This window comes from Hyphococcus sp. D3-15, assembly GCF_055809375.1.
The window spans coordinates 716,636-829,558 of the sequence record NZ_CM147910.1 but is presented as its reverse complement, the minus strand read 5'-3'; the positions used below and the strand labels follow the sequence as shown (position 1 = coordinate 829,558).

Annotated in this window: 109 protein-coding genes, 1 tRNA gene, 1 other RNA gene and 4 pseudogenes (1 of these 115 running past the window's edge); 55 read left to right on the top strand and 60 right to left on the bottom strand. The window is 60.3% G+C overall.

Annotated elements, in window-relative coordinates:
• Window positions 1-18 precede the first annotated feature (18 nt).
• The gene (locus AC0L8G_RS04295; RefSeq protein ID WP_473387099.1) at window positions 19-1,155 is read right to left on the bottom strand and encodes a glycosyltransferase; all 1,137 of its coding nucleotides are present in this window, start codon (window positions 1,153-1,155) and stop codon (window positions 19-21) included.
• Between the two features lie 40 nt (window positions 1,156-1,195).
• Entirely contained in the window at window positions 1,196-2,227 is a 1,032-nt protein-coding gene (gene gmd, locus AC0L8G_RS04290; protein WP_473387097.1) for a GDP-mannose 4,6-dehydratase, read from the bottom strand.
• 253 nt (window positions 2,228-2,480) lie between these two features.
• Between gmd and fcl the strand changes: the two genes are divergently transcribed.
• The 4 genes from fcl to AC0L8G_RS04270 all read left to right on the top strand — a co-directional run bounded on the left by fcl (window position 2,481) and on the right by AC0L8G_RS04270 (window position 6,326).
• Window positions 2,481-3,428 (top strand): GDP-L-fucose synthase, encoded by a 948-nt coding sequence (gene fcl / locus AC0L8G_RS04285; protein WP_473387095.1) that lies wholly within the window; start codon window positions 2,481-2,483, stop codon window positions 3,426-3,428.
• 157 nt (window positions 3,429-3,585) lie between these two features.
• The gene (locus AC0L8G_RS04280) at window positions 3,586-4,386 is read left to right on the top strand and encodes an ABC transporter permease (RefSeq protein ID WP_473387092.1); all 801 of its coding nucleotides are present in this window, start codon (window positions 3,586-3,588) and stop codon (window positions 4,384-4,386) included.
• A 37-nt stretch (window positions 4,387-4,423) separates the two neighbouring features.
• Window positions 4,424-5,170 (top strand): ABC transporter ATP-binding protein, encoded by a 747-nt coding sequence (locus AC0L8G_RS04275; RefSeq protein WP_473387090.1) that lies wholly within the window; start codon window positions 4,424-4,426, stop codon window positions 5,168-5,170.
• Window positions 5,171-5,213: 43 nt separating this feature from the next.
• Complete coding sequence (locus tag AC0L8G_RS04270) at window positions 5,214-6,326, top strand: hypothetical protein (RefSeq protein WP_473387088.1); 1,113 nt, start codon at window positions 5,214-5,216, stop codon at window positions 6,324-6,326.
• Here AC0L8G_RS04270 and AC0L8G_RS04265 read toward each other — a convergent pair.
• Entirely contained in the window at window positions 6,323-7,303 is a 981-nt protein-coding gene (locus tag AC0L8G_RS04265; RefSeq protein ID WP_473387086.1) for a KpsF/GutQ family sugar-phosphate isomerase, read from the bottom strand. The genes AC0L8G_RS04270 and AC0L8G_RS04265 overlap by 4 nt on opposite strands.
• Window positions 7,304-7,432: 129 nt before the next feature.
• Here AC0L8G_RS04265 and AC0L8G_RS04260 point away from each other — a divergent pair.
• Window positions 7,433-8,253 (top strand): annotated as a pseudogene (locus AC0L8G_RS04260) (3-deoxy-manno-octulosonate cytidylyltransferase).
• On the top strand, window positions 8,250-8,843 hold the full coding sequence (locus tag AC0L8G_RS04255) for a histidine phosphatase family protein (protein ID WP_473387085.1): 594 nt from the start codon (window positions 8,250-8,252) through the stop codon (window positions 8,841-8,843). Before AC0L8G_RS04260 ends, AC0L8G_RS04255 begins: the two are co-directional and overlap by 4 nt.
• On the opposite strand, the gene kdsA is transcribed toward AC0L8G_RS04255, so the two are convergent.
• On the bottom strand, window positions 8,840-9,706 hold the full coding sequence (kdsA, locus tag AC0L8G_RS04250; protein WP_473387083.1) for a 3-deoxy-8-phosphooctulonate synthase: 867 nt from the start codon (window positions 9,704-9,706) through the stop codon (window positions 8,840-8,842). The genes AC0L8G_RS04255 and kdsA overlap by 4 nt on opposite strands.
• Before the next feature lie 147 nt (window positions 9,707-9,853).
• On the opposite strand from kdsA, the gene AC0L8G_RS04245 reads away from it, so the two are divergent.
• Window positions 9,854-10,846, top strand: a complete 993-nt coding sequence (locus AC0L8G_RS04245; RefSeq protein WP_473387081.1) for a glycosyltransferase family 2 protein — start codon at window positions 9,854-9,856, stop codon at window positions 10,844-10,846.
• Window positions 10,847-10,848: 2 nt separating this feature from the next.
• Here AC0L8G_RS04245 and AC0L8G_RS04240 read toward each other — a convergent pair whose 3' ends face one another.
• The 12 genes from AC0L8G_RS04240 to AC0L8G_RS04185 all read right to left on the bottom strand — a co-directional run bounded on the left by AC0L8G_RS04240 (window position 10,849) and on the right by AC0L8G_RS04185 (window position 24,940).
• Window positions 10,849-12,165 carry an HlyD family type I secretion periplasmic adaptor subunit gene (locus AC0L8G_RS04240; protein ID WP_473387078.1) on the bottom strand — a complete coding sequence of 439 codons (1,317 nt, stop codon included), beginning with the start codon at window positions 12,163-12,165 and terminating at the stop codon, window positions 10,849-10,851.
• A gap of 2 nt (window positions 12,166-12,167) precedes the next feature.
• Window positions 12,168-13,952 (bottom strand): type I secretion system permease/ATPase, encoded by a 1,785-nt coding sequence (locus AC0L8G_RS04235; RefSeq protein WP_473387076.1) that lies wholly within the window; start codon window positions 13,950-13,952, stop codon window positions 12,168-12,170.
• Window positions 13,949-15,445 carry a TolC family protein gene (locus AC0L8G_RS04230; RefSeq protein ID WP_473387074.1) on the bottom strand — a complete coding sequence of 499 codons (1,497 nt, stop codon included), beginning with the start codon at window positions 15,443-15,445 and terminating at the stop codon, window positions 13,949-13,951. Before AC0L8G_RS04230 ends, AC0L8G_RS04235 begins: the two co-directional genes overlap by 4 nt.
• Window positions 15,446-15,852: 407 nt before the next feature.
• Window positions 15,853-17,103 carry an oligosaccharide flippase family protein gene (locus AC0L8G_RS04225; protein ID WP_473387072.1) on the bottom strand — a complete coding sequence of 417 codons (1,251 nt, stop codon included), beginning with the start codon at window positions 17,101-17,103 and terminating at the stop codon, window positions 15,853-15,855.
• Window positions 17,087-18,664: an O-antigen ligase family protein gene (locus AC0L8G_RS04220; protein ID WP_473387070.1), complete on the bottom strand. Its 1,578-nt coding sequence runs from the start codon at window positions 18,662-18,664 to the stop codon at window positions 17,087-17,089. Before AC0L8G_RS04220 ends, AC0L8G_RS04225 begins: the two co-directional genes overlap by 17 nt.
• A complete protein-coding gene (locus tag AC0L8G_RS04215; RefSeq protein WP_473387068.1) occupies window positions 18,661-19,884 on the bottom strand; it encodes a glycosyltransferase family 4 protein in 1,224 nt (407 codons plus the stop codon). The genes AC0L8G_RS04220 and AC0L8G_RS04215 overlap by 4 nt, the downstream gene beginning before the upstream one ends.
• A gap of 201 nt (window positions 19,885-20,085) precedes the next feature.
• Window positions 20,086-20,162, bottom strand: a tRNA-His gene (locus AC0L8G_RS04210).
• Between the two features lie 97 nt (window positions 20,163-20,259).
• On the bottom strand, window positions 20,260-21,036 hold the full coding sequence (locus AC0L8G_RS04205) for a M48 family metallopeptidase (RefSeq protein WP_473387065.1): 777 nt from the start codon (window positions 21,034-21,036) through the stop codon (window positions 20,260-20,262).
• A 122-nt stretch (window positions 21,037-21,158) separates the two neighbouring features.
• Complete coding sequence (locus AC0L8G_RS04200) at window positions 21,159-21,725, bottom strand: HNH endonuclease (RefSeq protein WP_473387064.1); 567 nt, start codon at window positions 21,723-21,725, stop codon at window positions 21,159-21,161.
• 314 nt (window positions 21,726-22,039) lie between these two features.
• Window positions 22,040-22,687 carry a DNA-3-methyladenine glycosylase family protein gene (locus AC0L8G_RS04195; protein ID WP_473387063.1) on the bottom strand — a complete coding sequence of 216 codons (648 nt, stop codon included), beginning with the start codon at window positions 22,685-22,687 and terminating at the stop codon, window positions 22,040-22,042.
• Complete coding sequence (locus AC0L8G_RS04190; protein WP_473387061.1) at window positions 22,675-24,048, bottom strand: glutamate--cysteine ligase; 1,374 nt, start codon at window positions 24,046-24,048, stop codon at window positions 22,675-22,677. The genes AC0L8G_RS04195 and AC0L8G_RS04190 overlap by 13 nt, the downstream gene beginning before the upstream one ends.
• Before the next feature lie 109 nt (window positions 24,049-24,157).
• Complete coding sequence (locus tag AC0L8G_RS04185; RefSeq protein ID WP_473387060.1) at window positions 24,158-24,940, bottom strand: 16S rRNA (uracil(1498)-N(3))-methyltransferase; 783 nt, start codon at window positions 24,938-24,940, stop codon at window positions 24,158-24,160.
• Window positions 24,941-25,149: 209 nt separating this feature from the next.
• Between AC0L8G_RS04185 and ubiA the strand changes: the two genes are divergently transcribed.
• On the top strand, window positions 25,150-26,085 hold the full coding sequence (gene ubiA, locus AC0L8G_RS04180) for a 4-hydroxybenzoate octaprenyltransferase (RefSeq protein WP_473387058.1): 936 nt from the start codon (window positions 25,150-25,152) through the stop codon (window positions 26,083-26,085).
• A 143-nt stretch (window positions 26,086-26,228) separates the two neighbouring features.
• Window positions 26,229-26,654 carry a peptide-methionine (R)-S-oxide reductase MsrB gene (gene msrB / locus AC0L8G_RS04175; protein WP_473388795.1) on the top strand — a complete coding sequence of 142 codons (426 nt, stop codon included), beginning with the start codon at window positions 26,229-26,231 and terminating at the stop codon, window positions 26,652-26,654.
• 14 nt (window positions 26,655-26,668) lie between these two features.
• Here the strand turns inward: msrB and AC0L8G_RS04170 are convergent, their stop codons facing one another.
• Window positions 26,669-28,153 carry a DUF2793 domain-containing protein gene (locus tag AC0L8G_RS04170; RefSeq protein WP_473387055.1) on the bottom strand — a complete coding sequence of 495 codons (1,485 nt, stop codon included), beginning with the start codon at window positions 28,151-28,153 and terminating at the stop codon, window positions 26,669-26,671.
• 213 nt (window positions 28,154-28,366) lie between these two features.
• Between AC0L8G_RS04170 and AC0L8G_RS04165 the strand changes: the two genes are divergently transcribed.
• On the top strand, window positions 28,367-29,239 hold the full coding sequence (locus tag AC0L8G_RS04165; protein WP_473387053.1) for a mechanosensitive ion channel family protein: 873 nt from the start codon (window positions 28,367-28,369) through the stop codon (window positions 29,237-29,239).
• Window positions 29,240-29,344: 105 nt separating this feature from the next.
• Entirely contained in the window at window positions 29,345-29,629 is a 285-nt protein-coding gene (locus AC0L8G_RS04160) for a DUF6460 domain-containing protein (protein ID WP_473387052.1), read from the top strand.
• 2 nt (window positions 29,630-29,631) lie between these two features.
• On the opposite strand, the gene AC0L8G_RS04155 is transcribed toward AC0L8G_RS04160, so the two are convergent.
• Window positions 29,632-29,949, bottom strand: coding sequence for a winged helix-turn-helix domain-containing protein (locus AC0L8G_RS04155; protein WP_473387050.1), 318 nt, complete (start codon window positions 29,947-29,949; stop codon window positions 29,632-29,634).
• A 3-nt stretch (window positions 29,950-29,952) separates the two neighbouring features.
• Window positions 29,953-30,606 carry a hypothetical protein gene (locus AC0L8G_RS04150; protein WP_473387049.1) on the bottom strand — a complete coding sequence of 218 codons (654 nt, stop codon included), beginning with the start codon at window positions 30,604-30,606 and terminating at the stop codon, window positions 29,953-29,955.
• Window positions 30,607-30,789: 183 nt separating this feature from the next.
• On the opposite strand from AC0L8G_RS04150, the gene AC0L8G_RS04145 reads away from it, so the two are divergent.
• Window positions 30,790-31,335, top strand: a complete 546-nt coding sequence (locus AC0L8G_RS04145; protein ID WP_473387047.1) for a hypothetical protein — start codon at window positions 30,790-30,792, stop codon at window positions 31,333-31,335.
• Window positions 31,336-31,400: 65 nt separating this feature from the next.
• Here AC0L8G_RS04145 and AC0L8G_RS04140 read toward each other — a convergent pair whose 3' ends face one another.
• The 3 genes from AC0L8G_RS04140 to AC0L8G_RS04130 form a co-directional block, all read right to left on the bottom strand.
• The gene (locus AC0L8G_RS04140; protein ID WP_473387045.1) at window positions 31,401-32,039 is read right to left on the bottom strand and encodes a phage tail protein; all 639 of its coding nucleotides are present in this window, start codon (window positions 32,037-32,039) and stop codon (window positions 31,401-31,403) included.
• A gap of 99 nt (window positions 32,040-32,138) precedes the next feature.
• Entirely contained in the window at window positions 32,139-32,870 is a 732-nt protein-coding gene (locus tag AC0L8G_RS04135) for a VPLPA-CTERM sorting domain-containing protein (RefSeq protein ID WP_473387043.1), read from the bottom strand.
• Window positions 32,871-33,113: 243 nt separating this feature from the next.
• Entirely contained in the window at window positions 33,114-33,533 is a 420-nt protein-coding gene (locus tag AC0L8G_RS04130; RefSeq protein WP_473387041.1) for a hypothetical protein, read from the bottom strand.
• 83 nt (window positions 33,534-33,616) lie between these two features.
• On the opposite strand from AC0L8G_RS04130, the gene AC0L8G_RS04125 reads away from it, so the two are divergent.
• The 4 genes from AC0L8G_RS04125 (at window position 33,617) to rpoH (ending at window position 39,036) form a co-directional block, all read left to right on the top strand.
• Window positions 33,617-34,732: an RluA family pseudouridine synthase gene (locus AC0L8G_RS04125; protein ID WP_473387039.1), complete on the top strand. Its 1,116-nt coding sequence runs from the start codon at window positions 33,617-33,619 to the stop codon at window positions 34,730-34,732.
• A 216-nt stretch (window positions 34,733-34,948) separates the two neighbouring features.
• The gene (locus AC0L8G_RS04120; RefSeq protein WP_473387037.1) at window positions 34,949-36,808 is read left to right on the top strand and encodes an ATP-binding protein; all 1,860 of its coding nucleotides are present in this window, start codon (window positions 34,949-34,951) and stop codon (window positions 36,806-36,808) included.
• A 9-nt stretch (window positions 36,809-36,817) separates the two neighbouring features.
• Window positions 36,818-37,813, top strand: a complete 996-nt coding sequence (locus tag AC0L8G_RS04115) for a substrate-binding domain-containing protein (protein WP_473387036.1) — start codon at window positions 36,818-36,820, stop codon at window positions 37,811-37,813.
• A gap of 299 nt (window positions 37,814-38,112) precedes the next feature.
• Window positions 38,113-39,036, top strand: coding sequence for an RNA polymerase sigma factor RpoH (gene rpoH, locus AC0L8G_RS04110; RefSeq protein ID WP_473387034.1), 924 nt, complete (start codon window positions 38,113-38,115; stop codon window positions 39,034-39,036).
• 123 nt (window positions 39,037-39,159) lie between these two features.
• Here the strand turns inward: rpoH and AC0L8G_RS04105 are convergent.
• The 4 genes and pseudogenes from AC0L8G_RS04105 to AC0L8G_RS04090 all read right to left on the bottom strand — a co-directional run.
• Window positions 39,160-39,975: pseudogene (locus AC0L8G_RS04105) on the bottom strand (YihY/virulence factor BrkB family protein); the annotation flags it as partial.
• Between the two features lie 53 nt (window positions 39,976-40,028).
• Window positions 40,029-40,202 carry a DUF4169 family protein gene (locus AC0L8G_RS04100; RefSeq protein WP_473387033.1) on the bottom strand — a complete coding sequence of 58 codons (174 nt, stop codon included), beginning with the start codon at window positions 40,200-40,202 and terminating at the stop codon, window positions 40,029-40,031.
• Window positions 40,199-40,957, bottom strand: a complete 759-nt coding sequence (locus AC0L8G_RS04095) for a pseudouridine synthase (protein WP_473387031.1) — start codon at window positions 40,955-40,957, stop codon at window positions 40,199-40,201. Before AC0L8G_RS04095 ends, AC0L8G_RS04100 begins: the two co-directional genes overlap by 4 nt.
• Window positions 40,958-41,033: 76 nt before the next feature.
• Entirely contained in the window at window positions 41,034-42,227 is a 1,194-nt protein-coding gene (locus AC0L8G_RS04090; RefSeq protein ID WP_473387030.1) for a glycosyltransferase family 87 protein, read from the bottom strand.
• 408 nt (window positions 42,228-42,635) lie between these two features.
• Here AC0L8G_RS04090 and AC0L8G_RS04085 point away from each other — a divergent pair, with 408 nt between their 5' ends.
• The 7 genes from AC0L8G_RS04085 (at window position 42,636) to AC0L8G_RS04055 (ending at window position 47,033) form a co-directional block, all read left to right on the top strand.
• Window positions 42,636-42,941 (top strand): BrnT family toxin, encoded by a 306-nt coding sequence (locus AC0L8G_RS04085; RefSeq protein ID WP_473388794.1) that lies wholly within the window; start codon window positions 42,636-42,638, stop codon window positions 42,939-42,941.
• Window positions 42,874-43,203, top strand: coding sequence for a BrnA antitoxin family protein (locus tag AC0L8G_RS04080; RefSeq protein ID WP_473387028.1), 330 nt, complete (start codon window positions 42,874-42,876; stop codon window positions 43,201-43,203). Before AC0L8G_RS04085 ends, AC0L8G_RS04080 begins: the two co-directional genes overlap by 68 nt.
• Complete coding sequence (locus AC0L8G_RS04075; RefSeq protein ID WP_473387027.1) at window positions 43,187-43,618, top strand: nucleoside deaminase; 432 nt, start codon at window positions 43,187-43,189, stop codon at window positions 43,616-43,618. Before AC0L8G_RS04080 ends, AC0L8G_RS04075 begins: the two co-directional genes overlap by 17 nt.
• Window positions 43,619-43,642: 24 nt before the next feature.
• Entirely contained in the window at window positions 43,643-44,056 is a 414-nt protein-coding gene (locus tag AC0L8G_RS04070) for a DoxX family protein (protein ID WP_473387025.1), read from the top strand.
• 126 nt (window positions 44,057-44,182) lie between these two features.
• A complete protein-coding gene (locus AC0L8G_RS04065) occupies window positions 44,183-45,409 on the top strand; it encodes an acyl-CoA dehydrogenase family protein (protein WP_473387024.1) in 1,227 nt (408 codons plus the stop codon).
• Window positions 45,410-45,519: 110 nt separating this feature from the next.
• Complete coding sequence (locus AC0L8G_RS04060) at window positions 45,520-46,509, top strand: DMT family transporter (protein WP_473387023.1); 990 nt, start codon at window positions 45,520-45,522, stop codon at window positions 46,507-46,509.
• A 107-nt stretch (window positions 46,510-46,616) separates the two neighbouring features.
• Window positions 46,617-47,033, top strand: coding sequence for an MAPEG family protein (locus AC0L8G_RS04055; RefSeq protein WP_473387021.1), 417 nt, complete (start codon window positions 46,617-46,619; stop codon window positions 47,031-47,033).
• On the opposite strand, the gene AC0L8G_RS04050 is transcribed toward AC0L8G_RS04055, so the two are convergent.
• Window positions 47,030-47,965, bottom strand: a complete 936-nt coding sequence (locus AC0L8G_RS04050) for a PAS domain-containing protein (protein WP_473387020.1) — start codon at window positions 47,963-47,965, stop codon at window positions 47,030-47,032. The two genes, AC0L8G_RS04055 and AC0L8G_RS04050, sit on opposite strands and share 4 nt — an antisense overlap.
• 199 nt (window positions 47,966-48,164) lie before the next feature.
• Between AC0L8G_RS04050 and AC0L8G_RS04045 the strand changes: the two genes are divergently transcribed.
• Together AC0L8G_RS04045 and AC0L8G_RS04040 are read left to right on the top strand one after the other, a co-directional pair.
• Window positions 48,165-48,476: a hypothetical protein gene (locus tag AC0L8G_RS04045; RefSeq protein WP_473387018.1), complete on the top strand. Its 312-nt coding sequence runs from the start codon at window positions 48,165-48,167 to the stop codon at window positions 48,474-48,476.
• Between the two features lie 38 nt (window positions 48,477-48,514).
• Window positions 48,515-48,853, top strand: a complete 339-nt coding sequence (locus tag AC0L8G_RS04040; RefSeq protein ID WP_473387016.1) for a cupin domain-containing protein — start codon at window positions 48,515-48,517, stop codon at window positions 48,851-48,853.
• Window positions 48,854-48,931: 78 nt separating this feature from the next.
• On the opposite strand, the gene AC0L8G_RS04035 is transcribed toward AC0L8G_RS04040, so the two are convergent.
• Both AC0L8G_RS04035 and AC0L8G_RS04030 read right to left on the bottom strand, forming a co-directional pair.
• Window positions 48,932-50,314: an MATE family efflux transporter gene (locus AC0L8G_RS04035; RefSeq protein ID WP_473387015.1), complete on the bottom strand. Its 1,383-nt coding sequence runs from the start codon at window positions 50,312-50,314 to the stop codon at window positions 48,932-48,934.
• Between the two features lie 115 nt (window positions 50,315-50,429).
• Window positions 50,430-51,251: an isocitrate lyase/PEP mutase family protein gene (locus AC0L8G_RS04030; RefSeq protein WP_473387013.1), complete on the bottom strand. Its 822-nt coding sequence runs from the start codon at window positions 51,249-51,251 to the stop codon at window positions 50,430-50,432.
• A gap of 402 nt (window positions 51,252-51,653) precedes the next feature.
• On the opposite strand from AC0L8G_RS04030, the gene AC0L8G_RS04025 reads away from it, so the two are divergent.
• Genes AC0L8G_RS04025 through AC0L8G_RS04015 form a run of 3 tightly spaced genes read left to right on the top strand, consistent with a single transcriptional unit; the run spans window position 51,654 to window position 55,931 of the window.
• Entirely contained in the window at window positions 51,654-52,433 is a 780-nt protein-coding gene (locus tag AC0L8G_RS04025) for an efflux RND transporter periplasmic adaptor subunit (protein ID WP_473387011.1), read from the top strand.
• On the top strand, window positions 52,373-52,810 hold the full coding sequence (locus AC0L8G_RS04020) for an efflux RND transporter periplasmic adaptor subunit (RefSeq protein ID WP_473388793.1): 438 nt from the start codon (window positions 52,373-52,375) through the stop codon (window positions 52,808-52,810). The genes AC0L8G_RS04025 and AC0L8G_RS04020 overlap by 61 nt, the downstream gene beginning before the upstream one ends.
• Before the next feature lie 4 nt (window positions 52,811-52,814).
• Window positions 52,815-55,931 (top strand): efflux RND transporter permease subunit, encoded by a 3,117-nt coding sequence (locus AC0L8G_RS04015; protein ID WP_473387009.1) that lies wholly within the window; start codon window positions 52,815-52,817, stop codon window positions 55,929-55,931.
• Window positions 55,932-55,937: 6 nt separating this feature from the next.
• Here AC0L8G_RS04015 and AC0L8G_RS04010 read toward each other — a convergent pair whose 3' ends face one another.
• Window positions 55,938-57,770, bottom strand: a complete 1,833-nt coding sequence (locus AC0L8G_RS04010) for a M61 family metallopeptidase (protein WP_473387007.1) — start codon at window positions 57,768-57,770, stop codon at window positions 55,938-55,940.
• A 132-nt stretch (window positions 57,771-57,902) separates the two neighbouring features.
• On the opposite strand from AC0L8G_RS04010, the gene rsmD reads away from it, so the two are divergent.
• From rsmD to AC0L8G_RS03975, 7 genes are all read left to right on the top strand, one after another.
• On the top strand, window positions 57,903-58,466 hold the full coding sequence (gene rsmD / locus AC0L8G_RS04005) for a 16S rRNA (guanine(966)-N(2))-methyltransferase RsmD (RefSeq protein WP_473387005.1): 564 nt from the start codon (window positions 57,903-57,905) through the stop codon (window positions 58,464-58,466).
• A 118-nt stretch (window positions 58,467-58,584) separates the two neighbouring features.
• Window positions 58,585-58,878, top strand: coding sequence for an XrtV sorting system accessory protein (locus AC0L8G_RS04000; RefSeq protein ID WP_473387003.1), 294 nt, complete (start codon window positions 58,585-58,587; stop codon window positions 58,876-58,878).
• 34 nt (window positions 58,879-58,912) lie between these two features.
• Window positions 58,913-59,070: non-coding RNA, 6S RNA (ssrS, locus tag AC0L8G_RS03995), on the top strand.
• A gap of 78 nt (window positions 59,071-59,148) precedes the next feature.
• Complete coding sequence (locus AC0L8G_RS03990) at window positions 59,149-59,628, top strand: 5-formyltetrahydrofolate cyclo-ligase (RefSeq protein WP_473387002.1); 480 nt, start codon at window positions 59,149-59,151, stop codon at window positions 59,626-59,628.
• Between the two features lie 108 nt (window positions 59,629-59,736).
• The gene (locus AC0L8G_RS03985) at window positions 59,737-60,549 is read left to right on the top strand and encodes a TIGR00282 family metallophosphoesterase (protein ID WP_473387000.1); all 813 of its coding nucleotides are present in this window, start codon (window positions 59,737-59,739) and stop codon (window positions 60,547-60,549) included.
• Between the two features lie 22 nt (window positions 60,550-60,571).
• Window positions 60,572-62,011 carry an MBOAT family O-acyltransferase gene (locus AC0L8G_RS03980; RefSeq protein WP_473386999.1) on the top strand — a complete coding sequence of 480 codons (1,440 nt, stop codon included), beginning with the start codon at window positions 60,572-60,574 and terminating at the stop codon, window positions 62,009-62,011.
• 1 nt (window position 62,012) lies between these two features.
• Window positions 62,013-63,128 (top strand): alginate O-acetyltransferase AlgX-related protein, encoded by a 1,116-nt coding sequence (locus tag AC0L8G_RS03975; protein WP_473386997.1) that lies wholly within the window; start codon window positions 62,013-62,015, stop codon window positions 63,126-63,128.
• Here the strand turns inward: AC0L8G_RS03975 and AC0L8G_RS03970 are convergent.
• The gene (locus AC0L8G_RS03970) at window positions 63,125-65,080 is read right to left on the bottom strand and encodes a serine hydrolase domain-containing protein (protein ID WP_473386994.1); all 1,956 of its coding nucleotides are present in this window, start codon (window positions 65,078-65,080) and stop codon (window positions 63,125-63,127) included. The genes AC0L8G_RS03975 and AC0L8G_RS03970 overlap by 4 nt on opposite strands.
• Before the next feature lie 92 nt (window positions 65,081-65,172).
• Entirely contained in the window at window positions 65,173-65,433 is a 261-nt protein-coding gene (locus tag AC0L8G_RS03965) for a YjhX family toxin (RefSeq protein WP_473386991.1), read from the bottom strand.
• 260 nt (window positions 65,434-65,693) lie between these two features.
• On the opposite strand from AC0L8G_RS03965, the gene AC0L8G_RS03960 reads away from it, so the two are divergent.
• The 3 genes from AC0L8G_RS03960 (at window position 65,694) to AC0L8G_RS03950 (ending at window position 70,030) form a co-directional block, all read left to right on the top strand.
• The gene (locus AC0L8G_RS03960) at window positions 65,694-66,863 is read left to right on the top strand and encodes a hypothetical protein (protein WP_473386989.1); all 1,170 of its coding nucleotides are present in this window, start codon (window positions 65,694-65,696) and stop codon (window positions 66,861-66,863) included.
• A gap of 137 nt (window positions 66,864-67,000) precedes the next feature.
• Window positions 67,001-68,179, top strand: a complete 1,179-nt coding sequence (locus AC0L8G_RS03955) for a CaiB/BaiF CoA transferase family protein (RefSeq protein ID WP_473386986.1) — start codon at window positions 67,001-67,003, stop codon at window positions 68,177-68,179.
• A gap of 336 nt (window positions 68,180-68,515) precedes the next feature.
• Window positions 68,516-70,030: a PhoX family protein gene (locus AC0L8G_RS03950; RefSeq protein WP_473386983.1), complete on the top strand. Its 1,515-nt coding sequence runs from the start codon at window positions 68,516-68,518 to the stop codon at window positions 70,028-70,030.
• A gap of 99 nt (window positions 70,031-70,129) precedes the next feature.
• Here AC0L8G_RS03950 and AC0L8G_RS03945 read toward each other — a convergent pair whose 3' ends face one another.
• From AC0L8G_RS03945 to AC0L8G_RS03935, 3 genes are all read right to left on the bottom strand, one after another.
• Complete coding sequence (locus tag AC0L8G_RS03945; RefSeq protein ID WP_473386981.1) at window positions 70,130-70,639, bottom strand: hypothetical protein; 510 nt, start codon at window positions 70,637-70,639, stop codon at window positions 70,130-70,132.
• A 29-nt stretch (window positions 70,640-70,668) separates the two neighbouring features.
• On the bottom strand, window positions 70,669-71,178 hold the full coding sequence (locus AC0L8G_RS03940) for a hypothetical protein (RefSeq protein ID WP_473386979.1): 510 nt from the start codon (window positions 71,176-71,178) through the stop codon (window positions 70,669-70,671).
• A 171-nt stretch (window positions 71,179-71,349) separates the two neighbouring features.
• On the bottom strand, window positions 71,350-71,985 hold the full coding sequence (locus AC0L8G_RS03935; protein ID WP_473386978.1) for a hypothetical protein: 636 nt from the start codon (window positions 71,983-71,985) through the stop codon (window positions 71,350-71,352).
• Between the two features lie 125 nt (window positions 71,986-72,110).
• On the opposite strand from AC0L8G_RS03935, the gene AC0L8G_RS03930 reads away from it, so the two are divergent.
• The 4 genes from AC0L8G_RS03930 (at window position 72,111) to AC0L8G_RS03915 (ending at window position 74,771) form a co-directional block, all read left to right on the top strand.
• Window positions 72,111-72,986 (top strand): LysR family transcriptional regulator, encoded by an 876-nt coding sequence (locus AC0L8G_RS03930; RefSeq protein ID WP_473386977.1) that lies wholly within the window; start codon window positions 72,111-72,113, stop codon window positions 72,984-72,986.
• 150 nt (window positions 72,987-73,136) lie between these two features.
• The gene (locus AC0L8G_RS03925) at window positions 73,137-73,502 is read left to right on the top strand and encodes a PadR family transcriptional regulator (RefSeq protein WP_473386975.1); all 366 of its coding nucleotides are present in this window, start codon (window positions 73,137-73,139) and stop codon (window positions 73,500-73,502) included.
• The gene (locus AC0L8G_RS03920; protein ID WP_473386973.1) at window positions 73,495-74,094 is read left to right on the top strand and encodes a hypothetical protein; all 600 of its coding nucleotides are present in this window, start codon (window positions 73,495-73,497) and stop codon (window positions 74,092-74,094) included. The genes AC0L8G_RS03925 and AC0L8G_RS03920 overlap by 8 nt, the downstream gene beginning before the upstream one ends.
• On the top strand, window positions 74,091-74,771 hold the full coding sequence (locus tag AC0L8G_RS03915) for a CPBP family intramembrane glutamic endopeptidase (protein WP_473386972.1): 681 nt from the start codon (window positions 74,091-74,093) through the stop codon (window positions 74,769-74,771). The genes AC0L8G_RS03920 and AC0L8G_RS03915 overlap by 4 nt, the downstream gene beginning before the upstream one ends.
• A 10-nt stretch (window positions 74,772-74,781) precedes the next feature.
• On the opposite strand, the gene AC0L8G_RS03910 is transcribed toward AC0L8G_RS03915, so the two are convergent.
• Complete coding sequence (locus AC0L8G_RS03910; RefSeq protein ID WP_473386970.1) at window positions 74,782-75,330, bottom strand: SDR family NAD(P)-dependent oxidoreductase; 549 nt, start codon at window positions 75,328-75,330, stop codon at window positions 74,782-74,784.
• Entirely contained in the window at window positions 75,330-75,548 is a 219-nt protein-coding gene (locus AC0L8G_RS03905) for an SDR family NAD(P)-dependent oxidoreductase (RefSeq protein WP_473386968.1), read from the bottom strand. Before AC0L8G_RS03905 ends, AC0L8G_RS03910 begins: the two co-directional genes overlap by 1 nt.
• An 82-nt stretch (window positions 75,549-75,630) precedes the next feature.
• Between AC0L8G_RS03905 and AC0L8G_RS03900 the strand changes: the two are divergent.
• From AC0L8G_RS03900 to efp, 3 genes and pseudogenes are all read left to right on the top strand, one after another.
• Window positions 75,631-76,375: pseudogene (locus AC0L8G_RS03900) on the top strand (YebC/PmpR family DNA-binding transcriptional regulator).
• 239 nt (window positions 76,376-76,614) lie between these two features.
• Entirely contained in the window at window positions 76,615-78,897 is a 2,283-nt protein-coding gene (locus AC0L8G_RS03895; protein WP_473386966.1) for a carbohydrate binding family 9 domain-containing protein, read from the top strand.
• A 132-nt stretch (window positions 78,898-79,029) separates the two neighbouring features.
• Window positions 79,030-79,593, top strand: a complete 564-nt coding sequence (efp, locus tag AC0L8G_RS03890) for an elongation factor P (protein ID WP_473386964.1) — start codon at window positions 79,030-79,032, stop codon at window positions 79,591-79,593.
• Window positions 79,594-79,602: 9 nt separating this feature from the next.
• Here the strand turns inward: efp and xrtE are convergent, their stop codons facing one another.
• Entirely contained in the window at window positions 79,603-81,243 is a 1,641-nt protein-coding gene (xrtE, locus tag AC0L8G_RS03885; protein WP_473386962.1) for an exosortase E/protease, VPEID-CTERM system, read from the bottom strand.
• 106 nt (window positions 81,244-81,349) lie between these two features.
• Window positions 81,350-81,511, bottom strand: a complete 162-nt coding sequence (locus tag AC0L8G_RS03880; protein ID WP_473386961.1) for a hypothetical protein — start codon at window positions 81,509-81,511, stop codon at window positions 81,350-81,352.
• Between the two features lie 498 nt (window positions 81,512-82,009).
• Here AC0L8G_RS03880 and AC0L8G_RS03875 point away from each other — a divergent pair, with 498 nt between their 5' ends.
• Window positions 82,010-82,840: a sterol desaturase family protein gene (locus tag AC0L8G_RS03875; protein ID WP_473386958.1), complete on the top strand. Its 831-nt coding sequence runs from the start codon at window positions 82,010-82,012 to the stop codon at window positions 82,838-82,840.
• 146 nt (window positions 82,841-82,986) lie between these two features.
• Window positions 82,987-83,664, top strand: coding sequence for a hypothetical protein (locus tag AC0L8G_RS03870; protein WP_473386956.1), 678 nt, complete (start codon window positions 82,987-82,989; stop codon window positions 83,662-83,664).
• Between the two features lie 109 nt (window positions 83,665-83,773).
• Here the strand turns inward: AC0L8G_RS03870 and AC0L8G_RS03865 are convergent, their stop codons facing one another.
• The 7 genes from AC0L8G_RS03865 to AC0L8G_RS03835 form a co-directional block, all read right to left on the bottom strand.
• A complete protein-coding gene (locus AC0L8G_RS03865; protein WP_473386954.1) occupies window positions 83,774-84,352 on the bottom strand; it encodes a VPLPA-CTERM sorting domain-containing protein in 579 nt (192 codons plus the stop codon).
• A 124-nt stretch (window positions 84,353-84,476) separates the two neighbouring features.
• Complete coding sequence (gene lepA / locus AC0L8G_RS03860; protein ID WP_473386952.1) at window positions 84,477-86,276, bottom strand: translation elongation factor 4; 1,800 nt, start codon at window positions 86,274-86,276, stop codon at window positions 84,477-84,479.
• Between the two features lie 121 nt (window positions 86,277-86,397).
• On the bottom strand, window positions 86,398-86,877 hold the full coding sequence (locus AC0L8G_RS03855) for a nuclear transport factor 2 family protein (protein ID WP_473386951.1): 480 nt from the start codon (window positions 86,875-86,877) through the stop codon (window positions 86,398-86,400).
• A 53-nt stretch (window positions 86,878-86,930) separates the two neighbouring features.
• Window positions 86,931-87,569 carry a hypothetical protein gene (locus AC0L8G_RS03850; protein ID WP_473386950.1) on the bottom strand — a complete coding sequence of 213 codons (639 nt, stop codon included), beginning with the start codon at window positions 87,567-87,569 and terminating at the stop codon, window positions 86,931-86,933.
• Window positions 87,570-87,856: 287 nt separating this feature from the next.
• Entirely contained in the window at window positions 87,857-88,258 is a 402-nt protein-coding gene (mscL, locus tag AC0L8G_RS03845) for a large-conductance mechanosensitive channel protein MscL (RefSeq protein ID WP_473386948.1), read from the bottom strand.
• Window positions 88,259-88,384: 126 nt separating this feature from the next.
• The gene (locus tag AC0L8G_RS03840; protein WP_473386946.1) at window positions 88,385-89,068 is read right to left on the bottom strand and encodes a nitroreductase family protein; all 684 of its coding nucleotides are present in this window, start codon (window positions 89,066-89,068) and stop codon (window positions 88,385-88,387) included.
• A complete protein-coding gene (locus AC0L8G_RS03835; RefSeq protein WP_473386944.1) occupies window positions 89,068-89,712 on the bottom strand; it encodes a hypothetical protein in 645 nt (214 codons plus the stop codon). The genes AC0L8G_RS03840 and AC0L8G_RS03835 overlap by 1 nt, the downstream gene beginning before the upstream one ends.
• Window positions 89,713-89,808: 96 nt before the next feature.
• On the opposite strand from AC0L8G_RS03835, the gene AC0L8G_RS03830 reads away from it, so the two are divergent.
• Entirely contained in the window at window positions 89,809-90,261 is a 453-nt protein-coding gene (locus AC0L8G_RS03830; protein ID WP_473386942.1) for a DUF3291 domain-containing protein, read from the top strand.
• On the opposite strand, the pseudogene mutL reads toward AC0L8G_RS03830, so the two are convergent.
• Window positions 90,258-92,139 (bottom strand): annotated as a pseudogene (gene mutL / locus AC0L8G_RS03825) (DNA mismatch repair endonuclease MutL). The gene AC0L8G_RS03830 and the pseudogene mutL overlap by 4 nt on opposite strands.
• A gap of 218 nt (window positions 92,140-92,357) precedes the next feature.
• Between mutL and AC0L8G_RS03820 the strand changes: the two are divergent.
• From AC0L8G_RS03820 to AC0L8G_RS03810, 3 genes are all read left to right on the top strand, one after another.
• Window positions 92,358-93,077, top strand: a complete 720-nt coding sequence (locus AC0L8G_RS03820) for a helix-turn-helix transcriptional regulator (RefSeq protein WP_473386940.1) — start codon at window positions 92,358-92,360, stop codon at window positions 93,075-93,077.
• A gap of 92 nt (window positions 93,078-93,169) precedes the next feature.
• A complete protein-coding gene (locus AC0L8G_RS03815; protein ID WP_473386939.1) occupies window positions 93,170-93,910 on the top strand; it encodes a helix-turn-helix transcriptional regulator in 741 nt (246 codons plus the stop codon).
• 214 nt (window positions 93,911-94,124) lie between these two features.
• Entirely contained in the window at window positions 94,125-94,526 is a 402-nt protein-coding gene (locus AC0L8G_RS03810) for a hypothetical protein (RefSeq protein WP_473386937.1), read from the top strand.
• Between the two features lie 188 nt (window positions 94,527-94,714).
• Here AC0L8G_RS03810 and AC0L8G_RS03805 read toward each other — a convergent pair whose 3' ends face one another.
• The 9 genes from AC0L8G_RS03805 to AC0L8G_RS03765 all read right to left on the bottom strand — a co-directional run bounded on the left by AC0L8G_RS03805 (window position 94,715) and on the right by AC0L8G_RS03765 (window position 104,288).
• On the bottom strand, window positions 94,715-95,275 hold the full coding sequence (locus AC0L8G_RS03805; protein ID WP_473386935.1) for a DUF3035 domain-containing protein: 561 nt from the start codon (window positions 95,273-95,275) through the stop codon (window positions 94,715-94,717).
• 90 nt (window positions 95,276-95,365) lie between these two features.
• Window positions 95,366-95,923, bottom strand: a complete 558-nt coding sequence (gene lspA / locus AC0L8G_RS03800) for a signal peptidase II (protein WP_473386933.1) — start codon at window positions 95,921-95,923, stop codon at window positions 95,366-95,368.
• Window positions 95,920-98,850, bottom strand: coding sequence for an isoleucine--tRNA ligase (gene ileS / locus AC0L8G_RS03795; RefSeq protein ID WP_473386931.1), 2,931 nt, complete (start codon window positions 98,848-98,850; stop codon window positions 95,920-95,922). The genes lspA and ileS overlap by 4 nt, the downstream gene beginning before the upstream one ends.
• 299 nt (window positions 98,851-99,149) lie before the next feature.
• Entirely contained in the window at window positions 99,150-99,857 is a 708-nt protein-coding gene (locus AC0L8G_RS03790) for a hypothetical protein (protein ID WP_473386929.1), read from the bottom strand.
• 151 nt (window positions 99,858-100,008) lie between these two features.
• Complete coding sequence (locus AC0L8G_RS03785) at window positions 100,009-100,461, bottom strand: methyltransferase family protein (protein WP_473386927.1); 453 nt, start codon at window positions 100,459-100,461, stop codon at window positions 100,009-100,011.
• Window positions 100,462-100,472: 11 nt separating this feature from the next.
• Window positions 100,473-101,375: a bifunctional riboflavin kinase/FAD synthetase gene (locus AC0L8G_RS03780; RefSeq protein ID WP_473386925.1), complete on the bottom strand. Its 903-nt coding sequence runs from the start codon at window positions 101,373-101,375 to the stop codon at window positions 100,473-100,475.
• Window positions 101,369-102,217: a TIGR01459 family HAD-type hydrolase gene (locus AC0L8G_RS03775; protein ID WP_473386923.1), complete on the bottom strand. Its 849-nt coding sequence runs from the start codon at window positions 102,215-102,217 to the stop codon at window positions 101,369-101,371. Before AC0L8G_RS03775 ends, AC0L8G_RS03780 begins: the two co-directional genes overlap by 7 nt.
• Window positions 102,218-102,276: 59 nt before the next feature.
• Entirely contained in the window at window positions 102,277-103,380 is a 1,104-nt protein-coding gene (locus tag AC0L8G_RS03770; protein WP_473386921.1) for an EAL domain-containing protein, read from the bottom strand.
• Between the two features lie 239 nt (window positions 103,381-103,619).
• On the bottom strand, window positions 103,620-104,288 hold the full coding sequence (locus tag AC0L8G_RS03765) for a YiaD family glycine zipper/OmpA-like lipoprotein (RefSeq protein WP_473386919.1): 669 nt from the start codon (window positions 104,286-104,288) through the stop codon (window positions 103,620-103,622).
• A 344-nt stretch (window positions 104,289-104,632) separates the two neighbouring features.
• Here AC0L8G_RS03765 and AC0L8G_RS03760 point away from each other — a divergent pair, with 344 nt between their 5' ends.
• From AC0L8G_RS03760 to AC0L8G_RS03745, 4 genes are all read left to right on the top strand, one after another.
• Entirely contained in the window at window positions 104,633-104,920 is a 288-nt protein-coding gene (locus AC0L8G_RS03760) for a co-chaperone GroES (protein WP_473386918.1), read from the top strand.
• Between the two features lie 30 nt (window positions 104,921-104,950).
• On the top strand, window positions 104,951-106,612 hold the full coding sequence (gene groL / locus AC0L8G_RS03755; RefSeq protein ID WP_473386917.1) for a chaperonin GroEL: 1,662 nt from the start codon (window positions 104,951-104,953) through the stop codon (window positions 106,610-106,612).
• Between the two features lie 303 nt (window positions 106,613-106,915).
• A complete protein-coding gene (locus AC0L8G_RS03750) occupies window positions 106,916-108,838 on the top strand; it encodes a hypothetical protein (protein ID WP_473386916.1) in 1,923 nt (640 codons plus the stop codon).
• 62 nt (window positions 108,839-108,900) lie between these two features.
• The gene (locus tag AC0L8G_RS03745; RefSeq protein WP_473386915.1) at window positions 108,901-109,545 is read left to right on the top strand and encodes a MarC family protein; all 645 of its coding nucleotides are present in this window, start codon (window positions 108,901-108,903) and stop codon (window positions 109,543-109,545) included.
• 7 nt (window positions 109,546-109,552) lie between these two features.
• On the opposite strand, the gene AC0L8G_RS03740 is transcribed toward AC0L8G_RS03745, so the two are convergent.
• From AC0L8G_RS03740 to AC0L8G_RS03725, 4 genes are all read right to left on the bottom strand, one after another.
• Entirely contained in the window at window positions 109,553-109,954 is a 402-nt protein-coding gene (locus tag AC0L8G_RS03740; protein ID WP_473386913.1) for a hypothetical protein, read from the bottom strand.
• Window positions 109,955-110,040: 86 nt separating this feature from the next.
• On the bottom strand, window positions 110,041-110,886 hold the full coding sequence (locus AC0L8G_RS03735) for a DUF4908 domain-containing protein (RefSeq protein WP_473386912.1): 846 nt from the start codon (window positions 110,884-110,886) through the stop codon (window positions 110,041-110,043).
• A 118-nt stretch (window positions 110,887-111,004) separates the two neighbouring features.
• Entirely contained in the window at window positions 111,005-111,730 is a 726-nt protein-coding gene (phbB, locus tag AC0L8G_RS03730) for an acetoacetyl-CoA reductase (RefSeq protein ID WP_473386910.1), read from the bottom strand.
• A 48-nt stretch (window positions 111,731-111,778) separates the two neighbouring features.
• Window positions 111,779-112,923, bottom strand: the 3' portion of a protein-coding gene (locus AC0L8G_RS03725; protein ID WP_473386908.1) for an acetyl-CoA C-acetyltransferase. The gene runs 31 nt beyond the window's last position; only the last 1,145 of its 1,176 coding nucleotides appear in the window; the start codon falls outside the window, past its right edge; its stop codon occupies window positions 111,779-111,781.

The window sequence follows — 112,923 nt, the reverse complement described above, 5'->3', positions numbered from 1 at the left end:
GCCGTCAGGCTTTTTGCGTTATTTGTAGTCAATGTTCCAGCCATCGGCGTCCACGCACATTGTCGGGCGATCCCGCTCCCCGGCAAGCCAGTCGAACACAGTTTGAAACTGCCCGGCGACGCGCGCCCAGCTCATCTCGCCAATGCGCCGGCGGGCCGTTTCATTGAGCGCCGGCAGGTCCGTCGCCGCAACGTCCAGAATTTCGCGGATCGCCTGCAGCGTCGACGTCTCACTTGCCGAGTCAAACCAGATCGCCTCGCCATGAACCATTTTCAGATGTTGCCGCGCCGAGGCGATGTCATTGACGGCGACCGGCTTTCCTGCGGCGATGCCTTCGAAAGCCACATAGGCGCCGCCTTCCGCCATGCTGGGAATGATGACGCCGGCGCAATCGCGGTAAAGCGCGGTCAGCTCTTCATCACTGATCCGGCCCGGGAAGATTATCGACTCCTGAAGACCGCGATCGGCAACGAGCTGCTTCAATTTATCCGTGATGTCCGCCGAGAAATCCGATCCGGAACACACAATCCGAACCGGCTGGCCTTCCTGTTTGAGCGTGCTGGCGGCCTTGATCAGCGCTTCGTGGTTTTTATGCGCCTGCAACTGCGCCGGATATAAAAGGAACGGCTCTGCCGCCGCGCGCCCCTTGCCCATCACAACTTGCGTATCGAGCAGCAAAGGCGATTCGGTCAGGTATAAATTCATCAGCGATATGCCCGCCACCCGCTCTATATCGTAGAAAGTGCGCGGAAATTCGGTCATCACCACGGTCGCGCTGGTCAAATTATTGCGGAAACCTGCACGCACGCTTTCGACATTCTTGTACTTCCAGCCAATGTCGAACACATGAAGATCGTGACAGATCAAGACCGACCTGTCGCAGATATTGGGCAACTGAAAGTGATGCGGCGCAAGCTCAATCGCCTCGCGGCTCAACGCGCCCGCGCGAGCCTCCGCCAGCGACACAATGTCGGAACACATGCCTTCGATCAGCGGCTTTGTCGGCGCCGTCTCAAGCGCCGCGATGTCTTTCATTGCGAAAATGATGTCATTGTCGTCTGAAAGCGCCGAGCATAGTTGGAGCAAAAAACCCGCAACGCCCAGCGTATTTTCAAACGGAAGCTTTTCGCAGTTGACGACGATTTGCTTCCGCATACCCGCTTTCCGTCATTACAAACCCGGCGCAGCGTCCGCGTCAGTTTCCCTTGCGCTGCATGACGCGGCGCTCATCCGCTTCAGCCATAAGCGTGACAAGCTCTTCCAGGCTGGTGGTCGCCTCCCATCCAAGATGCTTGCGGGCCTTGCCCGGATCGCCAATCAACAGATCGACTTCAGCGGGGCGGAAAAATTTCGGATCAATGCTGACGATAACGCGGCCGGTCTTTTTATCGACGCCTTCGGTTGTCAAATCTTCCCCGCGCCATTCAAGGTCGAAGCCAAGCGCTTGCGCCGCCGCTTCGACAAATGAACGGACCGTATGGGTGCGCCCTGTGGCGAGAACATAGTCATCGCCTGTATTGCGCTGGAGCATGGCGTACATGCCCTCGACATATTCCGCCGCATAGCCCCAGTCGCGCTTGGCGTCGATATTGCCGAGCCGGACCTGGTCGCGCAGACCATGTTTCACTTCAGAAAGCTGATAGGTGATCTTGCGCGTAACGAACTCAGCGCCGCGCAGCGGGCTTTCGTGATTGAACAGAATGCCCGAACTTGCGTGCATGCCATAGCTTTCACGGTAATTCACCGTAATCCAGTGGGCGTACAGCTTGGCCACGGCGTAGGGAGAGCGCGGGTAAAAAGGCGTATTCTCAGATTGCGGAACATCTTGCACCTTCCCGAACATTTCGGAGGTCGACGCCTGATAGAAACGCGCTTCCGGATTGGTCAGGCGAATCGCTTCGAGAATTCTCGTGACGCCGAGCGCGTCAATCTCGCCGGTGTAAAGCGGCTGTTCGAACGACACCCCGACAAAGCTCTGCGCAGCGAGATTGTAGACCTCGTCCGGCGCGACCTTGTCTATGGTGCGCAGGATGTTTCCCTGCTCGAACAGGTCGAAATCCTCAAACCGCACGTCGTCAGCGACGCCGAGTTCTTCCAGGCGCCAGGTATTGGACGACGATGTGCGCCGCGCCGCGCCATAGACCTCATAGCCCTTTTCCAGCAGTGATTTCGCCAGATAGGCGCCATCCTGCCCTGTCACTCCGGTAATGAGCGCTTTTTTCGCCATCTAGAAATCCCTCAAAACGCCAGTTTAACTTTGCGCAACGCGCCCCTTTACCCGAGGTCTAGGAGCGGGCCGCAAGCTTGTCAAACCGGCATTTGGCCTATATTCCATTGATCTTTATCACTGACCCGATCAAAAATCAGCGCCCGCGCAGAACACGCGATTTTGGAGTGACACAACACACTGGTTCGGTTGAATCGTCTAGTGAATTCAGCCTATGTCAAAACAATCGTAGCGTCTGAAAAACAGAAATCATATGTATCCGCTTAAAGACAAACGCGTGTATGTCGCCGGGCATCAGGGTCTTGTGGGATCGGCAGTCGTGCGCCGCCTCGGATCCGAGGGCTGCGAGATCGTCACCGCCGGACGAGAAGAACTCGATCTGCGCGACCAGGCCGCCACCCACGCCTTTCTTGCCGACCGGCGCCCGGACGCTGTGGTGCTCGCCGCCGCCAAGGTCGGCGGCATCCTCGCAAATGACAGCTATCCGGCGGATTTTCTCTACGACAATCTCATCATCGAGACGAATGTGATCGAAGGCTCGTTTCGCGCGGGCGTCGAAAAGCTCCTGTTTCTAGGCTCTTCTTGCATTTATCCGAAATTCGCGCCGCAACCGATTCCCGAGGACGCGCTGCTGACGGGACCGCTTGAGCCCACGAATGAGTGGTACGCCATCGCGAAGATCGCCGGCCTCAAGCTCTGCGAGGCCTATCGGCGCCAGCATGGCGCGGATTACATTTCCGCAATGCCGACCAATCTTTACGGACCCGGCGACAATTTCGACCTCGCCACCTCTCATGTGGTGCCGGCGCTGATGCGCAAGGCCCATGAGGCCAAGCTGCGCGGCGACAAATCCCTGATGATCTGGGGCACCGGTTCGCCCCGGCGCGAATTCCTGCATGTGGATGATTGCGCCGACGCGCTGATCTTCCTCCTCAAGACCTATTCCGAGGCGAGCCATGTGAATGTGGGCTCCGGCGCCGATCAGACGATCGCCGAAATCGCTCAAATGATCATGGACGCCGTGGGGTTTGAGGGCGAGCTTGAATATGACCGCTCAAAACCCGACGGCACACCCCGCAAACTCATGTCGGGCGAGAAGATCGCCGCCATGGGCTGGCGCCCGCAAATCCCGCTCGGCGAGGGCCTGAAAGACGCCTATCGCTGGTTTCTTGATCACGTTGCAAAGCACGAAGAGGGCTAACCGCGCTCTCCGGCTTTGCCTGCCCGTCAAGACTTTATGAAAGCGCAGTTTGTAAAAGGTTTTCCATGGCGCCCAATTCCGCCCGACACGTCCTTTCCCTGACCGGATATCCCTGCCCCGCAACGCATGGGCGATTGCGCGAAGTGCAAACCCGGCCATGAGCGATCAACGCCTCCTCAACAATCACGGCCTGATGCGCACCTATTCCGCCATCGCGCAATATCGCGGCGCGGTCGAGCTTGGCTGGTATGATTTCATCACGCGCTTTCGCCAATCCTATTTCGGTCCGCTCTGGGCGACCTTTCAACTCGCGCTGTGGATCGCCGCCCTCGCGCTGATTCTGCATGGCGCCTTTGGCGAGAATTTCGGCGAGTATGTCATCTATGTGGGCATTGGCCTTTATATGTGGGAATATCTCGCATCGGCGCTGACCGAGGGTCCGTCGCATTTCACCTCGCAGGCCGACCTGATCAAGAATGTGCCCGTCGATCTTTCCTACATCACCATTCGAAAGATCTCGTTCCTGCTTTTCCGGAGCGCATTTCAGCTTCCCGTGCCGATCGCGCTGGTGCTTTATTACGGCGAGGTCTCCAATCCGGTTCTGCTTCTGCTTTTGGCGCCGATTCCCATTCTCCTCGCCTGCTTCACCTATGCCTGCCTTGTCGTCTTCGGCATTTTAGGCGCCCAGTTTCGCGACATCCCGTTTCTCATGCCCGCCGTGGTGCGCTTCTTCTTCTTCACCACGCCGATCATCTGGCGCGGCGACGCGGGGATCCGGAAAGTCATTTCGGACTACAATCCGTTTTCGTATTTTCTGGAACTGGTTCGTGCGCCGATAGAAGGCCGCGCGCCGTCTTCTTTCACCTGGATTGTGGTTTGCGCCGTTTCCTTTGGCGGCCTGTTGCTGGCCGTGTGGGTTCAAACGGCGTTCCGCAACCGGCTGATCTATTCGCTCTAGAAAGCTTCCTCATGTTCAAAGAGAACACAGCGCAGTTATGAGCCATATCAGTCTCAAATCAGTCAGCCTTGATCTGCCGATTGGCGGCGCTTCATTAAGCGCGCTGTTCAGGCCCGCCCCGCCGGCGAAAACCAATCCCCGCATCGAACGCCGCGGCAATGGCCAGGTCTGCAAAGTGCTGCAAGACATCACGCTGGACATTAAGCCCGGCGAAAAGACAGGCCTGATCGGCGTCAATGGCGCCGGGAAATCGTCTTTGCTGCGCGTGCTCGCGGGCATCTATGCGCCGACGAAAGGGACCTATGAGGCGTCGGGGAAAATCTCGACGCTCTTTACCTCCACCCTCGGCATGCATTTCAACGCCAGCGGCCGGGAAAACATTTTCCTGTCGGCGCGCACGCTCGGATTTTCGCGCGCGCAAATCGCAGCAGTGACGGACGACATTGTCGACTTCGCGCAGCTTGGGGACTTCATCGATTTTCCCATCCGCCTTTATTCCGCCGGCATGAAGACACGCCTCGGCTTCGCCATCGCCACCGCCATCCAGCCGGAAGTCCTGCTCATCGACGAGGTGTTCGGGGCCGGCGACACCTCGTTCCGCCGGCGCGCCAATGAGCGCATCAAACGCATCATGGAAAACGCCGGATTGCTGGTCATGGCGACCCATTCCGATTCCATGATCAAGGCGTTCTGCGACCGGGTGGTCTGGCTGGATCAGGGCGTGATCAAATATGACGGCCCAACCGACGAAGGCCTGTTGCTGTTCCAAGAGTCCCAGAAATAGCGCGCGCTAGACTAATCCCGCGAGCGGTGACATATCTGCGCGAATGACCGCCGCCGACACCGCCCCCCAACATGCGCATGCGCCGGAACAAGGCGTCGCCCGCGTCAATGGCGAGACCGCCTTCATTCTCGGCAACGGCCCCTCCCTCGGCAAAGTCGACCTGACCTCCCTTTCCGCCTATGCGACGGTCGGCCTGAACGCCGCCTATCGGCACTGGCGCCAGATCAATTGGCGCCCGCGCTATTACGCCTGCCTCGATCTTGTGGTGGGCCTGTCGCACAAAGACGCCATCGCCGAGCTGATCGAAGAAGGGCGCATTGAGCGGTTCTTGTTGCGCGCCAATCTGATCGAAGCGCTGGGCGAAACCGGCGCCAGCGCGCGCGTCGTCAATTATGACGCCATACGCCCGTCCACCGCGATACTCGCGGTCGATCCGGTGACCACCGGCAGCCATTCTGCGCTCTGGGCGGCGAGCATGGGTTATGATCAGATCGTGCTGCTCGGGATCGACGCCAATTACAAGGAAGTAGTCGACGGCGCCGCGCGGCGCGACGGCATAGAGCTTGAGATCGTACGCGACGGCGCCAATCCCAATTACTATTTTGAGGGCTACCAGGCGACGGGCGACCGTTTCAATCTGCCTAATCCGCGCCCTGATCTTCATGTGAACGCATGGCGGCGCGCCGCACGGCTCATGGCGGCGGCGGGGGCGAGCGTCTTCAATGGCAATGAGCAATCCGGCGTCCGCTGTTTTCCTTTCATTCAAATCGACGCCTTCATGAAAGAGGGGGATGCCCCGCGCCCGGCCGGCGAAACACTGGACGCCTTTGCGGAAGAAGCGCCCGAAGCGCCGGTTTCGCGCGGCGAAAGATTGCGCGCCTTCATCGCCGCCTATCGCAATAAAGGCGCCCTTGCGGCCCTTATGTCCGCCGCCGCTTTTCTTGTATGGCTTTTTGCATTCAAGCCTGCGCCAGCGCTGGCGGTTTTCGCCGCCGCCATGCTCGCCTTGATGCTGGTCGCGGGCGCGGCTTTTTTATATTCGCGCTTCACCATGCTCCAGCATCTTCACCGCCAAAACGAAACGATCGGCGCCTTGCGCGCGCGGCTTGCCGTTCTTGAGGCGCAAGTGCTGAAGCTCGGACGGCGACGCCCTTAAAAAACGCCCGCTTTCAAGATGTCGTGCATATGCACGACGCCGACCAGACGCCCCGCCTCCACCACCGGGATCTGCGTGATCTTGCGGTCGTTCATCTGCTGCAGCACCGCACCCGCAAGGGTCTTCGGCGCAGCGCAGATGGGATTGGCGGTCATCGCCGCCTGCGCGGTTTCCGGCGTCCTTCCCGTGGCGATGATCCGGCGCAGATCGCCGTCGGTGATAATGCCGGCCAGCGCGCCATTTTCAGCGATGACAGTGACGCAGCCGATATTTTTCTCCGACAGTTCTTTCAGCGCCGCCGCGAGGCTCGCGGTTTCAGGCACAGCGGGAATCGCGTCGCCCGAACGCATCAAATCACCCGCCGTTTTCAGCATGGCGCCGAGCTTGCCGCCGGGATGAAACACTTTGAAATGCGACGCCTCGAAGCCGCGCGCGCGCAACAACGCCACCGCCAGCGCATCGCCCAGCGCCATCGACAAGGTGGTCGATGTGGTCGGCGCATTGGTTTCCGGACAAGCTTCCGGGGCGTCGGGCAATTGCAGCACGATGTCAGCGGCGCGCGCCAGCGTGCTGTCGCCATTCGCGGTGAGCGCGATGAGCCCCACATCGAAACGGCGCGTATATTGGATAAGGTCATCCATCTCCGCCGTCTCGCCGGAGCGCGACAGGGCGAGCACAATATCGCTCGTCTGAATCATGCCGAGATCGCCATGGCTCGCTTCAACCGGATGCACGAAATAGGCGGCGGTGCCGGTGGAGGAAAGCGTTGCGGCGATCTTGCGCGCCACATGGCCGGACTTGCCGATGCCGACGCAGATGACGCGGCCTTCCGCCGCCAGAATTTTTTCGACCGCCCGGCGGAAATCCTCGCCCAGCCCCGCCGCCATACCGGCAACCGCCTCGCCTTCGACCCGCAGCACCTCGCGCGCCACAGCGAGATAATCGACGCCCTTTGCCTCACCCATGCCGGTCATCATGTCTCCGTTGTCCTGAAAAACGCAGTCTAGGCCGCGCCGCCAGCGTAATAAACACCAACGGCTTCTTAACACCTCGTCAAAGGCGGCCTGTCAGCTTATGAACGATTAAGTTTTGCCGGAGGAGACCGCTTGAAGACGCTGATTGTCGTTCCCGCCCGATACGGCTCGTCGCGTTTCGCCGGCAAGCCGCTGGCGAAGATCGCCGGGCGGAGCATGGTGGAGCGTGTGGCGATCCGCGCCGCCGCCGCCGCAAAGGCGCTCGGCGATGCAGATTATGTGGTCGCGACGGATGATGCGCGCATCGCCGATCATTGCGCCGGGCTGGGCCTCAAGGCGGTCATGACCGATCCGGCGCTCGCCAGCGGTTCCGACCGGGCGCTGGCAGCGGCCCAGGCCTTGAACGCAAGCCCCGACTTCATCATCAATCTCCAGGGCGACGCGCCCTTCACCCCCGTCAATTACATCACCCAACTGGTTGAAGCGCTGGAGCGCTCTCAGGCCGACGCGGCGACGCCGGTCATCCGGCTCGACTGGGACGCGCTCGACGCCTTTCGCGCGGCGAAACGCGAAACGCCGTTCAGCGGCACGACCTGCGTCTTCGCCGAAGATCATCGGGCCTTGTGGTTTTCCAAAAACATCATTCCGGCGATCCGCAATGAAGCGACCCTGCGCGCGACGGAGGACGCCTCCCCGTCTGGCGCCATGTGGGTCTTTACGGCTTTCAGACCGGCGCCCTGCATCGCTTCACCGCCCTGGCGCCGTCTCCGCTGGAATTGACCGAGGGACTAGAGCAATTGCGCCTGCTCGAAAACGGCATGAGCATTCAATGCGTGCCAGTTGCCGCATCGGCGATTTCAACCAGCGGCATAGATACGCCGGAAGATCTGGATCGGCTGGAAGCGCTCATCGCCGGGCGCGGCGATCCGGATGCGGAGTATTTCAGCGCATGAACGATCTCTATATCCTTCGCCACGGCAATACTTTCGGAAAAAACGACATCGTTCAGCGCGTCGGCGCGCGCAGTGATCTGCCGCTGTCGATTTCCGGTGTGATGCAGGCGGCTGCGCTCGCCGCTCATTTCGAAACGCAGGGCGTCTATTTTTCCGATGTATTTTCCTCGCCCCTAAAGCGCGCCATGATGACCGCGACCGCTGCATCGCATGGCGCCAAAGTCGAGATCCTGCCATTTTTGACCGAGATCGATTACGGCCCCGATGAGGGCGCGCCGGAGGAAGACGTCATCGCCCGGATCGGCGCGCAAGCCCTGCAAAACTGGGATGAAAATGCGGTTGCGCCGCCCGGCTGGATCGTCGATCCCGAAGCCTTGATCGAGGACTGGAAAGCCTTTTTCATGGAATGCTCGATGCTCGAAGGCCCGGTGCTCGCCGTCACCAGCAATGGCGTCGCCCGTTTTGCGCTCGATGCGGCGGGCGCCGGCAAGGGCGATTTTCCGCGCAAGCTTGCCACCGCCGCATGGGGCCGCGTCGAGATCGGCGCGGGCGGCAAAGCCGAAATCAAAAGCTGGAACGAACGCGCCTAAAGCGGCAATGACGCCGACTTTCTGAGATCGTCAAAAGCCTTCAGCGTTTTAAGAATGCTCTCCAGCTCATCGAGCCGGATCATGTTCGACCCGTCCGATGGCGCATTGTCCGGGTCCTGATGAACTTCCATGAAGACGCCGCCGACGCCGACCGCCATGGCGGCGCGCGCCAGGACAGGCGCGAATTCACGCTGGCCGCCGGAAGTCGCGCCTTGCCCGCCCGGCTGTTGCACCGAATGCGTGGCGTCAAACACCACCGGCACGCCATTGGCGCGCAGTTCCGGGATGGCGCGGAAATCCGTCACCAGCGTATTGTAGCCGAAGCTCGCCCCGCGCTCGGTCACCAATATGTCCTTCGCCCCGAACTGGTCGAGCTTGTCGACCACATGGCGCATGTCCCAGGGCGCCAGAAACTGCCCCTTTTTCACATTAACAGCGCGGCCCGTCTCCGCCGCCGCCTGCAGCAAATCCGTCTGGCGGCAAAGAAAGGCCGGGATTTGCAGAATGTCGACAAACTCCGCCGCAATCGCGCATTGATCGGGCAAATGCACATCGGTCAGCGTCGGCAGGCCGACCTCTTCACGCACGGCGCGAAACACCTCGCGCGCCTCGTCCAGCGGCACGCCGCGATAACCCTTGGCGCTGGTCCGGTTCGCCTTGTCGAAAGAGGTTTTGTAGACCGCCTCCACGCCGGCCCGGTCGGCGATATCGCGCAGGGACGTCGCCATCATCATCGCATGATCAGCGTTTTCCAGCGCGCAGGGGCCAAGGATAAACGCCGCCGGACCGTCATTCGAAAATGTCGCCTTGCGGCCTCTGGGGCTCGTCGCGGTGACCGAAGCGTTGCGCGTCGCAGTCGCCATGGCTCAATGTTTCCTTGCGTCTTCCCGATACCCCTAGCAATGCTCAGCGCGGGCGCCAAGCGCCGCCCAATCTGGCGCCGTGTCTGACGACGCGTCTGGGGCGGCGTGTCCATTGCCTCAACCCGCGGCCTGCCATAAACGGGCCTGATGGCGCCGCAAATCTCGGTCATCATCGTCAACTATAATTCGGGCGCGCGCCTGGCGCGCTGCGTCGCCTGTCTGAAGACGCAGACCTTTCAGGATTTCGAGACAATCATTGTCGACAATGCCTCGACTGACGGCTCGGCGGAGTACGCGCGCGCCGACAGCGCCGTCACCCTGATCGATGCGGGCGCCAATCTCGGTTTCGCCGCCGCCAATAATCTCGCGGCCAAAACCGCGAAAGGCGCGTGGCTCGCTTTCCTCAATCCGGACGCCTATGCGCAGGATGACTGGCTGGCGGAATTCGCCGCCGCCGCCGCGCGCCATCCGGAGATCGACGCTTTCGGTTCGACCCAGCTTGATGCAGCCAATCCTGACATCATCGACGGCGCGGGCGATGCCTATCACGCGTTCGGCCTTGCATGGCGCGGCTGTCACGGCCTGCCCGTCAGCACGCTGCCGCCAGAGGGCGAGTGCTTCGCGCCCTGCGGCGCGGCGGCGTTTTATCGCAAACCGGTTTTTGAAACGCTTGGCGGTTTTGAAGAACGGTTTTTCTGTTACGCCGAAGACGCTGATCTGGGCTTTAAATTGCGGCTCGCCGGGGGCGGCGCCATACAGGCGCCGAAATCCGTGGTGCTGCATGAAGGCTCGGGCGTCACCGGCAAGGCAAGCGACTTCACCGTCTATCACGGTCATCGCAACCGCATCTGGGCCTATGCGCTCAACATGCCCTTGCCGCTGCTGATTACGACCTTGCCGTTTCACCTGCTGGTCAATCTCTATCTGGTGGTGCGGTTTTCGATTTCCGGCGGCGTGAAATCATATCTTCGCGCAGTGAAAGACGCCGTGAAGGGCCTGCCGGAAATATGGGCGCTCCGTCATGAGCGCCAGCGCGGGCGCAAAGCCAGCGTCGCGGAGATCGCCCGCGCGCTCACCTGGTCGCCGATGAAAGTGATGCGCCGGGAGGCCGATATTCGAGACCGGTTGAAGCGCCCTTAGGCTTACTTGTCGCGCAGCGCTTTTGCCGAGACCACATTCATCGGCTTGACGATATAAGCGAGCACGGAGCGTTTGCCGTTCAGCACCGCAACTTCCGCCGCCATGCCGGAATGGATTTTCAGATCGCCGCGCTTGCTTTTGAGCGCTTCCGCAGACGTCCTGACGGTGATGTTGTAAAACCGTTCGCCGGTTTTCTCGTCTTCGATCGCATCCGGGCTGATGGTTTCAATCACCCCGTCAAGCGATCCATATTGCGATGAATCATAAGCGCTGATCGACACCCGCGCTTCCTGCCCGATGCGCAAAAAGCCAATATCGGAAGGCTTGATTTTTGCCTCGACCAGCAGCAGATCCTCGCTCGGCACCAGTTCGACAATTGTTTCACCGGGCGCGACGACGCCGCCAATGGTCGACACCAGCACGCGGTTGATGACGCCCGCCACCGGGGCGCGCACATCGGTCCGCGCCACCTTGTCCTGCAAAGCAGGCAGCTCGCCCTTGAGTTCTTCAAGGTCGGCCTTGGCGTTGTTCAACTCATCTGCGGCTTTGGCGGAAAAGGTTTTGCGAATGCGCGCAATTTCGCCTTCGGCCTCGCCGATCTCCAGCAACATGCTGCTCACGGCGATTTCCGCGCGCTGCATGTCGCCTTTCGCCGCGGCGTCGCGCTGGCGCGCGCGCAGTAATTCGACCTGCGGCTCAATGCCCTTGCTGACCAGCGTGTCCATGATGCGGTGCTCTTCGGTGGCGAGCGTCGAGGCTTCCTTGGCTGTCTCAAGCGCCACCCGCGCATCATCAAGCGCCCGCTTGCGCTGGTCGAGTTTCTTTTCTTCAATTTCCAGTGACGCAGCGAGTTCTTCGGCGCGTGCTTCGTAAAGCTGGCGCTCATTCGCCACGGCGCGCGGCGAGGCTTTCACCAGCAATTCAGGAAATTCGATTGGCTTCAGCGCAGCCTCCGCTTCCAGCCGCGCGATTTTCGCCGCCAGCACATTGTAGCCTTCCTGACCTTGCGCAAAAGCGACATTGATCTGCGTCGGATCAAGCTTGACGAGAATGTCGCCCGCCTCAACCCGGTCTCCGGCGGAGACAGCAATCTCCTTGACGATGCCGCCTTCGAGATATTGCAACTCCTGCAACTGGTTCGAGGTGACCACCCAGCCTTGCCCGCGCGTCACCCGGTCAAGCTTGGCCAGCGACGCCCAGACGAGCGTCACAACGACAAGCGCCGCCAGAATATAGAGCAGCAATTGCGCGGCCTTGGCCGGCTCAATCGGCATCTCTTCATCGACTTCGACCGTTGTGGAGATTTCGCGTCCGCTCATGCCTACGCCACCTGCGAGCCGTTGGAGGAGACGAGTTTCGGCCGGTCAATGCGGCGCGTCTTCAGTTCACGCGCGGACGCCATGGCGCGCATCACCGTATCGCGCGGACCGTCGACAAGAATGCGCCCTTTATCGAGCACGATGATCCGGTCCACGAGGCGCACCATCGACATGCGATGCGTCACCACAAGCAATGTCTTGCCCTTGGTCGCGGTTTCAAGGCGCGCGATCAGCGCGGCTTCTGCTTGCGCATCGAGGGCGCTTGAAGGTTCGTCCAGCAACAGGATCGACGGCTTCGGCGCCAGGGCGCGCGCCAGCGCAATCGCCTGACGCTGGCCGCCGGAAAGGCCTTCGCCGCGTTCCGCGAGACGCTGGTCATAGCCGCCTGCGGTCGAGCCGATAAATTCATGCACGCCGGAAATTCTGGCCGCTTCGATGATGTCGTCGTCAGACACACTATCGAGACCAAGCGCGATGTTTTCGCGAATGCTCCCCGAAAACAAACACACATCCTGAAGCACGGCGCCGATATTGGCGCGCAGATCCGACGGGCGAAGCTGACGCACATCCGTGTCGTCAACCAGCACAGAGCCTTCGCTCGGCTGATAGACGCCGGTCACCTGACGCACGATGGTGCTTTTGCCGGAACCGTTCTTGCCGAGGATCGCAACCCGTTCACCCGGCTCAATGGTGAAGCTGACTTCATCCAGCGCCTTGGCGCCGGAGCCGTCATAAGAGAAAGCGACATCGCGAAACTCGATTTTGCCTTTCAGGACAGGGCGGGCGAGATATTCGCGGCCCGCTTCGGTTTCGCTTTTCGTCGTCATCAACTCATTGAGCGACTTGTAAGAGGCGAGCGCGCCATTGACGCGGCTCAACAGCGAAGCGACCTGTCCGAGCGGGCCCATGGCGCGGCCCGTGAGAATGACGCTGGCGATCAGAGCGCCGGTGGTGATTTCATTGGCGGTGACCAGAAACACGCCGATGACGACGACGCCGACCTGGCTCGCCTGTTGCGCAAAGCCGGAAGCGTTGACGGCGAACTGATTTAAAAACCGGCCTATCGCGGAAATCTTTGCGTGGCGCGCAACACCGGAACGCCAGCGCGCGCGCATCAGCCCTTCCGCCTTCACGGATTTGATGGTCTCAAGCCCGCCCAGCGTTTCGATCAGCACGGCGTTTTTGTGATGACCTTCGGCCATCGCCTGCTGGGTGCGCTTCATGATCAATGGCTGGATCAGGACGCCGGAGACGATCGCCAGCAACACGCCGATCAGCGGCACCAGCGCGATCGGTCCGCCAATCAGGGCGATCATCGCGATGAAGAAGAAAATAAACGGCAGGTCGACAATGGCGACAAGCGTTGCAGAGGAAAAGAAGTCCCGGAGATTGTCAAACTCGCGCACCAGCCCGGCGATCTGGCCGGTGGCGCCGCGGCGCGATTCAAGACGCATCGCCATCAGATTGTCAAAGACGCTGGCGCCGACGGTCGCATCAAGGCGCTGTCCGGCGATATCGATGAAATAACCGCGCAATGATTTCAGCATGAAATCGAAAATATGCGCGAGGACGACGCCGATGGTCAGGGCGATCAGCGATTCTACCGCCTGGTTCGGCAACACCCGGTCATAGACCGTCATGATGAAAAAGGACGAGACCAGACCGAGCAAATTGACAATCGTCGCGGCGAGAATGGTTTGACCATAGATCGACGCATTGTCGCGCAAAGGCCCGAACAGCCAGTGCGATGTAGGCGCAAGATCTTTCAGGAACGAAGCTTTCATCATCGCGTCGCCCCTTGCAGCTCATCGCCATACTGATTTTGCGGCGAGAACCGGTCGATCAAATCGCCGGTCTGCTCCATCAGCGCATAGCCGGCCATGTCGCGACTGGACAGGGCGATGACATAAGCGACGCCCGCTTCGAAATAATCGCTTTCCGATTGCAGCACATCGATAAGATCGCCGCGCGAGAGTTTGTAGCGTTCAAGCACGAGGTCGCGCGTGATGTCATGGGCGACAAGCGCTTCGCCAAGCGCGGCGAGCCGTTCATCGGCGCCTTGTACGCGCTCATACGCCATCGCCGCTTCGCGGGCCACATCCTTGCGGGTCTGCTCTTCATTGAAGCGTTCGCGTTTGGCGCGTGAGCGCGCAACGGAAATGTCTGCTGCGCGGCCGCCGCCATTGAAAATGTCGTAATTGACGACAACCCCGGCGCGCACGTCGAAATCATCGCCAGTGTCGAACACGTCATATTTCACCGCATCGACAGACAAGCGCACTTCCGGCAGGCGCGATGCGCGCGCGGCTTTAAAATCCGCCTGACGCGCATCGGCGCGCGCTTCCGCCACCGCGATTTCCGGATTGGCCACCAGAGCCGCGGCCACCGTTTCGTTGCGAGAGTCCATTGCAGGCTCTGCGAGGGCGGGACGGCGCAATTGCGGCGGCGCTTCGCCAAAAAATTCTTCGTACTGGATATCCGCGATCCGCATGCTCTCATGGATCTCTGCGAGACGCGCGCGCGCTGCGGCAAGGCGCGCTTCGGCGCGGGTGACATCGGCTTTCGAACCGGCGCCCAGACGCTCGCGCTCTTTCACATTGTCGAGGATTTCCTGCTGACGGCGGATAAAGCTTTTGGAGAATGCGGTCAGCGCCTGATGGGCAGCAACGTCGTGATAGGCGGTGAGCGCCGCCATAGCGAGATCGTTGATCCGCGTGTCGAGCGCGTTTTCATATTCGGCGCTCAAGGCGCGCGCGCTGCGAATGCGATTGATGGTGGCGCCGCCGTCAAAGATCAATTGCGAGGCGGAAACCCCGGCGGTGAATTGCTCACGCGGGCGCAGCGATTCCACGACATTGTCCGTGCCGGTGGCGAAATCGCGGGTGATCGAATAATCGCCGCGAAACTGTGTCGACAATTGCGGATACAGGCTGGAGCGCGCGGAGCGGCGCATGGCGCCCGCCTCTTCCAGATTGCTCGCTTGCGCATGAAAAGCGGGATGGCGCCCGACCGCGCGCTGAATGGCGGCGGCGAAATCCATCGGCGTTTTTTCCGACGACACCAGGTAACCCGCATCGCCGAGCGCTTTCACCACGCTTTGATCGGCGTTCAGCCGGCGGCGCGACGGCGCTTGCGTCGGCGCTTTTTCCACAGGCTCGACCATGTCTTCGGGATAGAGCGAACCGTAATATTTGGGATCAGCAGGCGTAGCCGCAGCGATGGGTGCGGACGCAGCCCAGATCGCCGCGCCGGATAGCAACATCGCCTGTAGCCTGAACATCAAACGCACCCGCGAACTTTCGACAACCGCTCCCCGGAAAAACAGCGATCGCGTTAAGGTTAACTAAAACCTTCAATAGGGCCAGATCACTGAGAAAGGCTTAACCGGCGTCTCTCTGCACGAGCAACGGTAGGATGGGAAATGAAAGTTTCTTAAAATTCCAACACTCAGGATTTAAATAGTTTTTAGCTACTTTCCCAAGACTGAAAATGCGCCCCCCGCGCGAAAAAGCCCGTCAAATCAGCATTTCTTCGCTATCGAAGCGGATCATGTGGACCGATTCTCAGAAATTCGGAAGGGTTCCGGACGCAATCAACGCCTCAATTCCGGCATAACAGGCATATCCGATCGCAGCGCCCGCCGCCGCCGTCAGCAGCAACAGGGCCTCCTCCCTCACGCGCAGCAATTCAAATCGCCGGAGCTCCCACGCCAGATAGGGGATGGCCGCCGCCTGGGCGAGGCAAAGAGCCGCGACCAGCGCCAGTGGCCCCCACAGAAAATATGCGGCCGGCCCGGCGGTCAGGATCCAGCCGAGACGGAACAAATTGGCATATAGCGCGACCTTGACGAGATCCTTTCGCCACGATGGCGTTTTCTGCTGGCGCTGCGAATAATCGCGCCAAGGGCCGCAAGCAAAGCAGGGACAGATAAAGCCCGGCGCCGAGATAATTGTCGTTGTAGAGAATGCGCACCAGCAACTCGCCGCCGCCGATAAGCCCGCCCACGCCAAAAGCGAAAAGCAGGATGATCGACCTCTTGGCGCTATAATAGACTTCCTTGGCGCGCGCCGGATCTTCGCGGTTGGTCTGCGCGAAACGCGGCAGGAAAACACGCATGACATATTCGTTGGTCAACGTCATGACCGCCGTCACCAGCGTCGTCGCGATAGTGAATTTGCCGAGCTCGGCGATCGGAAAATAATTCGCGATGACAACCGTATTCGCCTGCGTCATCAAAATGGCGACAATGCTAGCGGGAATGATGATGCGCCAGAAGCGCCACAGATCGCGCACATGCGCAGGGTCCAGGCGGAAACGCACAGGCGGTCCCTTTAACAGCGTATAGCTGGCGACCAGCCCGAAAAACGAACTCGTAAACATCGAGATGACGATCGCCCAATAGCTACGCAGGAAATAAGCGGCGATGATTGTCGTCAGCGTGAGAATGAGGAATTTGACGAATTCGATCACGGTCAATCGCACCACGCCGCGATTGCGCTCGGTGAGGTTCAAAGACAAGCCAGTGACGCCGTCGATCAGAAACGGCAATGCGCAAACACGGATCGCAAGCGCGGTTTCCGGCGCGTTGTAAATCTCTGCGAAGTACCCCGCCCCGACAAACATGATGGCGAACAATACGGCGTTGCGGATCAGGCGAACCGTCCACACCGTCTGCATCGCTTCATCATCGCCGGTTTCGTGGCGGATGATGTAAGCCCGAAGCCCCATATCGGAGACCATGTTGAGGATGTAGGAAATCGACGTGATGATGCCGATGACGCCATAGGCTTCCGGCGCAAGCAGGCGCGTGACGATCAGGCTGCTGCCAATGCGCAGCGCCATCTGCGTCACATGCGATGCGATCAGCAATTGAGACCCGTCGCCGAGCGCCGAACGGGCGCGCAGAGCGAGCGCGCGAAAATCAGGTGCGACGGACAAATCTCGCTCCATAGGGAACCGGCCCCGTCACCTTGGCGCGCGCCGGCGCCTGCTGGTCTTCCTCCGGCGCCGCTTCGGTCGGCGCATCCGCCGCCATCTCCGCCGCTTCGCGCGACGTCGCCGCCAGTCGCGCCTGCGCCACCAGCAAGGCGAGGAAAATATACAGGTAATTTGGAACCTGATTGACCAGACTGATGGTGCCGATCAGAGCGAGATAGCCAAATTGCAAAGACAGGGAAAATGCGAGCACGCGGCGCTGGTCCTGCTGCGCTGGCGTGGCGGCGCGAAAATCAGGCATCAGGCTCAATTCCTTCAGCCCGCCGCGTATCGCAATCAGATTGGCGGCGACGAAAGCGCCAAGACCGGCAAGGCCGTAAAACAGCACAATCTGGATATAGCCGTTGACGAGATCGATAATCCCCTCGCCCTGGCGCAAATGCGCAAAGCGCGCACTCCCCATAAAATCGCTTGAGCCGAAAAACGGACGATCCTTGATTTGTTCGATGCTGGTGCGAATGAGTTCCGCGCGGTAGGAAACCGTGCCATATTCATCCTGCAGCAAATCGCTGTCATTGAAGACCATGGTAAACCCGGCGAACACCACGGCGATGGACGCTGCATAAAACATTTTGCGCATGCCCGCGCCGGTGCGAAGAAATATGTAGTAGCAGGCGATGCAGGCGAACGCCCCAAGCCAGCCGCCGCGCGCGCCGGTTGCAAATGTGGCGAAGCCAAACAACGCGATGCACCCCAGAAACATATGCCCGGGCAATGATTTCAACAAACGGTACCGCATCGCCAGCAATATTCCCGCCACCGCCAAAAAGCCGAGCAGCGAGGGAATGACCGTCGCGCCGACACGCACGAAGCCGTTGCGAAAATCAAAATAAGCCTTTGCGCTGCCGACATCAGCAAGCCCGGCGTAATAGTTCCACGATTGCACGGCGCTGATGGCGCCGATCATCGACACGATCACAAAGGATGCGAAAATCGCCGCCAGCGCCCATTCGAAATCCTTTCGCGTCGTCAAGCTGCGGCTGATGACGACAAAAGGAATATAGATCAGCAACATCTGATCCACGACGGCGCGCAACATGCTGGTGAAGGGCAGATCGCGCAGCGACATGACGCCGGTAAACAGCGTGAAGAACAATAACAATCGTTCGACATTCTTTAAGTGGCTTGGACCTTTGGAGAACGCCACACGAAAAAACACCGGCGCCAGCAGAATAAGCGTCGCTTCCTTGGCGTAGTCCAGCTTGATCAGAAAATTCAGCCCGGGAAACGGCACGTCATAGGTCATGCCGACAGGCAGCGCCGCCACAACGCCGAGATACAAGAACACTGCGCCGCGCTTATGGGTTGCGCTGACAACGCTCAACATGACGCCAAGCGCGACGAACACGATGGGCCGACTCGGCAGGAAAAACGCAATCGCCGCCGCAATCACCCATGCCGCGCCGATCGAGACGACCATGCCGCGATCTTCCCGGTTGGCGACAAGCACCGCGACAGAGGCCGCGATGGCTGTAAAGATGACGGCGACGATGGTGAAGTTCATGGCTGCGCCGCCTTTCGGCGCTGCGCCGCTTCAATCACCTGCTCAAAGAAACCGAGCGCCGCGTCAGCGATCGCTTCAGGTGCGAACATGCGTTCTGCGGCGCGCCGTCCCGCCGCGCCAATCTGCGCGGCGTAGTCCGGATTGGCGAGGCATTGTTCGATCCGCGCTTGCAGGCTGGCCGCATCGCCGACCGGCGCAAACAGCGTTTCTTCGCCATCCACAAGATATTCCGAAAGCCCCGGCGTCGCACTGGTCACGGTCGGCGCGCCCAGCGCCAAGGCTTCGGTGACGGCGTAAGGGAAGGTTTCATAGCGCGAAGCGGACAGGCTGATCAGCGCCTGACGCCGCAAGCCGGGAATGTTTTCGCGCGGCACGCGGCCTAAAAATTCAATACGCGACCGCGCGCGCTCTGAAAGGTTGGCCGCAATGAAATCGGGAAAATTCAGCGTGGCTCCGTCAGGACCATCGACACCGTGATCAGCGCCTGCCATGACAAGGCGCGCCTGCGGGAAGCGCTCCAGCGCCGCGTCAAACGCCTTTAGCGCAAGATCGGCGCCTTTCAACGAGTCAAACCGGCCGACGAAAAGAATGGTGTTGCGGTCGCATCCGTCGAGGGTCCAGCCTTCATTGGCGGGCGCAATGTCAATCGGATTGGGATAGGCCGCGCAGACCGGAAAATTCAATCCGTAGCGGGACGATACCGCATCGCGCAATGCGCCCGACGGAAATGACGCCGCATCCGCTGCTTCATAGGCGCGGCGCTCTTCGGCGATGCGCTGCAGATCCGGTCGTTGATGGGGCGGCTGCTTCACCAGAAAATGCGGCCCATGGGAACGGATCACGACAGGCGCGGAAGTCGCGCCAACCGATGTCAGCGGCAAGCCGAAGCTTTCTTCGGCCTCGAAAATATCGATGGGTTTTTGCCGGTGCGCTTCGATCAGCGTATGGACCAGGCGGCGGCGGCCATAATCATAGTCGAAATACTGATCGCTCAAGGCGGCGCGCACGCGATTGATCTGGGTTTCAGCGAAACCGCGCGGCGGCCGGCCCACGGGAAACAGGCCCGGATCGCGAAGCTCATTATCGAGCGTGCGCATAGCCAGAATAACGCATTCATGACCCTTGTTTTCCAGCGCACGGCGCATCGTATCGACATAGGTCGCGATGCCGTTTTGCGCCAGAGACACTGGCCAGAGAGGCGTCAGGAAAGCAATTCGCATGAGACAGGGCGCCGGGTTTTTACGTGAGCTAACACACGAGAAAGCAATATTGGCGGTTTTTGCGAAAGGATTTGTTAACGCCGCGCCATCCCCCGCCTTCGGCGCGCGCCGGCGTCGCCTTAAAGGCCCGGCGGATCGGGGTCAAGCCGTTGAAAAATATTTGATTTTTTCGTCGCGCGCCGGGCTGCACGGAAGCCTCAATGGTACCGCCTTCTGGGATCGAACCAGAGACCTCTAGATCCACAATCTAGCGCTCTAACCTACTGAGCTAAGGCGGCTCTTTTTGAAGAGCGCGGAACCTACGCGCGGGCGGGCGCTATTTCAAGCGGTCCCGCCGTGGTTTTTCGCGGCGCGCCGCAACGCGCCTGCGGCCGGTCAGGAGCCGGATTTAAGCAGCGCGATTTCCTGCTTGAGGCGGGCGATGCGGGTCGCATCCGACGGGTGGGTCGAGAGGAATTCCGGCGGCGCGCCATTCTTGCTGGCGGACATTTTCTCCCAGAATTTGACCGCTTCGCTTGGGTCATAGCCGGCGCGGGCCATATAGCGCACGCCGAATTTGTCGGCCTCCAGCTCATGCTTGCGCGAGAATGGCAGCAACACGCCGACCTGCGCGCCAAGCCCCAGCGCCTGCATGGCGGCGGAGCCGACCTGGCTGCCGCCGACCACGGCGCTGCCGGCGCCAAGCGCGGTCTGCGCCGCCGCGGTCTGGCTGTAGCGCTCGCCGGAATGGTTGAAATTCACATGCGCGACCTCATGCCCCATCACGGCGGCGATCTGGTCGTCATTTTCCATGATGTCGAGAATGCCGGTGTAAATGCCGATCTTGCCGCCGGGCAGCGCGAAGGCGTTAAGCTGGTCGGATTTGAAGACCTGGACTTCCCATTCCGCCGGATTGCCGCCTGCGGCCTGAATGATCTTCGGCGCAACGCGGTTGACCCGGCTGGTGTATTTTGAATCCGTGGTGATCGGCTCCTGCTTCTTCAGGTCGGTCCAGGCGGAGCTTGCAAGTTCCGCCATCTGGCCCTGGCTGACAAACAGCAACTGATTGCGGCCCAGCGTTTCATTATAGGCGCACGCACCCGCCACCAGCACGCCAAGCACGGCGAGACCGCGCAACATCGCAGCCGGAATTGAATTCAAAAGGGTTTTCATCGGACGCATCCTCCAGCCAAGCTTGTCTGTTAACTATGGATCATAGGCCAAGGAGACAACGGCCTCAATGCGAACGCCAGCGGAACAGCAGTTGAATCAGGGCCAAAAAACCGGCCCCGACATCAAGGCTCGAGTTCGCAATCCCAATAGAGGAAATCCTGCCAGCTTTCATGCAGGTAGTGAGGCGGAAAGGCGCGCCCGCGCTCATTCAGCTCAAACATGGAAGGGCGCGTCGGCGTGCGGGCCGGAAACATTTTCGCCTGACGCGGCGTGCGTCCGCCCTTTTTGATGTTGCAGGCGCTGCAGGCCGCGACAATGTTCTCCCAGGTCGTGCGGCCGCCTTCGCAACGCGGCGTCACATGATCGAAGGTCAGATGATCGCGCGCCGTCGAGCCGCAATATTGGCAACTGAAACTGTCGCGCAGAAAAACATTGAATCGCGTAAAGGCCGGGGCGCGCGAATGGCTGACATAGCTTTTCAGCGACACCACCGAAGGCAGGCGCATTTCAAAATTCGCGCTGTGCACTTTGGTTTCATATTGCGCGACAACATCGACGCGATCGAGGAACACCGCTTTCAGCGTGTCCTGCCATGACCAGAGCGACAATGGGAAATAGCTGAGCGGGCGAAAGTCCGCATTCAGAACAAGCGCCGGACAGGCCTCGGGAGAACGCAGCGCAACAGACATCAGCGCGCCTCCCGCGAGGCCGAAATATCAAACCAGTAATGCTGACTCAAACTCGTGAAAGCGGGATCTCCCCTGCTGTCGTGATAGTTTAGCCGGTTCGTTTCCATCATGCCTATATATGATTCTGCATGACAGAAGTTTGAAGATGTGGGCGATATTTTCGCAACAGTCTAAAAAACCGATAAAAAGGCCGTCGAAAAGCCGCCAGCGCCGTGCGAAAATGGCGGTTTCGAGAACCGGCGCGCAGTGTGCATTCAGGCCCATGAGCACCGGAAGCGCAGAAACGGCCATTTGCAGCCGGTGATCGCGGCTTTTCAAATTGGCGTCCGCCCCCGAATATGGGCGTAATAAGTCCAGAGAATATGCGCCGCGACGCCGCGATAGGGCCGCCATTTCGCCGCACGCCCATCAAGCATTTTCATATCCGGCTCCGGCCCACGAAGGCGGGTCGCGCGCCAGGCGCCGAGCAGCGCCACATCGCCAGGCGGCCAGATATCCACCCGCCCCTCGCAAAAGAGGAGATAAATCGCCGCGGTCCACGGGCCGATGCCCTTGATTTTTTGCAGCGCGAGAGAGGCGTCCTGATCGCCAAGCGCCGCCAGCGTCGGCTCGTCGATAGCGCCGGACGTCCAGTGCTCCGCCAGCGCTGTCACATAGCGCACTTTCGGACCGGAGAGGCCAAACCCGCGCAGGCCCTCTTCGCCCTGACGAAGCGCGTGGGCGGGATCGGTGCAATCCATCCCCGCCTGACAGCGCGCCCAGATCGCCTGGGCGCTCGGCACCGACACCTGTTGTTCGACAATGATGCGGAACAGCGCTTCAAAACCGCCGGGACGGCGGCGAATATGCGGCTCGCCAATCGCATCGAGGGCGCGGGCAAACCCCGCTTCTTTGTTGGCGAGCGCCGCGCAGGCCTCACGCGTGTCGCCGAAAACGTCGAGGCGGTTGGTCAGTATTTGCACTCTTCGTACAATTTTTTCGCGTCGCCTTTGAGGTCACCAAGGAAATGCTGCGCCGTATATTCGCCCATGGTGACGCCGCTTTTCGCGATCTTCACCAGCGGGTCGAGATAGGTGGTTTCGTCTTCTTTCAGATTGCCCATGCGCGCGCGTTTTTTCAGACCGGCGCGGGAAATGTCGAGGATTTCCATCGCCACATCCTGCACCCTGCGATCGCCTATCTGCGCCTGCAACCCGAATCTTGCGGCGTCATTGCGAAGCGCCTCGCGCATATCCGTGGTCCAGCCCTTGGCCACATCCCAGGCGGCGGCCAGCGCATCCTCATCATACAACAGCCCGACCCAGAACGCCGGCAGCGCGCAAATGCGCGACCATGGCCCGCCATCGGCGCCGCGCATTTCAAGGAAGGTCTTCAGGCGCACTTCAGGAAAGGCCGTAGACAGATGATCTTCCCAGTCTTCCATGGTCGGCGTTTCGCCGGGCAGCGCCGGCAGCTTGCCCGCAAGGAAGTCGCGGAAGGATTGCCCCGCCGCATCGATGAATTTGTTGTTGCGCCGGACAAAATACATCGGCACGTCGAGCATGTAATCGCGATAACGCTCAAAGCCGAAACCGTCTTCAAAGACGAAATTCAAAAGCCCGGTGCGATCCGCATCCGTATCGGTCCAGATATGCGCGCGATAAGACGCATAGCCCGACGCCTTGCCTTCATAGAGACCGGAATTGGCGAATAGCGCCGTCGCAATCGGCTGCAGCGCCAGCGAGGTTTTGAATTTCATCGCCATGTCGGCTTCCGAGGCGAAGTCGAGATTGACCTGCACGGTGCAGGTCCGGTGCATCATGTCGAGGCCGAGATCGCCGACCTTGGGCATGTAATTGCGCATGATGGTGTAGCGCGATTTCGGCATTTGCGGGATCTGCGCGCGCGTCCATGTGGGCGTGAAGCCCATGCCGAGAAACGCAACGCCGAGCGGATCGCAAACCTTCTTCACCGCATCGAGATGGCGATGCACTTCGTCGCAAGTCTCGTGAATATTTTCGAGCGGCGCCCCGGAAAGCTCGAACTGTCCGCCGGGCTCAAGCGAAACGCTCGCATTATCGCCTTTCAGCCCGATGGGCAGGCCGTTTTCCGCAATGATGTCCCAGCCGGTTTCGGCCCCGAGTTTTTCAAGGATCGCGCGAATGCCCGCATCGCCGTCATAAGGCACTGGGTCGAGCGAAGTGCGGCAGAACACGAATTTTTCGTGCTCGGTGCCGATGCGCCATTTGTCTTTTGGCTTGCAGCCGCTGGCGAGATGCGCCGTCAGCTGATCAAGGGAAGTGATGGGCACAGCTGCGCCGGTTTGTTCTTTGGCGGTCGTCACAATATTCTCCAGCCCCATTTGCGAGCATCAACGCGCATCCCCACTAGGGTTGCCTCTATCGCGCACGGGGCGAAACGCCAAGCCTTAACCCCATCACGCTCCCGCGACATTAGCTCTTACGCCAGTCGCCAAGCGCCGCCTGCCACAAGACAAGCGCAGCAATAGCCGCCGTATCGGCGCGCAAAATGCGCGGACCGAGCGTCGCGGCGGTCACATATGACTTCGCTCTTAGTTGCTGGCGCTCCGCTGGCGAAAAGCCGCCTTCGGGCCCGGTGAGAATCGCCCATGAGGGGAAATTCGCATCAGCTTTGCTATCGGCGTTCTTTAGCGCATCTAACACCGGTTCGGCGCGGCCCGTCGGCCCGCCCCATTCCGCCGCCGCATCGTCGCCCGCTTCATCGCAGAACATCAGGCGCCGGTCTTCCGGCCAATCCTTAAGCAGCGCAGCGAGTTTAATTGGTTCGCCTACGGATGGAATAGACAGCCGCCCGCATTGCTCCGCCGCCTCTGTCGCAATTGCCTGCAGGCGCTCGATATTCAGTTTCGGCGCTGTCGTACGCTCGGTGATGACGGGGACAAGACGCGCCGCGCCGACCTCCACCGCCTTTTGCACAATCACCTCAAGCGGGCCGCGCTTGACCGGCGCGAAGCACAGCGTCAGATCAGGCTCCGCCGTCTGGTCCCTGGTCTTCTCCGTGACCTGCGCGGCGCCGGCCTTCTTTTTCAGTTCGATAATGCGCGCAGCGAATTCGCCGTCCTTGCCGTTGAACAGGCGCAGCTCGTCGCCCTCATTCCTGCGCAGGACGTTTTTGAGATAATGCGCCTGCTCCGCCGTAAGCGGCGCAGGAAGCCCCGCATGTAAGGGGCCATCAATGTAAAGGCGTGGGATCATGGGTTTCTATGTCCCCCGGCCAGCGGCAAGGTCAAGCCGCCTGAATTTGTCATCCCGGGGCCAACGCAGTTGGAGCCCGGGACCCAGCAAGGTGTGTTGTGCTGGCGAGTGGGTCCCGGATCTGCGACGCAGCGTTTCACGCTGCATCGCGTCCGGGATGACAGAGAGATAATTTTGCCAAGACCTGTCCTCCGCGCTACATCAGCTCCATGACCAGCCCCGCCCCGATTGCAACCCCCGACGCCGTGCCCGGCAACTGGACCGCCCGCGCCCCGGCATTCGCCCAGCCCTATTTGCGGTTGATGCGCGCCGACCGGCCTGTGGGGACATGGCTGTTGCTCATTCCCTGTTATTGGGGGCTGGCGCTGGCCGCCGCCGCCGGCCATGGCGGACTGCATCTCCTCTGGTACGCCGCGCTGATGAGCATCGGCGCCTATGTGATGCGCGGCGCGGGCTGCGCCTATAACGACATTGTCGACCGGGATTTCGACGCGCGGGTCGAGCGCACGGCGGCGCGTCCGATCCCCGCCGGGCAAATCAGCGTGAAACAGGCCTGGGCGTTTCTCGTCTTTCTTTCCTTCATCGGCCTTGCGGTGCTGTTGCAGTTCAACCGCTTTGCGGTGCTGCTCGGGCTCGGCTCGCTCGCTTTGGTGGCGATCTATCCCTTCATGAAGCGCATCACCTGGTGGCCGCAGGCCTGGCTCGGCCTCACCTTCAATTGGGGCGCGCTGGTCGGCTATGCAGCCGCGACCGGCACGCTGCACTGGCAAGCCTTCGCGATCTACGCCGCCGGGTTTTTCTGGACGCTGTTTTACGACACGATCTACGCCCATCAGGACACCGAAGATGATGCGCTGATCGGCGTTAAATCCACCGCGCTGCGGCTGGGCGAAAAAACCGCGCCGGCGCTCGGCCTGTTCTTCGCCATGACGGTGACCTTGTTCGCGCTCGCGGGCGCCTTGATCAGCGCCCATCCGCTCTATTATGTCGCGCTGGCGCCCGGCGCGGCGCATTTCATCTGGCAATTGAAACATCTCGACACCAGCGACAATCACAACTGCTTGACCCTTTTCAAATCGAACCGCGATGCGGGGCTTTTGCTTTTGCTCTCGCCGCTTTGTGAACTCGCCTTGCGTTCTCTTTGAAACGCCCGGTCGCTAGAAAAGATCCGTTGATTTTTCATTGCAGACCAAGGAACACTGGCATGATCAGACTGACCCGCCGCCATCTGACCCTCGCCTTGCTTGGCGCGGCCGCCGGTTGCGGCGTGCAGACACAGGAAAAAGCCATGGCTAAAAACCCGGACCCCGACTCCATTCCCGATTACGACAAATGGCAATTGCCGAACGCCGAATGGAAAACCCGCCTGTCGCCGGAGGCCTATGCGGTGTTGCGCAAGGAAGCGACGGAGCGCGCGGGCACAAGCCCGTTGAACGACGAAAAGCGCGACGGCGTTTTCGCTTGCGCCGGCTGCGGCTTTGATCTGTTCAAATCCGAGACGAAATTTGAAAGCGGCACGGGCTGGCCGTCTTTCTGGGACTTCATTCCCGGCGCGCTCTCCACCAAGACAGACATCAAGCTGATTATTCCGCGCACAGAATATCATTGCGCGCGCTGCGGCGGTCATCAGGGCCATGTCTTCAAGGACGGCCCGGCGCCGACGGGGCTGCGCTATTGCAACAATGGCGTCGCGCTCACTTTCAAACCCGCCTGACATCACGCCCGCCGTCATGAGCGGCCCGGCCGCGCTTCGACGGCTTTGACCCGCTCATTCAGCGCCTCGATCAGCACCGCCTGAATCTCCACCGTCTCCACAAGACGCTGGACCCATTCTCCTGCGGTCAACTGTCCGTTCACCGGATCGAAATCCGCCTCATTCGGCAGCGCGGCGAGATGGCGTTTTTCCTTCCAGTGTTTCGCATAACCGTCGAGGGTCAGGGGATCGTAGTCGGAGCCGATGCGCGCGGCGAATTTGCGCATGGGTTCATGGCGGCGAAGGATGGTTTCGTCGCGCAAGACCTCGCCCGTCTCCAGATCCCTTTCCACAATGCGCCTGTCCGGAACCTTGCCGTCCCATTTCTGCGCGTCGACGGCGCCGTCCAGCGCCTGATCGAAGACATAGCAGGACAGAAGCGTGTTCTCGTCATAAACGCCCACGGCGTTGATTGTGCCCTGACCTTTGTCGCCGCCGGCCGGCGCCCCCATGACGAGCCCTTCATAGACGGACATCCGGACCGTGCGCGACGCAGCGCCGTCAGAGGTTGTGTGAACTTCGAAACTGACCCCGTTGGCTGACGCCGTGAAATTTTCATGCGCCTTCATCCCCATATAAGCGATATTGCCGGAAAAATCGCCGCCGCTGTGATAGGCCTTGACGAAGAAGCCGCCGATAAAGTCACCGGCATTCACCGCAGACGGACTCGCCTTCGTCCCGCGTGACTTCTGAAAGGTGAAATTGCCGCCGCCGGCCGAGCTTTGATAGTTTGTGAGCGAAAGCATCGGCAGCCCTGAATCGTCAACAATCACGGAGAGCGGCGTCGCCGCCATCGCCTCGAATGTTGCTGCGCCGGTGTTTCTGTCGATGATGAGCGCCTCCGCCCAGGCGGAACCGTCAGCGCTGACCTTCACATGGAAATCATCATCGCCGGCGAGACCGAATTCCGCCCGCCCTGAGGCGCCGGTCTGAAACAACAGCGATGCGGTATCGCCCGCCGCATCCTTGTTGATCTTGACCTGACAGTCGCCGGAGCCCGGCGTCACATCATCATGATTGAACAGCACCGCATCGGATTTGACGGCCAGCTTGTTGGTCACATCGGCGCTTGTGTTGACCCCGAATTTCGCCGCTGTTTCCGCGCCTCCCCCGCCGCCGGAAAGCACGCCCCATGCGGCGCCGTTGAAAATGACGAACTCATCAGCATCCGCGACCCAGACGCGCAAGCCCTCGAATGGCGTTATCCGCGCCCAGGCGCCGTCCTGATAGGCGACGAGATCATGCTCGTCATACGCGTCCCACGCCTCCCCGCTCGCGCCCGCCGCGATCAGATACGCATCGCCCTCCGCCGGGGAAGCGGGCTCGGCGGTTTCCGTCCGTGAACGGACCACCGCCTGCGCCAGCGCATCGAGACGGCGGAAACTTTCGTTCACCGTGACATGTTTTTGCGCCTGACTTGGCGCGACATAGGAAAGGGAAAGGCGGGGAGACTGCTCCATGTGATCCGGCTCCAGCTATCGCAAAACTCAACGGCGCCCATCATAGGGCCGTGCCGGAAGGCGGGGATAACTACGCACCGAATGCGGGATTCATGAAAGAATTCATCACATAGGATGTATTTTCGCGCGGCGTGTTCAACTTATTGGGGCGTAAAATTTGGCGCATTCAGCAGTTCGTCCTATACCCGCCGAAAATCGACAAGGAGATTTCTTATGCAAGACGGAACGACCCCCACGGCAACCACCGAAACAAGCGGCGCCAATCTCGATATGGCGGTGACTTTCCTGCAAGGATTGACGGAAAAAGCCGCCGCCTATCTGCCCAGCGTGGTTGGCGCGCTGATCGTTCTGGTGGCCGGGTTGTGGGTCGCCGGACGCATCAAGAATGTCGCCGCCGCCGCCATGACCCGCACCGGGCGCATCGACACGACGCTTGCCGGTTTCCTGTCGAGCCTTATTCACTATGGCCTGATCGCGCTGGTGCTGATCACCACGCTGGGGATTTTCGGCGTGCCGACCACCAGCTTCGCCGCGATTATCGGCGCCGCCGGCCTCGCCATCGGCCTCGCACTGCAAGGCACGCTCGGCCATGTGGCCTCCGGCGTGATGATGCTCGGCTTTCGCCCGTTTGACGTAGGCGATTATGTGGAGGCTGCGGGAGTCGCAGGCAGCGTCAAGAATATCGGCCTGTTCACCACCGAGATCGCGACGCCCGACAATAAGAAAATCATCGTGCCCAACGGCAAGATCTTCGAAAGCGTCATCACCAATTATGCGGGCTATCCGACGCGCCGGGTCGATCTCGTTTTCGGCGTCTCTTACGGCGACGATCTCGACAAGGCGATGGCGCTGATCAAATCGGAAGTGGAAAAGCAATCCCTCGCCAAATCGGACCCGGAGCCGGTCATCGCCGTCGATACGCTGGGCGCGTCTTCGGTTGATATTATCTGCCGGGTCTGGGTCGAGCGGGCCGATTATTTCGCCGTGAAATGGGCGCTGACGAAATCGGTGAAAGAGCGTTTCGACGCGGAAGGCGTTTCCATCCCCTTCCCATGCCGCAGCATCTATATGGAAAAAGCAGCCTAGCGCCGGCCTGCGCGAGCGGCGCCCCGCCATTGTATGGGGCGCCGATCCCGCCTATTTTATCGTCACGAGACACAGGGCCAGCAACAGGGCCAGCAGGAGCAGGACATGCCGGAAGAAAGCTTGAAAGAACGGCTGACGCGCGGCGGAACCGGTCGCACGATCATCAAGCTGGTCATCGCCAGCGTGATTGTCGGCGCGGTGTTCAAGCTGCTCAATATCGGCGTGCGCGAATTCTGGAGCGGCCTGTTCCACAATGTCAGCGACCTGATCTCCATGCTGGGCGACAGCGTCGGCGAAATCATCATCACGCTCGGCACTTATTTCCTGATCGGCGCCGGGATCGTGGTGCCGATCTGGCTGATCACGCGGCTCCTGTCGTCACGCAAATAAAGCTATTCCGCCGCTTTCGGCCGCAAGAACTCTTCCATCCGCGCAATATACGCGATCCACGCCTCGCGCCCCTTGGCGGTCAGCGACACGATGGTTTGCGGGCGGCGGCCGCGAAATCCCTTTTCCAGGGAAACATAGCCCGCATCTTCGAGCTTTCTGATGTGTACGGACAAATTGCCGTCCGAGCCGCCGACCTTGGCTTTCAGTTCATTAAAGTCGGCAACCCCCGCCCCAGACAGATACGCCATTACGGACAAGCGCACCCGCCCGTGAATGACATCGTCAATCTCGCGATAATCGAAATCCGGCGCGACGCTCATGGTCTAGACAATCTCTTTCGGTTCTCCGCGCATGAGCATCAATCCCGGCAGCACAGCGCATGCAAAACATCCCGCCGCGCCTACAAGAAACTGGTAGGGGGCGCCAGCCATGAACAAGGCGGTGATGCTGAAGGCCCAGGAAATGAAGGCGAAGCCTTTCAGCCAATGCGCCCGCGCCGCCACGGCGGAAGCGTAAAACGCGACGCCATAAACCCCGAAAGCAATCGGGAACATCAAGGTGAACAGGAAAAATTTCGGCACGCCGAATTGGGTGAAATCGTCATGGGCGAAAATCAGCGCAATCCAGAACACCGTCATGAATATGCCGACAGAAAACCAGGTCGCCGCGGCGGTGCGGTTGCCCAATGTCATCGCGCCCGGTTTGCTTCCGCGGCGGCGCGCCAGCGTCATCGAGGCGATCCAGCCGACAATCCCCGCCGCCGCCCATGGCCCGAACAGCCCCGCCGGGCCGACCGAGATCATGCCGGAAAGCGCAAAGAAGGAGAGCAACGACGCGACGCCCATCACCCCGCCCCACAACACATAATAGGCGCCGCCAACCAGCGGCGCATCGCGCCCTTCCTCGGCGAGCGAACGCACATAAGCGAGGTCGCTCGCAATATCCGGCGTCATCTTGTCTGAAGAGGCGTCACTCATGGTCGGCATCCTTCCATCTTCCATTCCGTCGGCGCGCGCAGACCCCGACGGCCCAAAACCGGCCCCGCAGGCGCGCATTACAAAATCTACTTTACAAAATAAAGTACTTTTGATTTTATTCAAGCGGCACCCGGTCATACGGGTATGAATTTCGCCGGAATGCCCGCGAGAAAGGACCAGCCGATGAAGATCCGACCCTTGTCCGCCGCAATTTTGGCCAGCCTCTTACCGCTTGGCGCCCTCGCCCAGCCCTATCAACCGCCCGCGCCTGTCGTGAAGGAAGCCATGGCCAAGCTCAACTGGATTGTCGGAGAGTGGCGCGGCGAAGGCTGGCGCACCGGCCCGGAAGGGCGCGAGACCTTTCAGGTCGCCGAACAGGTCGACAGCGAGCTGGAAGGCATGCTGATCGTCTTTCACGGACGCGGCTGGTCCATCGGCGCGAATGGCGAAGAAATCCCCGGCCATAAGGCCTTCGGCGTGCTGTCCTACGACGCCTATGGGAAAACCTATCGCTTCGACGCCTTCGTCAAGGAAGGCTATCAGTCGCGCACGGAACCGGAGGTGGGCGAGAATGAATATCGCTGGTCGCATCCGGCGGGGCCCGGCGCGCGAATGCGGTACCATGCGCGGCTCACCGATGCGGGCGAGTGGCTGGAGACCGGAGAGCGCTGCGTCGAGGAGACTTGCACGCAGTTTCTCGAAATGACGCTGAAGAGAGTGTCAGAGTAATCTGCACACAAATAAAAACCCCGCCCGGAACCGGGCGGGGCTGAATCGCAAGACGGCGCCCGGCGCTAGCTGCGCGACGGATAGATCCCTTCCATGCAAACGATATAATTGATGCCGAGGCGCGGCCCGTCGATCGTAACGGACTGGCCGCCGCCGGCGGGGGCGACCGTTGTCGATGACGCAATGGCGCTGACGCCCATATCCGTGTTCGCCGGCCCCGCCGCATAGATGCGGTCATTGCCGTCATCGGAAAGCACATTGCCGGTCGGGATATTGGTTGTGCCGCTGGAGGTCGTCGCCTTCAGCGTCGTTTCCGTCGTCGCGGTGTGGGCGTGCGACGGCAACTGATTGGCCGTCAGCGTGGTGGTGTCCGCACCGTATTTCTGCCCCAGGGCCACATTCACCACGCCCGGGCCATTGCCGTGCTGCACCGGCGCGCGGCCGCGCAGGTCAGGCAGCGCGAAAGTGGTGCGGCCATCGCCGCCATAGGTCGTGCCGTAGATGGAAAACAGCGCCGAATGCTGGCTGACCGCCAGCAACTGGCCTTGCGCCAGCGCCCAGCCGCGCGGGGCGAAATTGCCGCCGAACAGTTTCAATTCGCCCATCATGCACTCTTGCGCCATAGCGCCGGACGTTGCGCCCATGGCCGCGAAACAGGCGGCGGCGCCCGCCGCCAGCATCGTGGTTTTCTTTGTAAGGGACATTTCTCTCTCCATGATCTGATGGCCCAATAAACTACGCATCCGACGCCGGGCCTGGCGCATCAGATAAGCGGTAGACTGAATAGTCGTACAAAAGCGGTGTTAGGCGCGCGCCGGCTTCGATTTGCGCCGCATCGCGCCCATGCCGCCAAGAGCGGTCAGCATCAAGACGAACGCGCCGGGGATGGGCACTTCGCCGACAACCACATCGCCTGCAAGCTCAAGCGAGAAAATGAAACCGTTGAGGAACGCGCGGCCGCCATCGGATTCGGCTTGAAAGTCGAAATCCGCCAGCAGCGACAGCACCGAAAAGGCGGCGGCGGTTGACACAACGCCCCCGTCATCGAGGCTGAGCAGATCCGGCAAGGTCGGCAAATTCGCATTCACCTCGAAGAAGTCGAACCCGCCTTCCGCACCAATATCGCCAGAGGCGATTTCAAGAGCCGCGCCGACAATCGTCCGCAGCGACGTGCTGGCCATGGATGCGAGGACGTCGAAATCATATTCAATGAACGGGGCGTTGTCGTTGACCTCGACCGCCGGGCTCATGGTGAAAACAAGGTGCGCCGACGTTGCGTCCGCGACGCCGGTGACGAGGATCGTCGAGGGGTCAATCTCTTCATCGCTGTCGTCGAAATTCAACACCCAGCCATCGAAAATCACATCATCAACAGTGATGACCCCGCCCGCATAAAGCTCTTCCAATGTGCAACTGGTGGCGTTTGCGCATCCGCTGGTCATCACCGCCGCCTGCGCCGATGTAAACAAGCTGCACGAAGCGGCGATCGCCGCAGCCAATACGCCGCGAATAGACAAAATGATCCTGTCATTCATGTTTAGAAAACTCCCCCATGAGTTTCACACGCCGCGACATGAACGCGACTGCATATTTGCGGCTGTACTAAATCAGATGTTTTCGCGAAAGGACATGGTGTGTTTCCACCATTCGCACCATTCGCGAAAATACTTTTGCACAAAGCGCAAGCGCAGCATTCCCTTCGCAAGCGCAAACCGCCGGGAATGCCGCAGCCGGAATTTCCGTTTACGGATTTTTCGCCGCGCCGCGCCGGAGACCGCTTAGCGTTCCGATAAAGGCGCGCCATCAGCGTGTTGGAACGGAATGCGCGCAATGACTTCGCCTTTAGCGAGATCATAGACCACGACCACGACCCCGTCCGGACCATCAAGGCGCACCGCCAGCCGGTCGCCATCCAGCGCAATCGCACCGGGCGCCGCGCCCGCAGGCATGATGATCGCCGCCGCCTCGCCGGACTCGACGGCGGGAGCCGCCTCAACCACCGCCGGGCTTTCTGCTTCGCCCGCTTTATCGCGGCCGGGTTTGCCGAACATCGCGATGATCGCCGCCACAACCACCAGAAACACCGCCGGCATGGTCAGGATGATGATCCACAGATTGCGCGTGCCGATCGACTGGGCGAGTCCGCCAACGCCCGCCGCCGGGGACGCCTCGTTTTCATGATGGTTATTATCGCTCACGGGAAGATTTCGCTCCTTGCGGCCTGCCGGACTGGCTGGTGGGACTGGCTTGTTTGGCCTTTGCCCGCTACACCGCCCTGCTTATGACCGCAGACGATGAAACCCTCAAGCCACAACTCGGGCCAGAACTAGGACCAGAACCGGGACCGGACGCATCCGGCGCCTATGTACTGACCATAGGCGAGGAAGACGCTGGCGAGCGCATCGACAAATGGCTGGCCGCCAAAATTCCGGACCTGACCCGCACCCGCCTCAAGGCGCTGATCGGCGACGGCGTCCTGACCCGCGACGGCGAGCCTTTCACCGACGCTTCCTATAAGACGCGGCAGGGCGAAACCTACCGGCTGGTTCCGCCGCCGCCGGAGGACCCGGCGCCGCTGGCCGAGGCGATGGATCTCGACGTTGTCTATGAGGATGCGGACATCATCGTGGTCAACAAGCCGGCCGGGCTGGTGGTGCATCCCGCCCCCGGCGCCTGGACCGGCACGCTGGTCAACGGCCTCATTCATCATTGCGGCGACACGCTGTCGGGGATTGGCGGCATGCGCCGGCCCGGCATCGTCCACCGCATCGACAAGGACACGTCGGGCCTGCTGGTCGTCGCCAAGCATGACGCCGCGCATCAGGGCCTGTCCGCCGCCTTTTCCGCGCACGATATCGACCGGGTCTATGAAGCGGTCGCGGTCGGCGCTCCGCGCCCCGGCGTCGGCACCATCGAAGGCGCGCTCGCCCGCAAGACCCATGACCGCACCAAGATGACGGTGGTCGAAGAATTCATCTGGGATGATGACGAGGAAGACTACAAGCCCCGCAAGGGCGCCCGTCATGCGGTCACCCATTACAAAGTCATCGAAGCCTTTGGCCGGACCCGCGCGAAGCTGAAAGGCGACGCCCTCGCCTCGCTGATCGAGTGCACGCTGGAAACCGGCCGCACCCATCAGATCCGCGTGCATCTTGCTTCAATCGGCTGCCCGCTGGTCGGCGACCAGACCTATGGCCGCGGCCCCGGCCTTGCGGGTCTCAAACCCGGCGACGCCGCCGGCGATGTCGCGATTGAGACGATCCGCAATTTCAAACGCCAGGCGCTGCATGCGAAAGTGCTCGGCTTTGCGCATCCGGTCAGCGGCGAGACCATGCGCTTTGAACGCGCGGCGCCGGAAGATTTCCAAACCCTGCTCACCGCTTTGCGCGCGCTCTAATTGCACATCGGCGCCGCCGCATTTGTGACAGCGCATTAAGGATGTTGCGCAATCATTTTTGCGCAATTCACTTTACCGACATGCAGACTCGCGCACTGTGCGCGCTTTACACAAAAAATTCTTTCGCAATGCGGCGAAACCTTCGTCGCAGTTAAGCACGCTTTTACAGATTTCGCTTTTCTTCGTCTTGTCGGGGAGAGAAAGCGGACGACGACGGTGACGATCAATGCCAAGAGCCTGCATCATCTATTCAGACGAAAATATGTAGCCGGACTTGTCCTGCTTGCGCTTCTCGTTGGCGCATCCCTGTTCATATTTTTTGACCAGACATCGCATCAGGCCGGCCGCGCCGAACTGATCGGGCTCGCTTCTACGCAAAAAGCGCTGAGCCAGCGCGTGGCGTTCTTCTCCAATGAATTAAGCGGTCCGCATAATTCGGACCGGGACGCCGTGCGCGCCGAATTACGCGCCGCCATCGCGCAGATGCGCAAGGCCCATGCGGTGCTGTCCAATGCGGGAGACGCCAGCACGCAACGCCATCTCGACACCGTCCACGAGATCTATTTCAACGACAATGCGCCCCTCGACCAGGAAGTGAAAGCGTTTCTGGACAGCGCCGAGCGGCTGCTTGAAGAGGCCCTGTCGCCTTCGGAAACCAGCGCGCTGATCTCTGAAATCAACCTGCTCGGCATGCACACCATCATGCAGACCCATGATGTGATCGCACGCATCATCACCTATGAGGCCGAGCAGGCGATCACCCGCACCAATATCATTCAGATGATCTTGATGACGCTGATCATCCTGCTGCTTGTCGCGGAATCGATTTTGATTTTCGAACCCATGGGCCGAAAGATCGAGGAAAGCGTCCACCGCGCGGAGATCTCTGAACAAAACGCCCTTGAAGAAGCCGGACGCGCGCGCGCCGCCGATGAGGCGAAAACAAATTTCCTGCGCATGATGAGCCACGAACTCAGAACGCCGCTCAATGCGGTAATCGGACTCACCAATCTTTTGCGCATGACGCAGCTCGATGAAAAACAGGGCCTTTACGCCGAACATATTGAAGGCGCGGGACGGCACATGCTGTCCATCGCCAATGATATTCTCACCATCAACCAGCATTCGGCGGGGCGGATGAAAATCACGACGGCGCCGGTCAATCTCGCCGCCGAGATAAGAACCGCTGCGGAATTGATGACGCCGAAGGCCGACGAACTTGGTCTCAGCCTCTCCGCCGAGATCGGCGATTGCACCGACGCGCTCTACGATATCGACGCCGCGCGCCTGCGCCAGGTGGTCTATAATCTCGTCGGCAATGCGCTGAAATTCACCAGCGAAGGGGCCGTCCGCATCGTCGCCGAGGCGCGCCCGGCGCAACGCGCAGATGAAGCCGACATCACCATCCGCGTATGCGACACCGGCATCGGCGTGCCCGCCGACAAGCAAGACAAGATCTTCGAGGAGTTTGAACAGGCGCACCGCCTTGGCGAACGCTCTTATGGCGGCGCCGGGCTCGGCCTCGCCATCAGCCGCCGCATTATCGAGGCGATGGGCGGCGCGCTGACTTTGGAAAAATCAACATCTGAGGGAAGCACTTTTCTGATCGCGCTGCGCCTTAAAAAAGCGGCGCCGAGCGAAGCGCCGCAGCAAGCGCCCGTCATCGCAGGCGCAAATGACCGGCGCGGCGAACCGGGCGCCGTGCTGGTCGTCGACGACAATCTCCCCAACCGGATGATCGCCGGCGCCTTCCTGACCAAAGCCGGTTGCGACGTCGTCTATGCGGAGAATGGCCAGGAAGCGCTCGACGCCTGGTCGGAAAACAACGCCTTCTCCATCATCTTCATGGATATCGAAATGCCGGTGATGGACGGGCTCGCCGCGACGCGGGAATTGCGCACGCGCCAGCCAAGCCATGAAACAAGAACGCCGGTCATTGCGCTCACCGCGCATGCATTGCCGGAAGACACGGAAAACCTTCTCGCCAGCGGCTTTGACGCAGTATTGCGCAAGCCGGCGAGCGAACAGGAAATCATCGACTGCATGCGGCGCTATTGCGTGCGCCACGCGGCTTAGGGGGACATCATGACGATCGGGGGAGTTTTACGGATTTGCCTTGCGGCGAATCTTTTCATCTGCGCAGGCGCAGCGGCGGAAACCAAGATTGTCGGCTCATCGACAGTTTCGCCCTTCGCGCATATTTCCAAGCGCCGCCTTGCAGACAAGGGCGTCGATGTCATCATTGAAACAACCGGCACCAGCGGCGGCTTCTCGCTGTTCTGCGGCGGCGGCGACGCCGGATACGCCGCCATCACCCTCGCCTCCCGCCCGATCAAAGCGGATGAGCGCGCGCGCTGCGCGCAAAACGGCGCCGGCGATCTGATGGAATTCGAACTGGGGCTATCGGGCGTCATCATCGCGGCGAAGAAAACCCGCCACCCGCTGGCGCTGCGGCGAGAGGATCTGTTCCTGGCGCTCGCCGCGCAAACTCCGGCCAGCGACAGCGACTGCCGCCTGATCGACAATCCGCGCCATCGCTGGCGCGATGTGCGCGCCGGCCTGCCCGATGCGCCGATCGAAGTCTTCGGCCCGCCGACCACCTCCGGCACGCGCGCCTCCTTCATCGATCTCGCGCTGGCGGAGGGCGCCGGCGCCAATCATTGCATGCGCATGCTGCGCGCGCGCGACCGCGACGCTTATGACAAAGCCGCAACCACGCTGCGGATGGACGGCGCCTGGATCGACGCCGGCGAGAATGACAATGTGATCATCGCCGCCATCGGCCGCATGCCCCATGCGCTCGGCGTGATCGGCTATCCGCAATTCGTGCAGCATCGCGCGCGGCTCACCGCCATGCCCGTGGACGGCGTGGCGCCGACCCGCGACAGCATCGGATCGGAAACCTATCCCCTGTCGCGCACCTTGCGGGTCTACGCCAAGACCGCCGCGCTGGCGGCGAACCCGAAGGCCCGGGCGTTTATCACGGAACTCACCGGCCCGGCGGCCATCGGCCCCGGCGGCTATCTCCTGCGCGAGGGGCTGATCTCGCTCGCGCCGCCGCCCGCCAGCGGCGCGGAATAAGCCCGCGACGATCACGCAATTGCGCGCGCCCGCGACTCTCATGTGACTGGAATTTCGCCCTATTTTCGGCGAAAATGCCCCGTAAAGTAACGGTTTAGCGGGCTCCCAAGGCCATTTTCCGCCCTCGCTTTCGGGGCCAACCCTTGGGATCGCGGTTTCGGATACCTATATAAAGCCCAGAGCGCCCGGAAAGAGGCGCCTTCCAATGGGGGCTTTCATGACCGCAATCGCCGATGCTGGCCCCGTTCTAGATACGCCCGCCCTTTGACCGGGGCGCACTGGAGAGAGATCACGCGCCGATGAGCAAAGCACTGACAACCACAACCGGCTCCGCCTTGACGCCAGAGGGAAGCCTCTCGCGCTATCTCGCGGAGATCCGCAAATTTCCGATGCTGGAAAAGGATGAGGAATACATGCTGGCGAAACGCTTCGCCGAGCATGAAGATCCTGACGCCGCGCATAAACTCATCACCTCGCATCTGCGTCTCGTGGCGAAAATCGCCATGGGCTATCGCGGCTATGGCCTGCCGATCGGCGAAGTGATTTCCGAAGGCAATGTGGGCCTGATGCAGGCGGTGAAGAAATTCGACCCGGAAAAAGGCTTCCGCCTCGCGACCTATGCGATGTGGTGGATCCGCGCCTCGATCCAGGAATATGTCTTGCGCTCCTGGAGCCTGGTGAAAATCGGCACCACCGCGGCGCAGAAAAAACTGTTCTTTAATCTGCGCAAAATCAAAGGCCAGATCGAAGCCGTTGATGATGGCGATCTGCGCCCGGAACAGGTCGAGCATATCGCGACCAAACTCGGCGTCACCAATGAAGACGTCATCTCCATGAACCGGCGCATGTCGGGCGGCGAAGCCTCCCTCAACGCGCCGATGGGCAAGGACGCAGAAGGCGGCGGCGAATGGCAGGACTGGCTGGTGGACGACAACGCCGTCAATCCGGAAATGAAGCTCGCCAATGAAGACGAATATGACATGCGCATGGGCCTGCTCGAAACTGCGCTGGCGACTTTGAATGAGCGCGAGCAGCACATTCTGACCGAGCGCCGCCTGAAGGATAATCCGTCTACGCTGGAAGAGCTGTCTCAGGAATATGGCGTGTCGCGCGAGCGCGTTCGCCAGATCGAAGTGCGCGCTTTCGAAAAACTGCAGAAAGCCATGAAGCGCATGGACAAGGACGCCAAACAGCAAGCGGCGGAAACAGCCGAAGCGCTTTAAGACATCAACGCTGTTGCGGCGCGCCGCCGTCCCCGCCGGCGCCCGCTTTGGCCTTAAATGGGCCTGCTGCTCGATCTCAGAATCGATTTCGGCGCCGAGCAGAAACACAAAAGCCGACACCCAAAACCACATCAGCAAGACGACAACCGCGCCGATAGAGCCGTAGGTTTCGTTGTAATTGGCGAAATTCTGTACGTAGACGGAGAAAAGCGCCGACGCGATGATCCACAAGATCACCGCCGCGCCCGCGCCGGGGCTGAGCCATTTCCATGAAGCTGCGGGGCGCGACGGCGCAAATTTATACAGCGCGGCGATGCCGAGCCATGCGCCCGCAAACAGGATCGGCCAGCGCGCGTAACCGATGGCCGGCTCGACCACGGCGCCCAGTCCTGCAAATTCGAACAGGATCGGCACAATCGCGACCGCCGCCAGCGCGGTCGCAAAGCCAACCACCACTGCAATGGTCATTGCATAGGCCTGCGCGTTGAACATCAAAAAGCCGCGCGTTTCATTTTCATTATAGACAATATTCAGCGCCTGCATGATCGCCTTGATGGCGCGCGAGGCGCTGAAAACCGTCACGGCGAGACTGATCACTAGCGCAGCGCCGATGGAGCGCTCATCGCTGGCGGCGACATCAATCGCCTGCGCACGCAGGGCCAGCACCACATCGCCCGGGAGGATCGGCGAAAACCCGGTAATTTGATTTGAAATGGTCACCGGGTCCGCGACCAGCCCCCAGACCGAGACCACGGCCGCAATGCCGGGAAAAATCGCCAGCAAGGCGTAAAAGGCGATGCCCGCCGCGGTCAGCCCGATGCGGTCATTGTTGATTTGCGCCAGAACCCGGCCCGGAAGGCGCCGCCAATGCCGCAGGGAAAGCTGCACAAAAGGCGGCTTGTCGAGGGAGGGATCACGGGGATTCAAACGGTCTGCCATGAGAGGCGAACAGCCCGGCGCGCAATAGGTTCTCCGCGCCCGCACAAGAAGATTTAGTCTATCTCATGCCCGTCGAGATCGCGCTCACGCCTTGACTGCTCGGCTTGCGACTTTTTCTTGTCGGCCCTGGTCTGCCCGAATTTCGCGCGGTTTTCCTCGGCGCGCTTTTCTTTCTCGCTGCGGGCTTTCTTTTTGCGAAAGCTGTTGAGATTAACGACGTCGCTCAAAGTCCGATCTCCTCGCAGATCTTTTTGCCGAGTTGTTCTTTAAGCTGTTTGCCGGGAACCTCTTCAATATCGTCTTTCGGCAGCTTGCCGAGCTGAAACGGTCCGTAGGCGGTGCGAATAAGCCGGTTCACCTGAAGATCGAGATGGCGCATGAGATTTCTGACTTCGCGGTTCTTGCCTTCATTGATGGAAAGCGTGATCCAGGAATTGCCGCCCTGCAACTGGTCGAGCGTCGCGCGCACCGGACCATATTGCACGCCGTCAATCTCGACGCCGTCTTTCAGGCTGTCGAGCGCCTTTTGCGTGACCCGCCCATAAGCGCGCACGCGATAGCGCCGCGTCCATCCCGTCGAGGGCAGTTCAAGCCGGCGCGAGAGATCGCCGGAATTGGTCAGCAGCAACAATCCTTCGGTGGTCAGATCGAGACGACCGACGGAAATCACCCGCGGCAACCGACCGGCCAGCGCTTCGAACACGGTCGGGCGGCCTTGCGGGTCCTTATGGGTCGTCACCAGCCCGTCGGGTTTGTGATAACGCCACAGACGCGGCGCGTCCGGCTTGCCGACGCGGGTGCCGTCAATGCGGATATCCATATCCGGCGTCACCTTGAACGCCGGCGTGGTCAGGGTCTCGCCATTCACGGTGACGATCCCTTGTTCGATGAGTTTTTCCGCGTCCCGGCGCGAGGCGACGCCTGCGCGCGCCAGAAACTTGGCGATGCGCTCGCCGGCCTGCATGTTCTTTTCTTCTGTCATGCGGGGGGTCCTAGCACTGCCAGCGACAGGGGGACAGACCCCTTGTGACGGGCGCTGCCCCTTGCGGCCAATCCGGTTAACCCGGCGCGGCGTGAAGCGCCGCCGCGGCGGGCCGGTCCGCGCGGACCATGATCGAAAGCACCAGGGCGAAGGCGCTGACGCTGATCAAAAACGGCGCCGCAGCGCCAAGAAAACCCGGCAATAGCGGCGACGCGATCATCCAGCCGGCCGCGCCCATCAGATACAGTGCTTCCGGCGAGCGATGGCTCGCCGCCTGACGGGCGATAAACGCCGCCGGCAATATCAGCGCCGCCATTTCATAGGCGTAAGCATAGGGCGAGGCGAGAATGGCGCCGGCGCTGACAAGCGCCGCCTTGCCCAGCACATCGCCGGGGCGGCGCCAGACAATCGCAACCACGATCATGATCATGGCGGAGAACACATATTGCGCGCTGACCGCAAAAGCGGCGGGGGCGCCAAGACTGCGAAGCTGGCCGAAAAGCGCCGTCATGCCTTGCGGCGGGGTGTGCAGGCCCGGCCCGACCACATCAGCATTAAGCCGCGCCACGGCGTCGAAGAAATCCCGCCATCCTTCTATGCCGAACATCAAAAAAGACGGCGCATGGAAAATGATCGCTGTCGCCACAGCAACGGCGATTGTGCGCCAGGCGCCGATGACGAGAAATGCGGCCGGCAGCAATATTCCAAGCTGCGGCTTGATGGTGAGCAATCCGGCGGCGACGCCCGCGATCAGCCAGCGGCGCTTTGGATCGTATACGGATAAAAACAAAAGCCCGGCGGTCGCCAGGCTGACCTGTCCATTGTCGAGCACATTGAGGCAAAGCACCGAAAAGCCGAGCAGCCAGAAAGCGCGCCCGCTGATCTCGACCGACTTCAGGACCATCAGCATGACCATCCAGCCGCTGGCGCACCACAACACATAAGCAAGCTTGTAGGGAAGATAGGCGAAAGGCGCGGTGACAAGGAACATGGTCGGCGGGTACTGCCACATCATGCCGAGATGGGGCAGCGGCGCCAGCTCTTTCAGCTTCGCATCGAACAGCTCGAAATTGTAAGCGTCCAGCGCGTGGCCGGAGATGACGAAATCGCCAGCGGTGTAAAAGGCCAGAAAATCACCGCCGAGCACGCCGGTTTCGCTGACCACAATGCCGTCGGTCAGCAGCAGCGCGCCGAGAATGGCCGCGCAAAACGCCGCCGCATAGGCGATGCTCGCCCGGCAGGCCAGTCTTGTAAACGCCGCCTCATTCATCCTGCGATCCCGCTTTCAAGCGATGAAATTTGCGCGTTCAGGGTTAAGAACGGACTAAAACGGGCCAGCGCCGGAAGCTGACTAAACAACCTCAATGAAGACGACCAACATTTCATTATCCTGTTGAGTGAAACCTTGATTTCGGACTAGCAAATTTTAGCTTGAGTGTGTGTACACAATCGTGTATACGATCATTTACCTGAAAGTGAGAAGTAGATAAAGATCAGATAGACAAGCAGCCAAACAAGTATAGAGACAAGTAACCAAGCAAGTAAACAGACAAGCAATTAAGAAATTAAGCAATCAACAGGAAAAAACCGATGAAACAATTTATAACAGCTGGCAACTGGCCAGCATTTCCAACATTGCGAGCGAAGTTCTCGCCCGGAGAAAGGTTAGTTGTCTCTCATGATCATATGGGACGAAGCAAAGCGCCAGGAGGTGCTTCATGATCGCGGTATTGATTTACTAGATGCGGCACTCATATTTGAATATCCAGAACGGGTCTTGGTTTGGCGTGATAATCGCAAAGACTACGGCGAAGATCGCTTTATTGCAGTCGGGATCGTTGAAGAGACCGCTTATCAGCTTGTTTATACTTGGCGCGATGACGCCATACGCCTGATAACAGCATGGAAAATCAGTAATGCCGACTACCAAAAATACAAAGAGCGCCTCGCTCAAGCAATTGAGGGAGATGAAGGAACAGGGTGAGGTTTATAATCCGCGCTCTGGTTCTGCCGAACACGATATCCCCGCAGAATTCTGGGAGAATGCCACACCTTTTGAAACTCCGGACAAAACATCGGTGCATTTGCGTCTCGACAGTGACGTGTTCGACTGGTTTCGCGCTCAGGGCAAAGGTCATTTGACGCGCATGAACGCTGTGCTTCGAAGCTATTACGAAGCACAGCGGAAAAAGCATCGTAAACTTGCGTACAAGCGAAGACCTACAATTCATGAGCCTCGCTCTTGAGGAGGCGCGCAAGGCCGCTATCGCGGGCGAGGCGCCGATTGGCGCGGTGCTGGTCGGCGAAACCGGCGAGATCATCGCCGCCGCCGGCAATGCGCCCATCGCCACCCATGACCCCACCGGCCATGCGGAAATTCGCGTATTGCGCGCCGCCGCGCAAAACCTGCGCAATTACCGCCTCACCGGCGCGACGCTTTATGTGACGCTGGAACCCTGCGCCATGTGCGCCGGAGCGATTTCAATCGCTCGCATCAAGCGCCTCGTCATCGCCGCCTCGGACCCGAAAGGCGGCGCCGTGTGGCACGGGCCGAAATATTTCGAGCAACCCACCTGTCACTGGCGGCCCGTCGTTGAACAGGGCCCCTTTGGCGATGAAGCGAGCACACTCCTCAAAGACTTTTTCCGCGCAAGACGGTAAGCTCGCCCGAAAAGGGAGCCCGTCATGACACGACTTCTTTTGCTTGAACCGCTTTCCCGATTTCAGGACGCCGCCTTGTTGATCACCCGCGCCCTCACGGGCGCTTTCCTGATCTGGGGAACGTGGGACAACATCTCCGATCCGGCGCGCATGGCCGAGTTCATACAGTTTCTCACGCATTTCAAGTTTCCGGCGCCGGACAAGCTGGCGCCGCTGTCGGTCTGGATGCAGTTTGGTTGCGGCGCCTTGCTGGTCGCGGGGCTGTTCACCCGCTGGGCCGGCTTGATCATGGCGTTCAATTTCATTGTCGGCTTCTTGATGGTCCATCTCGCCGATGATTTCAGGGCGCAGTTTCCGGCGCTTATCCTGATCGCAGTCAATCTTCACTTTGCGGCGGCGGGCGGCGGGCGTTTCGCCCTGGACCGGTTCTTGCGCTAGCTGCGTTTGCAGCTTTCCCTTCCGGCGCCGGACGCTATCATGCGCGAGAATTTTCATCTGATCGCGCTTTCCGCCTGAAGCCCGCATCCCGTGTTTCGGCAAAGCGCTCCGACAAAGGAGCCCTCCATGGATTTCGCCTATTCCGACCGCTGCAATGATTACCGCAAACGCATTTCGAATTTCATGGACAAATATGTCTATGAAGGCAATGAAATCTATGAACGTCAGCATGCGGAGTTTGGACCCGGCGAAGGGCGCTGGAAAGTTCCGCCGATCATTGACGAGCTGAAAGACAAGGCGAAATCGGAAGGTCTGTGGAACCTCTTCCATACCGATCCGAAATGGGGGCCGGGCCTGTCTAACGCAGATTATGCGCCGCTGGCCGAACTGATGGGCCGGGTTCACATCGCGCCGGAAGTCTTCAACTGCGCCGCGCCGGACACCGGCAATATGGAAGTGTTGATGCAATACGGCTCCCCGGCGCAGCAAGAGCAATGGCTGAAGCCCCTGCTCGACGGCAAAATCCGCTCCGCCTTTTTAATGACTGAGCCGCGTGTAGCATCTTCCGACGCCACCAATATCGAAACCGAAATCAAGCGCGACGGCGATCACTATGTCATCAATGGCCGCAAATGGTGGTCTTCCGGCGCCGGCGATCCGCGCTGCAAGATCTTCATTGTCATGGGCAAGACCGACAAGAACGCCGACCGCCATGTGCAGCAATCGCAGATCCTCGTGCCGTCCGATGCGCCGGGAGTCAAAATCCTGCGCCATTTGCCGGTCTTCGGTTATGACGACGCGCCGCACGGGCATATGGAAGTCGAACTGAAAGACGTGCGCGTGCCGAAGGAAAACCTCATCCTCGGCGAAGGGCGCGGTTTTGAAATCGCGCAGGGGCGCCTCGGGCCGGGCCGCATCCATCACTGCATGCGCACCATCGGCGCGGCGGAAGTCGCGCTTGAAAAAATGGTGAAGCGCCTGCTCACCCGCGAAGCTTTCGGCAAGCCGATCTACAAACATTCAATCTGGGAGCAGCGGGTCGCCGAAGCGCGCATCGACATCGAAATGTCGCGGCTTCTAACGCTGAAAGCCGCCTGGATGATGGACACGGTCGGCAACAAAGTGGCGCAAGGCGAGATCGCGATGATCAAGGTCGCAGCCCCGCGCATGGCGCTGCGCGTTATCGATGACGCGATCCAGGCTCATGGCGGCGCCGGGGTCACCACCGATTTCGGCCTCGCGCAAGTCTATGCGGGCATCCGCACACTGCGTCTCGCCGACGGGCCGGATGAAGTTCACTGCCGCGCGATTTCGCGGATCGAATTCAAGAAACATTCAAACGCGGCCTCCTAGGCGGGACGCGTTGCCAGCCCGCTGAAAAGGCCATAAGAGGGGCGCATGAGATCGCCCGCCAACACCCGACTTCTCAAGCCGCTCCTTCTCTAAGCAGCGGCCGGGATTTCGTGATAAACCGGCTGCGGGCGATCCGCCAGCCGGTTTTTTACGCTCCGCAGTCACCGCAAAACAACGCCGCCGGAGACGTAGAGTTCATGTCCGCATCCTTCCGCCACACATCCGGGCTTATGCTCGCCGCCGCTGGCGCGACATTGTTCTCGCTGAAAGGGATCGCGATGAAGATCGCCTTCTCGCTCGGCGCCGGGGTCGAGCAGATGATGGCCCTGCGCATGGGGATCGCCCTGCCGTTTTTTATCGCCATTGGCTGGCGCGCGTCGGCGCGGCGGGAAATCCGCCCTTCTTTCAAGGTGGTGTCGAGCGCCTGCGCCCTCGGCATATTGAGCTATTATGTCTGCACCTGGCTTGATTTCACCGGGCTGAAATACATCTCCGCCCAGCTCGAACGGCTGATCCTGTTTCTCTATCCCACCATCGTCGCGCTGTTTGCGTGGATCGCTTATGGCGACAAAGTCACCTGGCGTCATGCGCTGGCGCTGATCCTGTCTTATGGCGGGGTGGCGCTGCTGGCGTTCAGGGAAGTCAGCGCGGTCGGTCATGACGCCTTGCTGGGCGCCGGGATCGTTTTCGCGACCGCCGTCCTGTTTGCGTTTTACGTCACCGCGAGCAAGACCGCCATCGCGAAACTCGGCGCGCCGCTTTTCACCAGCATCGCCATGAGCGCGGCGACGGTCCCCATCATCATTCACAGCATCGCGATTTCAGCCTTTGAGACCCCGCCGCTGTCGCCGGCGATCCTGGCGACCGGCCTCTTCCTCGCTATTCCCTGCACGGTTTTGCCGAGCCTGATGATCGCCGAAGCCATCGCCCGCATCGGACCGGGATTGATGAGCGCCACGGGCGGCATCGGTCCCGCCGCGACGGCGCTGGCCGCCGCGCTTGTCCTTGGCGAAGATTTCGGACCCACCCATGCGCTGGCGCTGGCCCTTACGGTCACCGGGGTCATGTTGTTGTCGAAGCCGGCGGCGAGCGCGCCCTGACCTAAACGCCCTGACCTTCGCATCTGGGCGCCGAAAATGTGATGCGCGCCGAATTTCTCTTCCCTGACGAATTTGGCTAGGTTCTCCGTCAAAAGAGAGGGACCCCCATGACCATGCTCACCCCCGTGCTCGCCCTTGTCGTCTGGACGCTCATCATCTGGACATGGATGTATGCAACGCGCATCCCCGCCATGCAAAAGGCGAGGTTTAATCCGCAAGACGCCATTCATCCCGGCTCGCTCAGCTCGCTGCCCACCGAAGCGAGGGTCGTCGCCGACAATTACAATCACCTGCATGAACAGCCGACGATCTTTTACGCGCTGGCGATCTATTCGCATCTGGTTGGGGTTGGCGATCCGCTGAATATCTGGCTCGCCTGGGGCTATGTGGCCGCACGCATCATTCATTCCTTCATGCAAATCGTCATGAAGAAAGTCATGTTGCGGTTTTACATGTTCACGGCCGGCACGATCATTTTGATGATCATCGCCGTGCGCAATCTGTTCGCGTTGATCGCGGCTTAAGCCTCGGCGGCGGCGCGGTCGCGGCCTTCCGGCGCAATGATGTCATTGACGTCGATGAAGCAACCGATCATGCGCGCCGCGCGGCCCTTTTCATTGCGGATCGCCTTGCCGCGTGAAACGAACCAGCGCCAGCCGCCATCACGGGTTTTCAGCCGGATGCGCACATTAAACGGCGCGCCGCTATTCAAATGGGCGCGCAAGGCGGCTGCATGCTGATCGCGATCATCGGGGTGAATGGCTTCTTCGATGGTGGCGAGACCAAACAGGCCGCGCTTTTTGTGACCAAGCAGGTCAAGCAGCGAGTCCGAGATCATCGTCCCGCCGGTCACCACATCCCAATCCCAGGTGCCATCGGTCGCTTCCGCCACCACCCATTCATTGCGCTCGATCATATCGGCGCTGTCGATCGCGCAGGCGACGCGGCGGCGAAAATGCGAAAGCACCGCGCCCGCCGCATCGGCGTCGCGGATCGGTTGCCGGGTCAAGGCCAGCATGACCCCAAGCGGCCTGCCGCATTCGTCCAGCATGGCGGCGCCCGCATAACCCGAAATCTCTTTCTCGACGAGAAACTGATCGCGCGGAAATTGCGCGGCGACATTTTCGGGATAGATGCACACGCCGTCTTCCATCGCGCGCGCGCAAGGCGTTCCGTCGAGACTGTAGGAAATATTCTGCACCATCTCGCCATCCGCCAGAAAGCGCATGGACCGCATAATATTCGAAAACGGGTTGAGACGGCTGATGACGAAAAAATCCGCACCCAGCGCATCGCTGGCGGCGCGGGCGAATTCAGTCAGCAATGCGGTGTCAGGAACAGCCGCGAGACGGAGACTGAGCTCTGCGATTAATTCTTCTGCACGTTGTGCTGATTTCGTCGCCGGCGGGGCGCTGTTAAATACCGGTTCAAGGTCAAGGGCGCGCGTTTGTGACATAGCCTTCTTCAATCGATCGGCCAGTCTCCCTCCTCCCTGGCGTTGAAATCAGCTTTTGTTATGAAAATCGTTGTTTAAGAAATCGTTATGCGAGGCGGGGCGCGGGTTTCAGGCCGAAAAACCGGCCGCCGCCTGATCATTCCGCCGGGCAGAAAATCACGCTAGGCTCAGCTTTCGGCGCAACAGGAGGCAGGACGGCATGTTCAATCTCGATCCGATGGGGCAATGGTTATTGCTGGCGGGGGTTGCTTATGTCGCCTTCATGATCGGCCGCTCGACCGCCGGCCCGCGCGAAAGCGTCGAGGCGCGCGAGATGCGCCGGATGAATGAAAAACAAGCAGCGGCCGACGCCTTCGCCGCGCTTTCCCCTGACGTGCGGTCGGATGTGGACCGGCTTTTGATGGACAAGCAAGTGATCCAGGCGATCAAAGTGATCCGCGAGCATACCGGCATGGGGCTGAAGGATTCCAAACTCGCCGCCGATCAGCGGCGCAAAGAGATTGCCGCCTGACGGCTTTTTACAACCCTTCCTGCGAGCAAGGTGATTGCATGATTTTTCCTGTCACGACTGATGGCGCCGAAGCAGAGCCTGGCGCGCCGGCCCCGGACCGCATCATCGAAGGGGCGCCGCAATTCAAGACATGGAACATCGAAGAACAGCCGGGCGGACTTTACGCCGGGATCTGGGAATCGACGCCGGGCAAATGGCGCATCGCCTATGATGAATGGGAATATTGCCACATTCTTTCGGGCGTGTCGGTGATCAGCGAAGAGGGCGGCGCAGAAATGCGCGTCGGCCCGGGCGACAGCTTCGTCATCCGCCCGGGCTTTAAAGGAACATGGGAAGTGATCGAAACGACGCGCAAGGAATATGTGGTCAGGCTCTAGTCGCGAGATCAGGAAAAGTGTGAAGCGGTTTTCCGGTTCGATCTCGCGACAAGGAATTCCAGAATGGCAAAAGCCGTTCTAGTCGCGCGTGACCATCCACAACCGCCCGCCAAGCAGCACCGCCGCCGCGAAGAGGCTGACCAGCAATCCCCACCAGACGCCGATTGCGCCCATGGACGTGCCAAGCCCGAGCCAGGCGGCGACGGGAAAACCGATCACCCAATAGCTGATGCCGGTCAAAATCATCGGCACACGAACATCTTTCAGCCCGCGCAGCGCCTGTCCGGCGGAGACCTGGATTGCATCGAACAGCGCAAAGGCTGCAGCAATCGGCAGGAAAGACTTCACCAGCGCCAGCACGACCGCATTATTGGCGTCGTCCGCATCCAGATAGAAGCCGGCAATCTCCGTCGGCCAGATCATCACCGGGATCGCGACCAGCATGATCGCGCCGACGCTGGTCAGCACCGACATCGCCGCGGCGCGGCGGACGCCCGGCTGATCTTTCGCGCCGGCCATCAACCCCACCCGCACGCTGCCCGCCATGGACAGACCCAGCGGCGTCATGAAGGCGACGGCGGCGACATTGAGCGCGACCTGATAGGCCGCCATTTCGTTGACGCCGATGCGCCCCATCAAAAACACAGCAGCGTTGAACAGCATCGCTTCGAAACCGATGGTGATCGAGATCGGCCAGCCGAGGCGCGCCACTTCACGAAAGCGCGGCCAGTCGGAACGGAAGAAATTGTGAAACAGCTCGAACCGTTTCGCGCGCTTTTCCCACATGATGTAGGCGACCAGCGCGAAAAACCCGATAGCGTGCGAGAGCGACGAGGCGATCCCCGCGCCGACCAGTTCCAGCCGCGGAAATCCCCAATGTCCGTAGATCAACACATAGTTCAGCAGCGCATTGATGATGGTCGTCAGGATGATCACCACCAGCGGCGCGCGGGCGCGTTCAATCGCGGCGAGAAAATTCCGCAAAATGATGACGCCGAGCGCAAAAGGCAGGCCCGGCACCAGCGCCAGAATGTAAGGCTCGGCGAGCGCCGCGATCTGCGGCGGCTGTCCGGTCATCAACGCAAATTCTTCAGTGAAAAAATAGGCCAGCGACAGGATCGGCGCGCCGATCCCGACCAGCCACAACCCCATGCGCACTGAACGGCGCACATCGCGCACATCATCCGCATCGGCGCCGAGCGCTTGCGAGACCATGGGCGACACCGCCATGGCCGGGCCCATGCCGGCGACGAACAGAACATAGAACATGACAATGCCGAGCGCGGCGGCGGCGAGCGGCTCCGGCCCGAGCTGGCCGATCATCACCACGTCGACCGTGTTGATGGAAAATTGCACAAGCTGCGTCAGGCCCATGGGCACGCCAATGGCCATCAGCGCGAAGAATTCGCGCCGCCAGGGCCCTTTTGCCGGGGCCGGCGTCAATGTCGCATTCGTGGTCATGTAAGCAATACCATGCGCTCGGGGGGCGCGAGGCGTGTCTAGCGGTTCCGCACTCGGGGCGAAAGGGTGTCTCACAGGACTGTGCGAAACGCGCCTTGCGCTGGTTGCAAAAAGGTCACCCTTTCAAAAACGGCGCGATCTTTTTTGCACCGCCGCGATTGGCGCCGAGCATGTTGAAATGGCCTTGCGTCAACATTTCTTCTGCGGCTGCGAGCGTCGCATAAGCCTGCCAGGCGAGGCCGCCGCCAATCGACAGCCGGGCGGCGCCGGCTTCGGCGAAATCGCTGACCGTGTGTTCCGCCAGTCCGCCAAGGATCAACACATTCACCGGCTTTGCGACATTGCCGCAAAGCGTGCGCACCGCCGCCATGTCGGGAAGCCCCGGCGCATAGAGCACATCCGCGCCCGCATCCGCGAAGGCATTGAGGCGCGCGATCACCCGGCCCAGATCGCCGACGCCATAGAGAAACGCCTCGGCCCGCGCGGTCAAAACGAAATCCCGCCCGCTTGCATCGCGCGCCGCCGCTGCGGCTTCGATGCGCGCAAGCGCCAGCCCGTCATCCTCGATCACCGGGCTTTGCTTGTCGCCGGTGGAATCCTCAATCGACCCGCCCGCAAGATCGGTTTCACAGGCGAGGCGAATGGTCTGCGCCGCATCTTCCGGTGTCAGACCAAAGCCGTTTTCAAGATCGGCGTTGACGGGAATTTCCACCGCGCGCGCAATCACATCGCCATGGGTCAATGCCTGCTCGCGGGTGACGCCGTAATCCTTGCGCCCCAGCGTCATCGCAAAGCCGGAGCTGGTGGTGGCCAGCGCGGCGAAACCCAGCCCTTCGAGCATGCGGGCCGAGCCCGCGTCCCAGGGGTTCGGGATGACGAAGGGCGATCCCGGCTGGTGCAGGTCGCGAAAATTTCGGACTTTTTCGGCGATGGTCATAAGCTCTCCCGGTCATCACGATTCAACCTAGCGCCGCCGCCGATCTCCACACACCCGTTTTTTGCGCTCGCCATCCGCTTGCGGGCGTGGCGCAGGGGCGGCGCCGGTTCACATCGACGTGAGCGCGCAATTTTTGCCGCGCGGGATTGGCGCATCCCCCGTCAGCCGGGTAGAAACATTAGTAATATCGGGGAAATGGCTGGGAGACGGGGGCTTTGTGAGATATCGACAGCACAGCAGGCGCCGGCTTGCGGCGCCCGAACCGCCGCCGAAACGCCTCTGGGGCCGAAATCTCAATTTATCCGGCCCATCTGCGACGGATTGTAAGGGTTCGTACGTTACTTTCTATTAGGGCTATCGACTTCAAGGCCGTCCGGGCGGTCATTCTGGAGATATTCGACGATGAAATTGCCTGGCTCGCTGGCTGCAGGCGCATTGATTGGCCTCGTTATCGGCGCGGCGGCGACCGCGCTTGTCTTGAATACGCGCGCCCCTGCGCCGGACGCCTCCATGGCCGGTTCCGGCGGACCGGGCGGCGGGCGCGGCGGCTTCGCCCCGGCGGTCACCATGGTCACCGCCGAGAAGGCTTCCGTCGGCAGGACCCTCGACGTCATCGGCGAAGGACGCGCCCTGAAAAGCGTGGCCCTCACCTCCGAAGCGACAGGCCTTGTCGTCGAGGTGAATATCGCGCCGGGCAAGAAAGTTTCCGAAGGCGATCTGCTGTTGCGCCTCGACGACCGCGAACAGCGCATCGCGCTTGATCGCGCCCGCTCACAATATCCGATCGCCAAGGCCAATGCCGAACGCTACGCCGATCTTGAAGAGACCGAAGCCGCATCAGCGCTTGAAGCGGAAGCCGCCTTCAACAATTTCAAAGTCATCGAAGCGGATATGCGCGCGGCGGAATTCGCCATTCAACAACGCGCCATTCGCGCGCCTTTTGACGGCGTCATCGGCCTCACCGAGATCGAGGCGGGCGATTATCTGCGCGCCGGCGACATGGTCACGACGCTGGACGACACCTCTTCCATCGTTATTGAATTCGCCATCCCGCAAGAAGCTGTCCGCAATGTGGAGATCGGCCAGACGGTGACCGCGAGACTCGCCTCGGGCGGCGACGCATCTTTGAAGGCGCCATCACCGGCATTGACAGCCGCGTCGACGCCGATACGCGCACCCTGAAAATCGAAGCCTCCTTCGCCAATGAGGACGCCGCTTTATTGCCGGGCGCGATCTTTTCCATTTCCACAACCAGCCGCGGCGAACCCGCCATCTCTATTCCCGGCCTCGCCGTACAATGGGATCGCTCTGGCCCATTCGTCTGGAAACGCAGCGCACAAGGCGCGGCGGAACCAGCCCGCGTGACCATCCTTCAGCGCACGGATGATGTCGTGCTGGTCGCCGGCGCGGTCGAACCCGGCGACCTCATCGTCTGGGAAGGCGCGGACCGGGTGCGCGAAGGCGCGCCCTTACCGGGCCTTACGGGCCAACATCTAGAGCAATCAAGCGCCGCCGACGGGACCGCCTCCGGCCCCGGAGCCGCCGGCGGAAGCGAATAGCCCCGTGACCAAAGACACCGACTCGACGGCGACCGGCGGTTTTATCGGGGTCTTTATTCAGCGCCCCATTCTCGCGGCGGTGATCAGCCTGTTGATCGTGATCGCCGGCCTCGCGGCGATGATGGGCGTCGATGTTCGCGAATTGCCGGATGTGGATCAGCCGGTGGTGTCCATTCGCACGGACTATCGCGGCGCGGCGCCGGAAACCATGGACGCGGAAGTGACCTCGGTGATCGAAAGCGCGGTCGCGCAAATCGACGGCGTCCGCATGATCTCCTCCTCCTCGGAATTCGCCGAAAGCCGGGTGACGGCGGAGTTTTCATCCAAGGTCGACATCAATATCGCCGCGACGGATGTGAAAAACGCGATCTCCGGCATTCGCAACGAACTGCCTGAAGACATCGAAGAACCAAGAGTGGTCAAGGCCGACCCGGATTCCTCGCCGATCATGCGCCTGTCGATTTCCGCAACGGATGTGGAATCCGGCGCCCTCGCCGATCTCGTTGACGATGTGATCCTGCCTCGCCTGCAAGCAGTCGAAGGCGTCGCTCAGGCGGAATCCTTTGGCGTGCGCAACCGCGTCATCCGTGTCCGGATCATTCCGGTTTCCCTCGCCGCGCGCGGCTTCACCGTCGAAGACGTAACCCGCCTCGTCTCCACCGCCGCCCAAAGCGCGCCCAGCGGACGCCTTCGCACAGCCTCGCAGCAATTGCTGATCCGCGCTGAATCCCCGGCGAAGACGCCGGAACAGATCGCCGCCTTGCGGCTAGACGACGAGACCCGGCTTTCCGATGTGGCGATTGTCGAATGGGGGCTGGCGGATTTGAACCGCAATGCGCGCGTCAATCGCGCGCCCGGCATCGCCATCGGCATTATCCGCCAGGCCCAGTCGAACACAGTCGCGGTCGCCGAAGGGGTCAGGGCCGCCGTCGCCGAACTCAACAACAGCCTGCCGCCGAATGTGCGCGTCGAAGTCATGATCGACGACTCGATTTTCATCGCCGAGGCGATCCGCGAAGTCGTTCGCAGTCTTGTTCTCGCCACTGGCGCCGTGGTCTTCGTCATCTTTTTATTCTTGCGCTCCATTCGCGCGACGCTCATCCCCGCCGTTACGATTCCGGTGTCGCTGATGGGCACCATCGCAGCGATGTGGCTCGCGGGATTTTCCGTCAACATCATCACCCTGCTGGCGCTGGTCATGGCGGCCGGCCTTGTGGTCGACGATTCCATCGTGGTGACGGAGAATATTCAACGCTGGCGCGGCATGGGCGCGGGCAAGCGCGCCGCCGCCGTGCTCGGCACCAGAGAGATCGTCTTCGCCGTGCTCGCCACCACCGCAACGCTGGTCGCGGTGTTCATTCCAATCTCGTTCCTGCCCGGACAGGCGGGCAAGCTGTTTTCCGAATTCGGCTTCGTCCTCGCCTTCGCCGTGATCGCATCTTCTTTTGTGGCGCTGACCTTATGCCCGGTGCTGACCGTCAGGCTCGGCCGCGAATTTCGCGAGGAGATGGCGGCGGATGCAGACGACATACAACGCATGCGCGACAAACCGGCTGGCCCGCTCGCGGCGATTTACGGACCGGCGGTGCGCTTTTGCCTGAACCGCCCGGCGGTCGCTATTGTGGTGGCGCTGATATTCGCGGCGGGGTCTTTCACCGCCTTGAACCTGACGCCGAAAGAACTGACGCCCAATGAAGATCGCGGCCGGGTGTTTTTGCGTCTCGCGGCGCAGGACGGCGCGAGCTTTGAATATCTCGACCGCAAAATTCTGGAAGTGGAGACAAGACTGCAACCGCTCGTCGATAGCGGCGATCTGGAAGTCATCACCACCAGCACCAGCACTGACTGGTCTTTTGCGCTGATCAGCCTGCCCGACTGGAGCGACCGGACAAAGTCGCAACAGGAGATCGAAGCGGAAATCCGCCGCCTGACCAGCGACCTTGCCGGCATCACCGTCAATATAGGCGGCAGCAATTCTCTCGGCATTCGCGGCGGCGGCCAGGGCCTCCAATTCGCGGTTGTCGGCGACGATTACGCGGCGGCGGCGGACACCGCCGAAAAGATCGCCGAACAATTGCAGCAAAGCCCGGCTTTCGCCGATGCGAGGCTCAACTTTCAAACCACCCAGCCGCAAGTCAGCGTCGAGATCGACCGCGAGTCCGCCGCCTCGCTCGGGATTTCCATCAGCGCGATCACCACCACCATTCAGGCGATGGCGGATGAAATCCGCGCTGCGGAATTATTTGTCGGCGATGACATCATCGAAGTGCTGGTCTCTTCGGGCGGCGAGCCGGTGAATGATCCAACCGATCTCGCCAATCTTTATGTCCGCTCATCGGCCGGCGGCTTCGTGCCGCTGTCGTCGGTCGCCAGCATCAGCGAAATCGCCGTCGCCGCCGATCTGCGCCGGGAGCAACGCCGCCGCGCCGTGCCCGTCACCGCGCCGCTCGCCGATGGCGTGCGCATTGGCGAAGCTGTCCGGCAATTGCGCCTGATTGCGCCGGGATCGCTTGAAGGCGCGCAATCCATCACGCTTCTCGGCGAAGCGCGCATCCTTGAAGAAACCAACAGATCGACCTTTCTGGTCTTCGGCTTCGCCGCGATCATTGTGTTCCTCGTTCTGGCCGCGCAATTTGAAAGCTTCGTCAGCTCCATCATCATCATGGTGACCGTGCCCTTCGGCCTCGCCGCCGCGATCTATGCGATCTTCTTTACCGGCGGGTCGATCAACTATTTCAGCCAGATCGGGCTTGTGCTGTTGATCGGGGTCATGGCGAAGAACGGTATTTTGATCGTCGAATTCGCCAATCAACTCCGCGACCGCGGCATGAGCGTGCGGGACGCCATCGAATCCGCCGCCATGACGCGCTTGCGTCCGGTCTTGATGACCGCAATGTCGACCTTGCTGGCGAGCGTGCCGCTGATTTTGGGCAGCGGCGCCGGATCGGAAGCGCGCGCGGCGCTGGGCTGGGTGATTTTCGGCGGACTTGGCTTCGCCACCTTCTTCACCTTGTTCCTGACGCCGGTATCCTTCCTGCTCTTCGCCAAGCTTTCCAAGCCGCGCGCCGCCGAGGGCGCGAAGGTCGAAGAGGAACTGACGAAAGCGGCATTGCTGCGCTAGCGCAGATTATTCGCCGGCGGCTTGCTGCTCAACCTTCAGCCAGCTTTTGCGAAATGCTTTTTGCGCCTCGCTTAAGGTCATGTCCGCCTCTTCATAGGGCGTGAGCTTCAGCGTTTCGTCTGCGGCGAATACAATCTCGGAGGTCTTCACCGCGCCGCGCTGTTCATAGTCGATTTTCACGCGATCGCCGGGCGCATGACGTTTCAGCGCTTTCTCCCAATCTTTTTCGCTGTCGATCTTGAACCGGCCGACGCGCAAAACCTCGTCGCCGCGCTCAAGCCCCGCCGCATAGAGCGGACTGCCAATCACGGTTCCCGAGAAAAGGATCAGCGCATCGCCGTTTTCTTCAAAACTCACCTTGCCGAGGCTCGCCTTGTCAGGATCAGCAGCTTCCAGCTTTAATCCCGCCTGCGCGAAAAGCGGCGCCAGATCCGGCAAAGCGCCGTCTTCGATATAGGCGGCGAAGAACGCGTCAGCAAAAGCCGCATCGCCCGTAACCGAAGCAAGCGCATCTTTCAAAGACTGGTGCGTGTATGGCTTTTCGCTCTCGCCATGCTTGCGCCAGAGATGGCGCATGTAATCGTCAAGCGTCACGCCGCCGAATTTTTCGCGCAAGGTGAGGTCGAGCGCCAGCCCGATCACTTCGCCATAAGGGTAATAGGAGACAAAAACATTCCCCCGGTTGTTTGGGTCAACCGCCTTCGCCGCATCGACGAAAGGCGCCTGGAGGCTCATCGATTGCGGCGAACCGAAAGCCCGGCCCGGCGCGGGAACAACATAATTCAGCGCCCCGGCGAGGTTTTCCAGATAGTCATCAAGCGCCCAGACGCCGGACCGGATCAGCGCGATGTCGCCAACATAATTGGTGAAGCCTTCCGCGAACCACAGGCTGGGCGTCGGGTTCGCCTGAAGAAAATCAAACGGCTCAAGCTCGGCGGGCCGCAAGCGCTCCACATTCCAGCTATGAAAAAACTCGTGCGAGAGCGTGCCGATCTGCGCAAACTCCGCCTCATAAAGGCCTTTTGCATTGGTCAGAATGGTGGAGTTGCGGTGCTCCATGCCGTCGCCGGCGACATAGGGAAGATAGTCGGCGATGAACGTGTATTCGCCATAGTCGAATTCCGGCGCGCCGCCCATGATCGCAATCTGTTCGGCGACGACTTTTTTCGCCTGGCTCGCGAACTTATCCATGTCGTCAGCATTGCCGGCGTGATGTATCGCCAGGCGCACGGTCTGACCGTCTTCAAGCTTCCATTCGCGTAAATCGAAGGCGCTCAGCTCCGTCGGCGAGTCGAGGAAATATTGCAGATCCGGCGCGGTGAAATTCATCTTGCCGCGGGCGCGCGGCAATTGCGTCGCCGCCTTCCAGCTTTTGTCCGGCGCGGCGAACGAAACCGTAATCGCCCGGTCCTCCAGCCCCTCAGCCCAGATGAAGGTCGCAGGCATGTTCAAATGCGCATGGGCGCCGTTGATCTGGCTATAGGTGCCGTCCGCATGGTCGGCATAGAGCGTATAGGTGACGACGACCGCGCCATCATGGCCCGCAACGCGCCATGAATAAGGGTCGGCGCGCTCAACGGTCAGCGGCGCGCCGGCGCTGTCCGTCGCGCTCACCGCATACACATTTTTGGCGAATTCATGCAGCGCATAGCGGCCGGGCGAAGAGCGCGACATCCGCAATCGGAGCGGCGCATCACCAAGATCGCGAAACGTCGCGGTAATCTCGGCCTCATGGTGAACCGCATTGTCGAAGGAGACGGCGTATTCCACCGGCGCCTGCGCCAGCGCCGCAGAACTCAGCGCGAACAGACCCGCCCCCAGAAGAAATGATGTTTTCACCCGCCGCCCCTCGCAACCATGCATGCCTTACCGGTAACCGCTAAACGCGATGCGCGCAAATGTCCGTCGCCTCGCTCGCCGCATGCTGATAAGACGAACGCCGCAAAGGATCAGAGCAACACCAAAACCGGCATGCGCATCATCGGCGGAACATTCAGCGGCAGACGCATCCTCGCGCCCAAGGGTTTGACCTCGCGGCCGACGACGGACCGCACCCGCGAATCCTTGTTCAACATCCTGGCGTCGCGCGAGGATGTCGAGTTTGACGGCGCGCGCATTATCGATCTCTTCGCCGGCTCCGGTGCGCTCGGCTTCGAAGCGATGTCGCGCGGCGGCGCCTGGTGCTTGTTTGTGGAAACCGATGCGGGCGCGCGCGGCGCCATTCGCGACAACGCCGAAGCCTTGTCGCTATTCGGCGTGACGCGCATCCACCGCCGCTCGGCGACGGATCTCGGCGTCAAACCCGCCGGCGTCGGCCCGGTGTTCAATCTCGCCTTTCTCGACCCGCCCTATCGCAAGGATTTGTGCGCGCCGGCGCTCGCCTCGCTGCATATAGGCGGCTGGCTCAAACCCGGCGCCGTCGCCATTGTCGAGCAGGCGAAATACGAAGCGCCCGCGCTCGCCGAAGGTTTCGTCGAGGACGACCGGCGCGTCTATGGCGACACGCAAATCGGAATTTATCGGTATACGGGCTAATCTGCGGCATTCGCCGGCGCGCCGCCATGATTTGTTAACCATGCCTTTTTTTCGGTTAAAGGCGGCTTAACCTCACTCTCCTAGATTGCGGTCCGCTTGAAGGTGTTAGGGGAGTGACATGTTCACTATTTTTGACGTTTATTCGCTGGCGTTGCTGCTGGTTTCCATGGGCCTGTTCGTCAAGCGCTACATGATCCAGGATCCGCCGGTCTATCCATATCTGATTATCGCCTGCACTTGCCTTGTGGCGAACTGGCTGGGCGAGGCTGGCGGCGGCATTTTCGCGCTCGGGCTTCTGATCGCCGCGTCGTTCTCTTTTCTTGGATGCCTGCTCTATCCGAGCTGGCGCTCCATGGCGACCGAGGACACCAAGCAAGCCGACGCCAAGCGTCGTGAAAAGGCCGCAAGCTAGTCCCTTTACGAAGACCCTTCGGGCGCCTATTTTAACGAGGCTGCCCGGCCCGTCAGGACGATATTCCCCGGGGCCTTATCTCTTCTATCGGGAGCTGTCTCTGGTTTGGGCCGTGGCCCTTCTCATGCGGCGCCCACCTGTACCTTAGGGTCCAGGGCGAACAACATGTCCAACGGCCAGGGCGGCGCATTATTTTCAGACGACGCATGAGACCCCCATGCTGCCGCCAATCGCATCCGCTTTCGATCCGAAAAACTCCTGCGCGAGCGCATGAAAGGCGAACGGCGCGCCGCCGCGAAGGCGCGCCCGGACGCGGGCGTGCATGCGGCCGCCAATTTCATGCGCGCCATCGCCCCCGCGAAAGGCGCCGTCGTCTCCCTGTATTTTCCCATGCGCGATGAACTCGACACCGAGCCCCTTGCGGCGGCGCTGATCGAGGCCGGGGCGCGGGTCGCCCTGCCCGTTGTTGCGAAAAAGAAATCTCCGCTTTTGTTCCGCGCCTATGCGCCCGGAGACGATCTCGTTCCCGGCTCCTATGGCGAACTGATCCCGGCGGACACCGCGCCCGAAGTCACCCCGGAGATTATGGTCATCCCGCTGCTCGCCTTTAACCGCGACGGCGGCCGGCTCGGCTATGGCGGCGGTTACTATGACCGGACCCTTGAAGGGCTGCGCAAGACCGGCGCGCCGGTCGCGGTCGGCTACGCCTTTGGCGCGCAGGAAGTTGACGCGCTGCCCCTCTCCCCCTAGACCAGCCGCTGGACTGGATCGTCACCGAGCGCGGCGCGATCCGCTGCTGAGCCCGCCGGAGCAATTTCCGGCCATGGCGAGTGCGGCCACAGGAAATAGAGGCGAGTTTTGCGGATAGCGGTTTTCGGCGATGTCATGGGCAGGAGCGGCCGCAATGCGCTGCTCGACCGGTTGCCGGGCCTGAAGAAAAAACTCGCGCTCGATTTCATCATCGTCAATGTGGAGAATTCCGCCGGCGGCTTCGGCGTCACCGGGGATATCGCCGAGGCGTTTCTGGAAACCGGCGCCGATGTCCTGACCACCGGCAATCACGCCTTTGACCAGCGCGAGGAAATCGACCTTTATGATCGCGAGGACCGGATCTTGCGCCCGCTCAATTTCGCGCCCAACAATCCCGGTCGCGGCAGCGGCATGTTCGAGGCGAGAAACGGCGCCAGCATTCTGGTGGTGCATGCGCAAGGTCAGATCGGCATGCATCCCTGCGACGATCCCTTTGCAGCGGTAGACCGCGAGCTGGCCGGGGCCGTGCTCGGCAAGGATGTCGACGCGGTGATCGTTGATTTTCACGCCGAGGCGACATCGGAAAAATGCGCCATGGGGCATTTCCTTGACGGGCGCGCCAGCCTTGTGGTCGGCACCCACACCCATATTCCGACTGCGGATGACCAGATCCTGCCGCGCGGCACCGGCTACATCACCGATCTCGGCATGTGCGGCGATTATGACAGCATTATCGGCATGGAGAAATCCGAGCCCCTGCGCCGCTTCGTCACCAAGATGAATGGCGGGCGCTTCTCCCCGGCAAATGGCGAGGCGACTATTTGCGGCGTGATGATCGAGACCGATCCGGGCACGGGGCTTGCCAAATCCATCGAACCCATTCGAGTTGACGGACGCTTGCGCCGGGCCATGCCGGTCTGACGGGCCTTAAGCCGGGGCGGAAATGACCTTCAGCTCGATTCCGTTTCTGTTTTATTTTCTGCCGCTCTTTCTGGTTCTTTATGCGGCGATCCCGGCGAAGAATGTGACCCTTCTCGCGGCGAGCCTGATCTTTTACGCCTGGGGCGAGCCGGTTCATATTGCGTTTTTGCTGGTCTCGCTTTGCGCCAATCATTTTCTGGCGCGCGCCATCGCAACGGCGAAATCCAATCGCCTGTTGTTCTTCGCCATTGCGCTCAATCTCGCGGGCCTCGCCTGGTTTAAATATGCAGGCCTCGCCGTCACGACTATCGCGGGCGCGTTTGGCGGCTCCATTGGCGGCCACATCGGCGGCGAGGCGGGCGAATTCCAGCCGCATCTGCCGCTCGGGATTTCGTTCTACACCTTTCAGGCGATCAGCCTGCTGATCGATGTCCGCCGCAAGGACGCAGAGGCGCCGAAACGCTTCGTCGACACGGCGCTTTACATCTCGATGTTCCCGCAGCTCATTGCGGGCCCGATCGTGCGCTACAAGGAAATCGAGGCGCAGTTGCAATCGCGCACCCACAGCGCTGACAAATTCGCCAGCGGCGCGAAATTGTTCATTCTCGGGCTGGCGCAAAAAGTCCTGATCGCCAATTCCGTCGCCAGCGTGGCGGACGCCGCGTTCAATGCGCCGGGCGAAGGCGCCCTGACCATGGCCGCCGCATGGCTCGGCCTCGCCGCCTATAGCCTGCAAATCTATTTCGACTTCGCCGGCTATTCGAATATGGCCATCGGCATGGGCCGGATGTTCGGCTTTGAGCTGCCGCGCAATTTCAACTTCCCCTATGCGGCGCAATCGGTGACCGAGTTCTGGCGGCGCTGGCACATGACCCTGTCGCGCTGGTTCCGCGACTATCTTTACATTCCCCTTGGCGGCAATCGATTGAGCGCGGCGAAAACCTATCGCAATTTGTGGATTGTGTTTTTGCTTTGCGGGCTCTGGCACGGCGCCGCCTGGACCTTTGTGTTCTGGGGCGCATGGCATGGCGCATTCTTGATCATGGAGCGGGCCTTTCTGACGCGCATGCTGGAAAAGGCCGCGCGGCCCCTTCGCCATATTTATCTGTTGCTCGCGGTCGCGCTGGGCTGGGCGCCGTTCCGGGCGGAAAGCTTTGCCGGCGCCTTTGACTATTATGCGGCGCTGTTCGGCCAGAGCGCCGGCGATTATGCAATTGCGGTGCGCGACATTGCGCCGGAAGGGTTCGCCAATGTGCTGATCCCCGGCGTCATCATCGCGCTGTGGCCGTTGTCGCAAGAGGTTTTCACAAATCTTCGCAAGCGCCTGCCGCAGATGTCCATGCGCACGCCGGAAGGGCTCACCTTCGCCCTCACGCAAGGCGCTCTGGCGCTGTTGTTCATCGCCTGTGCGGCGATGCTCGCCGGCGGCGCCTATAATCCTTTCATCTATTTCCGGTTTTAAGATGGCGCGCAAACACATCACAAAAAGCCGGATCGCCGTCGCGCTGTTTCTTGCGCTGTTGTTCCTGCCGCTTTGCGCGCAGATATTGTCCGGCTCCGCCAGCGTCAGCGCGCTTGAACGCCGCGTCCTCGCGCCCTTTCCCTCCATGAGCGAGGCGATCGCGGCGCCGGTGCAAACACCGGCGAAAATTTCGCGCTGGATGGAGGATCATTTTGGCCTGCGCGGCGCGCTCACCAGGCTCTATACAAAACTGATCGACGAGTTTGAGCTCGCCAATGCGCGCTTTGCGGTGCGCGGCGATGATGGCTGGCTGTTCCTATCTATTGATCGCGCCCTCGCCTCTCATCAGGGACTAAATCCCTTCGGGCCGGGCGAAGCGGAGCAATGGCTGCAAGGCGCCGCAAAACTCAAAGCCGCCGCCTGCGGCAAGCCTGTCGTCTTTCTCGTCGCGCCGGACAAACATACGATCTATACAGAATATCTGAGCCGCTATCCGCGATTGAGCGAGCGCCCGACGCGGCTCGAAACCCTTGCGGTGCTGGCGCCGGAGGCGGGCCTTGCCTTTGCGGCGCCGGTCGACGCGCTGCGAGAGGCCAAACAGGCCGGTCTGCCTTATTATCGCGTCGACAGCCACTGGACGTTGCGCGGCGCCTATGAGGGCTATCGCGCCGCGATCGACTTGCTGGCGCAACAAGGCCTCGATATTGCGCCCTTGCCCCTCACGCAGCTTGAGCAGTTCGGCGAAAGGCCAAGCCCGAACGATCTCTACGGCTTGTTAGGGGTGGAAAACCCCGAGCCCGACATGATCCCGCGCTGGCGGATAAAGGGCGCGGCAAAAATCTTACGCACCGAGCCGCTTCCCGCCTATGACTGGCAAGGGGTGGAAGCCAAGCGCTGGATCAGCGACCGGCAAGACGCGCCGCGCCTGCTGGTGTTCGGGGATTCGTTTTTCGGCGGCATGCAGCCTTTTCTGAGCTCAAGCTTTTCCAGCGTCACTTTTCTTCATCATCGCTCCGGCGCAACGCCCCTAAGCGCGCTCGCCGCATGCGATTATGACGCCGTCCTCTACGAAACGGTGGAGCGGCTCTTGTCCAGCGGGCTCGATGTTGCGCCCTAGGCGGTGACGGAGAAGATCACTTTCCAGATCACAAGCATCGCCGCGAACCAGACCAGGGCCAGTGCGAACAACGTATGATGCGCCTTGCGCCAGATCCGCCATCCCGACGCGCGCCATGCCGGCCACAGGCTGATGACCCCGGCGGCCGCCGCAGCGAACACCGCAAGCCCGGCCAGACGCAAGGCCGATATGGACGCCGTCGGATAAGACAGCATGATCGACGGGCCGGACTGCATCATCGTCGCCATCACTGCGGCGAACGTCCCGGCCAGAGCGAAGACAAGCAACGACGCGACCAGCGCGCCAGCGCCCAGCAATGCGCCCGTCCGGCTCTGGGCGACGGCGCGCCCCTGGCGCCGCCAAGCGCCGATAAGCATGGTGGCGGCGAAGAACAACGCGGCCCCGAAAGCGATAAACAACAGTGAGGAATCGCTGGTGAAACTCACCTTGTCCAGCGAGTGAACGCCCGACCCGTTGGTGAAATGGGTGACATGGCCCTTTTCGTTCCGCCCGAAAACGACGCGATCGCCGTGACGGTCTTCAAAAGTATCGGCGGCGCCTATGACCGGCGCATAGTGATAGGCCTGTCCGCCCCCGGATAATGTGAGACCGCCCTTCGCCGGCGCGACCGTCACTTCCTGTCCTGCGGAAAAGATTTTTTCAAACTGCGAAAAAGACCGCCGGTTGTTCAGATATTTCCCCGCAAAAGCCGAAGCCTTGTCGGCGAACGCCGCATCGTCTTCGGCCATCTCCGCCGGGCGATCGAGCAAATGATCAACCACCAGCCAGGGCAAATCGCTGACCAGCGTGCGGTCATTGCCGGTGCTTTGCGACACGAACACGCCAATGCCCAAATCCGGGAACATGGTCATGTCGGTATAATAAGCCGCCGTGGCGCCGCCATGACCGAAACTCATCACCCCGCGATAGGGCCGCGTCATAAAACCATGGGCGAGATCGGCGCCGCCGGGACGATCGTCAAAGGCGCGCGTCCACATCAGATCGTGCGTGTCTGAGCGCAACAGCCGCACCCCGTCATGTTCGCCGCCTCCCAGATGCAGCAACATCCACTGCGCCATATCGCTCGCCGTCGACGCCATGGCGCCCGCCGGGGCGTAAGCGCCGATCTCCATAAACGCTTCGGCCTCGTATGCGCCGCCTTTCAGCGCATAGCCTTTCGCCAGTTCCGCGCGCGCGGCGTCATCCATCAGCGCCGGACCTTTCAGCGTGGTGTGCGTCATGGCCAGCGGCGCCAGAATTTCATCGCGCAGAAACTGTTCATAGGAAACGCCGGATACATCCTCGACGATCTTCGCGCCCAGCGCCGCGCCCCAATTGGAATAGGATGTGCGCGCGCCCGGCGCATAGACCCGCTTGGGCATATGTTCGGCCAAGGCGTCGGTCAGGGAAATGGAATCATCATCGCGCAGCGTGAACACCGCAAATGTGTCTTCAAACCCGGCGCGATGCGCCATCAGGTCATTGACCGTGACCGGCGCGTCGAACGCCTCCGGCAATTGCAGCCCCTTGAGATAACGGTTCACATCTTCATCGAGATCGATGAGCCCGCGCTCCTGCAACATCATCACCGCAGTCCAGATAAATGCCTTGGAGACCGATCCGATGCGAAAGCGCGTGTCATAGCCGCTCGCCGCCGCACCCGTTTCAACATCGGAAACGCCATAGGCCTTGGCGAACAGGACGCGCCCGTCCTTGACCACGCTCACAGAGATCGCCGGCGCATCATGTTCGCGCATATGGGCGGCGACGACGCCGTCAACATAGGCCTCAAGCACCGCCTCTTCGCGGGTCGGCTCGAACGGCATCAGCTCCACAAAGTCCACCGGCGTCGATGGGGCCGCATCGGGCGGCGGAATTTGCGCGCTGGCTGGCGCAACCAATAAGGATATGGCGGCGGCGAATGCAGTGGCGGCGAGCGTGGAAAGGCGCATTGTCTGAACTCCCTGAACCGGTGGAAGCCTATCAGACAATGCGCGCTTCCCAAACGCTTCACGCACCTAATCGCCAACGCACGGCTTGCGCCTCAGGCGCGATTATCCAGCTGCGCCCGCACGCAACGCCGCCCCAGCAGCGTCGCCCGATAAGGCCCGCCATTAGAGGACGCGATCAGGCGCCGCCGTTTCAGCCGCTTGAAAACCGCCAGCGTGCAGTCCTCAAGCGTCCAGCCCTCGCGGGTGGCGCAATGAATATCGACGATTTTTCCCTTTTCGTCTTTTTCACAGATAATGCCCCCGCCGCGCGCGAGCACATGGAGCGTTTTTTGCTCCGCTTTCGAAATGTTCATGGGTGGAAAGTCCGAGATAGAAACTAAACCGGACGCATGGACGGACCATCCGCATTAACGCGGATCATCTTCTTTTCATGCGCCGCTCAAAGCGGTTTAGCGGGTGACAATCTCGGACATAGTTCCTCTGATGCGGCGCATTCTAGCGTCAGCGCTATGCAAGGCAAGACCGGACCTTATCGATGCGTATGAAGCTGCGTCGCATGGACCTCGGGAAAAAGCCGTATATGGTTCACGTCAAGGTCAGTTGGAACAACTCCATGACTGGAACGAAGGGCGCTCAGATTTTGAAACTGTTTTTTTGGCTCGCGTTGATTTTACTCCCCGCTCAGATGGCGCACGCTCAATCTATTCGTGACGGCATCAGCTTTTACACCCTGGAGGATGTGAGGAATGGAACGGTTGAGAAGTGCCCGTTAATTCCCGGCGAAATCGGCATAAAGATCTATCATCAAAAAAACGGGACGCCTCCGCTTTCCGAGGCTGAATATCGAACCCTCGCCGGAGACGCTGAATTTTTTGCGCTTCAGGGCGATCATCAATTCTACAGCCGCAAGACAAATGGAATTGTCCCGATGATGGAGGCCTTTGTCATTCTGCTGGGATACGACCTCACTGATCCCACAATCTACCAAAACCCGGACTTCCTGGCGAAACTGCAAAGTTTCACCCCCGACAAAATGCCGGGCGATATTCCTGTTCTTTGCGGCGACGGAGAAATTGAAAGAACCACAGCTATCCGGGAGGCGAGAGAACGCGCGGAACGCGAAGCGGCGCGCGCTGAATATGAGAAAAATTGCAAGCTGTGCAAATTGCCGGGCGGGCATTATCTGGAAGCAATCTACGCTGGTGACTTTAAAACTCAGGACAAGCTGGCGAAAAATTACCTCTACCAGGTCGCCGCCATGGGCGGCAGCGACGCCATGGCGATTGGCGTGTTGATCAACAGCCTCGGAGGGCAGGGAAATAACTTCACCTATCTCGAAGATGTCATCGGTTATTATATGCTGGCGACATCGCGCAAGTGGAACGGCAATCCGAAATGTTACCCGTCGGGCGCGCATAAGGTGACGTTCACCACAACCTATCCAGATCAGGTTTATGAAACGATTGGCGGCGTTTATCTGGGCCGCGACGACGGCTACACCAACACAACGGCTTATTCCGTTGCACCTGTTTTGAAAGCCGCTTGCGATAAAATCTGCAACAAAAATGGCGGAATCCTGCTGACCGCGCGGCTGGCGCAGGGCTCCAGTGAAAAAATGGCGGCGCTGGAAGTTTATAAAGGCGTCGATCAAATGCTGGCGCAACATTCTTGCGAAAGCGAGGTTGTAAAGCAGTTTGAGAATAATCTCGCGGCCTTGTGGGATGAGGAAAAAAGCCAGCCCGCAAATGTGAGGCGAAACACGATTAGCGGCTATTTTGACTGAGCACGCTAGCGCAATGAAAAACCCGCGCCGCAACGCCTTTAAGGGTCCGTATAGAGAATAAAAACAGCCGTGCCGACATTAGGTGATGATGACAGGAGAGCGCAAATGAGCGAACAACCGCGCGGACCGCTTTCGGGGTGCGCATTCTTGACCTGACGCGCGTGCTCGCCGGGCCTTATTGCACCACCCTGCTCTGGGAGCTTGGCGCGGATGTGCTGAAAATCGAAATGCCCGGCCATGGCGACGACACCCGCGCCTTTCCGCCATTTCAAAATGGCGAAAGCGTTTATTTCGCCAGCATCAATCGCGGCAAGCGTTCGCTGGCGCTCAATCTGAAAGAAGCCGAAGACCGCAAGGTCTTTGAAGCATTGCTCGAACGTTCCGACGTGCTGGTGGAGAATTTCCGTCCCGGGACCATGGAGCGTCTCGGCTATGGCTATGAGGCGGTGAAAGAAAAATTTCCCGATGTCATTTACGCGGCGATTTCGGGCTTCGGCAATACCGGGCCGTATCGCGACCTTCCCGCTTACGATCTGATCGTGCAGTCGCTGGGCGGGATGATTTCCGTCAACGGGCAGGAAGGATCAAACGGCGTGCGGCTCGGGATTTCGCTCGCCGATCTCGCGGCGGGAACATTCGCCAGCCTGGCGATTTCCTCCGCGCTTTATGAACGCCGCGCATCAGGCAAAGGCCGTTATATCGACATCGCCATGCTCGACGTGCAGACCATGTTGCTGGAAAGCGCGCTGGTGCGCCAGTTCGCCACCGGCGAGTCGCAGACACCGACAGGCTCGCGCCATCCGGTGATCACGCCGTTCGATGTGTTTCAGGCCAAGGACGGACCGATCGCAGTCGCTTGCGCCAATGATCATCTCTTCAACGAGTTATGCGATGCGATTGGGGCGCCGGCGCTGAAAGCCGACCCGCATTACGAAACGCTGTTCGCGCGCTTCGCCAATCATCAGGCGCTCAAGGGCGAGCTGGAAAAAGTGCTGGCCGCTGACAGCGTCGCCGGATGGGTTGAAAAGCTGCGCCCCCTCGGCATTCCTGTGGCGCCGATCCACACCATGGCGGATGTGGTCAACGATCCGCAATTAAAAGCGCGCGAAATGTTTGTCGAAGTCGACGACCCGGAAATGGGCAAGCTGAAAATGGCGGGCAGCGCCTTTAAAATTTCCGGTTATGAACAATCGCCGACGCGCCCGCCCGCGCCCAATCTCGACGAAGCGCGCGCCGATGTTCTCAAGGAATTGTCGCTGCCGACGGAAAAACCCCGCAAGCGCGTGAAGCAATCGGAAAAAACGCCGATCTGGTAAGAGCTTGCGGGCGTTGCATAAGCCATGACCGCCGCACCCTCTCCGAACCGGTGGGGGATAATTGTCACCAAGGCGTAATCAATCTGAGACATTGATGTCAGAAAATCGCCCTAGGGTTGCGCCATCATCCGGGTAAGGATGATTTTGAGAAACTGTCTTGAAACCGTCGCCCGCCCGTAACGGGGAGGGCGATACATCATGTCGTCGCGATCTTGGGGCAGCGCACGGCCGTCATGTCATTTCCGTTTTCAGTTGAGCGCCTTTCCGGCCGGATGCACTGCGCCGCAATTCCTGAAGTCTGCACTCCCTGCAGCCTGCAAACCGAGGATTCCGCCAATGTCAGAACACCTTAAGGACGAGCCGTCCTTCGACCGCCGCAATCTGTTAAAGGGCGCATCGGTCGCCGGCGCCGCCGGCCTCGCCTTCTCCGCGCTGTCATCCGCTCACGCCCATGGCTATGGCAAACATCGCCGCCCCTTCTCGCCCGATTACGGCCCGCTGGAACCGAAAGAAGACCTTGTCACCGGCTTGAAACTGCTCTCCCTGCCGGAGGGTTTTGAATATATGAGCTTCGGCTGGACCGGTCAGTTGATGGATGACGGGCGCCCGACCCCGACCGACCATGACGGCATGGCGGTTGTCGCCAAGCACGGCCACCACATCGCTATGGTGCGCAATCACGAACTCTCCGCCGGCGAGAGCACGCAGTGCCAGGTGCCCGGCGGCATGTACAATCCGAATGAGTTTGGCGGCACGACCAATCTCGTTTTCGATCTTCGCCGCGGCCGGTTTGAACGCTCTTACACCAGCCTTGGCGGCACCATCCGCAATTGCGCAGGCGGACGCACGCCGTGGAACTCGTGGATCTCCTGCGAAGAAACCTTCCATGACTGGAACAATCGCAGCGATGGGTTCAATCACGGTTATATTTTCGATGTGCCGGGCTTTGGAACCAGCACTGGCGAACCGATCAAAGCTGCGGGCCGCTTTTCGCATGAAGCGGTCGCCGTCGATCCATGGACCGGCGTTGTCTATGAAACCGAAGACGCCGGCTCTTCCGCCTTCTATAAATATGTGCAGCCGGGCGCCTATGACCCATCCTGCGGCTATGGCCGCGGCAAAGCCTATGGTCATGGTCACAGCTTTAGTCATGGCCGCGACCGGTTCGGCTGGGGCGGCTGGCGCCAGCGCGGCCCCTTGCGCGATGGCGGCGAACTTTTCGCCATGGTCGTCGAAGGCGAGTCCCGCAAGGATCTCCGCCTCGGCTACACGGCGGGCGACACTTTCAAAGTGACCTGGCAGAAAGTCGAAGACCCGGAAGGCGTCGAAGGCCGCGCCTTCGATTCAGCCCCCGATGCGGCGATCATCGCCCGCGGCGAAGGCTGCTGGGAAGATGGCGGCAAAATCTATTTCGTCTCCACCAGCGGCGGCGCCGCCGGCCTTGGCCAGGTCTGGGTTTACGACCCGCGCCAGGAAACAGTGGCGCTGGTTTATGAATCCGCCAACGCCGAAGATGTGGACGGGCCGGACAATATCGCCATCAGCCCGCGCGGCGGCATCATTCTTTGCGAAGATGGCGGCTCCAATCCGAAGCGGATGATCGGCCTGACCACAAAGGGCGACATCTTCCCCTTCGCGGAAAACATCATCGATCTGAAGGAAGGCGATATCGACATCATCAACGCCTATTTCCCGGGGACCGCCGCGAATTTCTGGGACAATCCGGTGGGCAATTATTCGAGCCGGGAATGGTGCGGCGCGACGTTTTACGATGACTGGCTGTTCGCCAATGTGCAGTCGCCGGGCGTCACCTTCGCCATTCGCGGGCCGTGGCGCAAAGGCGCGCTTTAAGACGAAGCAGGGGGAAGTTAGTTCAGTAAAGAGTAGCGTAGCGGGGACCGGTTTGCGCCGGTCCCCTTTTCTTGTCGCCGGAACAGGCGCGGGCGCGATCTAGTTCGCGTCGCCGCTCGCGGCGATCACCTGGCGCATCATGTTTTCATGCAGGAGACGCTGCTGGGTTTTTTCTGCATCCAGCAATTGCCGCTGATCGGCGGCGTTCAAAAATTCCAGAAAATCTTCCAGCGCCTCGGTCGGGTCGCCATAGCGGCGCGCCATCACAAGCTGGTCCTGCGTCTGTGCGATCAAATTAACGCGCTGGTTCCCGTCATAGTCTCCGCCCATCATCTCCGACAGATGGGAGCGAAACGCTGCGCCGCGCGACGACAACATCAGCAAGTCCTGATCGAAAGGATGCCCGGCCTCGTGCAGCTCCTCGACCATCTGGTCGATTTCCAGCGGCGAAATATTTTGCAGATCGTAATTCGCAAAGACGGCCGCGACCGGATCGCTGTCCGCGCGCTCCATTTCCTCAAGAAAATCGGCGCCGCCTGCGCGCTCAGTTGAGGACTTCGTTTGAAGCGCAGCGATCGCAGCGCCGGAAAAGGTGTTTGAAACCTGCATGACAATGCTCCCCTTGACCCAATTGCCGATTAAGCCGCGCCGTCCTGCACCACATGGCGCATGATGTTTTCGTAAACGCTGTCGCGACGCGCCGTGGCACCGGAAGAGGCGGCGCTCTCATCATATTTGTTCAAGAACCCAAGAAGCCGCTCTAGAAACTCGGTCGGACCGCCATATTGGCGCGCTTGCGTGAGCTTGTCTTTTGTCGACTGAATGAGATTCACCGGTTCCGCCGGGTCAAAATTCCGGTCGGCGAATTTGCCGGCATGGGCCTGAAACTCCGCGCCCTGCGTTCTCAAAATCATCAGCTCCGTGGTGAACGGATAGCCGGAATCGGTCAGGCCATCTGCGAGTTGGTCGATCTCCTGCGGCGTGATGTTTTGAAGATCGTATTTCCCCATAACGCCGGCATAGGGATCTTGAACGGCGCCGGTCTGTTTTGCTTGCATGGCCGAGTGTGTGGCCGACTGTGCGGTCGATGGCGCGGTCGGATGCGCGGCGTGGGCGCCGGCATAAGCGGTGAGATTAGAAACGTGCACGGATAAGTCCCCCCAACGGAAAAATGGAAAAATCGATTTTTCATCAATTTAGCGGGGGTTGGTTAAAATTTTATCAGGGAGGCCGATGCGCGGCGCGCAAAAATCACCGCCGCGGAGAGAGGCCCTGACTTTCATCAAGGCCCCTGCTCCGCGGCGGGCCGCCATGAAGCGTTAGTTCATGTCTTCAAAGTCGACCGGCTCAACAATGGCCGGCTCAACCACGAGCGGCTGTGCGGGGGCGGCGATCTGCGCCACATAGGCGGGGTGGCTCTCGGCTTCCGCGCGGCGCATTTTATCCCGGCCGGAGGCGATCGCCTCATTGCCGGTGCGGACAGCCGACTGGCCATTCGCGATGTCGAGCTGCGCATCTTGCAGTTTCGCGTCAGCTTTCTCGACGCGCTCATAGGCGCCTTTCCAGTCATCAGCGGCTTTCTTCAGCGCTTTGATTTCCGTCTCGACAGCGGCAGGGGTCGCCGCGCCGCCAAAGCCGGCGACAAGGCGTGTATAGGCCGCGCGCTGCTCGTCAGAAATCATGGTGGCTTTGGTGAGTTTTTCGCTCGCCTTGCGCTCGTCTTTCTGACCTTTGCGGATCAGCTTTTCGCCATCCTCAATCTGCGCCAGACCGGTCATTTCCTGACGGCGGCCATCGACCCAAAGCGCGGACAGCTCATTCGCATTGTCCACCTGGCTGGCGGTGATGGCGAGCGGCGCGACAATGTCTTTCGGCTTGCCGGCCTGGGCGCCCGTGGCGCTCAGCGAGGTCAGGGCCAAAATCGCGGCGGCGGTCAAAAACATTCCTTTTTTCATGGCGTAATCCTTTCATGCGGTGCGGGGTGAAGTCCCGCTCACTCATAGATCGGATATTGCCATCAATTTTACAAACGAATATAATTGCAGGATAATATCGGAAATGCCAAATTATAGGATTCCCCATGGACATCACCACCGCCAAGACTTTCCTCGCCGTCATTGAAGGCGGTAATTTCGTCGCCGCCGCCCGCCGGGTGCATGTCACCCAGTCGACGGTGAGCGCCCGGATCAAGTCGCTGGAGGACCAGCTCGGCAAGACCTTGTTCATCCGCACCAAGGCGAGCTGTGAACTGACCCCCGCCGGCCATCAGTTCCACCGCTATGCGCGCTCCATGGTGCGGGTGTGGGAGGAAGCCAAACATCAGGTCGCGGTGCCGGAAGGCTTTGAAGACACGCTGATCGTCGGCGGCCAATACAGCCTGTGGAACCGCCTGCTGTTATGGTGGGTCCCGGCGTTTCGCGAGGCGGCGCCCGCTGTGGCGTTGCGCTGCGAGATCGGCATGCCGCAAAGGCTGATGCGCGAAATGGCGGAAGGGGTGATGGACCTCGCCGTCATCTATCAGCCCGAACACCGCCCCGGCATGGTGGTGCGCGAATTGCTGGAAGACCGGCTGGTGCTGGTCACCACCGACCCCTCCATTCCGTATAAGGATAATTACATCTATGCGGATTGGGGCGAAGGGTTTCGCGCCATGCATGCGGCGGCCCATCCCGATCTTGTCACCCCGGCGCTGACACTTGATCTCGGCGCGCTTGGCATCAACATGTTGTTGAACAATGGCGGCGCGGCGTATTTCCCTGAACGCATCGTGCAGCCGCATCTTGAAAACAAGATGCTGTTCCAGATCGAAGACGCGCCGGATTTTCCCTATCCGGCCTATGTGGTCTATCAGGAAGACTTCGCCGCCCCGGCGGTGATGGAAAAAGCCATGGATACGCTGTTCAAGATTGCCGACCAGTCGCTTAAAGGCGCGCTGCCGAAGCCATTCTGGGTGTAGGCGTTACCGCACATAACTCGCGCCGTTAATGTCGAAAGTCGCGCCGGTCGCCGACGGGCATGCGCCCGAGGCGCAGAACACGATCATCACTCCTCAGTCTTTCGCACCAAGTATCTTGCATAACTAGATACTCTGTTATACTAGTTACCTATGGCGCACCCAAATCGCGAAAAAGTCCTGGCGAACTGGAACTCTCAGGCCCGCAAAGGCGTGCTGGAGCTGATCGTCATGACGGCTCTCTCAAAGCGGGAATATTATGGTTATGAGCTCGTGGAATACATAATCCGACACTCGCAAGCTGAGCTAAGCGACGGCACGCTTTACGCGATCCTGACACGCCTCAAAGGCGACGGACTGGTGCGTACAAGATTGGCGGCTGCGCAAAAGGGCCCGGCGCGAAAATATTATTCGCTAACGTCGGAAGGCAAAGCCGTGCTCACCGCCATGGAGACGATGTGGGCGGACGTTATACGCAGCGTTCGCGCAATCCAGCGGGATGGAGGCGATCATGTTTAAGGATCCGGAGGCGCGGCGCGCATGGCGCCGCTTCAGATTGCGCGCGGAAATCATGCTGGGAGCGGTTTCGCCGAAAGTGCGGCGGGAGTTGATCGACGAGCTGGCCATGCATGTGCGTGAAATCGTCGAGCATACATCCGAAGGAGGAGAAGCCGACCGGGTAAACGCCGCTCTTGCCCGGGTTGGCGACCCGATGGATTTCCTGACGCCGCTTGTGGGTGACGCAGTTCTGCGCCAACCGCATCAAAATGTCGGCGCGGCGCAGGCCTGGCGGGTTGTGTTCGCCGCCGCCGCCCATGGCTCGGCAATGGCCGCAAATGCTGCATGGATCGCAGTGATGGCGTTCGTCGCAAGCATGATGTTTCTGGTTTCGCTTGGATCGCTGGTCAGGCCGGAAAACATCGGATTGTTTTTGATTGGCCCAGACGACTACCAGCTTCGTTTGCTTGGCGGAGACGGCGGAACGCCGGTTTTCGCCCCATGGTTGGGCCTCGTATTGCTTTGCGCAGGACTCTTCATCGGGCGCATTGCATTGCAAGGCGCCCGTCGCCTCACGCTGAAAATTTTAGCCATGGGAACAACCGGCAAATGACGGACGCGAAAAAAAACACCCCCGCACGACCGCTATTCGCTTTCGAACTCATCGCCTTCGCGCTCGTGTTCTGGGCCGACAGCGCCGGCTATATACCCCTGTCGAAAACGCCGGTGCTGTTTCTCATCGCCTGGGCGTCATTGCGATTACGCGGTCAAAATTGGCGAACCGCCGGTTTTTCTTTTGACCGCCGCTGGCTCGGCTTATTGCTCATTGGCGTCGTCGCGGGAGCAGCCTTTTGGTCACTGGAGTTTTTCATCGAAAACCCTGCGCTCTATAAGTTAACCGGCGCGTATCCTGATCTTCATGACTTCGACGATCTTGTCGGCAATCTTGCTTTTTTGGCGATCATCCTGGTTCTCAACCTGATCCTGGCCGCGCTCGGTGAAGAGCTTGTCTGGCGCGGATATGCCTTGCCGCGCATTGCGGAGATATTCGGCAGTTCCATTTGGGCGTGGGTTTTCGCCTTGTTCGCCGTAAACGCGGCATTTGGACTTGCCCATCTCTATCAAGGCGAAGCCGGCATTATTCAGACAACCATACAGGGCCTTTTGCTGGGCGTTCTTTTTCTTGTCACCGGCCGCAATCTACTGGCGCCGATAGCCGCGCATTTCACTGCCAACACATGCGACTTCGTCACGATGTATCTCGGGCTCTATCCCGGCGTCGGGGCATGACGGTGATGGCTCACCGCACATAGCTCGCGCCGTTAATGTCGAAGGTGGCGCCGGTCGCCGACGGGCATGCGCCCGAGGCGCAGAACACGATCATCGCCGCGACCTCTTCCGGCGCGGCGACGCGGCCCAGCGGAATATCCTTGATCGCGAGCTTGCGGTTTTCAATGTCCTGCGGCGCCATCCTCGTTTCGACCCAGCCCGGCGCGATGGCGTAGAAAAGAATATTCTCGCCCGCGAGCGCCCGCGCAAAAGTTTTGGTCATGGCGAGCACCGCGCCTTTCGACGCTGCATAGGCGGCGTGGTCCGGCCCGTCGCCGCGATGGCCCGCCCGGCTCGCCACATTGACGACGACGCCTCTGATCGGGCCGCCGTCCGTCTCGCAGAAATGCGCCACCGCTGCGCGGCAAATATCCGCCGGGGCCTGCACATTGACCGCCATGGTCGTCGCCCAGCCATCGGTCCACGCCGCCTCATCGCCGGCAAGCGGCGACGGGAGATAGACCCCGGCATTGTTGACCACCGCATCGATGCGCCCCGCCAGACCGACCGCTGCCGCCATCAGCCGCCCCCGGCGCCCGGCGCCGACAGATCCTCGTAAAGCAGCTCGCCGGAGGCGCTGGCGGCCGCTTGGTCCGCCGCCTCGCTGGGGGCTGAGGCATGGAGGATGACCCGCGCCCCGGCCCGGCGGGACGCCAGGGCCGTCGCCGCGCCGATCCCCCGGGACGCGCCCGTCACCAGCACCGTTTTGCCCGCCAAACTACCGACCAGATCGCTCATAAAACCCTCCGCACTTGAATTTTCGCCAGCCCTCGGCATAAACAGCGCAAAATCAACCTTTTTTACCGCAACGAGGACTCCCATGGCCGGGCATAGCAAATGGGCGAACATTCAGCACCGCAAAGGGCGCCAAGACGCCAAGCGCTCGAAGATGTTCTCCAAACTGTCGAAAGAGATCACCGTCGCGGCGAAAATGGGCGCGCCTGACCCGGACTTTAACCCGCGCCTGCGCCTCGCCATTCAGGCCGCCAAGGCCCAGTCCATGCCCAAGGACAATATCGACCGGGCGGTCAAGAAATCCACCGCCGACGAGATCCAATTTCGAAGAGATCCGCTATGAGGGCTTCGGCCCCGCCGGCATTGGCGTCATCGTCGAGGCGCTGACCGACAACCGCAACCGCGCAGCGAGCGAGGTGCGCTCAATCTTCGCGAAGAATGGCGGCAATCTGGGCGAGACCGGCTCGGTCTCCTTCATGTTCGACCTGATGGGCTATATCGAATATCCCGCCGACAAGGGGTCGGAAGACGACATGCTCGAAGCCGCCATCGAAGCCGGCGCCGATGATGTTCAGTCGTCGGAAGAGACGCATGAAATCTATTGCGCCTTCGACCAGCTCGCGGAAGTCAGCGCCGCGCTGGAAAAAACATTTGGCGAGGCGTCTTCGGTCAAGCCGGTCTGGCGTCCGCAAAACACCATCGAGATCGAAGGCGACAAGGCGGCGACGCTGATGAAGCTGATCGAAACCCTTGATGACTGTGATGACGTTCAAAATGTCTACGCCAATTTCGAAATCTCCGACGAAGAGATGGAGCGCCTCGCCGGTTAAGCCCGAGGCGTCTTCCGGCCTGCTGAGGCAGACCGACAAATTAGCGCGACGAACCGACTGGCCTTTATCCGAAACCCGGCTAAAGTAACTCAGCTACATCTGTAGCGCTTTTTCCTTGTCTCACGCTGACAAAAAGAAGCGCCGACAGTGTCGGTGTTCCGCGTGGCTCATCTTTTCGCAACGCGATCGCTGCATAGTGATGACGGATTGGCGATCGCGAGGGGAAGAGCATGCGCCGAATGGGAAACCGCACAGGAAAGCAGCATTCACGCGGAAAACCCCGCCGCCCGCTATCCATCCTATTCGCCGCCATCGCCAGCCTTGCCGCCGGCGCGCCCGTCAGCGCCTATGCCGACGCCGTTGCGGCGCAGGCGGATGATTCCCCGCTCCCGGGCCGCACGCCGATCCGCGATTTCGCCAATTTCACCCCTTGCGTCCAGGCGGTTCGCATCAATCACGAAGACGCGCCCATCATCGACGGCGATCTTTCCGACCCGATCTGGCGGCGCGCGCAAGTCATCGACGAGTTCTATCAGATCGAACCGGTGGAAGGCGCCGCGCCCAGCGAGCCAACCAAAGCCTATATTCTTTATGACGAACGCAATCTCTATATCGGCATCTATAATTACGACAGCGAACCGGAGCTGATCCGCCACTCGCAAATGCAGCGCGATTTCATCTTGCGCGACGACGACGCGGTGCGGGTTTATCTCGATACATTCGGGTCGTTTCGCGACGCCTATTTCTTTGGCGTCAACGCCAATGGCGCGCGCGCCGATGCGCTGATCGAAAACAACAGCAATTATCAAAATCAATGGAACACGATCTGGCGGGCCAAGTCGCGCCTTGTCGACGATGGCTGGGTCACTGAAATCGTCATTCCGTTTCAGTCCATTTCTTTCGACCCCTCCCTCGAAGAATGGAACATGCAGATCGTGCGCAATATCCGGCGCAAGAATGAAGAAATCCGCTGGTCGAATATCGATCGCAGCCGGGGCCGCATCGATATCACCAATCCGGGCCGCCTGTCCGGCGTGCGCGATGTGGAATCGGGCATCGGACTTGAAGTGCAGGCCTATGTGGCGGGAACGGCGTCCTATGACTGGGTCACCGACGACACCAGCTATGACATCAAGCCGAGCGGCAATGCGTTTTACAAAATCACCCCGTCGCTGACCGGCTCGCTGACGGTGAACACCGACTTCTCGGACACCGGGCTTGATGCGCGGCAGGTGAATACAGGCCGCTTCTCCCTGTTTTTTCCCGAAACCCGGGATTTCTTTTTGCAGGACGCACAGGTCTTTGAGTTCGGCGGGCGCGCCTTTCAGGACGCCGTCAATGGCCTTCCCTTCTTTTCGCGCAATATCGGCATCGTCAAAGGATCGCCCGTTGACCTTGTCGCGGGCGCGAAACTGAGCGGCAAGCTTGGTCCCGCAAATGTCGGCGTCATTTCAACACGCACCGGCGCCTCGGACGCCGTCGGCGTCGACGGGCAATTCCTGTCGGCGGCGCGTTTTTCCGTACCCGTCCTTTCTGAATCGAAGCTCGGCGCAATCTTCACGAATGGCGATCCGACTGGCGAAGCAAACAGCACCGTCGCCGGCGCAGACTTTCAGTTCAAGCGATCAAATCTCTTCGGCAATGGCACGCTTTACGCCGACAGCGCCTATATTCGGAGTTTCACCGGCGGCGATGCCGATCACATGATCGCTCATGAAACCGCGTATCGAAGCCAGAGCTGGAACACGACCCTGCGCTTTCGCGATATTGGCGAGAATTACGCGCCAAGCCTCGGCTTTTCCAACCGCACGGGCATTCGCCGATATAACACGAACGGCTTCCGGGCTTTCTGGCCGAAGAACAGCTTCATTCGTTATGCAGAACTCGGCGGCTGGGCCAATCTCATTACCGACCGGCATGGCGAACGGCTGGACCAGTATTTCGGCGCCTTTGTCGGCGGCAACAACAATCCCGGCGATGCGATGTGGTTCAATTACGAGCATGGCTATGTGAATATCCAGAACCCGTTCTCGATCGCTGGCGAAGTGCCTGTCGCGGTCGGCGAATATCGATGGAACCAATATAAAGTCGAAGCCTCGGCCACTAATGCGCGCGTCGTGGGCGGCGCCGTCGAAGTGCGCTGGGGCGGCATCTATGACGGCGATTATCTGAGCATTGAAAACCGGCTGACCCTGCGCCCGAACCGCTTCATCGAAGTCGGGGCGGAGTATGAATATACCGAATTCGACCTGCCTTCCGGCAATATCGGCATTCACATCGCCTCGCTGGACGGGGTCATCGCCTTCACGCCCGACATGACCATCAAGACCGAAATTCAGTACGACAACATTTCCGAGGCCTTCACCTTTTTCTCCCGCTTCAGTTGGGAGCCCGTGCCGGAGCGGGAAATCTTCCTGTCCTTTGGACATACGGCGATCATTGACCGGGTCGACTTCCCGCGCGATTTCCACTCTCAGGATTCCAGCCTCGCCCTGCGCCTCGGCCATACATTCCGCATGTAGCCCCGCCTCCGGCCGCCCAGATCGCCGCCTTTGCCGCTGGATCGGCCGCCCGGTGGCTTGCCTCATCCCGCTCTGACTGGTAAAGGCGCGCCTTTCCTGAAATCACAGGCCCAGAGCACAGGCAGACGCACGATGAAAATCAACGGTAACGAAATCCGGCCCGGCAATGTCATCGAGCATCAGGGCGGCCTGTGGGCGGCGGTCAAGGTCAATGCGGTCAAGCCCGGCAAAGGCGGCGCCTATGCGCAGGTCGAGCTGAAGAACCTGATCGACGGACGCAAGATGAACGAACGCTTCCGCTCTTCGGAAACTGTCGAGCGCGTGCGCCTTGAGCAGAAAGACCACACCTATCTTTACGCCGAAGGCGACATGCTGATTTTCATGGATCAGGAAAATTACGAGCAGATCTCGATCCCGGCCGACATGATCGGCGACCGCGCCGCTTTCCTGCAGGACGGCATGCAGGTTGTGGTGGAAAGCCATGAGGGCCGCGCCATCGGCGTGCAAATGCCCGAGCATGTGACGCTGGAAGTGGTCGAGACAGAGCCGACCGTCAAAGGTCAGACCGCGTCTTCTTCCTACAAGCCGGCGAAAGCCGATAACGGCCTGCGCATCATGATCCCGCCTTATATGGGCGTCGGCGAGCGCATCGTGGTCAACACGGAAACGCTGGAATATGTGAAGCGCGCTGAATAGCGCCGCTTTCTACAGCAAGCTCCACTGCCCCATGACGATCGCCCAGAACGCGATGACCGCGTTCGCGGACATATGCGCGACCACCGCACCGGACAGCTTGCCCGAGCGATAGAGCGCCAGCGCAAACACCGCGCCCGCCAGCGCGCCGGCGAGCCAGCGCTCATGCAAGAGCGCGAACAATCCCGTGCTGATGAGGAACGCTTTCCATGCAAATGCGCCCTCCGCGACTTTCTCGAACTTGTCCGCAATCAGCTTGCGATGGAGATAGCCGCGAAACGCAAATTCCTCCGCCATCGGCACCAGAATGATCGTGCCGACAAGGCGCATGCCAAGCCACAGGACCAGCGCGGCGGGGGGCAATCCCGCCAGCCAGACGCCGAGGTCGCTCGCCTCGCCGCGGCCCGGATCGGTGGCGATCCACAAGGCGCCGACCACCAGCCCCAGCAGGACTGGCTCCAGTCCCGCGCGCCAGTCGATCGCCAGATAGAGCCGCCAGAAGGCGAAGAAAGCGAGCAGCAACGCCGCGACGCGCAAGCTATAGACCCAATAATGGCCGTCGGCGGAAAACGCGGCGCCGACTATCGTCGCCGCCGTCATCGCCAGAAACGGCGCCAGCAACGCCGCCGCCAATTGCAAGGCGGGCGACGGTCCGTCGGCTCGCACCGCATCAAGGCGATGGAAAAACGACAGCCGGTGCGTCGTGGCCATGATGGCGATCGTCACCACAAGGAACATCAACCAGCCGGCCTGGGAGTGAAAACCGGTCACCGCAATATCCGGCGACACATGCGCCCCGAGACTGACCAGCATAGCGATCCGTATGCTGTTCAATATCCAGATCGACGCAACGCCCAGCGGCAGGACCAGCAAAGCGTTCGGAAATTTCAAACTGCGCCGGAACACCCAGAAATAGATCATCAAAAAAGTGATGACGAGGCCGATCCCCTCATAGCCCGAACAGGCCGATGCGATATTCACTTTGAACCCGCCGACGCCGATGACCCGGTCGGCGGGAATGACCGTAACGTTGCGCTCATAGAGGCCGAGAATCCACGCGGAAAACTGGAAGGTCGCTTCTGAGAGCAGGCTCCAGGATTGCCGCGACATCACCGCCGCCGTTTCGATCATCATCGCCGCCCCGGCGGCGAGGGCGAGGCGCGCCCGCTCGCGGTCAAGAAAGGCGCGCCAATAATCCAGCGGCGCCGCCGCCAGCAGCAACGCCCCATAAGCCGCCCCGGCGCCAAGGCACCAGAGAGCGAACAGCCCCCAGGGCGGTGCGGCGGTCTGATAGTCGTTGAAAAACAGCGTCGCGACGCAAAGCCCGGAGATCAGGGCGAGATTGATCAATAGCGGGGCGCGCCAGCGATGATCACGCGCGCTCGCCGCCCAGTCGCGCCAGCTCGCCTCGCGCTGCGGGGTGAACAACAGCGCCAGCGCCGCGAGGAAGAACAAGGAGAAGGGCACCGCCTCGCGCATCACCCCATGGGCCTGTCGCCAGGCGGGGTCGGCGCTGATCGCGGTCGGGTTATAAAGGAACGCAACAAGCGGCAATTCCGCCGCCGCCAGCAGGGCGATCAGCATGGCGCGCGCCGCCAGCGGCGATATTCGCGGCGTCATGCGATTGGCTGTTTCAAGCTGCGTTGTTTGCACGCGTTCTTATGCCTCCCTGCGCCAGATCCAAGCAAGTCTTGCGCCGTTTTCAGACATGAAAAAGCCGGCCGTAAGGCCGGCTTTTCAACACTGACGTCGCCGCCAGTTATTTCTTCATTTTCTCGCGAAGCAGCGCGCCGACACCAGCGAGCAATGCAATCGCGGCCACACCGGCGCCTGCGTCCATTTCAGGCGCTTTCACCAATACGCCCGCGAACGCCGGAGACGCCGACAAGGCGAGCACTGCAGTCAAAACAACACGTTTCATAATTAGTCCCCTTAGATGTGAGTTGTGCTTGAAGTCGTTTATTTGCGGCGAGTCCGTTCGCGGATCAACGCAGCAGCGCCCGCCAGCAAAGCGATTGCCGCGATGCCAGCACCTACATCCATCTCAGGCACCGAATTCGGCGCCGTCGCAAAAGCAGGTTGCGCTAGCAGAATCATCCCCGTTACAAGTGCTGAAAGCCTCATAACTGTTCTCCCTCCGTCCCGTGAAGACAAAACTCTACGTCGAACACGGTGTTTCCACAAGAGCGCACCACTTTCAGGCGCCGCCATGGCGGGCGCGCAAGCAGTGCGTGTGTCCGCCGAATTATATCCACGACAATGGACGCAATTATGGCGGGCGACTTGCAAGGCTTCAGGCTGGTCACAGCGTCCGCGTCGGCGCATTATCACAGGCGAGATCATAGGCGAGGCGTTCGCCCGAAAGTTGCGCCCCGAAAGGGATGCGCGCCAAAGCGCGGGCTGATGTCAGGGAAAAACCATGGATTTCATCAAGGGTCTAGGCGGCCTCTATTACCTGCTGATTATTCTCGCCCTGACGGTTGCGTTTGAACGCACGATCCCCTGGCGCAAGGGTTTGAAAATCGACCTCATACGCTGGCTGCGTAACGCCTCCATGGCGCTATACGGCACGATATTGCTGAGCGCGGTTCCCGCCATCGCCTCCTATGGGGCGGCCATCGCGGCGCAGGCCAATGGCGCGGGGCTGCTGAACATGATGGCGATCCCGCTCGCGATCAAACTCATGCTCTCCGTTCTGGTGCTCGATCTCACCGCCTATGGCCAACATCGCATGCTGCACAAATGGTATGTGTTGTGGCGCTTACATCGCACCCATCACACCGATCCGCAGATCGATGCGAGCACTTCGCTGCGCTTTCATCCGTTTGAGGCGTTGTTCCGGGCGCTGATTGAAGTGGTGGTGGTTGTCGCGATCGGCATTCCGCCCGAAGGCATTTTGCTGATCTATCTCGTTCACGTTATCGCGAACTGTCTCACCCACGCCAATGTGCAGATGCCGCTGAAAGTTGAAAAAGCGATGTCGCTGGTTTTCACATCGCCCCGCATGCATCGCCTGCATCACTCGGCAGATGAAGCGCGGCAGGCGACGAATTTGGGCACGGCCTTCACATTCTGGGATCGGATGTTCGGCACACTTCTCGGCCCGGAGCATTTGCGCGACGATGAACGCTTCGGCGTTGAGGGGCCTGAAGCGATGGCGGCTGAAACATTCAGCAACATGGTTTTCGACCCGTTTCGCAAGCCGCAAACCGGCGCCGCGCCGCGCCCGGACGCCGCCGAGAAGGCATGAAACCCCAAACACCGCGCAGGTTTATGGCCTTTGCAGCGGCCGGCCGGCGCCCAATTCCCTTATAGTTTTATCGTTTCGTTTGAACCGCCCTTTACCGGTTCGTCTCTAGGGTCCCGTCGATTTTGACACGGATTTTGGAGCTCCCCATGCACATCCACCTGAAAGCCGCAGCGGCGGCGTTGGCGATCACAGCAGCGGCGGCGCCCGGCGCAGCGACAGCGCAGACGACCGGCCTGTCCGTTGGCCCGACAATCGGCTCTGACGGCGTCGGCGCCGATGTGCTGTATAAATTCAGCCCGTTTGTCGCGGCGCGCGGGGGCTTTCGTTACGCCTCCTTCGACCTCAACCGGACGATTGACGATGTGCGTTACGATCTGGATGTGGGGTTCACCTCAGGCGTTGCGGCGATAGACGTGCACCCCTTCATGAACGGGTTCCGGATTTCCGGCGGCGCCTATTTCTCCGGCCGCGAAGTCGGCCTTCTCGCGACTCCGGCAAGCCCGGTGGAGATCGGCAATGCGACCTATACGCCGGAAGAAATCGGCTCGCTTGTCGGCGGCTCTGACTGGAACAATACGGCGCCGTTTCTGGGCGTCGGGTTCAACAACGGGCTGAACGCCATGAAGCGCTTCGGGTTTCAGGCGATGCTCGGCGCCGCTTATATTGGCGACCCTGATGTGACGCTCACCGCAAGCGGCGGCCTGCTCGCCAGCGATCCGTCATTTCAGGATGACATCGACCTGGAGGCGCAACGCCTCGCCGACGATCTTGACGATTTTCCGTTTCACCCGGTGCTAAGCCTCGGCTTTACGGTGCGGTTTTAAACATTGCCGCGATAAAATGCGCCGCCCTCATCTTCGCGCGGCGCACGCCGGCATAAAAAAACGCCCTGCTTTTCGCAGGGCGTTTTGCATTCACGCGCCTTGAAGAGGCCTAAGCCGCGTTGCGCCGTTTCCTGAAGAAAGCGCCCGCGCCAAGTCCCGCAAGGAACAGCGGCAACGCCGCCGGCAACGGAACATCAGACACGCCGACATAGCGGTCAAAGCTGAAATCACCGAAACCAAACCCGTTGCCGCCGGCGGAACTGTCATTAAAGAACAATGATGTGACAACCGCCGAACCAAGACTGAAGACGCCATTCGCGCCGACCGTGATCGACCCCAGCAAAGTCGCGCCATTGTAGTAGCTGACCTCGACTGAATCACCCGCATCAAAGAAAGCCGCCTCGAACATCAGGTTCGTAACCGCATAATCAAAGGTCAAGGACCAGTCACTGGTGCAGCCAGCGATCGTATTGATTGCGCAAATGCCGCCTGAATCAGTTAAAGCGCCAAAATCGCCGGGCCGAAAGACGAATACCGTGCCGCCAACGACCTCCACCGTGGCGTCGCCGACATCAAGCGTCGCAAGACCGCTGTTTCCTGAAAGAGTGCTTGAAAAATCCAACGTAGCAGCGTTCGCCGCTGTCACAAACGCCAACGCGGCGGCGATAGAACCTAGAACCTTCTTCACAGAGATACCCCGTTTTTTATAACTTTACCCGAGGCGTTATAGGGGGCGCGTCCAAATTCTCAAAGACCTCTGACGATGTATTTGGAATTGCAACACTCGTTCCGCGTGCGGCGTATTTTTTTACTTAGCTGTCTATTTTCAACGCTTTAATAAAGGCTTCCTGAGGGATTTCGACGCGGCCGAACTGGCGCATCTTTTTCTTGCCCTCTTTTTGCTTGTCGAGAAGCTTGCGCTTCCGGCTCGCATCGCCGCCATAACATTTCGCGGTGACGTCCTTGCGCAAGGCCGCGATGGTTTCACGCGCAATGACCCGCCCGCCGATCGCGGCTTGGATCGGGATCTTGAACTGATGGCGCGGGATCAGGTCTTTCAGTTTCTCGCACATGCCGCGCCCGCGGAAATCCGCCTTGTCGCGATGCACGATGATGGAGAGCGCATCCACCGGCTCGTCATTGACGAGGATCTGCATCTTCACCAGCTCGCCGGGACGATGATCGATGATCTGATAGTCGAAGCTGGCGTAGCCTTTCGACACGGATTTCAGACGGTCATAAAAATCGAACACCACTTCGTTGAGCGGCAATTCATAGACCACCATGGCGCGCGACCCCGCATAGGTCAGGTCTTTTTGAATGCCCCGGCGTTCTTCGCATAATTTCAAAATGCCGCCGAGATATTCGTCCGGCGCCATGATCGTCGCCTTGATCCATGGCTCTTCCATATGATCGATGCGCACCGGATCGGGCATGTCCGCCGGATTGTGCAACTCGGTCACGGAACCGTCGGTCATGTGAATGTCATAGACAACGCTGGGCGCGGTCGTGATCAGGTCGAGATTGAACTCGCGCTCCAGCCGCTCGCGAATGATCTCCAGATGCAACAGGCCGAGAAAGCCGCAGCGGAAGCCGAAGCCCAGCGCAGCGGAGGTTTCCATCTCGAATTCAAAGCTGGCGTCATTGAGGCGCAGCTTGCCCATGGCGTCGCGCAGATCTTCAAAGTCATTGGCGTCGACCGGGAAGATGCCGCAGAAAACGACGGGTACGGATGGTTTGAAACCGGCCAGCGCCTTGTCGCAGGGGCGCCGGTCATCGGTGATGGTGTCGCCGACCGCCGTGTCCGCGACTTCCTTGATCTGCGCCGTCAGATAGCCGATCTCGCCCGGGCCCAATTCGGCGACCGGGGTCTTCTTCGGCGTCGACACGCCCACCTGTTCGACCGTGTAGACCGCCTTCGCGCCCATCATGCGGATGCGCATGCCTTTTTTAAGGACGCCATCCTTGATGCGCACGAGAACGACAACGCCGAGATAGGGGTCGTACCAGCTATCGACCAGCAGCGCCTTCAGGGGCGCGGACGCATCGCCTTGCGGCGGCGGCAGGCGGGTGACGATCGCTTCGAGCACATCGGGCACGCCCATGCCGGTCTTGGCGGAAATCTCCACCGCGTCGCTGGCGTCAATGCCGATCACATCCTCGATCTGCGCCTTCACCCGGTCGGGCTCGGCGGCGGGCAGGTCGATCTTGTTGAGGACCGGCACGATCTCGAGATTGACGTCGATCGCCTGATAGACATTGGCGAGCGTCTGGGCCTCGACGCCCTGGCTGGCGTCGACCACGAGGAGCGCGCCCTCGCAGGCGGACAGCGAGCGCGAGACCTCATAGGTGAAGTCCACATGGCCCGGCGTGTCGATCAGGTTGAGAACATAGGTCTCGCCGTCCTTCGCCGTGTAGTTGAGGCGGACTGTCTGGGCCTTGATGGTAATGCCGCGCTCGCGCTCCAGTTCCATGGAATCGAGCACCTGCTCCTTCATCTCACGGTCGGTCAGCCCCCCGGTCACCTGAATCAGGCGGTCAGCGAGGGTGGATTTTCCATGGTCGATATGGGCGACGATGGAGAAATTGCGAATGTTTTTCAGCGAGGTCATGGAGCGGATCGAACTAACGGTGAGCTTAAAAGAGCCAGCCTATAGATGGGAGCCGCCCCCGACACAATGGGCAAGGCCGCCAGAGGCGGCGAAGTGCGGGCCATTTCCGAAAAGTCCCATCTTAAAACATCGTATTGTCGTTTAACGCCTGTTCCGGCACGGGCGTCACCACATTCCAGTGCTCGACGAATTTGCCATTCTCCATGCGGAAAATATTGACCACGGCGCTGCCCAGCGCGTCCGGCGTGGCTTTGACATGGCCGTGGATCCAGACGAGATCGCCATCGGCGGCGGTGCGCTTGATCTCGATATTCAAATCCGGCGTGCGCTCGACCCGCGCCTTGAAAATCTCGATCACCGCATCGCGCCCATCCGCCACCCAGGGCGAATGCTGAATATAGGTTTCGCCAAAGCACTCGCGGTCCGCCGCGTCTATGTCGAGATGCTTTTCCAGCAGCTCCATGCAGTACACGGCCTTTTTGAGGTTCGCCGCCTCTAGCGCCGCCTGCTTGTCGTCGGCGGATTCGCAGGCGCCAAGCACAAGAGGGGCGACGAGCGCGATCGAGGCGCGCATCAGCGAGCTGACATCAGCACAATACATAAGACCTCCCTCCCGTTCGGCGCGCCCATGAATGGCGCCGCAGCAGAAGCCGGCTAGCTGGAAGCGACTTCCGGCTCCGGCGCCATTTCCGATTTCGGCTTTACGAAATTTGCAATCGCCGGAAAATGCTGGCGGCCAAACACCTCAAGCAGCGCATTCACCGGGCGCGCCGTATCCTGGTCATTGATCAGGAAGGAGAACTCCTTCTCCATCGCTTCGCGATTGGCGGTGTCTTGCCACCAATACATCAACACCGCCTCCAGCGTGTTCAGATAGTCGATCATCAACCAGCGCAACTGAATGACATGTTTGGAGGTCAAGCCGACGATCAAATTCTCCCGGACGGACAGCTTGCCGCCTTCTGATTTGTCATAGAACTCGATGCAGCCGCCGACATCCTCCATCAGCTCCGCCGGCAATTTCGGGATGGAGAATTTCTCGATATCGCTAATGATCCGGCCGTTTATCTGGCAGGCATTATTGACGAATTGCAGCATCAGATCGGTTTCGGGGCGCTTATTGTCGATATAGATTTTGGCCGCATCAATCGACGCCTGTTTCTTCAGCCGCTTGGTCTCGTTGATGGCGTTTTCCTTGCCGAGCTTCAACTGCATTGCCGCGAGCACAATGGACAAGGCCGTTACGACAGAGGCGGCCGCCGCAACTATTTCACTAACATTGCCAACATTCATTCGGAAAACCTTTTGTTCTTGCTCTCGCAGCGCGGCGAAATCTTGATCGTACGCCTACGCATCATGAAGAGTGCGACGCGGCCAATGGCGCTTCGGTTTTATTGGTACCGCACAAAACGCTCCGGGTGCAAATCTCAATTCGCCGCCGCCAGCCAACCATAAAAAAAACCCGGCCCCGATTTCTCGGGGCCGGGCTCTTCTCACTGGGTAGGGGTAGTTCGGTAAAGCATGATCCGGAAATGTGGAAACCGGTTTTCCGGTTAAATCATGCGAAAACTAAAAACCCGTTAGCGCGACTTCAAGGCGTCGCGGATCTCTTCGAGCAACACTTCCGATTTTGTCGGCGCCGGCGGCGCAGCCGGAGCGGCTTCTTCTTTTTTCTTCAGGCTGTTCATGCCTTTGACCAGCATGAAAACGGCCCAGGCGACAACGAGGAAAGCGATGACATTGTTGATGAATGAACCGATATTCATCGTCACCGCTTCCGCATCCGCCGTCGCTTCTTTCAGCGTGATGACGATGTTTGAAAAATCGACGCCGCCCATCAGCAGGCCGATTGGCGGCATGATGACGTCATCGACCAGCGATTTGACGATGGTGCCGAATGCGCCGCCGATGATGATGCCGACAGCCATGTCGACCACATTGCCTTTGACGGCGAAGTCCTGAAATTCCTTGATGATACCCATGGGGGGTCTCCCTCTCTAGCTATAACGATTCAAGCCGCCCCCGCTGCGGGATCAGATCAATCCAGCGCCGTATCTAGTCTGTTTTGCGATGGGAGCAAAGCGCAGATCAGCTCGCGAATTATAGGTTTAGTATAGTTTTAGCACGTCTTTTAGCGGCTTTTTACGCAATGCGTGATTGGGGATTTTCGCATCCGGCGCGGGGTGGCCGACAACAAGCAGCAGATAGGGTTTCTCCGTAGCCGGACGGCCAAGCTTGTCGTTGAGGAACGTCATGGGATTGGGCGTATGGGTGAGCACGCAGAGCCCCGCATGATGCAGCGCGGCAATCAAAAACCCGCAGGCGATTCCGACGCTTTCGTGGATATAGTAGTTTTTCTTGTCCATCCCGGCCGCAACGCCGCCGCGACGCTGGGCGAAAACTGCGATCAGCCAGGGCGCCGTCTCCAAAAACGGCTTGTTGGCGTCGGTGCCGATGGGCGCCAGCGCATCCAGCCATTCCTCGCCGGCGCGGCCCGCATAAAACGCCCGCTCCTCTTCTTCCGCCGCAAGCCGGATCTCCTGTTTCAGCGCCGGATCGCCCACCGCCGCGAAAAACCATGGCTGGTGGTTGGCGCCGGAGGGTGCGCGCCCGGCGGCGGCGATACAGGCTTCGATCACCTCGCGCGGCACCGGCTGGTCGGTGAAGTCGCGCACCGTGTGACGGCGTTTGATCTCTTCAAAAAACGCCGCTGACCGCGCGCGCATGTCATCATCGCTGCGCGCCACATGATCGCCGAGCGCATCGAGGGCGGTGAATTTTTCCTCAGCCATCAATCCGCGTCTTTATACTTGTCATGGGCGTTTTTGACTTCGGTCCGCTTGCCGAACAGCGCGTCCGCTTCGTCAAAAAACAACACGCCCGGATCCTTGATCTCTCGGTAGAAAAGCTCATCGCCGTCAGAGACTGCCCCGTCATGACTCACATGGCTTGAGATGACGCGGATCGTTCCGTCGCCAAACACCGCCTCGGCGCGCACTTCGGCGATTTCGTGATGGTTCTGCACCGCCTCCACGGAGGTGAAGCCGGTCTTGGTGGGGATGATTTCGCCGATCGTGTGAAATCCCGCCGTGGTGAAATAGTGGAACACATATTTCTTCGATCCCTCGTCAAAGAAGATGATGGTGCGCCCGCCATAATCGCCGCCTTCCAGCCGGTGCGTCGTCTGCAAGGCGCGCCCGCCAAGGATCATTTCATAGCGCGCGATATCGACGATTGGCTTGCCGTCCGGCCCTTTGCCCACGCCGCGCCAACTCTTGCCCGCAACCGGCGCGAAGGGCGCCATGGGTGCATAAGCGGGCGCGGGCGCCGCCATTTGTTCCGCAACGCGCGGCTTGGCGGAAGCGAGAGTCGCCGCGCCGCCGCTGATGCAGAACGTCGCCGCAGCCACGCCAAGCATGAAAATATTTCGCTTCATCTTCACCATTCCTTGATCGCTCGCCCAATTTTGCGCCGCTTTCTTGCGCATCCGCAAGCGCCGCCCATATCACAAAAAAATCGCGGGAGCAGCAGCATGACGGAACACCACCTCGCCCAGGTCAATATTGCGCGATTGCGCGCGCCGCAGGGCGATCCCGGCAACGCCTTCTTCTTTGACAATCTGGAGCGGGTGAACGCCATCGCCGACCGCTCGCCCGGTTTCGTCTGGAGATTGCAGGATGAAAGCGGCGACGCCACCAATATCGACGCCTTTGACGACCCGATGCTGATCGTCAATCTCAGCCTCTGGGAAAATGTCGATGCGTTGCGCGCCTTCGCCTTCAACACCATTCACAAGAAAATCTTCGAACGCCGCGCGGAATTCTTTGAGCCGATCACGCGCCCGCACGCCGCCTTATGGTGGGTTGCGAAAGGCGAAATTCCAACCACGGAAGAGGCAAAACAAAGACTGGCGCATCTGGAAGCGAACGGCCCGACGCCCTTCGCCTTCACTTTCGCACAGCAATTTGCGCCGCAGGCGGATTAACGCCGCCCGAACAGGCGCTCAATATCGGCGAGTTTCAATTCCACATAGGTGGGGCGGCCGTGATTGCACTGGCCGGAATGGGGCGTCGCCTCCATCTGGCGCAGCAAGGCGTTCATTTCCTCGCCTGTGAGGCGACGGCCCGACCGCACCGACCCGTGACAGGCCATTGAGGAACAGACTTCCTCCAGCCGCTCTTTCAAGGCGAGCCCCTGGCCCAGCGATGACAAATCATCCGCCAGCGATTGCACGAGCCCTTTAATGTCGACTTCGCCAAGCATGGCCGGCGTTTCGCGCACCATCAGCGCATCCTCGCCAAAACGCTCCATGACGAGGCCGAGATCGGCGAATTCGTCGAGCCTTGGCGCCATGCGGTCCACTTCATCCGTGGTCAGATCGACGATTTCAGGCAGCAGCAAACCCTGGCTTTGCGCCCGGCCGCCGGCGAGCGCCGCCTTCATGCGCTCATAGACCAATCGCTCATGGGCGGCGTGTTGATCGACAATGACGAGACCGTCGGGCGTTTGCGCGACGATATAGGTCTCATGAAGCTGCGCGCGCGCGGCGCCCAAAGGATAATCCTGAGCGGCGGCGGCGCCCTGATCTTCGGTGCGCGCGCTCGGGGCCGCCGCGCCCTCGAAACCGCCTTCAAAGCCGCGCGAACGGTCTGCCAGGCCCGCGCCGTCATCAAGCGGGGCGGCGGGGTCGCGCATATAGGGATTGGCCGGCATTGGCGGGCGAAAACCGGGCCGCATGGGCGTGTAATCGCCGGCGCCGGACTGCGGCGTGAGCCGGCCAAGCGCATAATTGCTGACGGTGGTCGAGGCGCGGTGACCGGCCTCGGCGAGCGCATGACGCAGGGCGCCGATCAGCAGCCCCTTATCCCGCCCGCATCGCGGAACCGCACTTCGGTCTTGGCGGGATGCACATTGACGTCGACCATTTCCGCGGGCAGCTCGACAAACAGCGCCACCGCCGGATGGCGATCGCGGGCGAGAAAATCCGCATAGGCGCCGCGAATGGCGCCGACGATCAGCTTGTCGCGCACCGGCCGTCCGTTCACGAACAAAAACTGCTTGTCGGGCAAGCCGCGATTATAGGTGGGAAGCCCGGCGAAGCCGGTCACCCTGGCGCCGTCGCGCTCTGCATTGATCGCTAGGGCATTGTCGCCGAACTCGCGCCCCATGATCGCCGCCAGCCGCTTCAGGCGGCCCGCTTCGCCGGGCGCTTCCGCCGCCAGATTGACGAGCTTGCGCCCGGACGAGGCGAGCGTGAACGCAATGTCGTGGCGGGCCATGGCGAGCCGGCGCACGGTTTCGCCAATCGCGGTTGTCTCCGCCTGATCGGATTTCAGGAATTTCAACCGCGCAGGCGTTGCGTAAAAAGATCGCGCACTTCGATGCGCGCGCCATGTCCGCCGAACGCCGCCGGATGCGGCCCGGCAACCTCGCCGCCTTCAACCGAGAGCGCCCAGGCCTCTCCCGCGCCTTGCGCCCGCGAGGTGATCGACAGGCGCGCGACAGAGCCGATGGACGGCAACGCCTCGCCGCGAAACCCCATGGTCGCAATATTCAGCAAATCGTAATCGCCATCATCGCCGGGCGACAATTTCGACGTGGCGTGACGCTCCACCGCGAGCGTCAGATCGTCCGGCCCCATGCCGCAGCCATCGTCGGTGATGCAGATGCGCGACTTTCCGCCATGCTCGATTTCGATGTCGATGCGCGTGGCGCCGGCATCAATTGCATTTTCAATTATTTCTTTAACAACGGCTGCCGGCCGTTCGATCACTTCCCCCGCAGCAATGCGGTTCACCGCGCCTGCGGGCAGGCGGCGGATCACGGAAGGCGCAGGGGAGACAGATTGCGGGCGATTCGTCATGCCCGATTATGGCAAGTTGCAAACCTCCCGCAAACCGGCGCGAAACGCCGGTTTTGCACAGGCGTAATGCCGCAGTGAATTATAGATATAGATTGCATAAATGCGCTCTATACCTGTACATTATTGAATGTCCTAAATAGTTGGCCTCGAAAACAGGAGAGCGCCGAAAATAAACGTAGCCGCCGGGCAGTAGCGAACATTCTCAGGGGGATGTTGACTTGCGCAATAAGATCGATGCGTTCATTCGCGAGGCGCTGCTCGTCAAGGACACTGGCGAGCTGAAACGCCTGTTCCTGGATTTCCTGTCCAAGTTTGATTTCGACGCCGTCGCTTATCAATATTTAACTGCAGGTTTTAAAAGCCTGTCGCTGTCAGAGGGGTTTCGAATTTCGACCTTCCCCGAAGGGCACATACGGTATTACATCGACAATAAGTGTTTCGAGATTGACCCCATTTTGCTCAAGGCCCGCAAAAGCGGCGTGCCGTTTCTCTGGCTGGAATCAATTGAAAACCTGACGCTGTCCCAACGGCAGATCGACCTGATCGCTTCCGGCCGCAAACATGGACTGCTGTCCGGGGCTGGCGTTCCGGTTTACGCGCTGCCCGGCGACGTCGCCTATTTCAGCATCGGCTCGACGACGAAAGAATTCGACATCAGCCGGGCGCAGCTTTTGGAGTTGCAGGCGGCCTGTCAGAATATGCATTCGCGCTACAACGAACTGACGCGCGACGCGAAAATTCCGAAACTTTCAAAACGGGAAGTGCAGGTCCTAGAGCTCATCGCGCAAGGCAACCCGAATTCGACCATCAGCGAAAATCTCGGGGTCTCTCCTAATACTGTCGATACTGTGATCAGGCGCTGTTTTGAAAAGCTCGGCGTGACGTCGCGGGTGGAGGCGGCGCTGGCCGGCGTCTCGATGGGCCTAATTTTACCATAATTCTATGTTTTAATTTTATTTAACAGTGGTCATGTGCCATGACACTCAACCCGCAATAAACAAAGCAATGGGAAGTACCGAAAGAACAAAAAATGCTGAAGCTTAAGAGTTTGACAGATTTAGCCGTAGAGATCGCCGCATGCTCTGACATGCCAACCATTCTGTCATTATTTGATCAGTTTGTGGCCGATTGCGGCGCGAAGGCGGCTTACGCCTTCACCTTCAGCTTTGGCGAATATCAGCAGCCCGCTTTGATGAAGCCGTTATTTTCATCCTTTGCGGAAGAGACGCTAAATTTCTATACGGACAATTGCTGTGTGGCCGTGGACCCGATTGTTCGCGGCGCGCTCGCTTCCTGCCGGCCGGTGAAATTCAATGAGTATTTCACCGAGGCCCAGAGCGAGCCGCTCATGGCGGAACTGAACGAGTTGATGGTCAAGCAGGGAATCGTCGATGGCATCGCCATGTCGGTCTCCAGCCGGCCCGGACGGCTGAGTTATGTTTCGCTCGGATACGCCCATTCGGTTCGCGATCTTTCTGAATTCGAAGTTCGCCACATCCATTCCGCGATTGAAATGTTCATTCGCCATGGCGCCAGCCTGAATGACAGCCCGGCCCGGACCGAGCCGGTGATCGAATTGTCGCCCAAAGAATATGCGGTCGTACAGCTCCTCGCGGAGGGCGCCAGCAACAAGGAGATGGCGCGCCGCCTCGGCGTGGCGCCCAGCACGATCAACACGCTGGTCAACCGCTGCTTTGAGAAACTCGGCGCCAAGACCCGCACCCAGGCGGCCGTCGCCGCCTCGCGCAGCGGCGTCGCCCTGGTCGCCTGAACCACCGCTTTTTCGCCCTTTCGAACCGCCCTTTTGGCGCAATATAGCGTCGAATTCGGCCATGCTGTAACATAATGCTGCATGTGCGAAATCATTCCCCGTGGCTATATAGGTCATCCGCCCTAGCAATGTCGTTCATCCACGTGACAGACAATTGCGCACTGTGAGCGTATCTCAGGATCATTGATATCGATCGTGCGAGGGAGAACACACGATGGTCCTGAATAGCTTAAAAAACGACATGCCAGATGATCACGGAATAGCCGACCTGGAATCGGTCGCGAAGGAAGATCACCTGGAGAAATTGTTCACGGTGTTTCGCCAGATCGACAATGTTCTGGGCGACTGCGCCGGACCTGACGAACTTGGCGACGCGAAAGCGGCCGGCCTGATTGACGCGCAGACTGTGGTGATCCGCACCGCCGCCGCGCTCCCTGCCCGGTCCATGAACGACCTGCTCTACAAGCTTGCTCTTTGGCGCTGGGATGCGCCGGAGCTCGACCAGCCGATCGAGGACATGAACCGCAGCGATGCGATTGTGTATTCCGCATTTCGCGACCTCGTTCGCTTGCTGAGCGACACGACAGTTTTGAAAGGCTTCGATAAGGCAAACTGACGCTGAACGGGAATTTTCTTTCTCCCCCGTCCCGGGATGTGTTGATGTCTTACGAGGGAACGCGGCCTCTTCGGAGGCCGCGTTTCTCGTTTTAGGGGCGCCTGCATCAGCGGCGCGCGCCCTCCGGCAAACAAAAACGCGGCTCACAAGGAGCCGCGTTTTTTGATTTCAAGAAAGCCGGAAAGCGATCAGAAAACGCCCGGAAGGCCGAGGGTTTTCGATTGCTTGATTTCGACCTTGCCCTCTTCGCCGATCACCGCCTTGATCGATTTGTCGCGCGCGGCCATCCACTCTTCGGGATTGTCGACGCGCAGCGGCGCAGCGGAATCATCGACTTTGCCGTCGACGAATTTCCAGAACATCAGCTGGTTGGCGAGGGAGCGATCCTTTTCGCCGCGACCGCCATTTTCAGCGTCGAGCAAGGTGCGGATCGCGCCGTCAGAACCGAGCGCATTTGCGTTGCGAAGCAGCATCTGTTCGCTGGCGGAAGGCGGCGCAGCGGTCGTGTCGCCCAGCAGCACCTGTTGCGCGCGCTGTGACGGCGACAATTCCTGCGGCCGGGTCTCGCCCGGACGCGGCGGACGCAGCCCGTAATCAGGCGGCACGACAAGCGGCGCCTTGGTGGTGATCGCGAATTCATCGGGGGCGTTCTTGCCGCCGCCCAGCGCCTTGCTGATGCCGCAACCGCCGGTCGCCAGCCCCAGAAGCGTAAGAGCGCAGACAAAGCGCAACGCAGAACCAGTATTCATGCCGTATTCACTCCAGATCAAAGCGCCCCACCCGCCGCTCGTTGGCGCGCACTATAGACATGCGGGCCCGCCCCCGCCAAGGGAAAGCCTTCAGCTCGTCTGTTTTTCCGGCGAGTCCGGTTTTCCCGCCCGCTTCTCCGCCTGACCGGTCCGCCAGGCGTCCAGCAGCAGAAAGGCGATGCCCACATTGATCGCCGCATCGGCGATATTGAACACCCAGGGGAAATGAAGCCCCGAAAAATCGAGGAAATCCACCACATAGCCATAGGCGATGCGGTCATAAAGATTGCCCGCCGCGCCGCCGATGATGAAGGCGACCGCCGCCGCCGCAAAGGGCCGCTTCAGCCGGCCAAGCCACCAGCCGAGCGCCAGCGCCACGCCGCTTGAAATCAGCGCCAGCACCCAGCGCATGCCATGCAGCATGCCGAAACTGGCGCCGCGATTTTCGACATAGGAAAGATCGAAGATCGCGGAGATCTCGATCTTGCCCAGTTGCGGCAAGCCGACCTGATGGACGATCCAGTATTTCGACGCCTGATCGAGCAGGATGATGACGGCGGCGCCGGCGAGGCCGCGCCAGAACAGTTTGTTGGCGCGCGCAACGCTCCACCAATCCTTGATCCGTTCGATCACCAGCGCAGGGGTCATGCGCCCGTCCTTGCTTGTGGCCTTGCGTCCGCCGCCTCGACCGCATCGGTGCAGCGCTCGCACAGATCCGCATGGGCTTCATGGGCGCCCACTTCGGGGAGGATGCGCCAGCAGCGGCGGCACTTCTCGCCCTCTGCCTCGACCGGGACCACCGCCACGGCCTGGCTTTCGCCTTCGAGACGGAACGCATTTTCAGGCGCCGGCTTGTCGGTGAGCGTCGCGCCCGAGGTGATGAACAGCTCCGCCGCATCGAGCCCGTCATAGGCCTTGAGCAGTTCCGCGTCGGCGACATGCACGATGGGCGCGGCCTCTAAGCTGGCGCCAATGCGTTTTTCCCGCCGCTCCACTTCCAGCGCGCCGGTGACCACGCGGCGGACTTCACGGATCTTCCTCCACTTGGCGCCCAGCGCATCGTCGCGCCAGCCCTTCGGCGTTTTCGGGAATTGCTGCAAATGCACCGAACCATCCGTAGACGGATAGCGCGCGAGCCACGCCTCTTCCATGGTGAAGACGCAGACCGGGGCGAGCCAGGTCACGAGCCGGTCGAAAATCTCCGCCATCACCGTGCGCGCCGCGCGCCGGCCCGCATCGTCCGGCCGGTCGCAATAAAGCGCGTCCTTGCGGATATCGAGATAAAACGCCGAGAGCTCGAACGAGGCGAAGTCGAAACATTTACGCCAGACGCCCTTGAAATCGAACTTTTCATAACCCGCCCGCACTTCCTCATCGAGCACTGCGAGGCGGTGCAGGACGTAGCGTTCAAGCTCAGGCATGTCCTTCGGTTCAACCCGTTCCGCATCGGAGAACCCGTCCAGCGCCCCAAGCAAATAGCGCAGCGTGTTGCGCAGCTTGCGATAGGCGTCCACCGCCGAGCCGATCATCTCCTTGCCGATCCGCAGATCGTCGGAATAATCAGAACTCGCGGTCCAGATGCGCAGAATATCCGCGCCATAGTCCTGCATGATCTTCGCCGGGTCGGTGACATTGCCGAGGGACTTCGACATCTTCCGGCCCTGCTCATCGAGCACGAAACCATGGGTCAGGACGGCGTCATAGGGCGCGCGCCCGCGCGTGCCGCAGCTTTCCAGCAGCGAAGACTGGAACCAGCCGCGATGCTGGTCAGAACCTTCAAGATACAAATCCGCCGGCCATTTCAGATCATCGCGCCCTTCCAGACAGAAGGCGTGGGTCGATCCGGAATCGAACCAGACATCGAGAATGTCCTCAACCTTTTCATATTCATTGTCGGAATAATCGTCGCCGAGAAATTCCTGCGCCGGGGTGTCGAACCAGGCGTCGGCGCCGCGCGCGCGCACCGCCTCGACAATGCGGGCGTTCACTTTCGGATCATTCAGGGGGACGCCGTTCTTGTCGGCGAACACCGCAATCGGCACGCCCCAGGCGCGCTGGCGCGAGACCAGCCAGTCGGGCCGGCCTTCGACCATGGCGCGGATACGATTGCGCCCGGAAGCTGGCGTGAACTCGGTTTCGTCGATGGCTTTCAGCGCGGTGTCGCGCAAGCCGCCTTCGCCGACGCCGCCAAGCCGGATGAACCATTGCGGCGTGTTGCGATAGATCACCGGCGCCTTCGAGCGCCATGAATGGGGATAGGAGTGCACCAGCCGGCCACGCGCCAGCAACTTGCCCTTTTCGATCAGGGCTTCAATGACGCGCTTATTGGCGTCGCCTTCCTTGCCCTTTTTCTTGCCTTCAATGACGAGGACGCGCGCGCCCTCAAAGCCCGGCGCCTCTTCCGTATAGGCGCCATATTCATCGACCGTATGCGGAATTTTCACATCCGTGCCGAAAGCCGAGACATAGGCGATGTAGTCTTCCTGACCGTGGCCCGGCGCGGTGTGCACAAAGCCCGTGCCCGCTTCATCGGTGACGTGATCGCCCGCAAGCAAGGGCACGTCGAATTCATAGCCGCCGCCAACGCCTTTCAGCGGATGGTCGCATTTCATGCCTTTCAGCATGTCGGCGGGAACATCGGCGATGCGCTTCCATTCGGCGATCAGACCGGCCTCGCGCACCTCGTCGGCAAGCGCATCGGAGACAATCAGCTTGTCGCCGGGCTTCGACCATGGCTCGAAATCCGTCTCCTTCATGGCGACGACTTCATAAAGCCCATAGGCCATTTTCGGGCCGTAGCAGATCGCGCGGTTGCCGGGGATCGTCCAGGGCGTCGTGGTCCAGATGACGATGGAGGCGTCTTTCAGGTCACCGCTTTGAACCGGAAATTTCACCCAGATCGTCGTCGACTGGTGGTCGTGATATTCGACTTCCGCCTCTGCGAGCGCGGTTTGTTCGACCGGCGACCACATTACCGGCTTTGAGCCGCGATAGAGCAGTCCCTTGTCAGCGAACTTCAAAAGCTCGTTGACAATCGCCGCCTCGGCGTCAAACGCCATGGTGGTGTACGGATGATCCCAGTCGCCTTCGATGCCATAGCGCTTGAATTCGCTGCGCTGGATGTCGACCCATTTCGCCGCATATTCGCGGCAGGCGGCGCGGAATTCGCTCTTGGAGACGTCGCGCTTGGCGCGGCCCTTTTCGGCGAACTCTTTCTCGACCTGCCATTCGATCGGCAAGCCGTGGCAATCCCAGCCGGGCACGTAATTGGCGTCGAAGCCCATCATCTGGCGCGAGCGGACAATGAGGTCCTTCAGCACCTTGTTGAAGGCGTGGCCCATATGGAGATGGCCATTGGCGTATGGCGGGCCATCATGGAGAATGTATTTCTCGCGGCCCTTCGCATCCTCGCGCAGGCGCTTGTACATGTCCTGATCCGCCCAGCGCTTCAGCCATTGCGGCTCCGCCTTGGGCAGGCCCGCGCGCATCGGGAAGTCGGTTTGCGGCAGGAACAGCGTGTCCTTGTAATCGCGCCCCTCTTTGGTCGCGTCTTTCGATGCATCCGGCATCGTCATCTCTCTCTGTCAAAACTGGTGAAATGGTGGTGCAGCAAAGTCCGGTCCCGGGCGCCTTTGTCAAGCCTAGAGGCAAGCCCCATGTCGGGCCTCGCTGGGCGGGGTGACGCAGGCAGGCGAACAGCCTGTCAGGCCATCAGGGCCTGGCCGGCATGGGGCGCGCGATGCGCTGCGATAATGAGGAATTTCCGCGTCATGGCCGCCGTCATAACAGGGCCCGCCCCGCCCGTCACTAAAAACGGCGCAACAAAAAACGCGCCCATTGGGGCGCGTTTTTGCAATTCTATCGCGAGACGGGGCTAGATCAGCTCCATCCGGTAGACCCGGCCTTCGCTGGCCTCGCAGGACATGGCCCGCGACCATTGCTCGCTGCCGCGCTGGGCGGAGACGGTCGCCGTCATCAACAGCGCACCGCCGCGATCTTCAACCGTGTCGGGCCGGTAGGGCGCGACCACCACGAAACCGCGCTCGCTCAGCGCCCGGCGGGCGTGGGAAAGGCAGGTCTGATAGGCCGCGCTGGCGGAAATCACCCGCGGCGCCCGGTCATAAGAGGTGTCCGGCGTGTCATAGGCGGGACCGCCATAGGTCGGTTCGCCGCCCTCAAGGCCGCTATCGTCATAATAGGCGTCGTCGTCATATTGCCCGTCATATTGATCGTCATAGCGGGCGTCATCGCGGCGCTGATCGTCGCGGCCATTATAATAGCCAGTGTCATAAGCACGCGAGCGAGCCCGGTCTTCATAATACCGGTCCTCGTAATAGCGATCCTGATAATACCGGTCGCGGGCGCGGTCTTTGCTGACCTCGCTGAGAATGATCGCGCCGCCAATCACGCCAAGCGCAATCGCCGCGCCTTTGCCGCCGCCATGCCCGTGATGGCGCTTATAGTGACCATGCCCATGATGGCCGTGACGATAATGACCGCCGCCGGCAAATGCCGGTGCGGCCACGCCAAGCACCATCGCCGCTGCTGCGGTGGAAAGGGTGAGCTTTTTAAAAACAGACATGCTGGCCATACGCCGCCTCCAACACGCCCCGCATGGCTGTGGCGCGGGGCTAGTGAACCGATGACTGCATTTTTCAGGCCCAATGTGTCGAGAATGAGGCGCCTCAGACGCCTTAAACGCACGAAATCGCGAGGAGAATTCGGCCCGGCGCTTAAAACCAGCGGCGGGTTTTGCGGCAATATTCAGCGTATTCCTCGCCGAATTTATCCCGCAGGGCTTCCTCTTCGGGCTTGATCTGAAACTCGGTCATAAACCAGACGAACCCGATCAGCGCCAGGGCGTTAACCGGATTGGCGAGCAAGATCGCCCAGCCGGTCAGCAACAGCAGCATCGCCAGATACATGGGATTGCGGCTGAAGCGGAAAAGCCCCTGCGTCACCAGCTTGCTCGCCTCGGATGGCGCCATCGGGCTCACCGTCGTCTTTTGCCTGATGAAGGCCACAACCGCCGCAGCCAAAATCAGCACGCCGATCAGGAAGCAGGCGCGGGCAAGCAAGCCCCGCCCGGCAAAGGTCAGTTCCGGCCCCAATCCGAAATAATGGACAAGCCACATAAGCGCGCCGACCAACGCCACCTGCACAACCGGCGGAACAGTGATGCGCATCGTTCTGGCTCCTATTTTCCTTGCAGCAGCGCCCTGGCCTTCACGCAATCATCAGCGATCTGCGCTTTCAGCGCATCGAGACCGTCGAATTTTTCTTCATCGCGCAAAAAGGCGATGAACGCGACTTCCATTTCCTGACCATAGAGGTCGCCGTCGAAATCAAACAGATATGTTTCCAGCAAAGGCGCATCCGAGCCGACCGTGGGGCGGCGGCCGAAATTGGAAACCGCATCATAGGTCTTCCCGCCGACGTGCGCGCGGGTCGCATAAACGCCCTTGCGCGGCTCGATCACCTCGCCAAGGGTCATATTGGCGGTGGGAAAGCCGATGGTGCGGCCGACCTTGCGGCCCTGCTCGACCGGTCCGACCACTGACCAGTCCCGCCCGAGCATGGCGGCGGCCCGGTCCATGACGCCCGCTTCGAGCGCCGCGCGCACGGCGCTGGAGCCGAATTTATCCGCACCCTGAGTTTCCGCGATCACCTCGACAAGCTTGACCTTCAAGCCCGCCGCCTCGCCCAGGGATTCAAGCGCCGCGCCGTCGCCCGCGCGCCCCTTGCCGAAGCGGAAATCCGCGCCGGTGACAATGCCCGCAAGGCCAAGCTGATCCTTCAGCACCTGATTGACGAAGTCTTCAGGCGTCATCGAAGCGAGCGCCCGGTCAAACGTCACCGCATAAATTTCCTGCGCGCCCGCCGCACGCAACAGCGCGTCGCGCTGCGCCGGGGCGGTCAGCAAAAAGGGCGGATCGTCGGGGCGAAAATACCGCCGCGGATGCGGATCAAACAACACAACGCCGGGCGCAGCGCCATGAGCGTGCGCGAATTCCGCAGTCTGGTGCAGCAAATGCTGATGCCCCAGATGCACGCCGTCGAAATTGCCTAAAGCGGCGATGATCGGATTGGTCCCTACCATCGCAGCGCTCCCGCCGCAGCGCGCACATGCAGCCCTGCTTTGGCGAGTTGCGCGCTCAGGGCCGCCGCATCCTTGCCGCCCTCATGCACGCCGCCATCGCCGGCGATCAGCAACGCATCGAAACCATGCTTGTTGGCGCCGGCGATATCGGTTTTCAGACCGTCGCCCACCGCCAGAATACGCTCACGCGGCGTTCCCCCGCGCGCGACTTCAATCGCCTTCAGGCCCAATTCATATATCGGCCAATGCGGCTTGCCGCCGTAAATCACCTCGCCGCCAAGATCGGCGTAGATCTCGCCAAGCGCCCCGGCGCACCAGAGCATTCTGCCGCCCCAATTCACGATGATGTCCGGATTGGCGCAAACCATCGGCAATCCCCGCTGCACAGCCTGCGCAAGCATATCGCGATAGGCCGCCGGCTCGTCGCGCTGTTCGTCGTTCAGCCCGGTGCAGATGATGAAAGCGGCGTCTTCCAGCGGCTGGAAGTCCACATCCAGTCCTTCGAACAGGGGATCGTCCATGGCCGGACCGATGCGGAAGGCGGGCTTTGGCAAACGCGCGGATATCGCAGCGCGCGTCGCATCACCCGAGGTCACCACCGCATCATAGGCGCTGCGCGGCAGGCCGAGCCGGTCGAGCTGCGGGGGAATAATGCCGGAAGGGCGCGGCGCATTGGTGAGGATCACCACCGGCCCGCGGGTTTGACGAAATTGCGTCAGCGCCTCTGCGACGCCGTCAAACAATGTGACGCCATCATGAATGACGCCCCATGCGTCGCATAAAAGCGCGTCATAGCGCCCTGCGATTGTCTGCAAAGATTGAATGACCGGAACATCGCTCATAAGGCTCATGGCCGATAAGGCCGATGGGTCTGGCGGTCAAGCGCGCGAAGCGGCGCCGGTCAGGACGCCACGGCGAGTTTCGGCAAACCGGACTCGGGCTCGGGACCGCTTTCGCCAGCCTGAATATAGCTCGCAGCCAGGCGTGGCGGGCCAAACAAGGCGCCCTGCCCGTAATCAATGCCGAGGCTCAGTATTTCCGGCATCTGCGCTTCATATTCGACTTTTTCGACGATCAGATCGATTTCATTTTCGACAAGCGCCGCCTTGAAGGCCTTGATGCGGGCGCGGCCCACATCGCCTTTGGCGCTTTCCGCCAGTAGCAGCGCGCCGGTGGCTTTGACGAAACGGAAATTCCTGTCCCGCAGGGTCTGCCAGTTGAGATCAAAACGGCGAATATGATCGACAGAGAATGCAAAGCCGCGGTCGGCGACCGCCTGCAGATTCTTTTGAACCCGCGCATGCATCATCTCGACCGCCGGATAGGTGAACTCAAACACCAGCCGTGACGACAGGTCTTCATTGGCGTCGAGGTAATCCGTAAAGCGCGTGAAGAAATCCTGGTCGAAAATCGTCGCCGGGGAGATGTTGCAGAACATCCGGTAATGGGCGCTCTCAGGACCAAGCTGGCGCAAGGACTGCACCGCGCGGAGCAAAATCATATTGTCGATGACGCCGATGCGGTTTGCGCGTTCGGCGGCGTCGATATAACCGGCAGGCTGCAACACGCCGCCATCGGCCCGGCGCAAGCGCGAAAACGCTTCAAAGCAACGAATCTTGCATTGCGGCAGGCTGACAATCGGCTGCAGATAAAGATCAATGCGGTCATTTTCGATGGCGTCTTTGACCGCATCGAGAACGACAGCGTCTTCCTTGTCCACATTCGCCACCGGTTCGAATTGCAGATCAGGCAGCGTCTTCGCCGGCTTGCGATTGAGTTTGTTGATCAGGCTGCGCAGCAGCTCAAGTTCCTGTTGCGCCCGGCTGAGCGCAAAGCCCGCCCGCGCATGCAGGATAAGAGAGACCACGAGCGCCGTGGCGAGCCAGATTTCAAGATCCGGCTTAAACCCGGAGCGTATGACGGCAATGACGAGAAACACGCCGGTAATGCCAGCGCAAAACAACACCGCCGCGCCATATCGCGAACTCTGCTGGCGAAAATTCATGGATGCGCCCCGTCTATCCTGTCTGTTAGGCGCCGCGCACCGCCGACCCATCGAGGGCGCGCGCCTCAGTCCCGACAGTTTTAGGAAAACTCTCTAAAAAAGCGCTTAACTTCGTTCGCTTTCCGCCCGGAAGACGGCGTCCCGGAATGGGACAAAAAAAGCCGCCGGACGAAATCGCCCGGCGGCTTGATTGTCATATCCGACCGCCGCGAGAGGCAGCGGTCGCGATGTCGTTTTGCCTAGCTGTTGAACTGGCTTTCGATCGGATCGATGACGATCTCGACGCGGCGGTTCGCCGAGCGGCCCGCTTCTGTCGAATTATCCGCAATCGGATGAGACTCGCCATAGCCGAGGGCTTTCAGCCGCGCCGGCGCCACGCCTTGCGCTGCGAGATAGTTGGAAACCGACAGTGCGCGTTTTTGCGAGAGCTGCTGGTTATAGGCGTCCGAGCCTGTGGAGTCCGCATGGCCGTAAACGCTGACTCCGGTCTTGTTGTATTCCTTGAGCACAATCGCCACGGACTCAAGCGTCGGATAGAACTGCGCGTTGATGTCCGACTGGTTCACCCCGAAGGTGATGTCAGACGGCATGTTGAGAATGATGTTGTCGCCCTGACGGGTCACGGAGACGCCGGTATTGGCGAGACGCTCGCGCAGTTTCGCCTGCTGGCGATCCTGATAGACGCCGATGCCGACGCCCGTCGCGGCGCCCACGCTGGCGCCGATGATCGCGCCTTTCTTGGCGTCGCCGGCGATCGCGCCAACGATAGCGCCGGCGGCTGCGCCCGCGCCCGCGCCCGCAGCGCCTGAGGTCACCGTGCGGCTCGCCCGCTTTTCGCCGGTGTATGGGTTTGTTGTGCAACCAACCGCGAGAAGTGCGGCGGCGCCGAGAATTAGAATTTTTCGCATTGCTGAGTGTCCTTTCAGGCTTAGCAACAGAACGTCCGGTCCGGCAGGAGGTTCCCCCCGTCCGCCAATTAATATCGACCGAAATATGGGCCGATTGAGGTCATCGCTCCATTAAAAACAGGTAATTACGGCGAAAATTGCACGCATCGCGGGAACTGGGGTCACAACTTCGTCAGCAAGGGAAAATAAGCGGCGGCCCAAGCCCTTGACGGTTCGCCAAGGGCCTCCTAAATCGCCGCTAGCACTCACCGACAGGGAGTGCCAGCAGCGGTGTGAGACCGCCTGCTTTTTCAGATTAACCGGTTGTTTTTATTTAAAAAACACGACCCAGGGAGACATAGAACATGGCTTTTCGGCCTCTCCATGACCGCGTGCTGGTCCGCCGCATCGAAGAAGACCAGAAAACTGCTGGGGGCATCATCATCCCCGACACCGCAAAAGAAAAACCACAGCAAGGTGAAGTCGTTGCCGTTGGCAATGGCGCGCGCGGCGACGACAACGAAATCGTACCGCTCGACGTAAAAGCCGGCGACAAGATTCTGTTCGGCAAGTGGTCCGGCTCCGAAGTGAAAATCGGCGCTGAAGATCTCTTGATCATGAAAGAATCCGACATCCTCGGGATCATCGACTAACCCCACAGTTCAGATTTAAGGAGAAGCAATATGGCTGCTAAGGAAGTCAAATTCGACGTCGAAGCGCGCGAAAAAATGCTGCGCGGCGTCGATATCCTCGCCAACGCGGTGAAAGTGACTCTCGGCCCGAAAGGCCGCAACGTCGTCATCGACAAATCGTTCGGCGCACCGCGCACGACGAAAGACGGCGTCACTGTCGCCAAGGAAATCGAACTTGAAGACAAGTTCGAAAACATGGGCGCGCAGATGGTGCGTGAAGTTGCGTCGAAAACCAACGACGAAGCCGGCGACGGCACAACGACCGCAACCGTTCTCGCCCAGGCGATCGTGAAAGAAGGCGCAAAAGCTGTCGCCGCCGGCATGAACCCGATGGACCTGAAGCGCGGCGTCGAACTCGCCGTGACCAAAGTCGTCGAGGACATCAAAGCGCGCGCAACGAAAATCGCCTCCTCTTCCGAGATCGCTCAGGTCGGCACGATTTCCGCCAATGGCGAAAAAGAAATCGGCGAAATGATCGCAAAAGCGATGGAAAAAGTCGGCAATGAAGGCGTCATCACGGTTGAAGAAGCCAAAACGGCTGAAACCGAACTCGATGTCGTTGAAGGCATGCAGTTCGATCGCGGCTACCTGTCGCCTTACTTCATCACCAATGCCGAGAAGATGATTGCGGAACTTGAAGATCCGTACATTCTTCTGCACGAGAAAAAACTCGGCAATCTTCAGTCGCTCCTGCCGCTTCTTGAAGCCGTCGTCCAATCCGGCCGTCCGCTGCTGATCATCGCAGAAGACGTCGAAGGCGAAGCGCTTGCGACCCTCGTGGTCAACAAGCTGCGCGGCGGCCTGAAAATCGCTGCTGTGAAAGCCCCTGGCTTCGGTGATCGCCGCAAAGCGATGCTCGAAGACATTGCGATCCTCACCGGCGGCCAGGTCATCTCCGAAGACATCGGCATCAAGCTCGAAAATGTCACGCTCGACATGCTCGGCACCGCCAAGAAAGTCTCGATCAACAAAGACGACACGACCATCGTCGACGGCGCTGGCGAAAAAGCGGACATCGAAGCCCGCACCAGCCAGATCCGCAAGCAGATCGAAGACACCACCTCCGATTACGACCGTGAAAAACTGCAAGAGCGTCTGGCGAAACTCGCCGGCGGTGTTGCCGTGATCAAAGTCGGCGGCGTGACGGAAATCGAAGTGAAAGAACGCAAAGACCGCGTCGATGACGCGCTCAACGCAACCCGCGCCGCTGTCGAAGAAGGCATCGTTCCGGGCGGCGGCTCTGCGCTGCTTTACGCGTCGAAAGCGCTTGAAGGCCTGAAGGGCGACAACCCTGACCAGACCGCTGGCGTCAACATCATTCGCCGCGCTTTGCAGGCGCCGATCCGTCAGATCGTCAAAAACGCTGGCGGCGAAGGCTCCATCGTTGTGGGCAAACTGCTTGAGCAGGACAACTTCAAGTTCGGCTTCAACGCCCAGACCGACGAATATTGCGACCTGATCGCAGCCGGCATCGTCGACCCGGCGAAAGTCGTGCGTCATGCGTTGCAGGATGCAGCGTCGGTCGCTGGCCTGTTGATCACCACCGAAGCCATGATCGCAGACGCGCCAAAAAAAGATAACGCCGGCGCCGGCGGCGGGATGCCCGGCGGAATGCCTGGCGGCATGGGCGGCATGGGCGGCATGGACTTCTAATCCAGCCAACCAACGAATTAGTTGCGTAACGGAAAGGGCGGCTCAAACGAGCCGCCCTTTTTTTGTTTCGAACGTTTCTAATGTCACCTTGGCTAATTTTAGTTTGAAGCTCTTTTTTATTGTGCCAATGTTTTGGCATGTCAGATCAGAAAACCAGTCGTTTCGCGTGGGCGCGAGGCTTCACACCAAACGTGGAAGAGGAGAAAATACTCAACGCAGCGGCAGCTGGAACAATTGCTGAATTCACCGAAGAAGCCAAAATCCGCGGGGAATTTCTGCGTATATTGATGTTGGGTGTGCGAGATGATTGGCCCGTGGCTCCGCAAGGCATCCGAGATCGGGTCTGCTGAGAACACACGCTTATTGACGATTGAAGGGGATATAGACCTTGAAAATGCGCGCGCCGCCGATGGCCGAGCCCTACCCGCGCTAACGATAAAAAGCGCAAATTTCACCGGCACAATTGAGCTTGCGAGTAGTCATATAAAACTTCTCGATCTCGAAGACGGCAACGAGCTGCGCTTGTTGGCGAATTTCGCTAAGTTCGACAGCAATGTCTGGCTAGATGACTGCCGATTTAAAGGGCGTGTTAGCTTGGGCGGCGCGCAGATTGGCGGGGAATTCTCTGCCTGCCGTGCGGAATTCGATAATCCGGGTGACGTCGCTCTCAACCTTCAAAGCGCTTCCGTTAAGGGCGGCGTGTATTTGACTGATGCAAAAGCAAAGGGGTGTGTTTACGCAGGAAATCTAGCGACCGAAGGGCAGTTCTTTGCCAACGGTGCGGAATTCGAAAACCCCAATGACAACGCCCTTCACCTGCAAGGTGCCACAATTTTAGACGGCGTGTTTTTGCGTGATACCAAAACGAAAGGACGCATTTATGCGGCTCGGCTGAATACTGACGGCATATTTTCTGCAAATGGCTCAAAATTCGATAATCCCAATGGCGACGGCCTTTATTTGCAAGGTTCTTTTATTAAAGGCGGCGTGTTTCTGCGTAGCACGAAGATAAATGGGTGTTTCCATGCCGGCGACGCCATAATTGAAGGCTGCATTGATGCGCAAGGTGCGGAATTCCATAATCCGTCTGATTTTGCCATTAATCTCCAAGGCACTGTAATCAAAAGCGGGCTTTATTTAAGAGGCAATGAACAACCAGCCTCAATCAAGGGATGCCTTCACGCACCAAATGCCGTTTTCGGGAACTTCGTGCTTCATGGTACGCATTTCGATTGCCTTGCCGCCGCTCGCGCGATGGACCTTCGGCGCTCCAAAGTCATAAACGATTGCTTGCTCGAAGATGCGGCGGTGAATGGTACTGTCGCGGCGGTCGGCATAGTCGTCGGCGGCGAACTCAAGCTTAGCGGCCTCCGGCCCGGAGAAGGTGAGACGCCGCTAAAACTCGACCTAAGGCATGCACGCATTGAGGGCGTACTGGAAAGCCTTTGTCTAGGCACCAACAGCCGAGATGAGAGTCCAGAACTTTTCGATCTCTCGGGCGCTTATATCGAAACGCTACAGGATGATCCAATAAAAGGCTGGGCAGATCACGTCATTCTTGATCGAGCTGTATATAAATCAATCTGGGTGCATAAGAACGGAGCTGGCAAGGGCGGTGCAAAATGCTTGTTCGAAACTCGGCTCGCGTGGTTACTTCGGGAATACGAAAGCGGCATGCCAGGTTGTGATAACTTCAGCCCACAGCCATTTGAACATCTCGCCAAAACCTTGCGCGCTCAAGGAGAAACCGAGGCCGCTAACTTAATCGCAGCAAGGAAACAGCGCCTTGAGCGCAAATGTCAGAAAAGGCGCTTTCCGAACCTTTTGAGCCTGCTTCTCGATTTTACATCACGCTACGGCTATTCTCCAGTCCGTGCACTGCTCTGCTTTTTCGGATGGGTACTTCTTGGCGGGTTTGCGGCGCTTTGCTTTGACGCCCTTGACCCGATCGGCTTTCAGTCTGAGCTTATAGTCAGCCAGCCCATCAGCAACTTCGAACCGTTTATTTACGCCCTCGATCTTGTCACCCCATTTGTGGAATTCGGACAGGCGGAAAACTACCGGATTGCACCAACATGTCTTCCCTTTCCACCCTTTTTGCCACTGTTCCCTGACCGCGCGTGGTGTGAAGCACTCGAATGGGCGCAAGGCTTCTACTCAGTCATCGGCTATGTGCTCTTTTCGATCCTAGTCCTGACGCTTACCGGTGTCCTTCGACGAGACTAATCGCTTTTTTCTTGCCCAAATCCTTGCATTTAGGCAGAAGCGAAAGGGAAGGACCCCGCCCTATGCTCGCTGAAATCCTGCCCGTCTTCACCACCGCTTTCGTGACGCTGTTCATCGTCATCGATCCGATCCTGGTGACGCCGATCTTTGCGTCGCTGACCAAGGACGAGCTGCCGCGCGAGCGGCTTCGCATCGCCTTTATGGCGGCGGTCTATTCGGTCGGCATCCTTGTGGTGTTCGGCTTCGCCGGCAACGCCATGCTGCACCATCTCGGCGTCACGCTGGAAGCGTTTCGCGCCGCCATGGGCATCATCCTGTTCATTATGGGCTTTCGGATGTTCTTCGATCCGGACAGTGAAACACAGGCGAAAACGCCGGGCCCGAAAGCCTCGGCGCGCGACAATATCGCGTTCTTTCCGCTGGCCATGCCGATGCTGGCCGGGCCGGGCTCCATCGCCACGGTGATGCTGCTGATGGGCCCCGGTTCCGATTACATCCACAAGGGCGCGACGCTGACCGCGATGGTCATCGTGCTGATGATCGCCGTCCTCATGATGTCCTTCGCCAGCCGCATTGGCGACGCGCTCGGCCGCACCGGCATGAATGCGATCACCAGAATTCTCGGCATGTTGCTGATGGCGCTGTCAACGCAATATGTGTTTGACGGCGTGCGCATCGGCATTCTGGAAAAAATCAGCGCAGGGTAAAAGTCCGCTAGCGCGCGCTGGCGCCATAGACCAGCGTCGACCCGCTATAATCCGCACCCGAACCATCGCCGGTGCAGATGAACCGCGTCACCCGCGGCGCACCGCCATTGCGGCACTCGGTTTCGATTTCGGACAGGCCGCGATCGCAAGCCTTGGCGACATCCGACCCTTCCGGCCAGTCATCAAAGCTCGACCAGTCGATCGAAACGTCGAACTGGATGCCGCATAATTGCTGCGTGTAACTTGCCTGATCTTCGAGCGTGCGCTCATCGGCCTGCTGCGCCCGGATCGCCCGCAAGGACTGCATCGCCAGCGCCGAACTCGCCGCGCCGGCCAGCATCACGCCCGCAAACAAGGCGCAAAACGCCCTGATGGCTGGGTATCGCGATATGGCGGTCGGCTTGCTCATGGTCTCACTTTTCACGGTCAATGCGGCTGTTTTAAGACCGAAAGCTGCGAAAATTCTAAACAACCGGGCGATTTGCGCCTGACGATTTACAGGCTCGCCTCAAGGAAATGCGCCACCATGGAAGATGACGGCCGCCCGCCAATGTCCAGATTAGGGACATAGACGACTTCCAGCACCGTCCCGTTCAGGGCCACATCCGGCGCCGCGCCGGGCAGAAACGCGACCCGTTTGATCCGCTCGGCGATCACCCGCGCGCCAATAGGGTCGTCGGCCACGCTGGCGAGCCCTTTGGCGGCGGTCAGCACCGCATCAGCCAGCACCGCCGCATTGGGGCTGCGCGCCCGGCTGCCGGCGCCCACATCGAACAGGATGGTCGCGCCGACCCGCGCGCTAACCTGCGCCGCGGCGCCTTGCGCCCGGCGCTGGGCGGCGACGTAGTCGAGAAAGGGCAGCGCCAGCGGCTGATCATCGCCGAAGGATTTCGACGCGGCGATGCCATGGGTCTCGCTCGGCCAGAACACCGTCGCGCCGCCATAAGCGGCGATGCGCAACAAGGTCTCGCCCTCATCGGATTTGTAAATGATGTCGCCGCGCGGACCGCGCGTCGCATGAAGCAAATGGATTTCCGGCGTCGGCCCCGCCGCATCGAGCACGCAATCGATGCGCGCATCTTCCGGCGAACACAAAAACTGCACCCTGGCGACGGCGCCGCGCTCTTCAAACAGGAAAGCGCGATCATCGCTGGTCAGCACATAGCGCTCCACCGCGCCCGCCGCATGATTTTCAAGACTGCTTTGTTCCTGACGCTTGCCCACAAGCGCCGCAAACGGATTATCGGAAAACTGCGCGCAAGCGGGCCCGCCCGCCGCAAAGGCGGCGATCAAAAAGCCGGCCGCAACACGGGCGAAGCGCGCGCGGCGGCTGGCGGTCAAGGGGGGCGCCTGGTTCATCGTGGGGCGCATACTAGGCTGCGATTTTGGTGAAAAAAGGGCCCCGGAACGGAATTTCCCATGCCGGAGCCCCTTTCATTTCAATGCCTTGGCGCGCGCGTCAGGAGGCGCAATATTGCCCGCCATTGGCGGTCAACACGGCCCCGGTGATGAAGCCGGCCTTGTCGTCAGCCAGAAAGGCGACGCAATCGCCGATCTCGTCGGCCTCGCCAAGACGCCCGACGGGTATCTGGGACGCGATCTTTTTCAGCACATCCTCATTCATCGCGGCGACCATTTCCGTCGCGATATAGCCCGGCGCGACCGCATTGACGGTGACGCCTTTAAACGCGCCTTCCTGGGCCAGCGCGCGGGTGAAGCCGATCATGCCGGCCTTGGCGGCGGAATAATTGGTCTGGCCCATCTGGCCCTTTTGCCCGTTGATCGAGGAAATGTTGACGATGCGCCCGAAGCCGCGCTCGCGCATGCCCGGAAACACCTGATGGGTCATGTTGAAGACGCTATCGAGATCGGCGCGCATCACTTCGGACCATTGTTGCGGCGTCAGCTTGTGGAACATGCCGTCGCGCGTAATGCCCGCATTGTTGACGAGGATGTCCGTCGGTCCCTGCGCCGCTTCAATCTCGGCGACGCCCGCTTTGCAAGCCTCGTAATCGCCGACATCCCATTTATAGCCCTGTACGCCGGTTTCATCCTTGAACTTCGCCGCCGCATCATCATTGCCCGCATAGGTCGCCGCGACCTTGCAGCCTTTTTCTTTCAGCGCCAGACAAATCGCGCGGCCGATGCCGCGCGTGCCGCCGGTGACAATTGCTGTTCTTGTCATGTTTCTCTCCCTGTCTTTTTCGCCTGCCATACCACGACTATAGGCCTCCTAGCGCTCAACGCAGAGCGCCACGCCCATGCCGCCGCCAATGCACAATGTCGCAAGCCCTTTCGACTTGCCCGAGCGTTTCAGCTCATGCAGCAGCGTCGTCAGAATGCGCGCGCCCGACGCCCCGATCGGGTGCCCGATGGCGATGGCGCCGCCATTGACGTTCACTTTCGATGCGTCCCAGCCGAGCTCTTTGCCGACTGCAAGCGACTGCGCCGCAAAGGCTTCGTTGGCCTCGATCAGGTCGAGATCATCAAGCGACCAGCCGGCTTTTTCCAGCGCCAAGCGGGACGCCGGCGCCGGGCCGATGCCCATGATGGACGGGTCGACGCCGCAATGCGCCCATGATGCGATGCGGGCCAGCGGCGCAAGACCGCGCTTGTCGGCTTCTGCTTCCGACATCACCACCAGCGCCGCGGCGCCGTCATTAAGGCCCGACGCATTCGCCGCGGTCACGGAGCCGCCATCGCGTTTAAACGCCGGCTTCAATCCGGAAATGCCGTCAATCGTCACGCCGTCGCGAATATATTCGTCCGTTTCGAAAACGATTTCGCTCTTGCGCGTCTTGATCACGACCGGAACGATTTCGTCTTTGAATTTTCCGGCCTTCTTCGCCGCTTCCGCCTTGTTCTGGCTGGCGACCGCAAAGGCGTCCTGATCTTCGCGGGAGATCTGATATTTCTCGGCGAGATTTTCCGCCGTCATGCCCATGTGATAATCGTTGAAGACATCCCAAAGACCGTCCGTGATCATCACGTCGGCAAAACTTTTCGGACCCATCTTCTGGCCTTCGCGCAGATGCGCCGCATGCGGAGCGAGGCTCATATTCTCATGGCCGCCCGCGACCACCACCGACGCATCGCCAAGCCGCACCGCCTGCGCCGCCATGGCGACCGCACGCAGACCCGAACCGCAAACCTGGTTGATGGTCATGGCCGGCTTTTCAATCGCGATGCCTGCGCCGATCGACGCCTGGCGCGCAGTGTTCTGGCCCTGCCCGGCTTGCAGCACATGACCCATGACCGTTTCGTCCACGTCGGCGCCGCTGATCCCGGCGCGCTCCAAGGCGGCGGCGATAACCGTCTCGCCTAGTTTCGCAGCCGGAACAGTCGCCAATCCGCCACCAAATGACCCGACTCCTGTTC

Bases quoted from the DNA above. Each gene is read 5' to 3' on its own strand.
- AC0L8G_RS03965 (WP_473386991.1), bottom strand. From the start codon at position 65,433: ATGAACATTTCGAAAGCGGAGCAAAAAACGCTCCATGTGCTCGCGCGC.
- AC0L8G_RS03780 (WP_473386925.1), bottom strand. From the start codon at position 101,375: ATGGTAGGGACCAATCCGATCATCGCCGCTTTAGGCAATTTCGACGGC.
- AC0L8G_RS03875 (WP_473386958.1), top strand. From the start codon at position 82,010: ATGGATTTCATCAAGGGTCTAGGCGGCCTCTATTACCTGCTGATTATT.
- fcl (WP_473387095.1), top strand. From the start codon at position 2,481: ATGTATCCGCTTAAAGACAAACGCGTGTATGTCGCCGGGCATCAGGGT.
- AC0L8G_RS04095 (WP_473387031.1), bottom strand. From the start codon at position 40,957: ATGACAGAAGAAAAGAACATGCAGGCCGGCGAGCGCATCGCCAAGTTT.
- AC0L8G_RS04090 (WP_473387030.1), bottom strand. From the start codon at position 42,227: ATGAATGAGGCGGCGTTTACAAGACTGGCCTGCCGGGCGAGCATCGCC.
- AC0L8G_RS03785 (WP_473386927.1), bottom strand. From the start codon at position 100,461: ATGCGCATCACTGTTCCGCCGGTTGTGCAGGTGGCGTTGGTCGGCGCG.
- AC0L8G_RS03815 (WP_473386939.1), top strand. From the start codon at position 93,170: ATGCTGAAGCTTAAGAGTTTGACAGATTTAGCCGTAGAGATCGCCGCA.
- AC0L8G_RS04070 (WP_473387025.1), top strand. From the start codon at position 43,643: ATGACACGACTTCTTTTGCTTGAACCGCTTTCCCGATTTCAGGACGCC.
- AC0L8G_RS04155 (WP_473387050.1), bottom strand. From the start codon at position 29,949: ATGAGCGTCGCGCCGGATTTCGATTATCGCGAGATTGACGATGTCATT.
- AC0L8G_RS04240 (WP_473387078.1), bottom strand. From the start codon at position 12,165: ATGAGCGGACGCGAAATCTCCACAACGGTCGAAGTCGATGAAGAGATG.
- AC0L8G_RS03950 (WP_473386983.1), top strand. From the start codon at position 68,516: ATGTCAGAACACCTTAAGGACGAGCCGTCCTTCGACCGCCGCAATCTG.
- AC0L8G_RS03880 (WP_473386961.1), bottom strand. From the start codon at position 81,511: ATGAAACGTGTTGTTTTGACTGCAGTGCTCGCCTTGTCGGCGTCTCCG.
- AC0L8G_RS04165 (WP_473387053.1), top strand. From the start codon at position 28,367: ATGCAAGACGGAACGACCCCCACGGCAACCACCGAAACAAGCGGCGCC.
- groL (WP_473386917.1), top strand. From the start codon at position 104,951: ATGGCTGCTAAGGAAGTCAAATTCGACGTCGAAGCGCGCGAAAAAATG.
- AC0L8G_RS04245 (WP_473387081.1), top strand. From the start codon at position 9,854: ATGGCGCCGCAAATCTCGGTCATCATCGTCAACTATAATTCGGGCGCG.
- AC0L8G_RS03905 (WP_473386968.1), bottom strand. From the start codon at position 75,548: ATGAGCGATCTGGTCGGTAGTTTGGCGGGCAAAACGGTGCTGGTGACG.
- AC0L8G_RS04135 (WP_473387043.1), bottom strand. From the start codon at position 32,870: ATGAATGACAGGATCATTTTGTCTATTCGCGGCGTATTGGCTGCGGCG.
- AC0L8G_RS04140 (WP_473387045.1), bottom strand. From the start codon at position 32,039: ATGTCCCTTACAAAGAAAACCACGATGCTGGCGGCGGGCGCCGCCGCC.
- AC0L8G_RS03760 (WP_473386918.1), top strand. From the start codon at position 104,633: ATGGCTTTTCGGCCTCTCCATGACCGCGTGCTGGTCCGCCGCATCGAA.
- AC0L8G_RS04000 (WP_473387003.1), top strand. From the start codon at position 58,585: ATGTTCACTATTTTTGACGTTTATTCGCTGGCGTTGCTGCTGGTTTCC.
- AC0L8G_RS04220 (WP_473387070.1), bottom strand. From the start codon at position 18,664: ATGAACTTCACCATCGTCGCCGTCATCTTTACAGCCATCGCGGCCTCT.
- AC0L8G_RS04200 (WP_473387064.1), bottom strand. From the start codon at position 21,725: ATGTCTGTTGCGCTGCGTTCTCCCGAGGCCTGTCCGGCGCTTGTTCTG.
- AC0L8G_RS04255 (WP_473387085.1), top strand. From the start codon at position 8,250: ATGAACGATCTCTATATCCTTCGCCACGGCAATACTTTCGGAAAAAAC.
- AC0L8G_RS03870 (WP_473386956.1), top strand. From the start codon at position 82,987: ATGCACATCCACCTGAAAGCCGCAGCGGCGGCGTTGGCGATCACAGCA.
- AC0L8G_RS04080 (WP_473387028.1), top strand. From the start codon at position 42,874: ATGCCGACTACCAAAAATACAAAGAGCGCCTCGCTCAAGCAATTGAGG.
- AC0L8G_RS03765 (WP_473386919.1), bottom strand. From the start codon at position 104,288: ATGCGAAAAATTCTAATTCTCGGCGCCGCCGCACTTCTCGCGGTTGGT.
- ubiA (WP_473387058.1), top strand. From the start codon at position 25,150: ATGACCAGCCCCGCCCCGATTGCAACCCCCGACGCCGTGCCCGGCAAC.
- AC0L8G_RS03835 (WP_473386944.1), bottom strand. From the start codon at position 89,712: ATGAAGCGAAATATTTTCATGCTTGGCGTGGCTGCGGCGACGTTCTGC.
- AC0L8G_RS04160 (WP_473387052.1), top strand. From the start codon at position 29,345: ATGCCGGAAGAAAGCTTGAAAGAACGGCTGACGCGCGGCGGAACCGGT.
- AC0L8G_RS04215 (WP_473387068.1), bottom strand. From the start codon at position 19,884: ATGCGAATTGCTTTCCTGACGCCTCTCTGGCCAGTGTCTCTGGCGCAA.
- AC0L8G_RS04115 (WP_473387036.1), top strand. From the start codon at position 36,818: ATGACGATCGGGGGAGTTTTACGGATTTGCCTTGCGGCGAATCTTTTC.
- AC0L8G_RS03790 (WP_473386929.1), bottom strand. From the start codon at position 99,857: ATGTCTGTTTTTAAAAAGCTCACCCTTTCCACCGCAGCAGCGGCGATG.
- AC0L8G_RS03740 (WP_473386913.1), bottom strand. From the start codon at position 109,954: ATGAGCAAGCCGACCGCCATATCGCGATACCCAGCCATCAGGGCGTTT.
- phbB (WP_473386910.1), bottom strand. From the start codon at position 111,730: ATGACAAGAACAGCAATTGTCACCGGCGGCACGCGCGGCATCGGCCGC.
- AC0L8G_RS04050 (WP_473387020.1), bottom strand. From the start codon at position 47,965: ATGTCACAAACGCGCGCCCTTGACCTTGAACCGGTATTTAACAGCGCC.
- AC0L8G_RS04055 (WP_473387021.1), top strand. From the start codon at position 46,617: ATGACCATGCTCACCCCCGTGCTCGCCCTTGTCGTCTGGACGCTCATC.
- AC0L8G_RS04145 (WP_473387047.1), top strand. From the start codon at position 30,790: ATGAAGATCCGACCCTTGTCCGCCGCAATTTTGGCCAGCCTCTTACCG.
- lspA (WP_473386933.1), bottom strand. From the start codon at position 95,923: ATGACCCCTGCGCTGGTGATCGAACGGATCAAGGATTGGTGGAGCGTT.
- AC0L8G_RS03990 (WP_473387002.1), top strand. From the start codon at position 59,149: ATGAAAGGCGAACGGCGCGCCGCCGCGAAGGCGCGCCCGGACGCGGGC.
- AC0L8G_RS03945 (WP_473386981.1), bottom strand. From the start codon at position 70,639: ATGCAGGTTTCAAACACCTTTTCCGGCGCTGCGATCGCTGCGCTTCAA.
- AC0L8G_RS04150 (WP_473387049.1), bottom strand. From the start codon at position 30,606: ATGAGTGACGCCTCTTCAGACAAGATGACGCCGGATATTGCGAGCGAC.
- AC0L8G_RS04265 (WP_473387086.1), bottom strand. From the start codon at position 7,303: ATGATGACCGGCATGGGTGAGGCAAAGGGCGTCGATTATCTCGCTGTG.
- AC0L8G_RS04075 (WP_473387027.1), top strand. From the start codon at position 43,187: ATGAGCCTCGCTCTTGAGGAGGCGCGCAAGGCCGCTATCGCGGGCGAG.
- AC0L8G_RS03975 (WP_473386997.1), top strand. From the start codon at position 62,013: ATGGCGCGCAAACACATCACAAAAAGCCGGATCGCCGTCGCGCTGTTT.
- AC0L8G_RS04205 (WP_473387065.1), bottom strand. From the start codon at position 21,036: ATGAAAACCCTTTTGAATTCAATTCCGGCTGCGATGTTGCGCGGTCTC.
- AC0L8G_RS03920 (WP_473386973.1), top strand. From the start codon at position 73,495: ATGTTTAAGGATCCGGAGGCGCGGCGCGCATGGCGCCGCTTCAGATTG.
- kdsA (WP_473387083.1), bottom strand. From the start codon at position 9,706: ATGGCGACTGCGACGCGCAACGCTTCGGTCACCGCGACGAGCCCCAGA.
- AC0L8G_RS03745 (WP_473386915.1), top strand. From the start codon at position 108,901: ATGCTCGCTGAAATCCTGCCCGTCTTCACCACCGCTTTCGTGACGCTG.
- AC0L8G_RS03850 (WP_473386950.1), bottom strand. From the start codon at position 87,569: ATGAATGTTGGCAATGTTAGTGAAATAGTTGCGGCGGCCGCCTCTGTC.
- msrB (WP_473388795.1), top strand. From the start codon at position 26,229: ATGGCTAAAAACCCGGACCCCGACTCCATTCCCGATTACGACAAATGG.
- AC0L8G_RS03895 (WP_473386966.1), top strand. From the start codon at position 76,615: ATGGGAAACCGCACAGGAAAGCAGCATTCACGCGGAAAACCCCGCCGC.
- AC0L8G_RS04185 (WP_473387060.1), bottom strand. From the start codon at position 24,940: ATGATCCCACGCCTTTACATTGATGGCCCCTTACATGCGGGGCTTCCT.
- AC0L8G_RS03805 (WP_473386935.1), bottom strand. From the start codon at position 95,275: ATGAATACTGGTTCTGCGTTGCGCTTTGTCTGCGCTCTTACGCTTCTG.
- rpoH (WP_473387034.1), top strand. From the start codon at position 38,113: ATGAGCAAAGCACTGACAACCACAACCGGCTCCGCCTTGACGCCAGAG.
- AC0L8G_RS04230 (WP_473387074.1), bottom strand. From the start codon at position 15,445: ATGTTCAGGCTACAGGCGATGTTGCTATCCGGCGCGGCGATCTGGGCT.
- AC0L8G_RS04045 (WP_473387018.1), top strand. From the start codon at position 48,165: ATGTTCAATCTCGATCCGATGGGGCAATGGTTATTGCTGGCGGGGGTT.
- ileS (WP_473386931.1), bottom strand. From the start codon at position 98,850: ATGACGATGCCGGATGCATCGAAAGACGCGACCAAAGAGGGGCGCGAT.
- AC0L8G_RS04125 (WP_473387039.1), top strand. From the start codon at position 33,617: ATGACCGCAGACGATGAAACCCTCAAGCCACAACTCGGGCCAGAACTA.
- efp (WP_473386964.1), top strand. From the start codon at position 79,030: ATGAAAATCAACGGTAACGAAATCCGGCCCGGCAATGTCATCGAGCAT.
- AC0L8G_RS03960 (WP_473386989.1), top strand. From the start codon at position 65,694: ATGACTGGAACGAAGGGCGCTCAGATTTTGAAACTGTTTTTTTGGCTC.
- AC0L8G_RS03810 (WP_473386937.1), top strand. From the start codon at position 94,125: ATGGTCCTGAATAGCTTAAAAAACGACATGCCAGATGATCACGGAATA.
- AC0L8G_RS03770 (WP_473386921.1), bottom strand. From the start codon at position 103,380: ATGAATTTTCGCCAGCAGAGTTCGCGATATGGCGCGGCGGTGTTGTTT.
- AC0L8G_RS03970 (WP_473386994.1), bottom strand. From the start codon at position 65,080: ATGCGCCTTTCCACGCTCGCCGCCACTGCATTCGCCGCCGCCATATCC.
- AC0L8G_RS04025 (WP_473387011.1), top strand. From the start codon at position 51,654: ATGAAATTGCCTGGCTCGCTGGCTGCAGGCGCATTGATTGGCCTCGTT.
- AC0L8G_RS04295 (WP_473387099.1), bottom strand. From the start codon at position 1,155: ATGCGGAAGCAAATCGTCGTCAACTGCGAAAAGCTTCCGTTTGAAAAT.
- AC0L8G_RS04275 (WP_473387090.1), top strand. From the start codon at position 4,424: ATGAGCCATATCAGTCTCAAATCAGTCAGCCTTGATCTGCCGATTGGC.
- AC0L8G_RS04280 (WP_473387092.1), top strand. From the start codon at position 3,586: ATGAGCGATCAACGCCTCCTCAACAATCACGGCCTGATGCGCACCTAT.
- AC0L8G_RS03855 (WP_473386951.1), bottom strand. From the start codon at position 86,877: ATGTATTGTGCTGATGTCAGCTCGCTGATGCGCGCCTCGATCGCGCTC.
- gmd (WP_473387097.1), bottom strand. From the start codon at position 2,227: ATGGCGAAAAAAGCGCTCATTACCGGAGTGACAGGGCAGGATGGCGCC.
- AC0L8G_RS04235 (WP_473387076.1), bottom strand. From the start codon at position 13,952: ATGATGAAAGCTTCGTTCCTGAAAGATCTTGCGCCTACATCGCACTGG.
- AC0L8G_RS03775 (WP_473386923.1), bottom strand. From the start codon at position 102,217: ATGAGCGATGTTCCGGTCATTCAATCTTTGCAGACAATCGCAGGGCGC.
- AC0L8G_RS03840 (WP_473386946.1), bottom strand. From the start codon at position 89,068: ATGGCTGAGGAAAAATTCACCGCCCTCGATGCGCTCGGCGATCATGTG.
- AC0L8G_RS04035 (WP_473387015.1), bottom strand. From the start codon at position 50,314: ATGACCACGAATGCGACATTGACGCCGGCCCCGGCAAAAGGGCCCTGG.
- AC0L8G_RS04085 (WP_473388794.1), top strand. From the start codon at position 42,636: ATGATCATATGGGACGAAGCAAAGCGCCAGGAGGTGCTTCATGATCGC.
- AC0L8G_RS04040 (WP_473387016.1), top strand. From the start codon at position 48,515: ATGATTTTTCCTGTCACGACTGATGGCGCCGAAGCAGAGCCTGGCGCG.
- lepA (WP_473386952.1), bottom strand. From the start codon at position 86,276: ATGACCTCGCTGAAAAACATTCGCAATTTCTCCATCGTCGCCCATATC.
- AC0L8G_RS03930 (WP_473386977.1), top strand. From the start codon at position 72,111: ATGGACATCACCACCGCCAAGACTTTCCTCGCCGTCATTGAAGGCGGT.
- AC0L8G_RS03830 (WP_473386942.1), top strand. From the start codon at position 89,809: ATGACGGAACACCACCTCGCCCAGGTCAATATTGCGCGATTGCGCGCG.
- AC0L8G_RS03750 (WP_473386916.1), top strand. From the start codon at position 106,916: ATGATTGGCCCGTGGCTCCGCAAGGCATCCGAGATCGGGTCTGCTGAG.
- AC0L8G_RS04270 (WP_473387088.1), top strand. From the start codon at position 5,214: ATGACCGCCGCCGACACCGCCCCCCAACATGCGCATGCGCCGGAACAA.
- rsmD (WP_473387005.1), top strand. From the start codon at position 57,903: ATGCGCATCATCGGCGGAACATTCAGCGGCAGACGCATCCTCGCGCCC.
- mscL (WP_473386948.1), bottom strand. From the start codon at position 88,258: ATGGGTATCATCAAGGAATTTCAGGACTTCGCCGTCAAAGGCAATGTG.
- AC0L8G_RS04065 (WP_473387024.1), top strand. From the start codon at position 44,183: ATGGATTTCGCCTATTCCGACCGCTGCAATGATTACCGCAAACGCATT.
- AC0L8G_RS03915 (WP_473386972.1), top strand. From the start codon at position 74,091: ATGACGGACGCGAAAAAAAACACCCCCGCACGACCGCTATTCGCTTTC.
- AC0L8G_RS04170 (WP_473387055.1), bottom strand. From the start codon at position 28,153: ATGGAGCAGTCTCCCCGCCTTTCCCTTTCCTATGTCGCGCCAAGTCAG.
- AC0L8G_RS04030 (WP_473387013.1), bottom strand. From the start codon at position 51,251: ATGACCATCGCCGAAAAAGTCCGAAATTTTCGCGACCTGCACCAGCCG.
- AC0L8G_RS03910 (WP_473386970.1), bottom strand. From the start codon at position 75,330: ATGGCGGCAGCGGTCGGTCTGGCGGGGCGCATCGATGCGGTGGTCAAC.
- AC0L8G_RS03925 (WP_473386975.1), top strand. From the start codon at position 73,137: ATGGCGCACCCAAATCGCGAAAAAGTCCTGGCGAACTGGAACTCTCAG.
- AC0L8G_RS03935 (WP_473386978.1), bottom strand. From the start codon at position 71,985: ATGAAAAAAGGAATGTTTTTGACCGCCGCCGCGATTTTGGCCCTGACC.
- AC0L8G_RS03980 (WP_473386999.1), top strand. From the start codon at position 60,572: ATGACCTTCAGCTCGATTCCGTTTCTGTTTTATTTTCTGCCGCTCTTT.